Origin of the sequence: Roseobacter sp. HKCCA0882, assembly GCF_037805225.1 — a bacterium.
In the GTDB taxonomy this organism is placed as follows: Bacteria; Pseudomonadota; Alphaproteobacteria; order Rhodobacterales; family Rhodobacteraceae; genus M30B80.
Map to the genome: position 1 here is coordinate 450,490 of NZ_JBBLYI010000001.1, position 113,625 is coordinate 564,114.

110 protein-coding genes, 2 tRNA genes and 1 other RNA gene (2 of these 113 cut by a window edge) are annotated in these 113,625 nt (G+C 56.7%); 73 read left to right on the plus strand and 40 right to left on the minus strand.

Annotation, left to right across the window (positions count from 1 at the left end):
• The 9 genes from AAC622_RS02350 to AAC622_RS02390 form a co-directional block, all read left to right on the plus strand.
• Positions 1–284, plus strand: the 3' end of a protein-coding gene (locus AAC622_RS02350; RefSeq protein ID WP_340260106.1) for an ester cyclase. It extends 760 nt beyond the left edge of the window; 284 of the gene's 1,044 nt are visible here — the last part of the coding sequence; its start codon lies beyond the left edge, outside the window; the stop codon is at positions 282–284.
• Complete coding sequence (locus AAC622_RS02355) at positions 281–1,045, plus strand: SDR family NAD(P)-dependent oxidoreductase (protein WP_340260107.1); 765 nt, start codon at positions 281–283, stop codon at positions 1,043–1,045. The genes AAC622_RS02350 and AAC622_RS02355 overlap by 4 nt, the downstream gene beginning before the upstream one ends.
• On the plus strand, positions 1,045–2,064 hold the full coding sequence (locus tag AAC622_RS02360; RefSeq protein WP_445322590.1) for a LacI family DNA-binding transcriptional regulator: 1,020 nt from the start codon (positions 1,045–1,047) through the stop codon (positions 2,062–2,064). Before AAC622_RS02355 ends, AAC622_RS02360 begins: the two co-directional genes overlap by 1 nt.
• Complete coding sequence (locus AAC622_RS02365; protein ID WP_340260108.1) at positions 2,061–3,038, plus strand: nuclear transport factor 2 family protein; 978 nt, start codon at positions 2,061–2,063, stop codon at positions 3,036–3,038. The genes AAC622_RS02360 and AAC622_RS02365 overlap by 4 nt, the downstream gene beginning before the upstream one ends.
• Before the next feature lie 48 nt (positions 3,039–3,086).
• Entirely contained in the window at positions 3,087–4,052 is a 966-nt protein-coding gene (locus AAC622_RS02370; RefSeq protein ID WP_340260109.1) for a cupin domain-containing protein, read from the plus strand.
• 27 nt (positions 4,053–4,079) lie between these two features.
• On the plus strand, positions 4,080–5,210 hold the full coding sequence (locus AAC622_RS02375) for a cobalamin-independent methionine synthase II family protein (protein WP_340260110.1): 1,131 nt from the start codon (positions 4,080–4,082) through the stop codon (positions 5,208–5,210).
• Positions 5,210–5,902 carry an alpha/beta fold hydrolase gene (locus AAC622_RS02380; RefSeq protein ID WP_340260111.1) on the plus strand — a complete coding sequence of 231 codons (693 nt, stop codon included), beginning with the start codon at positions 5,210–5,212 and terminating at the stop codon, positions 5,900–5,902. The genes AAC622_RS02375 and AAC622_RS02380 overlap by 1 nt, the downstream gene beginning before the upstream one ends.
• Positions 5,902–6,594 (plus strand): RraA family protein, encoded by a 693-nt coding sequence (locus AAC622_RS02385; protein ID WP_340260112.1) that lies wholly within the window; start codon positions 5,902–5,904, stop codon positions 6,592–6,594. Before AAC622_RS02380 ends, AAC622_RS02385 begins: the two co-directional genes overlap by 1 nt.
• 248 nt (positions 6,595–6,842) lie before the next feature.
• Positions 6,843–7,265, plus strand: a complete 423-nt coding sequence (locus tag AAC622_RS02390) for a CBS domain-containing protein (RefSeq protein WP_340255191.1) — start codon at positions 6,843–6,845, stop codon at positions 7,263–7,265.
• A 10-nt stretch (positions 7,266–7,275) separates the two neighbouring features.
• Here the strand turns inward: AAC622_RS02390 and AAC622_RS02395 are convergent, their stop codons facing one another.
• Positions 7,276–7,842: a hypothetical protein gene (locus tag AAC622_RS02395; RefSeq protein ID WP_340260113.1), complete on the minus strand. Its 567-nt coding sequence runs from the start codon at positions 7,840–7,842 to the stop codon at positions 7,276–7,278.
• Between the two features lie 341 nt (positions 7,843–8,183).
• Here AAC622_RS02395 and AAC622_RS02400 point away from each other — a divergent pair, with 341 nt between their 5' ends.
• From AAC622_RS02400 to AAC622_RS02415, 4 genes are all read left to right on the plus strand, one after another.
• Positions 8,184–8,390 (plus strand): hypothetical protein, encoded by a 207-nt coding sequence (locus tag AAC622_RS02400; protein WP_340245311.1) that lies wholly within the window; start codon positions 8,184–8,186, stop codon positions 8,388–8,390.
• 133 nt (positions 8,391–8,523) lie between these two features.
• Complete coding sequence (locus AAC622_RS02405; RefSeq protein WP_340260114.1) at positions 8,524–10,035, plus strand: AMP-binding protein; 1,512 nt, start codon at positions 8,524–8,526, stop codon at positions 10,033–10,035.
• 10 nt (positions 10,036–10,045) lie between these two features.
• Positions 10,046–11,023, plus strand: a complete 978-nt coding sequence (locus AAC622_RS02410; protein WP_340260115.1) for a 2-dehydropantoate 2-reductase — start codon at positions 10,046–10,048, stop codon at positions 11,021–11,023.
• A 124-nt stretch (positions 11,024–11,147) separates the two neighbouring features.
• The gene (locus tag AAC622_RS02415) at positions 11,148–12,311 is read left to right on the plus strand and encodes an NADH:flavin oxidoreductase/NADH oxidase (protein ID WP_340260116.1); all 1,164 of its coding nucleotides are present in this window, start codon (positions 11,148–11,150) and stop codon (positions 12,309–12,311) included.
• Between the two features lie 2 nt (positions 12,312–12,313).
• Here AAC622_RS02415 and AAC622_RS02420 read toward each other — a convergent pair whose 3' ends face one another.
• Positions 12,314–13,198: a DMT family transporter gene (locus tag AAC622_RS02420; protein ID WP_340260117.1), complete on the minus strand. Its 885-nt coding sequence runs from the start codon at positions 13,196–13,198 to the stop codon at positions 12,314–12,316.
• Between the two features lie 370 nt (positions 13,199–13,568).
• Between AAC622_RS02420 and AAC622_RS02425 the strand changes: the two genes are divergently transcribed.
• Together AAC622_RS02425 and AAC622_RS02430 are read left to right on the plus strand one after the other, a co-directional pair.
• Positions 13,569–14,852, plus strand: a complete 1,284-nt coding sequence (locus AAC622_RS02425) for a DEAD/DEAH box helicase (RefSeq protein WP_340260118.1) — start codon at positions 13,569–13,571, stop codon at positions 14,850–14,852.
• A gap of 98 nt (positions 14,853–14,950) precedes the next feature.
• A complete protein-coding gene (locus AAC622_RS02430; protein WP_340260119.1) occupies positions 14,951–15,955 on the plus strand; it encodes a Gfo/Idh/MocA family oxidoreductase in 1,005 nt (334 codons plus the stop codon).
• On the opposite strand, the gene AAC622_RS02435 is transcribed toward AAC622_RS02430, so the two are convergent.
• Complete coding sequence (locus tag AAC622_RS02435; protein ID WP_340260120.1) at positions 15,952–17,328, minus strand: 8-oxoguanine deaminase; 1,377 nt, start codon at positions 17,326–17,328, stop codon at positions 15,952–15,954. The two genes, AAC622_RS02430 and AAC622_RS02435, sit on opposite strands and share 4 nt — an antisense overlap.
• A gap of 218 nt (positions 17,329–17,546) precedes the next feature.
• On the opposite strand from AAC622_RS02435, the gene xdhA reads away from it, so the two are divergent.
• From xdhA to AAC622_RS02470, 7 genes are read left to right on the plus strand one after another with little or no spacing between them, the layout of a single operon-like run.
• The gene (gene xdhA, locus AAC622_RS02440) at positions 17,547–18,905 is read left to right on the plus strand and encodes a xanthine dehydrogenase small subunit (protein WP_340261386.1); all 1,359 of its coding nucleotides are present in this window, start codon (positions 17,547–17,549) and stop codon (positions 18,903–18,905) included.
• Positions 18,902–21,184 (plus strand): xanthine dehydrogenase molybdopterin binding subunit, encoded by a 2,283-nt coding sequence (gene xdhB, locus AAC622_RS02445; RefSeq protein ID WP_340260121.1) that lies wholly within the window; start codon positions 18,902–18,904, stop codon positions 21,182–21,184. Before xdhA ends, xdhB begins: the two co-directional genes overlap by 4 nt.
• Complete coding sequence (gene xdhC, locus AAC622_RS02450; RefSeq protein WP_340260122.1) at positions 21,181–22,104, plus strand: xanthine dehydrogenase accessory protein XdhC; 924 nt, start codon at positions 21,181–21,183, stop codon at positions 22,102–22,104. Before xdhB ends, xdhC begins: the two co-directional genes overlap by 4 nt.
• The gene (locus tag AAC622_RS02455) at positions 22,101–23,612 is read left to right on the plus strand and encodes an ABC transporter ATP-binding protein (RefSeq protein ID WP_340260123.1); all 1,512 of its coding nucleotides are present in this window, start codon (positions 22,101–22,103) and stop codon (positions 23,610–23,612) included. Before xdhC ends, AAC622_RS02455 begins: the two co-directional genes overlap by 4 nt.
• Positions 23,605–24,690, plus strand: coding sequence for an ABC transporter permease (locus AAC622_RS02460; RefSeq protein ID WP_340260125.1), 1,086 nt, complete (start codon positions 23,605–23,607; stop codon positions 24,688–24,690). Before AAC622_RS02455 ends, AAC622_RS02460 begins: the two co-directional genes overlap by 8 nt.
• Positions 24,690–25,595 (plus strand): ABC transporter permease, encoded by a 906-nt coding sequence (locus AAC622_RS02465; RefSeq protein WP_317655310.1) that lies wholly within the window; start codon positions 24,690–24,692, stop codon positions 25,593–25,595. Before AAC622_RS02460 ends, AAC622_RS02465 begins: the two co-directional genes overlap by 1 nt.
• Positions 25,596–25,646: 51 nt before the next feature.
• Entirely contained in the window at positions 25,647–26,729 is a 1,083-nt protein-coding gene (locus AAC622_RS02470) for a BMP family ABC transporter substrate-binding protein (RefSeq protein ID WP_340260126.1), read from the plus strand.
• Between the two features lie 61 nt (positions 26,730–26,790).
• On the opposite strand, the gene AAC622_RS02475 is transcribed toward AAC622_RS02470, so the two are convergent.
• The 3 genes from AAC622_RS02475 to AAC622_RS02485 all read right to left on the minus strand — a co-directional run bounded on the left by AAC622_RS02475 (position 26,791) and on the right by AAC622_RS02485 (position 29,907).
• Entirely contained in the window at positions 26,791–27,714 is a 924-nt protein-coding gene (locus AAC622_RS02475; RefSeq protein WP_340260127.1) for a 3-hydroxyacyl-CoA dehydrogenase NAD-binding domain-containing protein, read from the minus strand.
• Positions 27,715–28,056: 342 nt separating this feature from the next.
• Positions 28,057–29,178 (minus strand): Gfo/Idh/MocA family protein, encoded by a 1,122-nt coding sequence (locus AAC622_RS02480; protein ID WP_340260128.1) that lies wholly within the window; start codon positions 29,176–29,178, stop codon positions 28,057–28,059.
• A 9-nt stretch (positions 29,179–29,187) separates the two neighbouring features.
• A complete protein-coding gene (locus AAC622_RS02485; RefSeq protein ID WP_340260129.1) occupies positions 29,188–29,907 on the minus strand; it encodes a GntR family transcriptional regulator in 720 nt (239 codons plus the stop codon).
• A gap of 125 nt (positions 29,908–30,032) precedes the next feature.
• Here AAC622_RS02485 and AAC622_RS02490 point away from each other — a divergent pair, with 125 nt between their 5' ends.
• From AAC622_RS02490 to AAC622_RS02525, 8 genes are all read left to right on the plus strand, one after another.
• Positions 30,033–31,187, plus strand: coding sequence for an LLM class flavin-dependent oxidoreductase (locus tag AAC622_RS02490; RefSeq protein ID WP_340260130.1), 1,155 nt, complete (start codon positions 30,033–30,035; stop codon positions 31,185–31,187).
• 17 nt (positions 31,188–31,204) lie between these two features.
• Positions 31,205–32,098, plus strand: a complete 894-nt coding sequence (locus tag AAC622_RS02495) for an aldo/keto reductase (RefSeq protein WP_340261388.1) — start codon at positions 31,205–31,207, stop codon at positions 32,096–32,098.
• A gap of 11 nt (positions 32,099–32,109) precedes the next feature.
• Complete coding sequence (locus tag AAC622_RS02500; RefSeq protein WP_340260131.1) at positions 32,110–32,634, plus strand: flavin reductase family protein; 525 nt, start codon at positions 32,110–32,112, stop codon at positions 32,632–32,634.
• A 72-nt stretch (positions 32,635–32,706) separates the two neighbouring features.
• On the plus strand, positions 32,707–33,972 hold the full coding sequence (locus AAC622_RS02505) for an ABC transporter substrate-binding protein (protein WP_340260132.1): 1,266 nt from the start codon (positions 32,707–32,709) through the stop codon (positions 33,970–33,972).
• A 23-nt stretch (positions 33,973–33,995) separates the two neighbouring features.
• Complete coding sequence (locus AAC622_RS02510) at positions 33,996–35,060, plus strand: carbohydrate ABC transporter permease (RefSeq protein WP_340260134.1); 1,065 nt, start codon at positions 33,996–33,998, stop codon at positions 35,058–35,060.
• The gene (locus AAC622_RS02515; RefSeq protein ID WP_340260136.1) at positions 35,057–36,493 is read left to right on the plus strand and encodes a carbohydrate ABC transporter permease; all 1,437 of its coding nucleotides are present in this window, start codon (positions 35,057–35,059) and stop codon (positions 36,491–36,493) included. The genes AAC622_RS02510 and AAC622_RS02515 overlap by 4 nt, the downstream gene beginning before the upstream one ends.
• Positions 36,493–37,554, plus strand: coding sequence for an ABC transporter ATP-binding protein (locus tag AAC622_RS02520; RefSeq protein WP_340260137.1), 1,062 nt, complete (start codon positions 36,493–36,495; stop codon positions 37,552–37,554). Before AAC622_RS02515 ends, AAC622_RS02520 begins: the two co-directional genes overlap by 1 nt.
• Positions 37,551–38,564 carry a YeiH family protein gene (locus tag AAC622_RS02525; protein WP_340260138.1) on the plus strand — a complete coding sequence of 338 codons (1,014 nt, stop codon included), beginning with the start codon at positions 37,551–37,553 and terminating at the stop codon, positions 38,562–38,564. The genes AAC622_RS02520 and AAC622_RS02525 overlap by 4 nt, the downstream gene beginning before the upstream one ends.
• 81 nt (positions 38,565–38,645) lie before the next feature.
• Here AAC622_RS02525 and modC read toward each other — a convergent pair whose 3' ends face one another.
• The 9 genes from modC to AAC622_RS02570 all read right to left on the minus strand — a co-directional run bounded on the left by modC (position 38,646) and on the right by AAC622_RS02570 (position 46,895).
• Positions 38,646–39,719, minus strand: coding sequence for a molybdenum ABC transporter ATP-binding protein (gene modC, locus AAC622_RS02530; protein WP_340260139.1), 1,074 nt, complete (start codon positions 39,717–39,719; stop codon positions 38,646–38,648).
• The gene (gene modB, locus AAC622_RS02535; RefSeq protein ID WP_340260140.1) at positions 39,712–40,413 is read right to left on the minus strand and encodes a molybdate ABC transporter permease subunit; all 702 of its coding nucleotides are present in this window, start codon (positions 40,411–40,413) and stop codon (positions 39,712–39,714) included. The genes modC and modB overlap by 8 nt, the downstream gene beginning before the upstream one ends.
• Positions 40,410–41,192, minus strand: coding sequence for a molybdate ABC transporter substrate-binding protein (gene modA, locus AAC622_RS02540; protein ID WP_340260141.1), 783 nt, complete (start codon positions 41,190–41,192; stop codon positions 40,410–40,412). Before modA ends, modB begins: the two co-directional genes overlap by 4 nt.
• Before the next feature lie 302 nt (positions 41,193–41,494).
• Complete coding sequence (locus AAC622_RS02545; protein WP_340260142.1) at positions 41,495–42,178, minus strand: DUF1045 domain-containing protein; 684 nt, start codon at positions 42,176–42,178, stop codon at positions 41,495–41,497.
• Between the two features lie 76 nt (positions 42,179–42,254).
• Positions 42,255–43,547, minus strand: a complete 1,293-nt coding sequence (locus AAC622_RS02550; RefSeq protein ID WP_340260143.1) for an NAD(P)/FAD-dependent oxidoreductase — start codon at positions 43,545–43,547, stop codon at positions 42,255–42,257.
• A gap of 18 nt (positions 43,548–43,565) precedes the next feature.
• Positions 43,566–44,780, minus strand: coding sequence for an acyl-CoA dehydrogenase (locus AAC622_RS02555; RefSeq protein ID WP_340261390.1), 1,215 nt, complete (start codon positions 44,778–44,780; stop codon positions 43,566–43,568).
• Between the two features lie 59 nt (positions 44,781–44,839).
• Positions 44,840–45,631 (minus strand): metal ABC transporter permease, encoded by a 792-nt coding sequence (locus AAC622_RS02560; RefSeq protein ID WP_340260145.1) that lies wholly within the window; start codon positions 45,629–45,631, stop codon positions 44,840–44,842.
• Positions 45,631–46,416 (minus strand): metal ABC transporter ATP-binding protein, encoded by a 786-nt coding sequence (locus AAC622_RS02565; RefSeq protein ID WP_340260146.1) that lies wholly within the window; start codon positions 46,414–46,416, stop codon positions 45,631–45,633. Before AAC622_RS02565 ends, AAC622_RS02560 begins: the two co-directional genes overlap by 1 nt.
• Positions 46,413–46,895: a Fur family transcriptional regulator gene (locus tag AAC622_RS02570; protein WP_340255312.1), complete on the minus strand. Its 483-nt coding sequence runs from the start codon at positions 46,893–46,895 to the stop codon at positions 46,413–46,415. Before AAC622_RS02570 ends, AAC622_RS02565 begins: the two co-directional genes overlap by 4 nt.
• Positions 46,896–46,991: 96 nt before the next feature.
• Between AAC622_RS02570 and AAC622_RS02575 the strand changes: the two genes are divergently transcribed.
• Positions 46,992–48,014 carry a zinc ABC transporter substrate-binding protein gene (locus tag AAC622_RS02575; RefSeq protein ID WP_340260147.1) on the plus strand — a complete coding sequence of 341 codons (1,023 nt, stop codon included), beginning with the start codon at positions 46,992–46,994 and terminating at the stop codon, positions 48,012–48,014.
• A gap of 4 nt (positions 48,015–48,018) precedes the next feature.
• On the opposite strand, the gene AAC622_RS02580 is transcribed toward AAC622_RS02575, so the two are convergent.
• Complete coding sequence (locus AAC622_RS02580; RefSeq protein ID WP_340260148.1) at positions 48,019–48,675, minus strand: class I SAM-dependent methyltransferase; 657 nt, start codon at positions 48,673–48,675, stop codon at positions 48,019–48,021.
• A gap of 160 nt (positions 48,676–48,835) precedes the next feature.
• Between AAC622_RS02580 and AAC622_RS02585 the strand changes: the two genes are divergently transcribed.
• The 3 genes from AAC622_RS02585 to gph all read left to right on the plus strand — a co-directional run bounded on the left by AAC622_RS02585 (position 48,836) and on the right by gph (position 51,743).
• Entirely contained in the window at positions 48,836–49,468 is a 633-nt protein-coding gene (locus AAC622_RS02585) for an ATP-dependent Clp protease proteolytic subunit (protein ID WP_340260149.1), read from the plus strand.
• Between the two features lie 147 nt (positions 49,469–49,615).
• The gene (gene clpX, locus AAC622_RS02590; RefSeq protein WP_317655252.1) at positions 49,616–50,884 is read left to right on the plus strand and encodes an ATP-dependent Clp protease ATP-binding subunit ClpX; all 1,269 of its coding nucleotides are present in this window, start codon (positions 49,616–49,618) and stop codon (positions 50,882–50,884) included.
• 202 nt (positions 50,885–51,086) lie between these two features.
• The gene (gph, locus tag AAC622_RS02595; protein ID WP_340255324.1) at positions 51,087–51,743 is read left to right on the plus strand and encodes a phosphoglycolate phosphatase; all 657 of its coding nucleotides are present in this window, start codon (positions 51,087–51,089) and stop codon (positions 51,741–51,743) included.
• 30 nt (positions 51,744–51,773) lie between these two features.
• Here the strand turns inward: gph and AAC622_RS02600 are convergent.
• Positions 51,774–51,857: transfer RNA gene (locus AAC622_RS02600), tRNA-Tyr, on the minus strand.
• A gap of 97 nt (positions 51,858–51,954) precedes the next feature.
• Here AAC622_RS02600 and rlmB point away from each other — a divergent pair.
• Together rlmB and AAC622_RS02610 are read left to right on the plus strand one after the other, a co-directional pair.
• The gene (gene rlmB / locus AAC622_RS02605) at positions 51,955–52,740 is read left to right on the plus strand and encodes a 23S rRNA (guanosine(2251)-2'-O)-methyltransferase RlmB (protein WP_340260150.1); all 786 of its coding nucleotides are present in this window, start codon (positions 51,955–51,957) and stop codon (positions 52,738–52,740) included.
• Between the two features lie 127 nt (positions 52,741–52,867).
• Positions 52,868–53,047 carry a hypothetical protein gene (locus AAC622_RS02610; RefSeq protein ID WP_340260151.1) on the plus strand — a complete coding sequence of 60 codons (180 nt, stop codon included), beginning with the start codon at positions 52,868–52,870 and terminating at the stop codon, positions 53,045–53,047.
• 153 nt (positions 53,048–53,200) lie between these two features.
• On the opposite strand, the gene AAC622_RS02615 is transcribed toward AAC622_RS02610, so the two are convergent.
• From AAC622_RS02615 to hisB, 5 genes are read right to left on the minus strand one after another with little or no spacing between them, the layout of a single operon-like run.
• Positions 53,201–53,512 carry a phosphoribosyl-ATP diphosphatase gene (locus AAC622_RS02615; protein WP_340260152.1) on the minus strand — a complete coding sequence of 104 codons (312 nt, stop codon included), beginning with the start codon at positions 53,510–53,512 and terminating at the stop codon, positions 53,201–53,203.
• Positions 53,509–54,270, minus strand: a complete 762-nt coding sequence (gene hisF, locus AAC622_RS02620; protein WP_340255336.1) for an imidazole glycerol phosphate synthase subunit HisF — start codon at positions 54,268–54,270, stop codon at positions 53,509–53,511. The genes AAC622_RS02615 and hisF overlap by 4 nt, the downstream gene beginning before the upstream one ends.
• Positions 54,270–54,995, minus strand: coding sequence for a 1-(5-phosphoribosyl)-5-[(5-phosphoribosylamino)methylideneamino]imidazole-4-carboxamide isomerase (gene hisA / locus AAC622_RS02625; RefSeq protein WP_340260153.1), 726 nt, complete (start codon positions 54,993–54,995; stop codon positions 54,270–54,272). The genes hisF and hisA overlap by 1 nt, the downstream gene beginning before the upstream one ends.
• A gap of 26 nt (positions 54,996–55,021) precedes the next feature.
• Positions 55,022–55,660 (minus strand): imidazole glycerol phosphate synthase subunit HisH, encoded by a 639-nt coding sequence (hisH, locus tag AAC622_RS02630; protein ID WP_340260154.1) that lies wholly within the window; start codon positions 55,658–55,660, stop codon positions 55,022–55,024.
• A 5-nt stretch (positions 55,661–55,665) separates the two neighbouring features.
• On the minus strand, positions 55,666–56,253 hold the full coding sequence (hisB, locus tag AAC622_RS02635) for an imidazoleglycerol-phosphate dehydratase HisB (RefSeq protein WP_317655243.1): 588 nt from the start codon (positions 56,251–56,253) through the stop codon (positions 55,666–55,668).
• A gap of 255 nt (positions 56,254–56,508) precedes the next feature.
• Between hisB and AAC622_RS02640 the strand changes: the two genes are divergently transcribed.
• From AAC622_RS02640 to AAC622_RS02650, 3 genes are read left to right on the plus strand one after another with little or no spacing between them, the layout of a single operon-like run.
• Positions 56,509–57,468, plus strand: a complete 960-nt coding sequence (locus AAC622_RS02640) for a TAXI family TRAP transporter solute-binding subunit (RefSeq protein ID WP_340260155.1) — start codon at positions 56,509–56,511, stop codon at positions 57,466–57,468.
• Complete coding sequence (locus tag AAC622_RS02645) at positions 57,468–57,965, plus strand: DUF1850 domain-containing protein (protein WP_340255348.1); 498 nt, start codon at positions 57,468–57,470, stop codon at positions 57,963–57,965. The genes AAC622_RS02640 and AAC622_RS02645 overlap by 1 nt, the downstream gene beginning before the upstream one ends.
• A gap of 19 nt (positions 57,966–57,984) precedes the next feature.
• On the plus strand, positions 57,985–59,973 hold the full coding sequence (locus AAC622_RS02650) for a TRAP transporter permease (RefSeq protein ID WP_340260156.1): 1,989 nt from the start codon (positions 57,985–57,987) through the stop codon (positions 59,971–59,973).
• An 82-nt stretch (positions 59,974–60,055) separates the two neighbouring features.
• Here the strand turns inward: AAC622_RS02650 and AAC622_RS02655 are convergent.
• The 4 genes from AAC622_RS02655 to AAC622_RS02670 all read right to left on the minus strand — a co-directional run bounded on the left by AAC622_RS02655 (position 60,056) and on the right by AAC622_RS02670 (position 65,547).
• Positions 60,056–60,130 (minus strand) — tRNA-Gly (locus AAC622_RS02655).
• A 192-nt stretch (positions 60,131–60,322) separates the two neighbouring features.
• Positions 60,323–63,766 carry a pyruvate carboxylase gene (locus tag AAC622_RS02660; protein ID WP_340260157.1) on the minus strand — a complete coding sequence of 1,148 codons (3,444 nt, stop codon included), beginning with the start codon at positions 63,764–63,766 and terminating at the stop codon, positions 60,323–60,325.
• Positions 63,767–63,905: 139 nt separating this feature from the next.
• Positions 63,906–64,340 (minus strand): hypothetical protein, encoded by a 435-nt coding sequence (locus AAC622_RS02665; protein WP_340260158.1) that lies wholly within the window; start codon positions 64,338–64,340, stop codon positions 63,906–63,908.
• A 55-nt stretch (positions 64,341–64,395) separates the two neighbouring features.
• Entirely contained in the window at positions 64,396–65,547 is a 1,152-nt protein-coding gene (locus tag AAC622_RS02670) for an alpha-hydroxy acid oxidase (protein ID WP_340260159.1), read from the minus strand.
• Between the two features lie 112 nt (positions 65,548–65,659).
• Between AAC622_RS02670 and AAC622_RS02675 the strand changes: the two genes are divergently transcribed.
• Positions 65,660–68,092 (plus strand): ATP-dependent helicase, encoded by a 2,433-nt coding sequence (locus tag AAC622_RS02675; protein WP_340260161.1) that lies wholly within the window; start codon positions 65,660–65,662, stop codon positions 68,090–68,092.
• A 303-nt stretch (positions 68,093–68,395) separates the two neighbouring features.
• Here the strand turns inward: AAC622_RS02675 and AAC622_RS02680 are convergent, their stop codons facing one another.
• Positions 68,396–68,617: a DUF1127 domain-containing protein gene (locus AAC622_RS02680; protein WP_317655235.1), complete on the minus strand. Its 222-nt coding sequence runs from the start codon at positions 68,615–68,617 to the stop codon at positions 68,396–68,398.
• 294 nt (positions 68,618–68,911) lie between these two features.
• On the opposite strand from AAC622_RS02680, the gene AAC622_RS02685 reads away from it, so the two are divergent.
• The 23 genes from AAC622_RS02685 to recN all read left to right on the plus strand — a co-directional run bounded on the left by AAC622_RS02685 (position 68,912) and on the right by recN (position 95,276).
• Entirely contained in the window at positions 68,912–70,027 is a 1,116-nt protein-coding gene (locus AAC622_RS02685; RefSeq protein WP_340260162.1) for an Mrp/NBP35 family ATP-binding protein, read from the plus strand.
• 123 nt (positions 70,028–70,150) lie between these two features.
• Complete coding sequence (locus AAC622_RS02690) at positions 70,151–70,468, plus strand: hypothetical protein (protein ID WP_340260163.1); 318 nt, start codon at positions 70,151–70,153, stop codon at positions 70,466–70,468.
• A 69-nt stretch (positions 70,469–70,537) separates the two neighbouring features.
• Positions 70,538–71,113 (plus strand): division/cell wall cluster transcriptional repressor MraZ, encoded by a 576-nt coding sequence (locus AAC622_RS02695; protein WP_340260164.1) that lies wholly within the window; start codon positions 70,538–70,540, stop codon positions 71,111–71,113.
• Between the two features lie 2 nt (positions 71,114–71,115).
• Positions 71,116–72,132, plus strand: a complete 1,017-nt coding sequence (gene rsmH / locus AAC622_RS02700) for a 16S rRNA (cytosine(1402)-N(4))-methyltransferase RsmH (protein ID WP_340260166.1) — start codon at positions 71,116–71,118, stop codon at positions 72,130–72,132.
• Between the two features lie 11 nt (positions 72,133–72,143).
• Positions 72,144–72,482, plus strand: a complete 339-nt coding sequence (ftsL, locus tag AAC622_RS02705; RefSeq protein WP_340260168.1) for a cell division protein FtsL — start codon at positions 72,144–72,146, stop codon at positions 72,480–72,482.
• A complete protein-coding gene (locus AAC622_RS02710; RefSeq protein ID WP_340260170.1) occupies positions 72,479–74,284 on the plus strand; it encodes a peptidoglycan D,D-transpeptidase FtsI family protein in 1,806 nt (601 codons plus the stop codon). The genes ftsL and AAC622_RS02710 overlap by 4 nt, the downstream gene beginning before the upstream one ends.
• Positions 74,285–74,313: 29 nt before the next feature.
• Positions 74,314–75,810 carry a UDP-N-acetylmuramoyl-L-alanyl-D-glutamate--2,6-diaminopimelate ligase gene (locus AAC622_RS02715; protein WP_340260172.1) on the plus strand — a complete coding sequence of 499 codons (1,497 nt, stop codon included), beginning with the start codon at positions 74,314–74,316 and terminating at the stop codon, positions 75,808–75,810.
• Entirely contained in the window at positions 75,807–77,219 is a 1,413-nt protein-coding gene (locus AAC622_RS02720; RefSeq protein ID WP_340260174.1) for a UDP-N-acetylmuramoyl-tripeptide--D-alanyl-D-alanine ligase, read from the plus strand. The genes AAC622_RS02715 and AAC622_RS02720 overlap by 4 nt, the downstream gene beginning before the upstream one ends.
• A gap of 15 nt (positions 77,220–77,234) precedes the next feature.
• Positions 77,235–78,320, plus strand: coding sequence for a phospho-N-acetylmuramoyl-pentapeptide-transferase (gene mraY / locus AAC622_RS02725; RefSeq protein ID WP_340260176.1), 1,086 nt, complete (start codon positions 77,235–77,237; stop codon positions 78,318–78,320).
• Between the two features lie 19 nt (positions 78,321–78,339).
• On the plus strand, positions 78,340–79,746 hold the full coding sequence (gene murD / locus AAC622_RS02730) for a UDP-N-acetylmuramoyl-L-alanine--D-glutamate ligase (protein WP_340260178.1): 1,407 nt from the start codon (positions 78,340–78,342) through the stop codon (positions 79,744–79,746).
• Positions 79,747–79,847: 101 nt separating this feature from the next.
• Positions 79,848–81,014 carry a peptidoglycan glycosyltransferase FtsW gene (locus AAC622_RS02735; protein WP_340260179.1) on the plus strand — a complete coding sequence of 389 codons (1,167 nt, stop codon included), beginning with the start codon at positions 79,848–79,850 and terminating at the stop codon, positions 81,012–81,014.
• 4 nt (positions 81,015–81,018) lie between these two features.
• Positions 81,019–82,125, plus strand: a complete 1,107-nt coding sequence (locus tag AAC622_RS02740) for a UDP-N-acetylglucosamine--N-acetylmuramyl-(pentapeptide) pyrophosphoryl-undecaprenol N-acetylglucosamine transferase (RefSeq protein ID WP_340260180.1) — start codon at positions 81,019–81,021, stop codon at positions 82,123–82,125.
• Positions 82,122–83,522 (plus strand): UDP-N-acetylmuramate--L-alanine ligase, encoded by a 1,401-nt coding sequence (gene murC / locus AAC622_RS02745; RefSeq protein WP_340260182.1) that lies wholly within the window; start codon positions 82,122–82,124, stop codon positions 83,520–83,522. Before AAC622_RS02740 ends, murC begins: the two co-directional genes overlap by 4 nt.
• A gap of 65 nt (positions 83,523–83,587) precedes the next feature.
• Positions 83,588–83,749, plus strand: coding sequence for a hypothetical protein (locus AAC622_RS02750; protein ID WP_340260183.1), 162 nt, complete (start codon positions 83,588–83,590; stop codon positions 83,747–83,749).
• A gap of 161 nt (positions 83,750–83,910) precedes the next feature.
• Positions 83,911–85,152: a hypothetical protein gene (locus AAC622_RS02755; RefSeq protein ID WP_340260185.1), complete on the plus strand. Its 1,242-nt coding sequence runs from the start codon at positions 83,911–83,913 to the stop codon at positions 85,150–85,152.
• Positions 85,153–85,397: 245 nt separating this feature from the next.
• A complete protein-coding gene (gene murB, locus AAC622_RS02760; RefSeq protein ID WP_340261392.1) occupies positions 85,398–86,318 on the plus strand; it encodes a UDP-N-acetylmuramate dehydrogenase in 921 nt (306 codons plus the stop codon).
• A gap of 148 nt (positions 86,319–86,466) precedes the next feature.
• The gene (locus AAC622_RS02765) at positions 86,467–87,345 is read left to right on the plus strand and encodes a D-alanine--D-alanine ligase (protein ID WP_445322613.1); all 879 of its coding nucleotides are present in this window, start codon (positions 86,467–86,469) and stop codon (positions 87,343–87,345) included.
• A complete protein-coding gene (locus AAC622_RS02770; protein ID WP_340260189.1) occupies positions 87,333–88,268 on the plus strand; it encodes a cell division protein FtsQ/DivIB in 936 nt (311 codons plus the stop codon). The genes AAC622_RS02765 and AAC622_RS02770 overlap by 13 nt, the downstream gene beginning before the upstream one ends.
• Positions 88,268–89,602, plus strand: coding sequence for a cell division protein FtsA (ftsA, locus tag AAC622_RS02775; RefSeq protein ID WP_340261394.1), 1,335 nt, complete (start codon positions 88,268–88,270; stop codon positions 89,600–89,602). Before AAC622_RS02770 ends, ftsA begins: the two co-directional genes overlap by 1 nt.
• A gap of 250 nt (positions 89,603–89,852) precedes the next feature.
• Positions 89,853–91,433 carry a cell division protein FtsZ gene (gene ftsZ, locus AAC622_RS02780; RefSeq protein WP_340260191.1) on the plus strand — a complete coding sequence of 527 codons (1,581 nt, stop codon included), beginning with the start codon at positions 89,853–89,855 and terminating at the stop codon, positions 91,431–91,433.
• Positions 91,434–91,682: 249 nt separating this feature from the next.
• Positions 91,683–92,603, plus strand: coding sequence for a UDP-3-O-acyl-N-acetylglucosamine deacetylase (gene lpxC, locus AAC622_RS02785; protein WP_340261396.1), 921 nt, complete (start codon positions 91,683–91,685; stop codon positions 92,601–92,603).
• Between the two features lie 97 nt (positions 92,604–92,700).
• Positions 92,701–93,594: an outer membrane protein assembly factor BamD gene (locus tag AAC622_RS02790; protein WP_340260193.1), complete on the plus strand. Its 894-nt coding sequence runs from the start codon at positions 92,701–92,703 to the stop codon at positions 93,592–93,594.
• A 23-nt stretch (positions 93,595–93,617) separates the two neighbouring features.
• Positions 93,618–95,276 carry a DNA repair protein RecN gene (gene recN, locus AAC622_RS02795; RefSeq protein WP_340260194.1) on the plus strand — a complete coding sequence of 553 codons (1,659 nt, stop codon included), beginning with the start codon at positions 93,618–93,620 and terminating at the stop codon, positions 95,274–95,276.
• Here the strand turns inward: recN and AAC622_RS02800 are convergent.
• From AAC622_RS02800 to AAC622_RS02810, 3 genes are read right to left on the minus strand one after another with little or no spacing between them, the layout of a single operon-like run.
• The gene (locus AAC622_RS02800) at positions 95,273–96,484 is read right to left on the minus strand and encodes a UbiH/UbiF family hydroxylase (protein ID WP_445322591.1); all 1,212 of its coding nucleotides are present in this window, start codon (positions 96,482–96,484) and stop codon (positions 95,273–95,275) included. The genes recN and AAC622_RS02800 overlap by 4 nt on opposite strands.
• Positions 96,485–96,524: 40 nt before the next feature.
• Positions 96,525–97,334 carry a fatty acid desaturase gene (locus AAC622_RS02805; protein ID WP_340260196.1) on the minus strand — a complete coding sequence of 270 codons (810 nt, stop codon included), beginning with the start codon at positions 97,332–97,334 and terminating at the stop codon, positions 96,525–96,527.
• A complete protein-coding gene (locus AAC622_RS02810) occupies positions 97,256–97,546 on the minus strand; it encodes a hypothetical protein (RefSeq protein ID WP_340260198.1) in 291 nt (96 codons plus the stop codon). The genes AAC622_RS02805 and AAC622_RS02810 overlap by 79 nt, the downstream gene beginning before the upstream one ends.
• Before the next feature lie 141 nt (positions 97,547–97,687).
• Between AAC622_RS02810 and ftsY the strand changes: the two genes are divergently transcribed.
• The 3 genes from ftsY to AAC622_RS02825 are packed head-to-tail and all read left to right on the plus strand — an operon-like array spanning position 97,688 to position 100,489.
• Complete coding sequence (gene ftsY, locus AAC622_RS02815) at positions 97,688–98,947, plus strand: signal recognition particle-docking protein FtsY (RefSeq protein ID WP_340260199.1); 1,260 nt, start codon at positions 97,688–97,690, stop codon at positions 98,945–98,947.
• Positions 98,948–98,965: 18 nt separating this feature from the next.
• Positions 98,966–99,868, plus strand: a complete 903-nt coding sequence (locus tag AAC622_RS02820) for an EamA family transporter (protein WP_340260201.1) — start codon at positions 98,966–98,968, stop codon at positions 99,866–99,868.
• Between the two features lie 15 nt (positions 99,869–99,883).
• Positions 99,884–100,489 carry an inner membrane-spanning protein YciB gene (locus AAC622_RS02825; RefSeq protein ID WP_340260203.1) on the plus strand — a complete coding sequence of 202 codons (606 nt, stop codon included), beginning with the start codon at positions 99,884–99,886 and terminating at the stop codon, positions 100,487–100,489.
• Here the strand turns inward: AAC622_RS02825 and AAC622_RS02830 are convergent.
• Complete coding sequence (locus tag AAC622_RS02830) at positions 100,464–101,339, minus strand: pseudouridine synthase (RefSeq protein WP_340260205.1); 876 nt, start codon at positions 101,337–101,339, stop codon at positions 100,464–100,466. The genes AAC622_RS02825 and AAC622_RS02830 overlap by 26 nt on opposite strands.
• A 63-nt stretch (positions 101,340–101,402) precedes the next feature.
• Between AAC622_RS02830 and AAC622_RS02835 the strand changes: the two genes are divergently transcribed.
• Entirely contained in the window at positions 101,403–101,858 is a 456-nt protein-coding gene (locus AAC622_RS02835; protein ID WP_340260207.1) for a nucleoside deaminase, read from the plus strand.
• A 13-nt stretch (positions 101,859–101,871) separates the two neighbouring features.
• Here AAC622_RS02835 and rnpB read toward each other — a convergent pair.
• The 5 genes from rnpB to gatC all read right to left on the minus strand — a co-directional run bounded on the left by rnpB (position 101,872) and on the right by gatC (position 105,620).
• Positions 101,872–102,253, minus strand: an RNA gene (gene rnpB / locus AAC622_RS02840) — RNase P RNA component class A.
• A gap of 12 nt (positions 102,254–102,265) precedes the next feature.
• Positions 102,266–102,958 (minus strand): N-acetylmuramoyl-L-alanine amidase, encoded by a 693-nt coding sequence (locus AAC622_RS02845; RefSeq protein ID WP_340260209.1) that lies wholly within the window; start codon positions 102,956–102,958, stop codon positions 102,266–102,268.
• Positions 102,955–103,833 carry a hypothetical protein gene (locus tag AAC622_RS02850; protein WP_340260211.1) on the minus strand — a complete coding sequence of 293 codons (879 nt, stop codon included), beginning with the start codon at positions 103,831–103,833 and terminating at the stop codon, positions 102,955–102,957. The genes AAC622_RS02845 and AAC622_RS02850 overlap by 4 nt, the downstream gene beginning before the upstream one ends.
• 15 nt (positions 103,834–103,848) lie before the next feature.
• Positions 103,849–105,333 carry an Asp-tRNA(Asn)/Glu-tRNA(Gln) amidotransferase subunit GatA gene (gene gatA, locus AAC622_RS02855; protein ID WP_340260213.1) on the minus strand — a complete coding sequence of 495 codons (1,485 nt, stop codon included), beginning with the start codon at positions 105,331–105,333 and terminating at the stop codon, positions 103,849–103,851.
• Positions 105,333–105,620, minus strand: a complete 288-nt coding sequence (gene gatC, locus AAC622_RS02860) for an Asp-tRNA(Asn)/Glu-tRNA(Gln) amidotransferase subunit GatC (protein ID WP_340260215.1) — start codon at positions 105,618–105,620, stop codon at positions 105,333–105,335. The genes gatA and gatC overlap by 1 nt, the downstream gene beginning before the upstream one ends.
• Before the next feature lie 167 nt (positions 105,621–105,787).
• Between gatC and chrA the strand changes: the two genes are divergently transcribed.
• Both chrA and rpmG read left to right on the plus strand, forming a co-directional pair.
• The gene (gene chrA / locus AAC622_RS02865; protein ID WP_340260217.1) at positions 105,788–107,053 is read left to right on the plus strand and encodes a chromate efflux transporter; all 1,266 of its coding nucleotides are present in this window, start codon (positions 105,788–105,790) and stop codon (positions 107,051–107,053) included.
• A gap of 90 nt (positions 107,054–107,143) precedes the next feature.
• Positions 107,144–107,311, plus strand: a complete 168-nt coding sequence (rpmG, locus tag AAC622_RS02870; RefSeq protein WP_111731977.1) for a 50S ribosomal protein L33 — start codon at positions 107,144–107,146, stop codon at positions 107,309–107,311.
• Positions 107,312–107,443: 132 nt separating this feature from the next.
• Here rpmG and AAC622_RS02875 read toward each other — a convergent pair whose 3' ends face one another.
• Positions 107,444–108,184 (minus strand): Bax inhibitor-1/YccA family protein, encoded by a 741-nt coding sequence (locus tag AAC622_RS02875; RefSeq protein WP_340260219.1) that lies wholly within the window; start codon positions 108,182–108,184, stop codon positions 107,444–107,446.
• Between the two features lie 195 nt (positions 108,185–108,379).
• A complete protein-coding gene (locus AAC622_RS02880; RefSeq protein ID WP_340260221.1) occupies positions 108,380–109,351 on the minus strand; it encodes an NADPH:quinone oxidoreductase family protein in 972 nt (323 codons plus the stop codon).
• A gap of 313 nt (positions 109,352–109,664) precedes the next feature.
• Here AAC622_RS02880 and AAC622_RS02885 point away from each other — a divergent pair, with 313 nt between their 5' ends.
• The 3 genes from AAC622_RS02885 to AAC622_RS02895 all read left to right on the plus strand — a co-directional run bounded on the left by AAC622_RS02885 (position 109,665) and on the right by AAC622_RS02895 (position 111,404).
• Complete coding sequence (locus tag AAC622_RS02885; RefSeq protein ID WP_340260222.1) at positions 109,665–110,030, plus strand: helix-turn-helix domain-containing protein; 366 nt, start codon at positions 109,665–109,667, stop codon at positions 110,028–110,030.
• Positions 110,031–110,102: 72 nt separating this feature from the next.
• Complete coding sequence (gene hisN / locus AAC622_RS02890) at positions 110,103–110,927, plus strand: histidinol-phosphatase (RefSeq protein ID WP_340260223.1); 825 nt, start codon at positions 110,103–110,105, stop codon at positions 110,925–110,927.
• Between the two features lie 18 nt (positions 110,928–110,945).
• Positions 110,946–111,404, plus strand: coding sequence for a CAP domain-containing protein (locus tag AAC622_RS02895; RefSeq protein ID WP_340260224.1), 459 nt, complete (start codon positions 110,946–110,948; stop codon positions 111,402–111,404).
• A gap of 5 nt (positions 111,405–111,409) precedes the next feature.
• On the opposite strand, the gene AAC622_RS02900 is transcribed toward AAC622_RS02895, so the two are convergent.
• Complete coding sequence (locus AAC622_RS02900; protein WP_340261400.1) at positions 111,410–112,324, minus strand: DMT family transporter; 915 nt, start codon at positions 112,322–112,324, stop codon at positions 111,410–111,412.
• A gap of 133 nt (positions 112,325–112,457) precedes the next feature.
• Positions 112,458–113,480, minus strand: coding sequence for a ketol-acid reductoisomerase (gene ilvC, locus AAC622_RS02905; protein WP_317655201.1), 1,023 nt, complete (start codon positions 113,478–113,480; stop codon positions 112,458–112,460).
• 138 nt (positions 113,481–113,618) lie between these two features.
• On the opposite strand from ilvC, the gene AAC622_RS02910 reads away from it, so the two are divergent.
• Positions 113,619–113,625: the start of an Lrp/AsnC family transcriptional regulator gene (locus tag AAC622_RS02910; RefSeq protein WP_340242252.1), read on the plus strand. 449 nt of this gene lie beyond the right edge of the window; only the first 7 of its 456 coding nucleotides appear in the window; the start codon lies at positions 113,619–113,621; the stop codon falls past the right edge of the window.

Genomic DNA, 113,625 nt, shown 5'->3' on the forward strand with positions numbered 1-113,625 from the left:
GGATCGGTGAAGGAGAATATGTCTGTGAAACAGGCTGGCCTAATATGCGGTTGAGTGTGAGCGGTGATGGATGGATGGGCATTGCGCCTACAGGTCAAGAAATTCTTCTTCGAAGTCTCGACTTTTGGCGTTTAGAACAGGGATTGATCCGCGAAAACTGGGTGTTGGTTGATTTGTTAGATGCCTATCAACAGCTTGGCGTCGATGTGCTCGCAAGAATGCGCGAATTCAACAAGACAAGAGTTTTGCAGAGGTTACCACACTTAGATTGGAGGAATGCATGATCTTACCTCAGACGCCTTCGTTTCGATTGGATGGTAAGCGTGCACTGGTGACTGGGGCGTCGTCCGGTATTGGCCTGGCGGCCGCGGTTGCTCTGGCCGAGGCAGGAGCAGAGGTGACCGTCGCTGCAAGAAGTGGCGATAAACTGCAAGAAATTGTCGAACAAATGGCTACGAAAGGCTGGGCTGCCAAAGCGATGGTAATGGATGTTGCCGATATCGAACGCAGCGGACGTGATGTTGCATCTTCTGGTCCCTTTGAAATCCTAGTCAACTCTGCAGGCCTCGCGCGACATGGACCTGCCTTGGAAACTACGGCGGCTGATTTCGATGCAGTGAGCGCATTGAATATCAAAGGCGCCTATTTTCTGACCCGCGCTGTGGCGCAAGGCTTGATCGATGCTGGCAAGCCAGGTTCGCTTATGAACATTTCTAGCCAGATGGCGCATGTGGGTGGTGTAGATCGTGCAGCTTATTGTGCGACGAAACACGCAGTCGAAGGCTTTACGAAAGCAATGGCGATCGAATGGGGCCCTAAGCAAATTCGGGTTAATACAATTTGTCCGACATTTATTCTCACCCCACTTACGCAAACCACATTTGACAACCCAGAACGGGCAGCTTGGATCAAAGAGAAGATAAAATTAGGCCGCCCGGGGGAAGTCGAGGATGTGATGGGAGCGGTTGTGTTTCTCGCATCTGAAGCAGCTGCTTTGATTACCGGAAGCTCGTTGATGGTAGATGGAGGTTGGACGGCTGACTGATGGTGGATAAAGTCACATCCCTTCAAGTTGCCGCGCGAGCTGGTGTGTCTCAAAGTGCGGTATCACGGGTGTTCACACCTGGAGCCTCCGTTTCTGAGAAAACGGCAGCTAAAGTCCGCAAGGCAGCGTCTGATTTGGGATATCGCCCAAACATTCTAGCACGTGCGATGATCACGGGGCGCTCGCGGATCATTGGCCTAGTGGTCGCTTATCTCGAAAATCAGTTTTATCCAGAAGCCTTGGAAAAACTCTCGAATGCCCTTCAGGCAAAAGGGTATCACGTTCTTATTTTTATGGCATCCAACAGTGCGGATAATATCAACAGCGTCATGGATGAGCTGCTTGATTACCAAGTTGATGGGATCATTCTGGCCTCAGTTGCAATGTCTTCAGACTTGACGGCGCGTTGCGAGGCCATCGGTGTGCCGGTGGTTTTGTTCAACCGCTTGCAGGACGATGAGATGTTATCGGGGGTCGCCTCTGACAATGCTGCAGGTGGTCGAAAGCTTGCAGAGTTCTTAGTCGCAGGGGGGCACAAGAAGATTGCGCATATCGCTGGATGGGATGGTGCGTCTACGCAGCGAGATCGTGAAGCAGGCTTTATGCAAGGGTTGGCAGAAGCAAATATGACCCTGCATTCACGAGCTGCGGGTAACTTCCATGCCGACCAAGCTCAAGCGGCCGCGCGCTCTTTGTTTGACAAAGAAGACCGCCCGGATGCCGTATTCGTTGCCAATGATCATATGGCCTTCGCTGTGATGGACGTGCTTCGCTATGAATTGGGGCTTCGTATCCCTGATGATGTTTCTGTAGTGGGTTATGACGACGTCACGATTTCCGCTTGGCCCAGCTATAACCTGACGACTGTACGCCAACCTGCCAACCGAATGGTGGAAGAGACAGTCAAGATGATGCTGTCGCGTATAGAGCGTCCAACAACACCCGCGCGTAAAGTGGCCATTGATGGCCCGCTTGTTGTGCGGGGTTCTGCCCGCCTTCCTCCAGGAGATAAAAAATGAAGGGCTTTGATCCAAAGTTTGCAGATTTCCCCGACTATATCTTGGGAATAACCAAAGAAATTTGGGAAGGCCGTGGTATTGCGACCCTTCACGAATACTACGCGGAGGATATCGTTGTGCGTAGTCCCGCCTCTGTCGTGGTGGGCAATGATGGTGTGATTGGGGCCACGATGGCCACTTTGGCAGAATTTCCAGATCGTCAATTGCTTGGCGAAGATGTCATTTGGTCTGGTGCACCAGAAACGGGAATGCTTTCTTCGCATCGCATTCTGTCGACCGCCACGCATCTTGGTAGTGGCATCTACGGCAAGGCATCTGGCACCAAGCTCACCTACCGCATCATTGCAGACTGTCATGCTATCAATAATAAAATTAACGATGAGTGGCTGATCCGCGATCAGGGCGCAATTGTTCGTCAAATGGGATGGGACCCTAGAGACTATGCCCGTGATCAAATTTCTCGCGAAGGCGGTGTGGTAAAGGCTACGTTGCCTTTTGTGCCGAAAATAGATGTCGCGGGCCCGTATCAAGGGCGGGGTAATGACAATGAATGGGGTGAGCGCTATGCAGATGTGCTCAATAAAATTATGTTCGCTGACATGGCGGTCATTCCAAGAGAGTATGACCGGGCTATTCAAACAGAATATCCAGGTGGCGTAACAGGTCATTCCTATCCTGCCGTGGATGAGTTTTGGATGGGTCTACGCGCTGCTTTTCCAAACGCGCAGTTCTCGATTGAACATCAAATCGGCCGCTATGATCCATTGATGCCACCGCGTGCTGCTATTCGTTGGAGCCTACACGGAAAACATGACGGTTGGGGTGCATTCGGCGCACCAACTGGGACTGATGTCTATGTGATGGGGATCAGTCATGCGGAATTTGGGCCGCGCGGCATTCGCCGTGAATTTACTCTGTTCGATGAGACCGCGATTTGGAAACAGATTTTGATTGGAGCAGGTGCGGCTGAATAGCGTTGCAACTGGCATCAATCGTTAACGACCATGTGAAGGATAGTTTCTATGACACCCCAAGAAATGGAAAATCGGATTGTCCGTTACGGCGATCTAAAGCCCTGTAAAACCGCATTTATTGATGCGCATACGCCAGGCAGTGATCAAAAGGAAAACTTCACAATCATTGGGGGGGGTGTCTCTGAAAGCCCTGACCAACATGTCCATATTAGCCTTCCTCACGGATTTAATATTGGGGCGGCGGGGCAACCCCCTAAATGTCGCAATTCTTTACATGACCATCGCACTGCTGAAGCGTTTTTTGTGCTTTCTGGTCGCTGGCGGTTTTTTTGGGGACGTTATGGCACGGCAGGCGAAGTAACTTTGGAAAAGGGGGATATTTTCAACATCCCAACAGGTATTTTTCGTGGATTTGAGAATATTGGTACTGATTATGGCATGATCATGGCTATCCTTGGGGGGGATGACGCTGGGGGCGGTGTCATGTGGGCACCACAGGTCATTGAAGATGCGGCTGCTCATGGGTTGATTTTAGCTGAAACTGGCAAGCTATATGACACCAAAAAAGGTGAGCAACTCCCCGAAGGTGTCAAACCTATGCCGCTCATGAGTGAAGAGGAGCTTGCTAAACGTCTCGAACCCACAACGGCAGAAGTGCTGCCGAACCATGTGGCGCGATACTGGGATATGGTTGCCTACGCTGATCGCAAGCCATGCAAAGTGATTGGCCAGACTGGATTGTTAAAAGACAAACCCGGTTTTGAAGTAGATTTTGTGACACGTGCATCGGCGACCGCCAATAAACATACGCATGATCGTCCATCAGTTTTGATGCCGGTCAAAGGGCATTGGCGGGTGGATTGGGATGGTGGAAGCAGCGTTTTGGCGCCTGGCGATACAATGTCGGTTCCCGAAAACCTTGCCCATAGTGCTGTGCCTTCTATGACGGGTGAAGCAGCCCTGTATCACATTGTGGCAACTGACGATCCCGCAGGGCTTACTTGGAAAGCTTGAAGTCTGACGGATGTGAAAGGATAACAAATGGCATGTATTCTCACCACTCATGTTGGCAGTTTGCCACGCACCCAAGAAGTCGTTGATTTTATTTTCGCACGTGAGCGAGAAGAAGCCTACGATACAGAGGCTTTCGATGCCGCTATGAAAAAAGCGGTGGCCGAGACAGTTGCTAAGCAAAAAGCTGCGGGTGTTGATATCGTATCAGATGGCGAAACCTCAAAGATTTCTTATGCCACCTATGTGAAGGATCGTTACACGGGCTTCTCAGGCGATAGCCCTCGGAACGCGCCGGCTGATCTTAAGATGTTTCCTAGTTTCCTTGAGAGATTGGCCAACGAAGGTGGCACGCCGAAATACGCACGGCCCATGTGTACTGGAGAAGTGCGTTCGAAAGGGCAAGGTGAGCTGGAAAAGGACATTGAAAATTTAAAAGCAGCAATGGCTGAGGCTGGCGTCGAGCGTGGGTTCATGAACGCAGCAAGCCCTGGGGTAATCTCGCTCTTTTTGCAAAATTCGTTTTACAAAACCCGTGAAGCTTATTTGGCTGCTTTGGCAGATGCAATGAAAGCGGAATATGAGACAATTGTGGCTTCGGGTCTTGATCTGCAGCTTGATTGTCCCGATTTGGCCTTAAGCCGTCACATGTTGTTCAACGACCTTTCAGATGACGCGTTCATAAAGATTGCACATATGCACGTTGAAGCATTGAATCATGCGCTTGCAGATATCCCGCAAGAGAAGGTGCGTGTTCATATTTGTTGGGGGAATTATGAAGGCCCGCATTGCTGTGACATACCAATGTCAAAGATGTTCGATACATTAATGAGCACCAAAGCGGGTTACGTTTTGTTTGAAACTTCGAACCCACGTCACGGCCATGAATGGGCTGTGTTCAAAGAGCGCAAAGCAGATATCCCTGATGATAAGATCCTAGTGCCAGGTGTCGTTGATACGACCACGAATTTTGTAGAGCATCCTGAACTTGTCGCGCAACGGATCCAGAGATTTGTCGATATCGTAGGTCACGATCGAGTAATTGCGGGAAGTGATTGTGGTTTCGGCACGTTTGCGGGGTTTGGCGCGGTTGATCCAGCAATTGCCTATGCCAAACTTGCCTCTCTTGCGGAAGGCGCGGCGCGCGTTGGAGGCACTTAGTGACGCCCCTTTTATTTCTGCCAGGCATGATGTGTGATGCGCGGCTGTTTGCACCCCAAATGGCATCTCTTTCCGCGCATCTGCCTGTCATGGTCAGTCCGTTGATTAGGGCGGATACAATAGAAAAGTTAGCCTCAAACGTCTTGCACGCTGCACCAGCACGGTTTGCATTGGCAGGGCTCTCTATGGGTGGCATTGTCGCAATGGAGGTCGTTCGCCAAGCGCCAGAAAGGGTTACGCATTTAGCGCTGCTCGATACAAACCCATTCGCAGAGATCGAGAGCGTCAAATTGCGTCGGGCGCCACAAATGCAAAAGGCGCGTGCTGGTCACCTCGAGGCGGTCATGCGAGACGAGATGAAGCCGAATTATCTATACGATGCGCCAGAAAAATCTGGGTTGATGGATCTTTGCATGGATATGGCATTGGCCTTAGGGCCTGATGTCTTTTGCGATCAATCTATCGCATTGCGTGACCGTATCGATCAGTCGCGGACATTAAGTCATTATAAAGGTCGGTCGCTTGTATTGTGCGGTCGACATGATGTGCTTTGTCCTGTGGAACGCCATCAGGCTATGCATGATATGTTGTCAAACAGTACATTTTCGATAATCGAGCAGGCTGGGCATTTACCAAGTTTAGAAAAACCTGAGGAAACAACAGCCGCTTTGCGACGCTGGTTGGAGGTATAATGGATCAAGATCTTCTTACTCTTTTGCGCTCTGTCGACACCCCAACTGTATGCAACGCGATAGAAGTGGCGCAGGGGAGACGGGGCTTCAACGCATTTACCCGTGGCACAATGAGCGTAAGTGATCCTAAAGGCGTAATTGTTGGTTATGCGGTGACCGCTCAAATTGCGGCATTAGAGCCGCCAAAAGAAAGCCCCGAGATTATTCGTGCTCGGCGCATGGCCTATTACAAAGCGATGTCAGAAGCCCCAAAGCCATCGATCGCGGTTGTGGAAGATTTAGACTATCCTCAATCGATCGGAGCGTACTGGGGAGAAGTTAACACGACTATTCACAAGGGCTTTGGCATGTCGGGTGCCTTGACGAATGGCGTGATGAGAGACTTGGGCGATTTAGCGCCTGATTTCCCCGTGATAGCGGGTAGCATTGGACCCAGCCATGGTTTCGTCCATGTCCGCAGTGTTAATGCGCCTGTATGCGTAATGGGCTTATCAGTGTCCCCTGGTGATCTGGTGCATGCTGATCGCCACGGTGCAGTGGTTATTCCAACAGAAGTGATTAATTTACTCAGCGCTGCCATCAAAAAAATGCAGGAGACGGAACAATTAATATTAGGCCCAGCACGCGGTGAAAATTTTGACTTTGCTGCTTTTGAAGAAGCATGGGCAGCATTTGAAAAATCGCGCGTTTGAATGCGTCAAAGGTCTCGTGGGTGAATTTGAGTTCGACATAGGCTTAATCCTGCCCTCGCAACCACTTTTTCCGAATGTCTCAAATCTAAGCTTAGCTGAGGTTTCTTACTTCATAATTACTGCCCTCATGGTGGGTGAGAGGCAACTATGGAGCTACTGCTGGAATGGTTTAGTCATGACTATTGCGTTCCTACGCGCCCAAGATACAATTTTAAGGCGAGTCGATTGTAGTTCTTGGGAGGGATGACATGACGCCGTTTATGAAAAGCCTTATCGCACGCCCATGCTATACAGTGGGCCCTAAGGCTACACTGTCGGAAATCATCACGTTATTGGCAGAGCATAATATTGGTGCCGTTGTCGTCGAAAATGGCTCTGGTAAAGTGCAGGGCATTATTTCCGAGCGTGACATTGTGAGACACCTTGCAACTGAGCAAGACCTTAGTGGTTGGATTGCGCAGGACATCATGACCAAAAAAGTTGCTACGGTAACCACAAAGGCTCTGTCATCAGAGATGATGCAAGTGATGGCAGATCATAATTGCCGCCACCTGCCAATTTTAGACGACGGGAAGCTGGTGGGTGTAGTCTCAAATAAAGATGTGATGAACCGTACGCTTGAGAAGTATCAGGATGAGGCTGAAGCTATGAGGGCGTTCATCAATTCTTGATCATTGCAGATCAATTTATCATCCGTTCATGCACAGCTTGCATCCCACGATCCACCATGTCGCTTACCTCAGCGGCATGGCGATGTAACGCCGATACCAGCTCTGGATCGTTTGATGTTTGGGTCACCGCAATGCCGTTTTCGATGACTTCGATTTCAGTATCTATATTCTCACCGCGCATAAAGAAAACATCCAGCGTTGGGCTTTGAATAATGACTTGTGGGTCATCCTTCGCTTCAACACGTGCAATCATGCCCGTGACATGGCTTACCAGAGCATTGAATGTATCAGGGTCACTGGTGGTTGTTACCGTATATATGCCGTTTTCTAGATTGCTCACCTCACGCTCAATTAATGTGAAGTTACGAAATAAGGTTTGCATCTCGGCGGTCTCGGTGGCTGTCGTGTTAGCTCCTCGAAGTCCTGGCATAGTATGTTCGTCATGACCCATGCCATGGCCACCGTGCTGCACATGAAGCCGGTCATGCCGGGTCATCATCTGTGCTTCAACGATATACGCACCTGCCGCGAGTGTGCTGAGAACTGCCATGCCTGCGAAAAGGTAACGTTTATTCATGGGATAGGTCTTTCTATAATTCTTAAGCACTAAATCAGCGGGGCTTATTGCGTACAAGCCCACGGATTGCCGCATAAGTATTAGCTATTTCAGTGTTGCGGGGTCAAATTAAGCAATGAGAATTTCATTCAGTATCAGGCAACCCACACGTTGTGCTTGTCGCCTTTAAGGCGATTGCGCTAGCCATGGGTATAGATAATTTTCTGCTTCATCACCGTTCAGATTCGACCCACTTTATGGCGCATTATTTTTAGCCGTACAGTATACAAAAGTATATGAAAGTATTCATTTTGCCAAATTAAAACAATGTAATACATTCTCGGTACGGGGAGGTATTTCGCATGTTTTCTAATGATGAAGCAGCTTTAGTTTTGCAGTTCTGTAGTCAGCTCACATCTGGAAAAGAAATGGATCCAGAGGTCTTTGGTATAAGTAAGCAGTGGCTTGAACGACAGGGTAATCAGATCAGTGTGACCGAAACCGGTCGGGCACTTTATGCGTCTTTGAAAGGCCAATCTTTGACGCGTTCTGCATGGAACGGATTCTAGCTTAGTTGTTAAACTTTATCATCAATGATGGTGCCATATCCCAGACCCATTGGCTCTATCCTAAGGCTTTGTCTTCACAGCTTTCGACAATCGTCGCGGCATGGGCATAAGTATCAAGCAAGGGAAGAGTAATATGAAGACGTTATCGGATCTGATATCGGGTCATTCTGGAACCTCACGCGCAATAGGTGCGCCAGGCCGTGGATGGATTACATATGACGGTCTCAGAAAATTATCACAAGATGTGAATAGTTCGCTGAGAAAAGCGGGCATCGGATCGTCTGATCGTGTGGCTATTGTGCTTCCTAATGGGCCAGAAATGGCAGCGGCGTTTGTGACCATTGCTCAATCCGCTACTACAGCTCCTTTGAACCCTGCGTATCGCGAGGAAGAATTTGAGTTCTATCTCGAAGATTTAAAAGCGCGCGCGCTTGTTGTTGCAGCTGGATATGATGGTCCTGCGCTTGCCGTGGCAGAACGGTTTGACATGATCGTTTTTGAGTTAACATCATTAGAACCTGCGGGTAATTTCACTCTCTCAGCGAATGTGACGGGCGAAGCCAAAGCGGCCGTTCCAGGCGCTGATGACATTGCTCTCATCCTTCACACCTCCGGAACGACATCACGGCCTAAAATTGTGCCGTTACTTCAATCAAATGTTGTCGCATCTGCTCAAAACATCATGAAGTCTTTGGAGCTGACCGAAGATGACTGCTGTCTGAATGTTATGCCGCTATTTCACATTCACGGCCTAGTTGCTGCTGTTAGCGCGTCTCTCGCCGCTGGCTCGTCAATCAGCTGCGCGCCAGGATTTGATGCATTAAAGTTTTATAGTTGGCTCGAAGAGGTCGATCCGTCCTGGTATACGGCGGTGCCGACGATGCACCAAGCAATTCTCGCACGAGCCCCTCGTAACCAGGCCATTATTGAGAAGTCTCGCCTACGTTTCTTGCGTTCTTCGTCGTCATCTCTGCCAGGTCCAGTAATGATACAGCTTGCCGAAACTTTTGGCGCGCCAGTTGTAGAGGCTTACGGTATGACCGAGGCTGCCCACCAAATGTGCTGTAACCCAATTGAACTAGGTCGACAGAAACCAGGCGCTGTAGGGTTGCCAGCAGGGCCGGAGGTCCGCATTGCACACGAAACAGAAAATCGTTTGATTGATGGCCTTGGTGAAGTGACCATTTCAGGGCCAAATGTAACGCCTGGCTACGAAGCAAACCCAGAAGCTAATGAAAAGAACTTTTTTGATGCAGAAGGAAAGCGTTGGTTTCGTACCGGTGATCAGGGCATGTTCGACGAAGACGGTTATCTGAGCCTCACTGGCCGTTTGAAGGAAATCATCAACCGAGGTGGCGAGAAAATCAGTCCATTAGAAGTAGACGGCATATTGTCGGATCATCCCAGCGTAGCCCAATGCGTTACATTTGCTATCCCGCACGAAAAGTTGGGTGAGGAGGTTGGCGCAGCTGTCGTGTTGAAGGAAGGGCAAGTTGCCACCGATGCTGAGATCCGTGAGTTTTTAGCTGCGCGCTTAGCAGCATTTAAGGTCCCGCGCACAGTTCTTATCTTGGATGAAATCCCAAAAGGTGCCACCGGTAAACTTCAACGTATCGGGTTGGCTGAAAAACTGGGTCTTGCATAGAGGTATTTCTTTGAAAATTTGTATTTTTGGTGCAGGCGCAATTGGTGGCTATATGGCGGTAAAGTTAGCTCGAGTTGGAGCTAACGTCAGCCTGGTAGCGCGTGGTCCACATTTGAAAGCCATGCAACAGAACGGGCTAACTCTGATCGAGGAGAGCGGCAAAACAACCCTAGAGGTTAACGCGTCTGAAAACCCCGAGGAGCTAGGGGTCCAAGATTATGTTGTTGTCACGCTTAAAGCACATTCTGTACCTCCAGTCGTATCCAAGATGGCCCCGCTTATTGGGGATGGAACTACGGTTGTATCAGGCGTTAATGGTGTGCCGTGGTGGTACTTTCACAAGATTGGTGGGCCTCTAGAAGGCACGCGTCTTGCGTCCGTGGATCCTGGAGATGCCCAATGGGATGCGTTTGGGCCAGATAGCGTGTTGGGGTGCGTTGTTTACCCTGCCGCTGAAGTTGTTGAGCCAGGTGTGATTAAACACATTGAGGGTAACCGATTTTCCTTAGGAGAACCTGACGGGTCTAAGTCAGAGCGCGCCATGGCATTATCGGCTGCTTTGTCCGAGGCGGGGTTAAAGGCTCCGGTACGCCCAAAGTTGCGAGACGAGATTTGGGTTAAACTTTGGGGTAATCTGTCATTTAACCCCATTTCAGCGCTCACTCATGCTACTTTGGATGTGTTATGCACGGACGCAGGGACTAGAGAGGTTGCCCGAAACATGATGCTCGAGGCGCAACAAATCGCAGAGGCGCTTGGTGTAAAGTTTCCAATTGATGTTGATCGTCGTATCGATGGCGGCGCCGCAGTAGGCGCACACAGGACCTCCATGTTGCAAGACTTAGACCTGGGCCGTCCTATGGAAATCGATGCCTTAGTTTCATCGGTGCAAGAACTGGGAAAGGTTACCGGTATACCCACCCCAACCATCGATACGGTGCTGGCTCTGATCCGACTAAGAGCCCGCAGTGCTGGGCTTTACAACTGACCTTTCAGTCGGGCGCAGATTTTCTTTTAATTTCGATTGTTGGATATCCAACGAGTAGGTAGATACGATAGAAGTTCGTTTTCGTGCTGACAATTTCATTCATTTTTATCATAGGCGGTCTGCTATGCCCTTTGAGAGCAAATTATTTTCACCCGTGACTGTGCGCGGCCTCACCTTTCGCAATCGTATTGTGCTCTCGCCGCTGTGTATGTACTCCGCAAAGAAAGGCTTGGCCTCTGATTTTCACGCGTCCCACCTGTCTGCGTTTGCGCGTGGCGGGGTGGGATTGGTCTTTACTGAGGCGACCGCGGTCGAGCCGCGCGGACGGATCACGGCCAAATGTTTAGGAATTTGGAACGATGCGCAGGTGGAGGCGTTCAAACCTATCACTCGGTTCATCACTGAGATGGGCGCGGTGCCTGCGATCCAGTTGGCCCATGCAGGGCGAAAAGCCAGTAGTACCCCTCCATGGGACGGCGGTAAGCCTGTTGCCCCCGATGACACAACATGGGGCGAGGGGGGGTGGCAAACTGTTGCGCCTTCTGGGCTGCCTTTGGCTGATGGGTGGCCAAGCCCCAAAGCGTTGAGTGTGGATGAGATCGTGGGCCTGATCGCGGCCTTTGCCGATGCCGCAAAACGCGCGCTTGCCGCAGGGTTCAAGGTGATCGAAATTCATGGCGCACATGGGTATTTGATCCATAGCTTTTTGTCGCCCACTACCAATCAGCGCAATGATGCCTATGGTGGGGATCTTGAGGGGCGGATGCGCTTTGCCTTGGAGGTCAGCCGCGCGGTGCGCGCGGTTTGGCCTGAGGATCTTCCCCTGTTTTTCCGTATCTCCGCAGTGGATACAGGGGGGTGGTCGCTTGAGGATTCCGTCACGCTGGCCAAGGCGCTTAAGGCGATTGGGGTTGATGTGATTGATTGCTCATCAGGTGGGATTGCGGGCGCGCCTGCCTTCCGCGCCAGTGATGATGGGCGGCCTTTACCTGCAGGCGGACAGCGACCTTTGGGATTTCAGGTGCCCTATGCCGAGGCGATGGAGCGCGAAGCAGGTATTGCTGCCATGGCGGTTGGACGGATTGTGGATGGGCAGCAGGCCGAGGATATCCTGCAAGAGGGGCGCGCCAGTTTCATCGCCTTGGGGCGGGAATTGATGCATGATCCGTTTTGGCCCCTTCACGCCGCCGAGGCCCTTGGCGAGGCGGATGCGTTTTCGCTCTGGCCTGAGCAATATCGGTGGGCCATTGTGCGCCGTGCCGAGCTTGGACAGTATCAGGCGGGGTGACTTCAAGCCCTGCGGTCAAACAGGCCCGATGCCAACACCACGCCTGCAGCCACCAAGATCACACCGATCAATTTGATCAGGGTAACAGTCTCGCCCAGAAACAGCGCACCTCCGATCAAGGCGAGAACGGGCGTCAATGCGCCAAAGGCAGCGGTTTGCGCAGCCCCCAATTGGCGCACGGCGATAGAGTAGAGAACCAATGCCAAAACAGCGATCAAAACACCCTGAAGTACAGCCATGACGAGAAAGTCCTGCAGACTTACTCCCGCAAAACTGACATTCCCTGAGAGGGCCAGGAATGGCGCCACGGCGAGGGTTCCCCAGAATAGCCCAATCACCAAACCATGCAGAGGCGTGAACCCGCTTTGTTTGAAATAGACTGCATAAATTGCCCACAGGAAAGAGCCAGATAAAAATAGGATATGTCCGCGCCATGCGCCATCTACGCTGCTATGTATGACTTGCCAAAGTCCCACCATTAAAGCGCCGATAAAGATTACAATTAAGCCGATATAACGCGGCCTTGAAGGACGCTCTCCCGTCATAAACACCATGACGATAGCCGTCCAAAATGGTAGCATTCCTGGTGCCAAGACCCCCGCATCCGAGGCTGGCGCAAAGAACAAACCCATTGAGATTATGTAGGGAAAGAGCGCACTAGCCCCAAGTCCCAGCATGATTGCGCCTGTCACGCTTTGGCCGTACGGGACCACACCTAATTTCAGCATAAGTGGGATCGTGATCAAAAATCCTGTGCCAAGGCGTAGAAGCAAGACCTCCTCTACTGTAAAATTCGTGCTGACGGCAAACCGCGTGCCGACCAGAAACAGGGCCCATATCGTGACAGTCGCTAGAGCGGCGAAAAGACCTGTGAGGGGAAGGGTCATTGGCGGGGTCATCCATCATTGCAAAGGGGTTTTGCGCGCGGAAACTGCGCAGCCCGACCATCGCGCGGATTGTGGCCCAAATGCAAGGGGTGGGTTGCATTGCGGCTATGCGCCAATCACCGCTTGACTTCTCATCTCAGATACACGAGGAGCAAGGCCTGTTCCCGCGTGATCGCGTGAGAGAGTTGTGCCCGACAGACGGGCCGAGCGGGGCATCACCACTCAGTATCCCAACACGCAGGGTTCCTGATACGGCGATAGGGTGGCGGGAAGGCCAATGTCGTTGTGAACCCGAAACGGCTGCCTATCATTTGGCGGCCAAACGGCTTTGTGCGCGCTTTGCATAGGGCTTTGTGAAAAGGATATCTCTTTGTTTGATTTTGATATGCTGGGACTTGAGCCCACGTTGAACGCGGCGTTGAAAGCCGCAAACTTGTCCGAACCCACCCCGATCCAGAACCAAGCCATTCCTTTGGCCTTGGAAGGGCACGATATTATGGGTCTGGCGCAAACAGGCACAGGCAAGACGCTGGCCTTCGGTTTGCCGCTGATCAACCATTTGTTGGGCAAGCAGGGCAAGCCTGAACCAAAAACCGTCAAGGCATTGGTGCTTGCGCCAACGCGTGAATTGGTGAACCAAATCGCAGACAGCCTCAAGCCTCTGACGGCAGGGTCCAAGTTGCGGGTTCATTCTGTGGTGGGGGGGCAATCGATCCCCAAGCAGATCAACCTTCTTGCGCGCGGCACTGATATTTTGGTGGCCACACCCGGTCGCTTGATTGACCTGCTCAATCGCCGCGCGGTTGATCTCAGCCAAACGCGCCATCTGGTTTTGGACGAGGCCGATCAAATGCTTGATCTGGGCTTTATCCATGCGCTGCGTCAAATCGCGCCGCATTTGGCAACCCCGCGTCAAACCATGCTGTTCTCGGCCACCATGCCTAAGCAGATGGAAGAATTGTCGAGCGCCTATTTGAACAACCCCCGCCGTGTTCAAGTTTCGCCTCCAGGAAAAGCGGCAGATAAGATCACGCAGTCGGTGCATTTTGTCTCTAAGAGCGATAAACCTGCCAAACTGCGCGAAATCCTGAGCCGCGATTTGGACGCGCTGACGCTTGTTTTTGCGCGCACAAAACATGGTGCGGAAAAGCTGATGAAAGGCTTGGTTGAGGATGGCTATAAGGCCGCATCGATCCACGGCAACAAAAGCCAAGGACAGCGCGATCGTGCCATCAAACAATTCCGCGCAGGTGAGATCACTGTGTTGGTCGCAACCGATGTTGCGGCCCGTGGCATCGATATCCCAGGTGTGGCTTATGTGGTCAATTATGATTTGCCAGATGTGCCTGAGAATTACGTCCATCGTATTGGCCGCACGGCCCGCGCAGGGCGCGAGGGAGAGGCAATTGCCTTTTGCGCCGCTGATGAAATGGATTTGCTGCGCCAAGTGCAAAAGCTGATGAAACTCGAAATCCCCGTGGCCAGCGGCAGCGCGCCCGAGGGGGCCGAGCAAGGTGGCGGTCGCCCACATCGCGACGGCCCTCGCCGTGGCTTTAAGCCAAAGGCCAATGCAGGGCATGGCGCGGCGGATGGCAAACCGCGTCATCGCCGCCGTGGCAAACCCGCCCGCGGGCCACGCCAAAAGGCAGCATAATCTTAAAAAAAAGGGGGCCATGCGCCCCCTTTTTTCTTTGCACCACCGTCCTTCGGGGTTTAGCAAAGGCACCACGGTGTTTCGTGGGAGGGGATAAGATGGTGGTGCGTGTGGCGGTCATTGGCGCAGGCGTGATGGGGGCGGATCATGCAAAGATCATCGCCCAAGATGTGCCGCATGCCTGTTTGCAACTTGTCTGCGACATGGATGGCGCGCGGGCGCGCGCCGTGGCCGATGCGACAAGTGCGGTTGATTGCACAGATGACCCCGAAGCCGCGCTGTTGCGCGAAGATATTGATGCGGTGATTATCGCCTCGCCCGATTTTACTCATGCACCTTACACCAAGACGCTGATTGCACGCGGCAAGCGGGTTTTGTGTGAAAAGCCCCTAAGCCAAAAGATTGACGAATGTTTGGATGTGATGGCCGCCGAACAGGCGACAGGGGCGCACCATATCATGGTTGGCTTCATGCGCCGCTATGATCGTGCCTATTTTGATATGCGCGAAGCCCTTGCCAAAGGTGTGTTGGGGCGGGCTTTGATGATGCATAACTTTCACCGCAACCTCGCCACGCCTTATCCCAGTTTCACGGGGGCCATGGCGATTACCAATTCCGCGCCGCATGAGTTTGACATCGCGCGGTATCTTTTGGGGGTGGAGGTGACCACGATCACCGCCCATCAGCCTAAGCGCAGCGATGATGTTGTGGCGCCCGTGGTGATGGTTCTGGAAACCGATGATGATCAATTGATCACAGTCGAGGTCAACAACAACGCCGCCTACGGATATGATGTGCGCGCAGAATTGGTCGGCGAGCTTGGCAGTATCTCAACCAACAAAGTGGCGCATTCCCGCCTTGATACGCGACTGAGTTCGGCGATCCGCTATGACGAGGATTGGCGCGGACATTACCATGATGCCTATGTCGCCCAAAATCGAGATTTCATGGGATTTGTGCAAACGGGTATTTTGCCAGAAGCGGCTGCCAGCATATGGGATGGCTATGCCGCCGCCCTTGTTGCGGATACAGGTGTGCGTGCCTTGCACTCAGGCGTCAAAGAGCGGGTTGAAATGATCAAAAAACCCGCCTTTTACGCTTAGGTCCGTTCCATCAAATCGCGGGTCATGGCCGCGTGATTTGCCAAGAGTTTGGTCATATCCATGCTGACCAACTGCCCCTCTTCAACAATGACCTTGCCATTGATGATGGTGTAATTGGTCTTGCCCGAGCCGCAGAACAACAGACCTGCAAGGAGATCCCATTGCGCGCCTGCAAAATCGATGCCGCGTGTATCAAAGGCAGCAAGATCGGCGGCATAGCCCTTGGCAAGCACTCCAATATCATCGCGGCCTAGAACAGACGCGCCGCCACGGGTTGCCACCGCCAAAGCCTCGCGCGCGGTCATCGCATCGCCCCCTTTCATAACGCGCTGCAGCAGCATGGCTTGGCGCGCCTCATTGAGCATGTGGCCGCTGTCATTGGAGGCCGAGCCATCAACCCCAAGCCCCACCTTAACCCCTGCATCCAGACAGTGACGGACGGGTGCAATGCCACTGGCCAACCGCATATTCGAGCAGGGGCAATGCGCAATGCCCGTGCCTGTTCGTGCAAAGAGGTTGATCTCGCCCTCATCCAATTGAACGCAATGGGCGTGCCAAACATCGTGGCCTGTCCAACCAACCGCCTCGATATATTCACCGGGGCGCATCCCAAAGGTCGCAAGGCTATAGTCGATATCCTCGACATTCTCGGCCAGATGCGTGTGCATCCCGACCCCGTAGCTGCGCGCCATAGTGGCGGTTTCGCGCATCAAATCCATGCTGACGGAGAAAGGCGAACACGGGGCCAAAGCCACCCGCCGCATCGCATAGCGGCTGGCGTCATGATGGGATTCGATAAGGCGTTGGCAATCGGCCAGAATGGCGGGTTCGGCTTCGGTTAGACGATCTGGGGGAAGCCCCCCTTTGCTTTCGCCAATGCTCATCGAGCCGCGTGTGCCGTGAAAGCGTAAACCAATATCTTCGGCAGCGGCAAAGCTATCTTCAAGCCGCGCGCCATTGGGATAGAGATACAGATGGTCGGAGGAGGTTGTGCAGCCCGTCATCGCCAATTCCGCCATGGCCAAGGCCCCTGACCAATAAATATGATCTGGCCCAATATTGCACCAGATGGGGTAAAGGGTCTGCAACCAACCAAAAAGCGGTGCGTTTTGCGCCGCAGGCACGGCGCGGGTGAGGTTTTGGAACATATGGTGATGGGTGTTCACCATCCCGGGGATCACCACATGACCGCGCATATCAATCACGCGATCTGCGCTTTGCGGTAAATCCGCGGTTTTTCCAACCGTCTCGATCACCCCGCCGCGTGCGAACAGCGCACCATCGGTTATCTCATCGCCATAGGGCGCATCAGGGCGCGCCTCCATCGTGCACAGAAGATCTGCGTGTTTGATCAAAAGCGTCTCTTGCGCCATGGGAGCCGTCCTGTTGGTTATCCTGCAAGTCTGCATCATATACGGGCATTTGCGTGCAAGTTAAGCGTTTTGGCTGCGGGCGGCGTGACAAAATTCTTGCCAAACGCGAAAACCCTCGCTTTCATTGTTGTTAACACAGCCGCTCAGGTCTCTACGCCGCATCGACGCCTGAGGATGTGACGGCACATGACGGGGTAAAGCGGCAGGTTAAATTCTCGATGGAGGTTTCGTTTCTTCTGAATGGAGAGGCCGTTCAGGTCTCGACCCATCCCACTGCGACATTGCTCGATTGGCTGCGCGAAGCGCGGGGTCTGACCGGCACAAAGGAAGGGTGCAACGAGGGCGATTGTGGGGCTTGCAGCGTGGTGGTTCAGGATGTTGACGGGGTTTGCGCCGTTAATGCCTGCATTCTATTTTTGCCCCAGATTGATGGTAAAGCCATTCGCACCGTTGAGGGCATTGGTTCTGACACGCTGCACCCGGTCCAAGAGGCCATGATCACGCAGCACGGGTCGCAATGCGGCTTTTGCACGCCCGGCTTTATTGCTTCGATGGTCGCAGGCCATGCCAATGGGCGCCGTGATCACGACACGGTTTTGGCGGGCAATTTGTGCCGTTGCACAGGCTATGCCCCGATCATCCGCGCGGCACAAGCGGCTGAAGATGGCGCACAACCCGCATGGCTTGCGCGCGATGCAGCATGGGTGGCCACAGCACAAAAAAGCATCCATGCCCCGCAAAACAGCGATGAATTGGCAACGCTTTATGCTGCAAAACCTGACGCGTTATTGATTGCGGGGGCTACCGATATCGGCCTTTGGGTCAACAAACAGTTGCGCGATTTTGACGAGGTGATTTTTCTCAACCAATGCGCTGATCTTGCTGATGTGCAGCTGGACGAAGATGAAATTCGCTTGGGCGCAATGGTTAGCATGGCGCGGGTGCATCAGGTGATGGCGCAGTATCACCCCAGCTATGCCGAGATGATCCGCCGCTATGGGTCAGAGCAGGTCAGAAACGCCGCCACAATCGGCGGGAATATCGCGAACGGCTCGCCCATTGGGGATAACCCGCCCGCATTGATTGCGCTTGGCGCGCGGCTGCATTTGCGCGAGGGCGATGTGCGGCGAGCGATTGCGATTGAAGATTTCTTTATCGACTATGGCCACCAAGACCGCGCAAGCGGGGAATTTGTCGAAGCCGTCACTATGCCGAAATCCGCGCCTGATTTGCGGTGTTATAAACTGTCAAAACGCTTTGATCAGGATATTTCCGCCGTTTGCGGTGCGTTCAATGTCGTCGTCAAAAATGCCATTATTCAAGACGCGCGTCTGGCCTTTGGCGGTATGGCAGGAACGCCCAAACTGGCCCGCGCGGCAATGGCCGCGTTGATCAACCAACCTTGGGGCGAGGCCACAATCGCGGCTGCTGCCGCAGCCTTAGTTGATGATTTCACGCCGCTCTCTGATATGCGGGCATCAGCCGCCTATCGGATGGCAGCGGCGCAAGGCATGATGTGGCGCTATTACGCCGAACGCCAAGGCACACCTGTATCCGTGTTGGAGGTGACCCAATGAGCGTTCACGCCCCCATGGCCCATGACAGCGCGCGCCTGCACGTTACGGGCGCCGCGCGATATGTGGATGATATTCCAACCCCGCAGGGCTGCTTGCATCTGGCCTTTGCCCTGTCGCCCGTGGCGCGTGGGGTGATCCGCGGGCTGGATATTGCCGCTATGAAGGCTGCACCAGGCGTGGTCGCGGTGCTTGTTGCGGCTGATCTGCCCTTTGCCAATGATGTCAGCCCTTCGGTGCATGACGAACCTTTATTGGCGACAGATCGGGTGCATTACATGGGGCAGCCCGTGGCCTTGGTTGTGGCAGATACTCACCTTGCGGCGCGCAAAGCAGCGCGGCTTTTGCAGATTGAGATTGAGGCAGAGCCACCGATCCTCAGCATTGAGGATGCATTGGCCGCGAAGAGTTATTTTGAGGATAGCCCGCGTGTTTGGGCCAAGGGGAACACAACAGCCGCCCTCGATCAGTCAAAGCGCCGACTGCAAGGTGAAATCACCATGGGCGGGCAAGAGCATTTCTATCTCGAAGGTCAAGCCGCCTTGGCCCTGCCACAAGAGGGCGGGGATATGGTGATCCATAGCTCGACCCAACACCCGACTGAGATACAGGACAAAGTGGCCGATGCTTTGGGCCTGCCCATGCATGGGGTGCGGGTGGAGTGTCGGCGTATGGGGGGTGGCTTTGGCGGCAAGGAAAGCCAAGGCAACGCATTGGCCGTGGCCTGTGCCGTGGCCGCGCGTCAGACAGGGCGCGCCTGCAAAATGCGCTATGATCGCGATGATGACATGATCATCACGGGCAAACGGCATGATTTTCGAATTGCCTATGATGTGGGCTTTGATGATCAAGGCCAGATCGAAGCGGTGCGATTCACGCAGATCACGCGGGGCGGTTGGGCGCAGGATTTAACCGCACCCGTGGCAGATCGCGCGATGTTGCACGCGGATAACGCCTATCTTTTGCCCCATGCGGAGATCACTTCGCTGCGGTTAAAGACCAATATGCAATCGGCCACGGCCTTTCGCGGGTTTGGGGGGCCTCAGGGCGTTTTGGGGATTGAACGGGTGATGGATCATATCGCCCATGATTTGGGCCTTGATCCCGCCCTTGTGCGGCGCAGAAATTACTACGCTGCCCCAAAGAGCGCCGCGCGTGCGGGGCTTGCGAACACCACCCCCTATGGGATGGAGGTGCGCGATTTTCTGCTGCATGAGATGACAGATCAATTGCTGTCTGATTGCGATTACGCGGCGCGGCGTGCAGAAATTGCCGCGTGGAATGAAACCTCGCCCATCCTGAAACGCGGCATTGCATTTTCCCCCGTGAAATTCGGAATTTCCTTCACCCTCACCCATCTCAATCAGGCGGGTGCGCTGGTTCATGTGTATCAAGATGGGTCAATTATGATGAACCATGGCGGCACGGAAATGGGGCAGGGCTTATTCCAAAAATTGGCCCAAGTGGCGGCAAGCCGTTTTGGGGTCGGGGTGGATCAGGTAAAGATTACCGCGACCGACACGGCAAAGGTTCCTAATACCTCGGCCACTGCGGCCTCATCGGGCAGTGATCTGAACGGGATGGCAGTTCTGGCCGCTTGTGATGCCATTCGCACCCGCATTGCCGAGTTTCTGGGCCAAGGGGCAGAGGTGCGGTTTGCCGGTGGCCGTGTCATGTGGGGCGACCAAAATATCAGCTTCGCCGAGGCTGTGGCGGCCTGTTATCAGGCGCGTGTTGGGCTTTCGGCCACGGGATTTTACAAAACCCCCGATCTGTCATGGGATCGCGCCGCAGGGCAGGGCAGGCCTTTCTTTTACTTTGCGCATGGTGCCGCCGTGAGTGAGGTGGTCATTGATAGATTGACGGGCGAGAACCGTATTTTGCGCGCCGATATTTTGCATGATGTGGGCGCATCGCTGAACCCCGCTCTTGATCGCGGGCAGGTTGAGGGCGGCTATGTCCAAGGGGCGGGATGGCTTATGACCGAGGAATTGGTCTGGGATGATCGGGGGCATTTGCGCAGCCATGCGCCATCCACCTATAAAATTCCTGCCTGCTCAGATCGGCCCGCCATTTTTAACGTGGCGCTTGTGGATGGTGAAAACCCCGAAGCCACGATTTATCGCTCAAAGGCGGTTGGTGAGCCGCCCTTTATGCTGGGCATATCCGCCTTTCTTGCTGTGTCAGACGCGATTTCGGCCTGTGGTGGGGGCTATCCAAATCTGGATGCACCTGCAACGCCCGAGCGTATTTTGCGCGCCATCCAAGGCTTACAACCATGAGCCTTGATTTGGCATATTTGCGCGCTTGTGCGGCACGGGGGCCGTTTGTGCGGATTTTGATCACGCGCACGGCGGGGTCTGTCCCACGCGAGGCGGGCACATCCATGATCGTTTGGGCCGAAGGTCAAGAGGGCACAATCGGCGGGGGGCGTCTTGAATGGGAGGCTGTGGCAGAGGCCCGCACGATGCTGCCGCAGGGCGGGATCGCGGTGCGGAACTATCCGCTTGGGCCACATTTGGGTCAATGCTGCGGCGGGTTTGTCAGCGTGGTGTTCGAGGTCTTTGCGAAAGATATTCCAGACAGTTTGCCCTATGCGCGGCCGCTTGGGCCAAATGCGCGTTGGGACGCAAAAATCGCGCGCGCGGTCGAGCGTCTGCACCCATCCCATAGCCCCGCCGTTGTTGGGGATTGGCTGATCGAAACGGGGCTTGCCGCCCCGCATCAGATTTGGATCTGGGGGGCGGGTCATGTAGGGCGGGCTTTGGTGAGTGTGCTTGCGCCTTTGCCTGATCTGGCCCTGACTTGGGTGGATATCGCGCAGTCTAGATTTCCCGAGGTCATCCCCCCCAATGTCCCGCCATTGATCGCGCAGACCCCGCAAGGGGTGGTGCGCCATGCGCCAAAGGCGGCTGATCATATCATCGCGACCCATAGCCATTCCCTCGATCTCGAACTGTGCCATGCCCTGCTTGGTCATGAGTTTGGCAGCGCAGGATTAATCGGGTCGGCCACAAAATGGGCGCGGTTTAAGGGCAGATTATCGGCGCTTGGCCATAACAGCGCACAAATTTCGCGCATATCCTGCCCAATAGGGGATATATCCTTGGGCAAACACCCGCAGGCCATTGCCTTGGGGGTTGCCACAGCCTTGCTGTCTCGGGCAGAAGAGGCAGCACATAAAAACACGGGGGCAATGTGAAGCTTCTTGAATTGCAGGGACTGACCAAAGCCTATCCGGGCGTCATCGCGAATAGCGATGTCAGCTTTGATATCGACAAGGGCCAGATCCACGCCGTGCTTGGCGAAAATGGTGCAGGCAAGTCGACTTTGGTCAAGACCATCTATGGTCTTGTGCGCCCCGATGAGGGGCAGATGCTGCTTGAGGGCGCGCCCTTTGCACCCAGTGACCCGCGCGCTGCGCGCGGCGCAGGTGTGGCGATGGTGTTTCAGCATTTCTCGCTGTTTGACGCGATGAGCGTGGCAGAGAATATTGCGCTTGGTATGGAAAACCCACCCAAGACGCAGGACCTTGCCGCGCAAATTCGGGCTGCATCTGAAAATTATGGGCTGCCTTTATCGCCTGATCGGATTGTGGGCGATCTATCTGCGGGCGAGCGGCAGCGGGTCGAGATCATTCGCTGTTTGCTGCAGAATCCCAAGCTTTTGATCATGGATGAGCCAACCAGCGTCCTGACCCCGCAAGAGGTCGATATCCTGTTTGGCACCTTGCGTCTCTTGGCGTCTGAAGGGACATCAATCCTTTATATCTCGCACAAACTTGAAGAAATCCGCGCTTTGTGTGAGCATGCCACTGTTTTGCGCCAAGGTAAGGTTGTGGGCACGTTTGACCCACGCGAAATGAGCAACCGTGACATGGCCGAGATGATGGTGGGCAAGACCCTTACCACGCCAAAGCGGGCGGCTGTCACGACTGGACAGCCCTTGCTGCAAGTATCGGGCCTGAGCGCGCCTGCGCCGCACCAATTCGGAACAAGCCTGAAAGAGATCAGCTTTACCCTACACGCGGGCGAGGTTTTGGGGATCGGCGGTGTCGCGGGCAATGGTCAAGATGAATTGGTCGCGGCCCTGTCAGGCGAGATGCGCACACATGCTGATATGATCCAATTAGAGGGTCAGGGCATTGGCGCCGATGGGCCAAATGCCCGCCGCGCCCTCGGCCTTTGTGCCGCGCCAGAGGAACGCAATGGCCACGCCGCCGCCCCCGATATGAACCTTGTAGAAAACGCATTGATGACCGCGAAAACGCGGCTTTCTTTGTTGAAAAACGGGTTTATTGATTGGCCGCGCAGTCGTGCCTTCGCCCAAGAGGTGATCGCGCGTTTCGATGTGCGCACCCCAAGCCCCGAAACCGCCGCGCGTGCGCTGTCGGGCGGGAATTTGCAGAAATTCGTAATCGGGCGCGAGATCAGCCAAAACCCGCGCGTTTTGGTTATCAACCAACCCACATGGGGCGTTGATGCAGCGGCCGCAGCTGCGATACGTCAGGCCTTGCTGGATTTGGCCAGTGCAGGATCAGCGGTGCTTGTGATCTCGCAAGACCTTGAGGAGGTGTTGGAAATCACTGACCGCTTCGCGGCATTGAACGAAGGCACCTTATCACAAGCAGTGCCAACATCGGGGCTGACCATGGAGAAAATCGGGTTGATGCTCGGTGGTGCGCATGATCTGGAGGTGGCCCATGCTTAGGCTTGAGAAACGGCCACAGCCTTCGCGCGGGTGGACATATGGCGCGCCCGTCTTGGCGGTGATTTTGACCATCATTCTCGGCATGGGTCTGTTTGCGATTTTGGGCAAAGACCCATTGATCGCGATCAGGACGATTTTCTGGGATCCAATCTTTGGCCCCTTTGCGCATTTTTACCGCCCCGAGATTGTCAAGAAAGCTGCCCCTTTGGTGCTGATCGCCGTGGGGCTGTCCTTTGGGTTTCGGGCGGGAATTTGGAATATCGGTGCCGAAGGTCAGTATATCATCGGCGCCATTTGTGGGGCAGGGGTGGCCCTGGCCTTTTACCCGATGGAGGCGCGCTGGTTGATCTTTCCGCTGATGATCGTTGCGGGGCTCTTGGGGGGGCTTCTTTGGGCGATGATCCCTGCGATTTTGCGGGTGGTGTTCAAGACCAACGAAATCCTTGTATCGCTGATGCTGGTCTATGTGGCCGAGGTGTTGATCAAGGCCTTTTCCATTGGCCTTTTGCGCAACCCCGAGGGGTTTGGCATGCCTGGTAGCCGCAATTTGCGGCAATACCCATCGGCCGCCAATTTGGATTTGATCCCCAACACAGGCTTTCATTGGGGGGCTTTAGCGGCGCTGATGGCCGTGGTGGGGGCCTATATCCTATTCACCCGACATCAGTTTGGCTTCAACGTGCGCCTTGCAGGGCAAAGCCCGCGGGCGGCGGGATTTGCAGGGGTCAATGCTAATCACCTTGTGATCTTATGTATGGGTATATCGGGCGCGCTTGCGGGACTTGCAGGATTGTTTGAGGTGGCAGGGCCATCGGGGCAGATCCTTGGTTCTTTCCCCGCCTTTTACGGGTTTACCGCAATTATCGTGGCCTTTTTGGGGCGCTTGCATCCTGTGGGCATTCTTTTTGCGGGGCTGATCATGGCGCTGACCTATATCGGTGGACAGGCGGCCGAGGCACAGTTGAACCTGCCTGCAGCGGCAATTTTGACCTTTCAGGGCATGTTGCTCTTTTGCCTTTTGGCTGTGGATGTGCTGACCAATTATCGTTTCAAATTCGGCCAAGGGGAGGCGCGCTGATGGATATCAATCCAATCCTGCTCTTGGCCGCGCTAATGGTAGCTTCAACGCCGATCTTGCTTGCGGCAATCGGTGAATTGGTGGTCGAGCGCGCGGGCGTCCTGAACCTTGGGGTTGAGGGGATGATGATTGTCGGCGCGGTTTGCGGCTATATTGCGGGCCATTCAAGCGGCAACCCTTATTTCGGCTTTGTGGGGGCGGCCTGTGCGGGAGCAGTCGTTTCCTTAGTCTTTGCCGTCTTGACCCAATTTCTTTTGACCAATCAGGTCGCAACAGGTTTGGGCTTGACGATGTTCGGCTTGGGCCTGTCATCGCTGATCGGGCAAGATGCGGTTGGATCACCTGATTTGACGGTGGCGAAGCTGTCTTTCCCCATTTTGTCCGATATTCCTGTTTTGGGGCCGATCCTGTTTCGCCATGATCTGATGGTCTATCTGAGCATTGCCATCGTGGCGGGGGTTTGGGCGTTTTTGAAATATAGCCGTGCGGGTCTGATCCTGCGCGCTGTTGGTGAGAATCACGAAGCTGCGCATGCGCTAGGGTATAATGTGCGCCGTGTGCGCGTTCTTGCGATTGTATTTGGTGGGGCCTGTGCAGGGCTTGCAGGGGCCTATATCAGCCTTGTCCGGGTGCCCCAATGGATTGACGGGATCACAGCAGGCGCAGGCTGGATTGCTTTGGCCATTGTGGTTTTCGCCTCTTGGAAGCCATGGCGCTTGATCGCAGGTGCCTATCTTTTTGGCGGTGTTACTGTTCTTCAGCTTAATTTGCAGGCAGAAGGCTTGAAAATTCCTGTCGAATATCTGTCAATGGCCCCATACCTTGCGACCATCATCGTCCTTGTGATGATACGCGCAGGACGGGCGCCTGCCTCACTGGGCAAACCCTTTCACCCCTCGTCTTGAGGGTTTCAGCAACGACCAGAGCCTGATCTCTGGTAAACCGGGAGAGTAATTATGAAACGCAGAACACTACTTGCGACTGGTGCAGGTGCCGCCCTCGCCGCAGCAATGGGCATGCCCGCGCGCGCGCAGGACAAGACCAAAGTCGGCTTTATCTATGTTGGCCCGATTAATGATGGCGGCTGGACACAGCACCACCATCATTCCGCAATGGAAATGGTCGAGCATTTTGGCGATGCGGTTGAATTTGTCTATCAAGAGAGCGTCCCAGAAGGCCCCGATGCCGAGCGTGCGATCACCCAAATGGCTTTGGGTGGTGCGGATATTATCTTTACCACATCCTTCGGCTTCATGGATCCAACCGTGAATGTGGCGGCGAATTTCCCTGATGTGAAGTTCGAACACGCAACAGGCTATAAGCAGGCGGATAACGTGTCTGTCTATTCCGCGCGCTTCTATGAAGGTCGTGCGATCCAAGGCACATTGGCGGGTCGTGTCACCACCACCAACAAGATTGGCTATATCGCGTCTGTGCCAATTCCTGAGGTGATCCGTGGCATCAACTCGGCCTATATCCACGCCAAAAAGGTCAACCCTGATGTGGAATTCAAGATCATCTGGATCTTTGAATGGCTGAACCCCGCGAAAGAAGCAGATGCGGCCAAGGCATTGATTGAACAGGGCTGTGACGTTGTTCTGCAGCATACCGACTCGACCGCGCCGCATCAGGCCGCGCGTGAGGCAGGGGGCGTTTATACATTTGGTCAGGCGGCAGATATGGCGGAATATGGCCCGATGCCCCGTATTTCTTCGATCATCGACAACTGGGCGCCCTATTACATCGACCGGGTCCAGGCGGTGATCGATGGCACGTGGTCATCCGTGAACACGTGGGATGGCATCAGCGCAGGAATGGTTGGCATTGGCGAGATTTCCAATGTTGTGCCCGCAGACGTGAAGGCCGAGGCCGAAGCGCTGCGCGATGCAATCGCGGCGGGTGAATATCATCCGTTCACAGGGCCGATCAACAAGCAAGATGGCAGCCCATGGTTGGCTGAGGGTGAAACCGCGTCCGATGGCGACCTTGCGAGTATGTTCTTCTATGTCGAAGGGGTCGAGGGCGATATCCCGTCCTGATCCCAACCCTTATTGGGCGTGAAAGTGGGCGCATCTGCGCCCACTTTTTCTTTGCGGTGGGTTATAGTGCCTGATCTCCCTTTAGGCGTAGAAGCGCCACCAATGCAGCATCGCGGCGCGCGCGCAAATCTGCGCCGCCCATGCTCGCCAATTCCGCTTCGACACCTGCAACCAATTCCGCCTTGAGTGCCTCGGTCAGTTCGGGATGACCAAGGTCTTTCCATCGCGCCTCTTGCGTGGGGCCAAGATGGTCAAGATAAGCGCGATAGCCGCCCGCGCCACCGCCCAAGTGGTAGGTGAGATGTGGCCCCATCAAGGCCCATCTCAGACCTGGCCCATTGGCAATGGCGCGATCAATATCGGCGACATCCGCAATTCCTTCGGCCACAAGATTGACCGCTTCGCGATAGAGTGCTGCGGTCAGTCGGTTGGCGATGTGGCCTTGCACCTCGCGCTTTGCGCGAATGGGCACGCGGTGCAGAGCATGATAATGCGCTTCGGCTTGACCCATTGCCTCTGGTGAGGTGAGGCGGCCTGCAACCAGTTCAACCATCGGGATCAGATGCGGCGGGTTCATTGGATGCGCCACCAAGATGCGCTCAGGGTGTTTGGCGCCCTGCTGTAAATCACTAGCCATGAGTGATGAGGTGCTTGATGCAATCACGACCTCGGGCCCGACCTGCGCCTCGATTTGGCGGATGACCTCGTGCTTGACTTCTATACGCTCTGGCGCATTTTCTTGGACAAAGCTGGCCCCTTTGAGAGCCGCATAATCTGGGCTGACATCAGGCGCAGACGGCTGATGGGCCAACCCCAATTCTGCCAGGTTTGGCCATGCATGGGCCAAAAAGGCTGAAAGATTCTCGCTGCATTCAGGGTCGGGGTCGATAATGACCACTTTATGACCCAATGATGACGCTAAAGCGGCCCAACTCAGACCGATCAAACCACCTCCAACAATCCCAATTTGGTCTAAATTCGACATATATAATACCTTTTAGGTATTTTTATTGTGTGTTAACAATTTCAAATACATGAATTACATCCTCGCAATATGAAATAATGATAACTTAACCCTCCACGACATCTAGTAGTCATTGACTGTTGCGCGTGGATTTGATTCCATACGACTGCCCATAAGGAGTAATTAATCATGAAAAAACTATCTGTTGCAGTTTGTATCACAGCGCTTGTTGCTCTGTCGGCGTGCTCTTCGCAGCCCGTTGCGGCGCCAATCGAAGCGCCTGCGGCAAACAAAGTTCCAGGCTGAGGCTTGCCTCGGATTTCCCCATCACCTTCCACGAGCAGGTGATGGGGCATCTTTCAGTTACCGATTCATCGCGCGGGTAAGTTCTGAAATCTCTACAGCGCGATGTTCCTTCATCGAAATTTGTGCAGCCATTCCCATAATGACGGCCATGTAGCCATCATTCAGGCTGACTTCGGGTGCTTGGCTTTTCCCGCGCACCAAATCTAAGAATTTCTGATGCTGATAAAAGGTTGATCCATTATGGTCTCCTGCGGCCAATAGGGTCGGGTCGACAGGGATGTCGCGGGCGATAGGCCCTTTGGGGTCTCGTGGGCTTTCAATCAATTGCGGGATTGGGGCCTCGCCCAGATGATTGGGCCAGAACCGACCGGGGCCGGGCACATAGGCCTCAATCTTGCCTTTAGGGCCAGTGGCGCAGACCTCTTCTTGATAGCGGCTGCCTTCTGCGAACATGCACAGTTCGAGCAGCGCCCGCGCACCATTGGCGAAATCCACGATGACAAACCCATTATCGAGGATGTCTGGCGTCTCGCCGTCATAGGCCTCGTCTCGGTGGTTCACATCCATCCCACCCGAGGCCAACACCCGCACGGGTTCTGATTTCAGGGCGAGGCGCATCAGGTCAAAGAAATGGCAGCATTTCTCAACAAATGTCCCGCCCGTATAGCGGTTAAAGCGGTTCCAATCGCCCACCTTTTCAAGGAAAGGAAAGCGATGCTCGCGCAAAGACAGCATCTTGATCCCCCCCGTGGCCCCTTTGGCGGCCTCAAGGAAGGCGGTGATTGGCGGCATATAACGATATTCCATCGCGACCCAAATAGGCGCGGGATAGCTGTCACGGATCTCGCGCAGGCTGTCTTGTTGCGCGGGATCCGTAAAGAGCGGCTTTTCCACGAGTACGGGCAGGGGGCGATGTTTGGCGAGATATGTTAACTGCTCGACATGGCGGAAATTCGGGCTGGCGATCAGGTAACAGTCGAGATCGGGATGGGCCACCAGTGCCTCAAGGCTATCGTAAAGCGTGGCCTTTGGTGCAAGGGCCAGTGATTTCGCAGCCATACCTGCATCAGGCTCGAAAATCGCGGCCACCTCCGCCCCGTCTAGCAGAGCGATATTTTGCAGATGTTCTTGGCCCATCATACCGCAACCGATGATGCCGTAGCGTGTAATTTGAGACATTTGTCCTCTCTACTTTAGACGCTGCACATAATGTGCGCGCGTGTGGTCAATCCAATTTCGGGAATATTCAATGATGCCCCGACCGTCTGCATGGCTGTAACGCTCAACAAAGGGGGCGGGGCTTGTGGCTGGGCGCGCGAAATCGGGCGGCACCCAATCGGGGATGGGGGCGATGCTGACATAATCCTCAGCTTGAAGGATCCGCAGGCCCAATTGCACACGATAGGTCAGATACAACGAATCAGACAGCTTTTCGGCCTCCAATCGGCCTGCAGCCGCGTCTAGCCAGATCTCCTCCACCGCCACTGGCAGAGAATTGAGGAACCTCAAACGGCGGATTCGCGTGGCATGCGAGGCCGTGCCAAAACTGGGCAGATCGGCGGGTTTTGCAAGATAGTCCACCGCCAAAACTTGCGCGCTTGGCAGCCCGCCGCCTGTGCGAAGTTCGAGGCGAAACATCGAGTAAATCGAACTGATCTGCGCGCTTGACTGCACATAATTTCCAGACCCCTGCACGCGGCGCAAAAGACCTTTTTCTTCAAGAATATCGAGGGATTTTCGCAATGTGCGCACCGTGGTTTGATACTGCGCAGCCAGCGTGCGTTCGGGCGGCAGGCGGCTGCCATCGGGCAGGCGACCCGCTGCGATTTCACGGATCAAGACCTCGCTTAATTGTATGTAAAGCGGCAGCGCCGATGAGGCGGGTCTGCGGTCGATTTGATCGCGCATCGAAGCGGCCTTTCGAAAAAATTGATACACTATTGATCCAGATCAAGGACACGGCTAATTTCGGAGAAAGTCAAGCGGCAGCGATGACGATGAGATCACCGGGCCGCAGGGAGGGGAGAAGAGATTTGAGCGTGGTTCCAATCACATCTGCCGATCTAGATGCCGCCGAAGTGTCGTGGTTTGCTGCGCTTTGCTCGGACGACTATCAATTCTTGGGCGTGCCAGATGGGGCCTTGCGCTCATCTTTTACGCATTGCTCGGATATTGTGAAAACCGCTGAAAACCACGGCTTTCGCAATGTGCTATGCCCCTCGTCCTATCAGGTGGGACAAGATACCCTCAGCTTTGTGGCGGGCTGTGCGCCGATCACCTCCAAGATTAACCTGCTGGCGGCTGTGCGCTGTGGCGAGATGCAGCCCATCATGTTGGCGCGCACCATCGCGACACTCGATCACATGCTGGAGGGTCGCCTGACTGTTAACATCATCTCTTCGGATTTTCCTGGTGAGGTGGCCGACAGTTCATTTCGCTATCAGCGGTCGCGCGAGGTTGTGGAAATCCTGAAGCAGGCATGGACGCAGGACGAGATCAATTACAAGGGCGAAGTTTATAACTTTGAAGGCCTGACCACTGACCCCGCGCGCCCCTATCAAAAGGGCGGGCCGCTGCTGTATTTTGGAGGCTACTCGCCTGATGCGCTTGAGCTTTGCGGTCAGCATTGTGACGTCTATCTCATGTGGCCTGAGCGCGAGGACGAGTTGCGTGGACGGATGCAGGCCGTGAATGCCGTGGCCGAGCGTTATAACCGCACGCTTGATTACGGTTTGCGCGTCCATGTGATCGTGCGCGACACCGAGGCCGAAGCGCGCGAATATGCCGAATATATCGTTTCGAAACTTGACAAGGATCAGGGGGACGCGATCCGAAATCGCGCGCTTGATGCCAAATCCCTTGGGGTGAGCCATCAGTCGAAAAACCGCGAGATTGCGGATGATGCGGGCTATATCGAACCCCATCTTTGGACGGGTGTTGGCCGCGCGCGGTCTGGCTGTGGGGCGGCGCTTGTTGGCTCTACCGATCAGGTTTTGTCACGGCTTGAGGATTACCAGAAAATGGGCATCCGCGCCTTTATTCTTTCGGGGTATCCGCACAAAGACGAGGCAGAGCATTTTGGCAGCCGCGTGTTGCCGCAGATGAAAACTTGCTCTTTGCCCCATGAATATGGCCGCGTGCCCGCTACATTGCCGAATACACCCCTAGGCGGAGGCGTTCGCAAATGACCAAAACACCCCCCACTATGCCCCGCGTCCAAATCGCCGAGGGCCTAAGTTTTAGCCGTCTTGTCTACGGTATGTGGCGGCTTGGCGATGACACGGATACCTCCACCGATCATGTCATCGCAAAAATCGAAGCCTGCTTTGCCCAAGGAATCACAACCTTTGATCAGGCGGATATTTATGGCGCTTATACCGCTGAGGGCATTTTGGGTGCCGCGTTGCGCGCGCGGCCCGATCTGCGGGCCAAAATGGAAATCGTCACAAAATGCGATATCGTGGCCCCGATTGGCCGCTATTCTGACGCGCCTATAAAATATTACGACACATCCGCAGCTCATATCACGCAATCTGTCGACACCTCTTTGCGCGAGATGGGGATTGATCAGATTGATCTGCTACTCATTCACCGCCCCGATCCGCTGATGGATCACCACGAGACGGGGGCCTGCCTTGATGGATTGATCAAAGCCGGCAAGATCCGCGCAGCGGGCGTGTCGAATTTCCGCTCTTGGGATTGGGAGTTGCTTCAATCCGCGATGAGCGCGAAATTGGTGACCAACCAAATTGAGCTGTCGCTGTCTCATATCGCGCCCTTCACAAATGGGGATTTGAGTTTCCATCAACGCCATGCACAGCCCGTCATGGCGTGGTCACCTTTGGGGGGGGGTGCGCTGATGACGACACGCGAGGGGCTGTTGGCCACGCGTCTTGACGCGATTGCAGCAGAGCAGGGCGTGGATCGTGCGGCTGTTGCTGTGGCCTTTCTCTTGGCCCATCCTTCGACAATCTTGCCTGTGCTTGGCACCAATGCGTTGCCGCGCATTGCCACTATTTCAGACGCGCTGCGCGTGCGTCTTGATCGGCGCGATTGGTTCTCGCTTTACGAGGCCGCGCTTGGCCACGAGGTCGCCTGATGGATCAGAAGATGCGCCGCCACCCCCTCAGCAGCTTTGTGCCGGACCCAGCAAACCCGCGCGCCTTTCGCACGGCGCTTGGGTGTTTTGCAACGGGTGTGACCATTGTTACAGTGGCAAGCGATGAGGGGCCCGTAGCCATCACGGCGAATAGTTTTACATCCGTGTCTCTCGATCCTGCATTGGTCTTGTGGTCGATTGATCGCGCTTCGCGCCGCTACCCCTTTTTCGGTGCGGCCCCTGCCTATGCCATTCATGTTTTGGGGGCGGATCAAGAAGATCTATGCTGGCGCATTGCGCGCGATGCAAAGGGGCTTGGGCCCGATGATTTTGATATGAATGCCGAAGGTGTGCCCGTGCTGCATGACTGTCTTGCGCGGTTTGAATGCACAACTTGGGCCAATTACGCGGGCGGTGACCATGACATCATGGTCGGCCAAGTTCAGCGTGCGGGCTATTGCGACTTGGGTGGGTCGCTGGGATTTTTCCGCGGCAAGCTTGGCCATTTCACCGTGAGGGAGACTGAGCCCGCATAACCAAGTTACCCCGATGAAAAGGGGGAAAGTGAGACGACCAAAACCAACGGGAATGTTTAAGGGAGGAATTACATGACCGCTAAGTTTACCAGCACTGCAATTGCAGCACTTATGGTTGCAAGCGCAGCCCCCGCTTTCGCGGATGAAATTACGTTTTTGTGCTACCAGGACGGCAATGAATGCGATGTGATCGGCGAAATACTGCCCGAATTCACCGCTGCCACAGGCCATACTGTTAACATGGAAACCGTTGCCTATGACGTGATCCGTGATCAGTTGGAAAACCAGTTGCAAACGGATGCGGCCCCTGATGTCGCGCGCGTGACCAATTTGGGCGGCTTGAACCAGTATTACCTTGATCTCGCGCCCTATGTCGATCGTGGCGCATGGGAAGCGGCCTATGGCGCAACCCTGCCGTGGTTCCGCGCACCAGGTGCGGGGGATGATGGCATTTACGGGTGGATGACCCAGCTGACTGTGACAGGCCCCTATGTCAACGTCTCGCTCTTTGAAGATGCGGGCGTAGATATGCCAGGTGATGGTGCAACATGGGACGATTGGGCAACGGCCTTGGCCGAAGTTCAGGCCGCAACAGGCGTGACCGCAGGCTTGGCTATGGATCGTACGGCCCATCGTATGGCGGGCCCTGCGTTTTCCTATGGCGCGAAGTTCTTTGATGATGCAGGCAACCCGATCCTTGTGGATGAAGGGTTCCGTAACTTTGCAGAAACATTTGTGGGTTGGCACGCCTCGGGCTTGATGCCTGCAGAAGGGTGGCCTGCAGGTGAAGGCACGCAATATCGCAACGCTGCACCGCTGTTCCAATCAGGCGAAGCTGTGATGCACATGTCGGGCTCGTGGATGATCAATTCCTACTCGGAAAACATCACCGATTTCGAATGGCGCGCGGTTCCGGCGCCATGTGGCGTAGGTGGCTGTGGCGCAATGCCAGGGGGTGCCGCGATCACGGCGTTCAAATCGACCGATGCACCTGAAGCGGCTGCGGCCTTTATTGATTTCCTCGCCTCTGAGGAAAATGCGGCCCGCTTTGCATCTGCAACACGCAACATCACCGCGCATCAGGGCCTTCAGGCTTCGGGTGTTGATTATGGCGATGCATCCCCTGCGGTTGCGGCGGCGCTGTCGGTCTTTGCGGCAAATGCTGGCAAGGCAGCAGAAACCACACCGCAGGCTTACACCTTCCAAGGTTACGCCAAGAATTTCGTAATCTATGGTGTTGTGCCTGACTACCTGACCAAAGCAATCACTGGCGAAATGAGCCTTGATGATGCTTTGGCCGCGATTGATGCGGATGTTGCCGCACAAATCGCACAGTAAGTGAACCAAAGGACGACCCTGCAATGATTGACGCCTTCATCGCCGCATTTGCAGGGTCACCTTGGCCACTTTATCTGGCCCTCTACTTGGCCGTGGGGTGGGTGTTGATCCGCCCCACTGGCCCAATCACGGGGCAATTGGCCTCGATCATGGGATGGCCGATTGAGATGACACAGCGCCTCGCAGGCGCGACTGGTCTGTCCTATTTGTTCCTTTTGCCCAATATGTTGGTCTTTGGCCTGTTCACCTTTGCCCCGATGTTTATCAATTTGGGGTTCGCGGTGACCGAAGGCCAATCCATTCTCTTTGATGAGCGTGCCTTCGCAGGTCTTGATAACCTGCGCCGTCTTGTGGCCGAAACACAGATTGACACGGGCGCCGCCAATCTTGAGGACGACAAGTTTTTCTCGGCCGTCTACGACACGGCGATCTTCGTGATTTTCCAAGTGCCCGTTATGATCCTCGTGGCGCTTTTATCTGCGCTTGCCCTCAACCGCCAAATCATCGCGCGCGGCTTTTGGCGTGCGGTGTTTTTCTACCCTGTGATGCTGTCGCCCGTGGTGGTCGGCTTTTTGTGGAGTTTGATCCTCAAGCGGCAAGGCGTTTTGAGCCAAAGCCTGATCATGTGGGGCTGGATTGAGGAGCCGATCCAATGGCTCACCGATCCGTCATGGACAATGTTTTGGTCTGTCTTTGTCTACACTTGGGCGCATCTTGGTTTCTATATGCTGATCCTGCTTGCAGGGCTGCAGGCAATCCCGCGCGATGTGTATGAGGCTGCTGAAATGGATGGCACATCCGCCTTTCGGCAATTGACCCGCATCACCATCCCGCTGCTTGCGCCGACCCTGTTGGTGGTCACGGTTCTGTCGCTGATCAAAGCCTTTCAAGCATTTGAGGAACTCTATGCCATGTCGGTGCGGTGGTCTTCGCTTGTGGCATATATTTTTGAAACATCAGGTCTGCGGGGTCAGGCCACAGCCAATGGTCTGGGGGTTGCGGCGATGGCATCGTTGATTGTGGCTGCGGTTTTGATCGTGCTGTCGTTGTTGCAGGTTTGGCTCTCATCGCGGGGGGCACGGCAATGAGCGGGGCATGGGCATTTCTGACCCGCAAGGCAGGCGGGCCACGCGCCAACTGGTTGGATTACCTCACCTATGCCTATCTCTTGCTGGGTGTGGTTGTGATCCTCGTGCCTGTGCTGTGGCTGGGGTTGAATTCGCTGAAATCTTCGGCCCAGTTGGAGCGCCAAGACCTATCGCTTTTGCCTGCCCGCTATGAACAGGTGGCGCGCGCCACAGTCACAGGGCCGGAGGGCAAGCGCATTTTCTACATCAGTGATCTGCCCTATTGGGTTTTGGATTGGTCGGATCTGCCAGATGCGCAAAAGGCACGACACGATTTATCCGCCTTTTTGGCAGGGTATGAGGGGGATGCGCTTTATGCCTTGCGGGCGCATTTGGGCCTTTTGCCTGAGATGACGCGTGACTTGGTTGGACGGGAAAACCTGCCTGATTGGATTTTGCGCTATGTGTCCATGTCGGCGCAGGCCCGCAGTGAATACGATGTTGCGGCCATCATCGCGGGGCTTGGCCCCGAAGATCAGCGACTTTTGTCGGAATTTCTATCGCTTGATCCTTACGAGCCATCGGCCATTTCTGTTCAGATTTTGGCCCGCGCCCCTGATCCAGTTACAGGTATTGAGACACTGTTTGGGGTGTCGCGCATCAACCCCACGCGCGAAACAACGCCCGCGCGCTATGTTGATAACCGCAGCGCGGAGGTGGTGCAGCTTGCCACGGCCACCATTCGTACAGAGCGCAGCTTTGCCCCCAGTTGGGAAAACTACACCGATCCCCTTTTGGGGCGTGCCTTTGGCGTAAACGTGAATTTTGCGACCTGCTTTACCAATTCGGTTTTGGTCACGGCCATTGCCACGGCCCTGACCTTGCTCATCAATTCGATGGCGGCCTTTGCGCTGGCGAAATATAAATTCCGCGGCCAAGTTTTGTTCTTTGTGATCATCTTGGCCACGCTGATGGTGCCCCCCACCATCACGCTTGTGGGCTTGTTCAAGGCAATCAATGCCACGGGCCTGTCAGGGTCGATCTGGGGCGTTATCATTCCAGGGGCGGCCACCCCAACGGGGGTGTTTTTGCTCCGCCAATATATGCTGTCGATCCCCGATGAATTGATCGAGGCAGCGCGCATGGATGCGGCGAGCGAATGGAAGGTCTATTGGCGCATCATTTTGCCTTTGGCCTTGCCCGCGATTGCAGCCTTGGCGATCCTATCGGTGATCTGGCGCTGGAATGATCTGATCTTGCCGATGGTGGCCATCGCGACCACCAAAGAGGCCTATACAATTCAACTTTGTCTGCTTGAATTTCGTGGCGAGCATCTCAGCCAAGAGCATTTCCGCCTCGCTATGACCATGGTCAGCCTCGTGCCTGCGACCTTGGTCTTTGTGTTCTTGCAGAAATACATCACCACGGGCATTGCCAATACGGGATTGAAATAGTGAGTGACCTACAGCTGAAATCAGTGATCAAGCGCTACGGCTCGGTCGAAGTGATTCATGGCATTGATCTTGAGATCAAGTCAGGCGAGTTTTGCGTCTTTGTTGGCCCATCTGGCTGCGGAAAATCCACGCTTCTGCGGATGATTTCGGGGCTTGAGGGGATCACGGGCGGCGATGTCGTGATCGATGGGGTTGTGGTCAACCACGTGCCCGCGGCACAGCGTGAATTGGCGATGGTGTTTCAATCCTATGCGCTTTACCCGCATATGTCGGTGCGCGGAAACTTGTCTTTCGGGCTTGAGAACCTCAAAATGCCGAAAGCCGAAATTTCCCGCCGCGTGGAGGAGGCCGCGCGTATGCTCCGTATTGAGGCGTATCTGAACCGCCGTCCTGGTCAATTGTCGGGCGGGCAGCGTCAGCGGGTTGCCATTGGTCGCGCGGTTGTGCGCGAGCCAAAGATTTTCCTTTTTGACGAGCCGCTGTCCAATCTTGACGCTGAGCTGCGCGTGACGATGCGCCGCGAGATTGGCAACCTCCATCGCCGCCTTGGGAACACGATGATCTATGTGACCCATGATCAGGTCGAGGCGATGACAATGGCCGATAAAATCGCGGTTTTGCGCGATGGCAGGCTGGAACAATTTGGAACCCCGTTAGAGCTGTTCAATAATCCAGATAACCGCTTTGTTGCGGGCTTTATCGGGTCGCCTGCGATGAATTTCCTGAAGGGCGAAATCGCCGAAGGTGGGGTGGCTTTGGCCGCTGGGGGTCACATTCCCCTTGGGCCGCGCAGCGGTGTTGGTCAAGGCGATGTAATCGAATTGGGCATCCGCCCACGCGACATTAGCATTGCCAAAACAGGCGGCGTGAAGGGCGAAGTGACCGAAGTCGAACAATTGGGCAGCGAAAGCTATATCTTTGTCACCCTGCCGTCAGGGGAGCCGCTGGTGATCCACCAAGCGGGCCAGACTGATATCGCCATTGGCCAAACAGTTGCTGTCAAGCTTGCCCCTGAGGCCGTTCACATCTTCCGTGCCGATACAGGGCGTGTGTGTCGGTGACCCTGCGCAACGCTGACATCCTCTCTGGCCTTCAGCGCATTGGGCCAGGGTTGCTGATGGCGCTTTTGGTGGCGATGGCTGCGCAATTCCTGTCGGATCATTACGGCGCGCCTGTGATGCTGATGGCGATTTTGCTCGGCATCCCATTTCATTTCCTCTCGCAAGAGCCGCGTATGGCCGCAGGCATCCAATTTGCGGGCCGCACCGTTCTGCGCATTGGGGTGGCGCTGCTTGGCCTTCGCATTAGCGCGCAATTGTTAGAAGGCATTGGCGTGGCCGAAGCGGTCATGCTGGCGATGGCGGTCGTCACCACGATTGGCGCGGGAATTTGGCTGGCCCCGCGTTTTGGCAGATCGGGCTATTTTGGGTTTCTTGCGGGTGGCTCTGTTGCCATTTGTGGTGCCTCTGCGGCGCTTGCCATTTCAGCGTTGCTGCCAAAACGGCATGTGGCCGAAGATGATGTCACCTTCACTGTGGTGGGGGTGACGGTGCTCTCGAGTGTCGCGATGATCATCTATCCGATGATCGCCACCTCGCTTGGTCTGTCGACCCATATGGCAGGGATATTCTTAGGCGGCACCATTCACGATGTGGCCCAAGTTGTGGGGGCGGGCTATTCCATCTCGGATGAGACGGGGGATCTTTCCACCTTGGTCAAATTGTTTCGCGTGATGATGTTGGCCCCCGTGATTTTGGTGGCGTCTTTGATCCTGCGCAAAGCCCATCTTGAGGCGGGCGAGGGCGGGAAAGCCCCGCCGCTCATCCCTGCTTTCGTGGCGGGGTTCATTGCATTGGCCATTCTGGGCACGATGCAGCTTGTGCCGCCGTTGATCACAGAGAGCGTGAACATTGTCTCGCGAAGCTGCCTTGTGGTAGCCGTTGCCGCCGTTGGGATGAAAACCTCGTTGCAGGCATTTGCATCAGTTGGGCGCAGCGCCTTGGCGTTGTTGATCACCCTGACGCTGCTGATTGCGGCTTTGGTGGCCATTGGCCTCGCGGTCTTAGTCTAGGCCTACTTGTTTTGCGGGGCTGATTTGCAGACCCGTATTTTGGCGCGCACCTTGTTCATGCCGATCTCAAAGGCGGCATGATCAGCCAATATCTTCGCGCGCGACCGATAGGGTTTTAAGGATGGCATAGACCGCCCGCCCTTCGTTCAGGCCCAATAGATGGGCCGAGCGGCGGGTCACACGGGCCAAGATCCGCCCCAATTTCGTGTCGACTGCGACCAAAACGGCGGGGCCATCGCCGCTGCGCATACTGTGAATTGTGCCTTCGATGACATTGAGCGCCGATAGGTCTTGTGGTTTTTGGGTGGCCAAAATCACCTCATGCGCGGCGATACGCAGTTGTAATTTTTGCCCCAAATCGCCGCTCAGACGCGGCACAAAAAGGGCCACATCGGCGTTGCGTAATTCGCTGACCCCATCCGCGTGATGCGCCGTCAGCGTGGCCTCAATAACGGCCCCCGCTTCGCGTGATCCTGCAGGCAGGCTATGTGGGTCAGAAAAGACCTCGCTTGGGCGCCCTTGCGCCTGTATCCGCCCCGCCTCAATCGTGATCACTTCTGTCGCTAAGCGCGCAACCTCGGTGGGGGCGTGACTTACATAAAGAATGGGAATGTCCATTTCATCGCGCAGACGTTCAAAATAGGGCAGGATTTCTTGCTTACGCGCCTCATCAAGGGCTGCCAGTGGCTCATCTGCCAGAAGGATACGGGGGGCCGCTAACAACGCGCGCCCGATTGCCACGCGTTGCTTCTCGCCGCCTGATAGCATTGCGGGTCGCCGCTGCAAGAGGTGCCCGATCCCCAACATCTCGACAATATCTGCGAAATTCGGGGCAGGGCGCGCGCCGCGATAGCGCATCCCATAACGAAGATTTTTTGCAACGCTCAGATGCGGAAAGAGGCGCGCCTCTTGAAAAATATAACCGGCTTGGCGCTCATGCGCGGCAAGGTTTATCCCGCGCGCAGGGTCAAACAGATCCATGTCCCCCACGCGGATATAGCCTTCATCAGGCGTGATAAGACCCGCGACTGCATTGATCACGGTTGTTTTGCCCGCGCCCGAGCGGCCAAAAAGGGCAGTGATCCCGCGGCCGGCTTGGAAGTTAAGATCAAGTGAAAACCCACCGATCTGGTAACGAAGCCTCAGATCAAGCATCACGTCCCCCGATACGTTTTGACAAAGCCCGAGCCAGAATTTCTGACAAAACGAGGGCAAGAATAGCGATAAAGATCGATACGGCGACTAAGATCAGTGCGCCCTGTTCCCCGTCTGGTTGCTGTAAAAATGTGTAAATTGCCGAAGGGATTGTGCGGGTTTGATTTGGAATATTCGAAACGAAGGTGATGGTGGCGCCAAATTCCCCCATGGCCTTTGCAAACCCCAAAATCGTGCCAGTCAGAACCCCTGGCAGGCTCAGAGGCAAGGTGAGGGTGGCGAAGACCGCCCAAGGCGGCGCGCCTAGACTGCGGGCTGCATCCTCAAGTTTGGGGTCAACCGCCTCAAGCGATAGGCGCATCGCGCGCACCATCAGCGGAAAGGCCATGACCGCCGCGGCAAGGGCTGCCCCCGTCCAATGAAAGGCAAAGCCCAGACCGAGTGCAGCCAAGGCTTGCCCCACGGGGGTTTGCGCGCCAAAGGCCAAAAGAAGCACATATCCCGTCACCACAGGCGGCAAGATCAGGGGCAGATGAACCGCTGCATTCAAGATTTGCTTTCCAAAAAAGTTACAGCGCGCCAAAAGATAGGCAACCCAAAGTGCGACAGGCAGGCTGGCCAAGGTGGCCCAAAAACTGACCTTGAGGGATAGCGCGATTGCGGCCCATTCTGCGGGGCCGAAAAGATCACTCATTTCTCAGCCTCCGCCAGTGTCTCAAATCCATTCGCCGTGAAAATCATCGCCGCGTCATCCCCGCGCAGATAGGCGAGAAAAGCCGCGGCCGCAGGTTTCATCTCCGCACCAAGCGCGGCGGCAGGGTAGCGGATTGGGTCGTGACTGTCTGCCGGGAAGGTGCCAATGATATGCACCTGCGTGCTGATCATAGCATCGCTGCGATAGACCACTCCAAGGGGGGTTGCCCCCGCTGCAACTTGGGCAAGGGCGCTGCGCACATTGTCGAATTGCGCGACCCGATCCGCGACCGTGTCCCAAAGGTCGAGATGGCTGAGCGCGGCGCGACCATAAATCCCTGCAGGCACGGCATCAACAAGGGCCATGGCCAGATAACCGCCGTCCAGAAAATCGGCCAAATTGATCTCGGGCGTGATATTCTGATCCGATTGATCTAGACCTTCCCCATGCGCCACAAGAACCAATTGATTGCCCAAGAGATCAAACCGAGCATCGGGTGCAATCAATCCCGCTTGGGCGATGCGATCCATCCAGTCGGTATTGGCTGAGATAAAAATATCGGCAGGCGCGCCCTGTTCAATCTGACGGGCCAGCGTAGAGGACCCTGCATAAACCATGCTGACCTCGAAATCGCTTGCTGCCTCAAATTTCTGTTCGATTTCATCTAGGGCTGTCGCAATGCTAGAGGCCGCGAACACCAATATCTCTTCAGCCCGTGTCAAAGTCGGGCTAAGGCACAGCATCAGGGTCAAAAACATAGGACGGATCGGGGCGTTCATAGGTGCAGAGTTTCCGCGACCAATGCCGCTTGTGCAAGGGCCTTATGCGCTCTTGATGACCTCGGCCACATAGTCGCGCCACCTTGGGCGGGCGATGCCAAAGGTGATTTGGGTTCTGTGACACTCAAGGCGACTTTTGAGGGGGCATGTCGAATGCGTGAGATGATCCCGCGTGGGGATGGGGGTGATGGTCACCTGATCACCGCTTTGTGCGAGAATTTCAGCGGTGAAATCGGCCTAATAACCATCGATGGATTGAATTTACGAAAAACGCCCCTCGCAAAGCAATTTGCGGGAGGTTCTTACGCCAAATTTTGGCTTTCGATACAATGAAACCGCCCCATATCATCCTCACCCACAAGCGCCAATGAGGCGACCTCAAAAGGCTGTGGTATCACAGGCGCGAAATGCGCATGCAGGCGGGACACCAGATCATCGGCCTCGGCTTGTGGCAGGCGTCCTGACAAGGTCAAATGAAAGCGGAATTCTTCAAGCACATGGGGATAGCCCCATTTGATCAACATCTCCTCCTGACGGCGAGTGAGGTTGGCAGATCTACGCTTGGCCAATTCAGACTCGGATGCAGGCGCACGAAACGGATCCAACTCTTTGACCATCGTTGCGGCCAGCTCTTGGAGCACGGGATCATGACTTGCAGGGACAGCGGCGACAAAGCTCCCTAAACGACGGATTTCCAAAACGGGGATTTCAACCCGCGACGTTGCTTTGCACAATTCACGGAACCTTGCCGCAAGGTCATTGGCGCTTTGACCCTTGGCCAGTTTAAAAGGTGGCTTGATCGTTGCGTGAAACCCGTATTTGCGGGGGCTGTCGGTGATCTGTGCGATGGGCCTCGATAGGCCCGCAAGCTCAGGATGCGAGCGCTCAGTGCCTTGGCGGTTGCACCAGCCCAACCAATCTGCGCCAACACGATAAAATCCGCCATCCGGCAGAAAATATACCGCATATCGGCTATATTCGGACATTCCGCGCTCCCCTTTCGGCTTGGGGTCGGCCTAAGATCTGCGTCCTGATTTGGCAATGATTACTTTGATCGCAGGATTAATTCCGCTGCAATGCATGCGCCATGGTCGCCCCTAATTCGTAATAGGCCGCGCGCAATTTGCCAAATCCCGTTACCGATTTTTGTTTTGGAGGCATCGGCCAGAGGTTATGGTCTTGTTGCAAAAGGGCCTGCGCAGCGGCTGTGCCAAATACTGTTCCGGGGCCTATCCCGCGCCCTGAATATCCAAACACCGCCGCACCATTTGGCCCGATCTCCAAGACTTTGGGAATATGGTCGCCCGTCATGGCGATACGCCCTTGCCAGATATGGCTAAAGCCTTGACCTGCCAATTGCGGGAAGGTTTGCGCCAATTTGCGCGCTGCCCATGCGTGATGCATGCCGCCCCCAAGCCGCCCTTCAACATTGCCAATCGCGCCCAAAATCAGGCGCCCTGCCGCATCCATGCGGAAGGAACTCATGACCATTGCTGTGTCCCACGCCCCTTCACCGCCCGCTAGAATTTTGCTGCGCAAGCTCTGCGGCAGGGGTGTTGTGGCAAATTGGCTATAATAAACGGGGATGAAGCTGGGCCTGTAACTGGAAAATCCGGCCATGTGATAGGCATTGGTGGCAATCAATGCGGATTGCGCGGTGATCTCGCGCCCTGCCGCGCGCGCCATCCAAGCACGGCCCTGATGGGTTAAATCTTCAACTGTGAGGGGGGCAAAGATCTGTGCCCCTGCCGCTTGGGCCGCGCGGGCAAGCCCGCGTGCGTAAGCCAGAGGTTGAATCGTGCCAGCACGCGGATCAAACAGCGCTCCTGCAAAGTTAGGGCTGCCCGTGCGCGCGGCGGTTTCCTCGACATCAAGCAGCTGCAAGGGCGCGCCATATTGGTTGCCTTGGCGATGGCGGGTTGTCAGATCATTCAACCCCGCCGCGTTATGGGCAAGGTGCAAGGTGCCGTTACGCGTGGCTTGGCAGGCGATATTCTCGCGCGCAATCAGATCAAAGACACGGGCAGGGGCCGCGCCAAGCGTATCAATCAGCGCTTCACCCGTTTTGACGCCGAGGGTTTTAATTATCTCCTGCGGCGGCAACCACAGGCCTGCGTTCACAAGGCCCACATTGCGCCCCGATCCGCCATGGCCGATCTCTTGCGCCTCTAGAAGCGCGACCTTGGCGCCCATGCGTGCGGCCTCTAATGCCGCAGAAAGGCCAGTGAAGCCGCCCCCGATGATCAAGAGATCAACCGCGCTTGGTAAAGCGTCTGCGCTGTCGGCTGTCACCTGCTCGCACGCGGTGCTATGCCACAGATTGCCCTTTGATCCAAAAGCCCCAGACGCCTGCATCGGCGCGCCCCTTTGTGATTAGAAAAACGCCTGAAGCCCTGTTTGCGCGCGCCCCAAAATCAGGGCATGCACGTCATGTGTGCCTTCGTAGGTGTTGACCGTCTCAAGGTTTTGCGCGTGCCGCATCACATGATACTCAGCCATGATCCCATTGCCGCCATGCATATCCCGTGCATCGCGCGCAACGGCCAAGGCTTTGCCGCAATTGTTGCGTTTGATCAGGCTGATCAATTCGGGCGCACAGCTACCCTCATCCATCATGCGGCCTGCACGCAAAGCCCCTTGCAGGCCAAGCGCGATTTCCGTCTGCATATCGGCCAGCTTTTTCTGAAACAGCTGTGTTTGCGCAAGAGAGCGGTCGAATTGGCGGCGGTCGAGCCCATATTGGCGGGCGCGATGCCAGCAATCTTCGGCGGCACCCATCACCCCCCACGCAATGCCATAGCGCGCGCGGTTGAGGCAGCCAAACGGCCCCTTCAGTCCCTCGACATTTGGCAAAAGCGCATCTTCTGGCACGGCAACCTGATCCATCACGATCTCTCCCGTGACCGAAGCCCGCAAGGAAAGTTTGCCCTCAATCTTGGGCGCAGACAGGCCCTTCATTCCTTTCTCAAGGATGAAGCCGCGAATCTTGCCGCCATGGGCCTCCGATTTTGCCCAAACGATAAAGACATCCGCGATAGGTGCGTTGGAAATCCACATCTTTGCGCCGTTCAACACATAGCCATCTGCGGTTTTCGTGGCCGTGGTTTTCATCCCTGCGGGGTCAGAGCCCGCTTCGGGTTCGGTCAAACCAAAGCAGCCAATAAGCGCGCCGCTGATCAGTTTGGGCAAATATTTTTGTTTTTGTGCCTCTGACCCGTAAGCATGGATCGGGTAGATCACGAGGCTTGATTGCACGGACATCATCGAACGATATCCAGAATCGACCCGCTCGACAGCGCGGGCGATTAAGCCATAGCTGACATAGCTTGCGCCAATGCCGCCATAGGTTTCGGGCACAGTTACGCCCAAAAGGCCCATTTCTCCCATCATGGGAAATAGTTCAGGCGCAGTGGTTTCGTTCAAATAAGCTTCGGTGACGCGGGGGGCGAGGTGGTCTTGGGCAAAGGCCTCGGCGCTTTCGGAAATCATCACTTCCTCAGGCGCAAGCTGCGCTGCCAGATGAAAGGGATCTGCCCACTCAAAAGCCGCGAGAGCAGGGCCTGATTTTGCGCTGTGACCATCTGGCATCGTTACGTCCTCCAAAGCAAAAAACATATGGCCGACATTGCCGCGAAGCGCGGCAAGGTTCAACCCATGCGCACCCGCCCAATAAGGGCAGAAAGCGCAAAGAACAGGGCGGCTGCACAGACAATGCTTGGCCCTGTGGGGGTGTCATAGGCGAATGATCCCCAAAGTCCAAGCGCCACCGATACCACCCCAATCAGCGAGGCCAAAATGGCCATCCCTTCTGGGTTGCGGGCCAAGGGCCGTGCCGCTGAAGCGGGGATGAGCATCAATGCAATGATCAACAGCGCCCCCACTACCTTGATGGCCACAGCCACGCTGATGGCAAGTGCAAGGGTCAGCAGCATATTCTCACGCCGTGGCGCAATGCCACTGGCATGGGCCAATTCAGGCGACAGCGTCACAGTCAACAGCGCCTGCCAACGGCTGAGGATCAGCACCAAAACCACCGCCGCACCAAGCCAGATCACCGCCAAATCAGCACGACTAACTGCCAGAATGTCACCAAAAAGATAGGCCGATAAATCAGCACGCACCCCTTTGGTCAGGCTTACGGCTACAAGGCCAATGGCAAGCGCCGCATGGGCGAAGGTGCCAAGCAAGCTGTCAAGACCGAGTGAGCGTTCCGATAGGCTTGTCACCATCAAGGCCACGATCAGGCAGATCAACAGAACCCCTGTGAAAATCGACAGGTTCAACGCAAGCGAGATGGCAACCCCCAACAGCGCGGCATGGGCCGTGGCATCGCCAAAATAGGCCATGCGCCGCCAAACCAGAAAACAGCCCAAAACACCCGCAACCACAGCGACCCCGACTCCCGCAAGGGCGGCGCGGATCATGAAATCATCCAGCATCATTGCACCTTTTCGGGGCTATGGTCGCGGCTGTGAGCATGGCCGTGATCGTGATCGTAATCATGGCTGTGGCTATGTTCATGCCGATACAGGGCCAATGCCCCATGCGTGCCCGTTCCAAAAAGCGCGCGATATTCAGGCGCGCTTGCAACTGTTTCGGGGCGGCCTTCGCAGCAGATATGCCCGTTGAGGCAAATCACCCGATCCGAGGCACTCATCACAACGTGCAATTCATGGCTGACCATCAAAACCGCACAGCCCACCTCGCGCCGCAGATCTTCGATTTGGGTGTAGAAGGCGGCAGAACCCGGTTGATCCAGCCCTTGTGTGGCTTCGTCCAAAATCAACAATGTTGGGCGGTCAAGAATGGCGCGGGCCAACAGGACACGCTGAAATTGCCCCCCTGACAATTCGGTCATCTGCCGCGCGCCCAAATCGGGCAAACCCGCTTGATGCAAGGCGGTTGCAATTTCTGCAGGGCTGTGACGGCGCGGCATCGACAAAAACCGCGCCACAGTCACAGGCAGGCTGCGGTCAATATGCAGCTTTTGCGGCACATAGCCTATGCGCAAATTTTCGGCCCGTGTGATTATGCCCCGCTCAGGCTGCAACGCCCCAATCAAGGCGCGCAAAAGCGAGGTTTTCCCCGATCCGTTCGGCCCCACGATTGTAACGATTTCACCAAGAGCAATCTCAAAATTCACATGATCCAACACCACGCGCCCCGCTTGGCTCAGGCGCAGATTTTGGGTTTTGATCAGGGGCCGTTTTATAGGTGCGTTCATGGCCGTGCCTCGCGGCAGGCGGGGCAGAGCCCTTCCAATTCGACCGAACTGCGTTCAACCGCGAAGCCCAAATTTTTTGCCTCGCTCACCAGCCCCAATTCTGCCTCAGGCCCGCCCGTTTCTGCAACCATATCGCAGTTGCGACAAATCATGAAGGCAGGCATATGCGCCCCCTCATCGGGCAGGGTGCAGGCGATATAGGCGTTTAGGCGCTCAATGCGATGCGCAAAGCCATGGCTGACCAGGAAATCAAGCGCGCGATAGGCCACAGGGGGTTGGGCATTCTGCCCCTCGGCCGAAAGTCGCGCCAGAATATCATAGGCCCCAAGGGCGCGATGCTCCTCAAGCAGGATTTCCAAGACACGTTTACGCTGCGCTGTCAGGCGCAGGCCTTCTGTGGCGCATCGTGCTTCGGCGGCGGCAAGCGCCGAGGCGATGCAGCCTTGATGGTCGTGGTCGTGGAATTGGTTTTGCGACATTGGCGCGCATAACCTTTCATGTTGCCGATTTTCAGTATTGATATGTTATAACATATCTACTAACTCTCACCCCGTTCTAATCATGAGGGTGCGCTGATGTCTATGAGATTCTTACTTGGCACAGGTGTGATTTGCGCCTTTTCAGCGGCAACGCCGTCTGCGGCGGTCGCAGAGGTGCCGAGGGTTGTAACAGATATCGCCCCCGTGCATTCGCTTGTGGCACAGGTCATGGCGGGGGTTGGTGTGCCTGATTTGTTGATTGACCAAGCCACCAGTCCGCATCACTTTGCCTTGCGCCCTTCGCAGGCGCGCGCGCTGCAAGAGGCTGATTTGGTGGTCTGGATTGGGGCTGGCCTTTCACCCGCCTTGTCGGGGGTGATTGCTGATCTTGCGGGGGCGGGGAAAGAGATGGCGCTTTTGTCGGTGCCGCAGACGGATCTCTTGCCCATTCGCGAAGGTGCGCGTTTTGAGGCGCATCGCCACAATGATCATGATGATCACGGCCATGATGACCAAGGTCACGATGATCATGAAGACCACGGGCATGACGACCACGGGCATGATGATCACCAAGATGGGGGTCACGAAGACCATGCGCATGATGGCGCGATTGATCCTCATGCGTGGCTTGATCCTGACAATGCCGTTCTGTGGCTGACCGCGATTGCCGAGGAATTGGCGGCGGCAGACCCCGACCATGCACAGACCTATCGCAGAAATGCGACAAATGCCGCGCGGCAGGTCGAACAGCTCGCGGATCAAATCGAGGCGGATTTTGCGGCAACGCCGCCGCCCGCTTTCATCGTGTTCCACGACGCTTATCAATATTTTGAGGATGCGTTTGATATTTCCGCGCAAGGGGCCATTAGCCTGTCAGATGCAAGCGCCCCTTCGGCGGCGCGCCTGTCTGAAATTCGCACGATTGTGGCCGAGCAGGGGGTTGAATGCCTGTTTGCAGAGCCACAATTCGACCCAGATATCCTGAGCGCCGTGGCCGATGCGGCCCCTGTCTCAATCGCGGTGATTGACCCATATGGCGGGCATATCCCCGCGGGTGTCGATTTCTACCCCGCGCTTTTGCAGGATTTGGCGACAGGTATTTCGGGCTGCAAGGGCTAATGGCCTAGCGTAGGCCAAGCCGCTTTTTGAGGCTGCGCTTCCAGCGGAACATCAGATGGACGCGCCGCGCATGGCGCAAATCCGCTGCGGTGACGGCGGGGCGCTTGGTGACCGCAATGCGGCGCAAGATCGTCAGGCTGCCTGCGCGTGCCTCAATTTTGAAATCGGAATTATGGGCGAGGAATGTGTCAATCGCCCATCCTACGCCGGGGAATGCCGCGCCGTGATCATGCAGGGCAATAACGCCACCTTTGGTGACGCAATCGGCCCATTGCAAATCAACAGTGACGTAATAGTGACGATGGTCGCCATCAATGAAAACGAAATCAAACATCTGCCCTGACGCGCGGGCAGGATCGATGAAATCTTGGGTCACACCTTTCCAAAAGGTGACCAGATTGGGGTCAATCCCCGCCGATATCAGGTTGCGGGTGATGATATTTTCTTGATCGGGGTAATAGGTCAGCGGATCAATCACAAAAAAATCTGGGCGCGCATCGGGCGCGTATTGCCCCATCATCTCTTTCAAAGTGCCGCCCGCCGCGGTGCCAATTTCCAAATGCGCCCCTGAAAATGCAGAATTTTTCAAGGTTTCCATCAAAAGTGCGCGCTCTTCTGCGGTGCATTCGGATTCGAGCGTGGTCGCGCTAGGTCTGGCCATTGTGATATTTCCCCGTAAATCTTGTCTGCGGCATTGCGCGAATATGGCAACAAGTCAAGCGTGCCACCCTTGCAGCCCCTGTCCTGCAAGACTAAGACTCTTGGTAACACTTCGATGATACAGCGCCAAAACAGCAATTAACCCCAGTTGAGGATGCACCATGAAAGATCCGATTGATACCTACATGAACACGCTTGTGCCTATGGTGGTCGAGCAAACCTCGCGCGGGGAGCGGGCCTATGACATTTTCTCGCGCCTGCTGAAAGAACGGATCATTTTCATCTCTGGCCCCATCCATGACGGAATGTCGAGCCTGATCGTGGCGCAGCTTTTGCACCTTGAGGCCGAAAACCCCTCAAAAGAGATTTCGATGTATATCAACAGCCCCGGCGGCGTGGTGACATCTGGCCTGTCGATCTATGACACCATGCAATATATCAAACCGAAGGTCTCGACTTTGGTGGTGGGGCAGGCTGCCTCGATGGGGTCGCTTTTGCTAACCGCAGGCGAGGCGGGCATGCGCTTTTCCCTGCCCAATAGCCGCATCATGGTGCACCAGCCCTCAGGCGGGTATCAGGGTCAGGCGACCGATATCATGATCCATGCTCAAGAGACGCAAAAGCTGAAAGATCGCTTGAACCAGATCTATGTGAAACATACGGGCCAGAAATTCGAAAAAGTGGTCGAGGCGCTTGAGCGCGACAATTTCATGGATGCCGAACAAGCCAAGGCTTGGGGCCTGATTGACCAGATCGTGGAAAGCCGCGCAGCCTTGGAAGAGAAATCAGAATAGTACGGGCGGGGCAGATATGACCTCGCCTGATGCAATTTGGCGTTGTGGTGGCGGTTTTGCTGTTCTACGCTAAGAGCCAAAGATGAAACAGGCGCAGATAGTTTGCGGCAGGGGCCGTTCCTGCCGAACCGTTCGAAGGTGATTGAGATGGCAGATTCCGCCAGTGGCGACTCGAAAAATACGCTTTACTGCTCGTTTTGCGGCAAAAGCCAACACGAGGTTCGCAAGCTTATTGCAGGCCCGACAGTGTTCATTTGCGATGAATGCGTTGAGCTTTGTATGGATATCATTCGTGAGGAGACGAAATCCTCAAGCTTGAAATCCACTGACGGCGTGCCGAGCCCGCGCGACATTTGCGCGGTTCTCGATGACTATGTGATCGGCCAAGAGCATGCAAAGCGCGTGCTGTCTGTTGCGGTTCACAATCACTACAAACGCCTCAATCATTCGGATAAATCCGAGATTGAATTGGCGAAGTCCAATATCTTGCTGATCGGCCCGACTGGCTGCGGCAAGACCCTCCTTGCGCAAACCTTGGCGCGGATCTTGGACGTGCCGTTCACGATGGCTGATGCGACCACCCTGACCGAAGCGGGTTATGTGGGTGAGGATGTCGAAAACATCATTCTCAAGCTATTGCAGGCCTCTGAATATAACGTGGATCGTGCGCAGCGCGGCATCGTCTATATTGACGAGGTCGATAAGATCACGCGTAAATCTGACAATCCCTCCATCACCCGTGATGTGTCGGGCGAGGGGGTGCAGCAAGCCCTTCTGAAAATCATGGAAGGCACGGTTGCAAGCGTTCCGCCCCAAGGGGGCCGCAAACACCCGCAGCAGGAATTTTTGCAGGTCGACACGACCAATATCTTGTTCATCTGCGGCGGCGCTTTTGCGGGTCTTGAAAAAATCATCGCGCAGCGTGGCAAAGGGTCGGCCATCGGTTTTGGCGCCGATGTCAAAGACAATGACAGCCGCGGTGTCGGAGAAATGTTCAAGGAACTTGAGCCAGAAGATCTGTTGAAATTCGGCCTGATCCCCGAATTTGTGGGCCGCTTGCCCGTGATCGCAACGCTGACAGATCTTGATGAGGCGGCTTTGGTCACGATTTTGACCGAACCGAAAAACGCGCTTGTGAAACAGTATCAGCGGCTTTTTGAATTGGAAGATGTGAAGCTGAAATTCACCGATGACGCCCTGAGTGCGATTGCCAAGCGTGCGATTGAGCGTAAGACGGGTGCACGCGGCCTGCGGTCAATTATGGAAGATATCCTGCTTGATACCATGTTTGAATTGCCAGGCGCGGAAGGCGTGTTGGAGGTTGTGGTCAATGATGAGGCCGTGACGTCAGACGTTCAGCCCCTGATGATCTACGCGGATCGCAAAAAGGATGAGGCTGCCTCCTCGGCAGGTTAAGGTTCAGCGCATCCAATAGCCTGCATTGCGCAGTCTGTTTCGAATAACCTGCTCCTTTCGGGGCAGGTTTTTTTCGAACAAGGCCCGCGCCTCACGCCCCTTTCTCTGCGCTGTCACGGGGCAAATCACCACGCTGCCCTTGGCAAGGCCCTTTCGCGCTGCGATAGAGGGGGCAGATAGCAAGGGAATAGGGCAGGGGCAAATGGCGGCGATCATTTTCGACCTAGACGGCACGCTGATTGATGCGGCGCCTGATATTTGCGCCACCGCCAATACCGTCTTGGCCGAGGAGGGGGCCGCCCCCATCAGCCTTGATGAGACAAAGTCATTTATTGGCAATGGCGCGCGCGTCTTTGTCGAGCGGATGTCAAAGCTGCGCAACCTGCCTGAGGCGGGGTTTGAGGCGCGCCACCGCCGATTTCAACAGGTCTATGTCGAGGCGCATGATCACACCGTAATTTACGAGGGCGCAGTGGCCGCGCTTGATGATTTGCGCGCGGCAGGGCATCGTTTGGGCCTGTGCACCAATAAACCGCTGCTGCCCACGCAATCGGTTTTGGCGCATTTCGATCTGGACGGCTATTTCGATCATGTCATCGCAGGCGATAGCCTGCCGCAGCGCAAACCAGATCCCGCCCCTTTGCAGGCCGTGATTGCGGCGCTTGGGGTTTCGCCTATGATCTATGTGGGCGATAGCATGACCGATGCCCTGACCGCCAAATCGGCAGGCGTGCCGTTTTTGCTCTACACGGAGGGCTATAATCATGGCCGCTTGGCCGAGATGGAGCGCGCTGCAACCTTCAGCCATCACCGCGATATGGCCGCGCAAATTCAGGCAATTTTGGCCTGTGAGGCCTAAGCCAAACCACCAATTCCATGAGGGGGAAAATGGTGGGCGACCCTGGAATCGAACCAGGCATGGGTCTCCCCGGCGGAGTTACAGTCCGCTGCCGCACCTTGCAGCACGTCGCCCGACGCGAGAGGCGGGATAGCCGCCACAGGCCTCAGGGTCAAGGGCAAATGCGCGCTTTTGGCTTGCAGTTTTTCGCGCAGAGTGATCAAGGTCAGCCATGGCAAAAAAACCAATATGGGTGGTGGAAAAGGAACGCGGCGCAAAGGCGGCTGCGGCCGCTACGATTTGGCTGTTTGGACTGCACGCGGTGCGAGATGCGCTGATGAATCCTGCGCGGCAGAAATTGCGCCTGATTGTTACCAAAAATGCACATGACAAACTGGCCGATGCGATTGCAATGGCCGCGATTGAGCCAGAATTAGTGGATCCGCGCAAATTCAACGCGCCGCTTGATCCGCAATCTGTCCATCAAGGGGCAGCCCTCGAGGTTAAGGCGCTCGATTGGGGCAGTCTGGCTGATCTGGCGTTGTCGGATGGTCACGGGCCCGCGCGGCTGTTGCTGCTGGATCGGGTCACAGACCCGCATAATGTCGGTGCAATCCTACGCTCGGCCGAAGTTTTCGGCGCGCGTGCGGTGATCGCCCCCGCCCGCCATGCCGCGCCCGAAACAGGCGCGCTTGCCAAAACGGCCTCGGGCGCGTTGGAGCGGCAACCCTATCTGCGGGTCAAAAACCTTGGCGATGCGATAGAAGAACTTAAGGAGATGGGGTATATCTGCCTCGGCCTTGCAGGCGAGGCTGAGGATGAGATTGACAGCATCGCAGATCAATATCAGGATCGCCCCCTTGCCTTGGTTCTCGGGGCCGAGGGGCCAGGATTACGGGAACGCACCCGCGAGTTGTGCGACCATTTGGTCAAAATCCCCTTTTTGGGCGAGTTTGGATCGCTCAATGTATCAAATGCGGCGGCAGTCTCCCTATATGCGGTAAGAGCAAAACCGTAATGAGGAGGGGGTGCCAATGCCCCATGATCGCAAAATTGCCACCTGCTGCTATTGCGGGCGGCGCACGGTTCTGGAACTAACAGCCCGAGGTGGGCATTAACTGGCCTGTGGATCATGTGGCGCGCCTTTGCATGAAATGAAGGCGCTGAAACCCCCAAGCGGGTCAGCGAAATATGCGCTGCCAAAACCGCGCCCCGTTACAGAATTTGGCCAAGGACGCAAGAAATCCGCTCAGAAGAAAAAGAAGAAGCTTTGGAAAAAGGCCTTTGGCGAGATTTTTGATCTGGTCGAAGACATCCTCGACTGATCTCACAAATTCGTGGGCGGGTCTTTTTCGCGCGCTGTGCATTCATATCTTTAACACATGCCAACGTGGCTTCGGAACGCCATGTTGGGCAATGTTACTGTCCCTCGTTCCGTACCTTATCGCCTGCGCGCCTTTGGCCCGCAGGCGTTTTATTCAGCGGTTGGCTTTCTCGGAAATCCCGCTTTGGCTTGTTCGGCGCTCAAGCTCTGTAAGGACGTCTGAGAGCGCAACATCGCGCGCGGCAAGCATGACCATCAAGTGATAAATCACATCGGCGGCCTCCCGCGTCAGCGCCGCCTTGTCGCCCTTTACGGCCTCGATAATGGCTTCAACCGCCTCTTCGCCGAATTTCTCGGCGGCTTTTTCGGGGCCTTTAGACAGGAGTTTTGCTGTCCAACTGCTTTGGGGATCGGCGCCTTTGCGGGCTTCAATCGTTTTCGCCAATTGGATCAGAATATCACTCATGTCAGCCTCATTGGAATGCCTGCCTTGGCCATATGCGCCTTGGCTTCGGCAATCGTATAGGTTCCGAAATGAAAAATCGAGGCGGCTAAAACCGCACTTGCCTTGCCGATGGTCACCCCTTCGACCAAGTGATCCAAATTCCCCACCCCGCCTGAGGCGATCACGGGCACATTCACCGCGTCAGAAACCGCGCGGGTGAGGGGCAGGTTAAAGCCCGATTTAGTGCCGTCCCGATCCATCGAGGTCAGCAAAATCTCGCCTGCGCCTTTTTGGGTGACCAGTTTTGCGAATTCCACCGCATCAATCCCCGTGGGTTTGCGCCCACCATGGGTAAAAATCTCCCATTTGCCTGGGCTGACGGTTTTGGCGTCAATGGCCACGACAATACATTGGCTGCCGAATTTATCTGCCGCGCGGGCCACCACATCGGGGTCTGCTACAGCCGCGGAATTAAAGCTGACCTTATCGGCGCCTGCCAGAAGCAGATTGCGGACATCTTCCACTGTGCGCACCCCACCACCTATGGTCAGTGGCATGAAACATTGCTCCGCGGTGCGGGTGGCCAGATCATACATGGTGCCGCGGTTTTCATGCGTGGCATGGATGTCTAGGAAACACAGCTCATCCGCGCCTGCCTCATCATAGGCGCGGGCTTGTTCGACAGGGTCGCCTGCATCAATCAAATCCACGAAATTCACACCTTTCACCACGCGGCCATCGGCCACGTCCAAGCAGGGGATGATCCGTGTCTTGAGCATTACGCGCCCTCACGCAACGCGGCCAAGGCCGCCGCTAGATCAATCGCGCCATCATAGAGCGCGCGGCCCGAAATCGAGCCTGCAATTACGCCTGTGTCGCGCAATGCGATGAGATCAGCCAATGATGACACACCGCCCGAGGCAATCACAGGCAGTGTGGTTGCGCGCGCCAAGGCCTCGGTCGCCTCGATATTTGGGCCAGCCATTGCGCCATCGCGATTAATGTCGGTGTAGATAATCGCGGCCACGCCTGCATCCTCAAAGGATTTGGCCAAATCGGTCACCATGATATCGGTTTCTTCGGCCCAACCACGGGTGGCCACACGGCCCTCGCGTGCGTCCAAACCCACAGCGATTTGATTGGGGAAGTGGCGCGCGGCTTCGCGCACCAAATCGGGGTTTTCCACGGCCACGGTGCCAAGAATGACCCGCGATATGCCGCGCGTAAGCCACATCTCTATCGTGGCCATGTCGCGGATACCCCCGCCAAGCTGCGTTGGCACATCGACATCCGCCAAAATTGCCTCAACCGCAGCGCCATTAATGGGCGTGCCTGCAAAAGCCCCATTAAGATCAACCAAATGCAGATATTGGCACCCCGCGTCCACAAAGGCGCGCGCTTGCGCGGCAGGGTTGTCGTTGAACACGGTCGCTTGTTCCATTTCGCCTTTGTAAAGGCGCACGGCCTGTCCATCTTTAAGGTCAATCGCGGGATAAAGGATCATCTTATCTATGGTCTTTCTAACCGAGGTTACGGCGCCCAATTGAGGAAATTTGCAATCAGGCGCAACCCCGCCTCTTGGCTTTTTTCCGGGTGAAACTGCGTGCCGATCACATTGGCATGGCCCACAATTGCGGTGACATCGCCGCCATAGTCACAATGGGCCAAACGATGGGCGGGGTCGCGCATCTCCATGTGATAGGAATGCACGAAATAGGCATGCGCGCCTGTGGCGATACCCTCTAAAACGGGGTGATGTTGGTCGATGACCAGATCATTCCACCCCATATGTGGCACTTTGAGGGCGAGATCATTAGGTGCGATCTTGCGCACATTGCCCGCGACCCAGCCAAAGCCTGTGACGGTTTCATATTCATGGCCCTCATTGGCCAACATTTGCATCCCCACGCAAATGCCCAAAAAGGGAATAGCGCGTTTGGTCACCGCTTCGACGATCGCCTCCTCCAGCCCGTCAATCGCGGCGAGGCCGCGGCGGCAGGCGGGAAACGCCCCATCGCCTGGCAAGACGATACGGCTGGCTGTTGCCACATCCTCGGGGCGGTTGCTGACCCGCACCACGCCTTGGCCCGTTTCGCGCGCCATGCGTTGAAAGGCTTTTTCCGCCGAATGCAGATTGCCGCTGTCGTAATCAATCAGAATGGTGGTCACGGAGATTACAGCTTGCCCTTGGTGGAGGGGATTGCGCCCGCACGGCGGGGGTCTTCTTCCACCGCTTCGCGCAGCGCACGGGCAACGGCCTTAAAGGCCGCCTCTGCAATGTGGTGGCTATTGACCCCGTCAAGCTGTGCAATATTCAGGGTGATCCCCCCATGGGTGGATAGCGCCTGAAAGAATTCGCGCAGAAGTTCGGTGTCGAATGTGCCGATTTTGGGGGCTGTCATGGCCACATTCCATACCAGATAGGGTCGCCCCGACAGATCAAGGGCCGCCCGCACCAAGGCATCATCCATCGGCAAAAGGCAGGCACCGTAGCGGCGAATCCCAGCCTTGTCGCCAACAGCCTCGGCAATTGCCTGACCAAGCGCGATCCCGCTATCCTCGACTGTGTGGTGGTCATCAATGTGCAAATCGCCCTGCGCGCGCAATGTGATATCGATCATCGAATGGCGAGCCAGTTGTTCGACCATGTGATCAAAAAAGCCGACCCCTGTTTTCACATCATAGGCACCAGTGCCATCGAGATTGATCTCAACCTCAATGGATGTCTCGGTCGTGCTGCGGCTGATCTTTGCGCGGCGCATGGGGCATATCCTTATCGTGTGCTGTGTCACAGGGGGCTTATAGGCGGATGTGGCTTTCGTGCCAAGCCCGCCAATGCGCGGGACAAATTTACGCGATGTGTCGGTTCTGACACGCAAATCTCGGGCAGATGCGTCCTTTTCCGCCCATTGGTTCGGGGCTCTCGGAAAACCAGAGCGAAATTAATATTTGATCACTTGCCCCATCACCTTAAATTACCCGCCATCACACCGTTAATTGTCTAGGGAGGACATCGAATGAAACACACGCACAAACTGGCCTTTGCCTTGGCCCTGCTCGCAAGCCCCGTTGCGGCGCAAGAGCAGCTTTCCATCGCCACAGGCGGCACGGGCGGCGTTTACTATCCCATGGGGGGTGGTTTGGCTGAGGTGATCAACAATTACGTTGATGGGTATTCTGCAACAGCCGAAGTGACCGGCGCATCAGTCGAAAATATGGGCCTTGTGGCCACAGGGGACGCGGATCTGGCGATTGGCTTGGCCGATACTGTGTTTCAGGCGCAATCAGGCACAGGTCGCTTTGAAGGTCAGCAGCTTGAGATGATCCGCGGCGTTGCGGTTCTTTACGCAAACCTCGTTCAGATCGTGACCTTGGCCGATAGCGGCATCACCACGCTTGATGATCTGGTGGGCAAGCGCGTGTCAGTCGGCGCGCCCGGTTCGGGCACCGAAGTTAACGCAGAGGCTATTTTGACCGCCAATGGCATTTCCTATGATGACATTGACGAGCAGCGCCTGAACTTTAACGAAACCGCAGATGCATTGGCTAATGGCGATATTGATGCAGGTTTCTTCTCGGTCGGTGCACCAACATCGTCAATTCTGAACCTTTCCACTACCAATTCGATCCGCATGATTGCCCTCAGCGAAGAAGAGATTGCTGCGGCACAAGCGGCTAATCCGATTTTCGCCAGCGCCGCACTGGCGAGCGGCATTTATGAGGGTGTTGATGAACCGGTACCCGGTCTGGGTATTCCCAACGTCTTGGTTGCTTCCTCTGAGATGAGTGATGACACTGTTTATGAGATCACCAAGGCGATGTTTGAAAACGTCGCAGATCTACGCGCCGTGCATCCTGCTGCAAATCAGACTGAGATCAGCTTCACATTGTCGGCCTCTCCGATCCCGCTGCATCCTGGTGCAATTCGGTATTACGAAGAAACAGGCGCAACAATTCCTGACCGTATGCGCCCCTAATGTTAGGGCGTAATGCAAAGGGGTGGCGCATCTGCGCTGCCCCTTTTTTCTCTTTGATCGCAGGGGTGGCGCTGTTCCTATTGCCGCAGACCAGTCGCGCTACATCGCTTGAGGTGAGTTTGGCCGAGACTGGCACTTTATTGGTCGAAATTGTCCTGCCTGACCCCGCAGAATGGTGCGTGTTGTGGCGGCATTCCGTCAAAGGGTTTGAAGTGCAAGATTGCTACGCGATGCAGAACGGGCAAATGGTGCTTGTTTGGTCGCATCTGCCAGATTTTGCCGCGGGTCTTGACCATATCATTGGCCGGGGTCGACAAATCTCTGACGGGCAGGGCGGTTATATCATTGAAGACATTAACGAGCCTGTAGCAGGCAATGCCTATATCTTGAGGCCGGGTTCGATGACGGTGGATCACCGTATCCACGCGGGCGCGACTGAAATCTCGCTCTCGCGCATGGCAGAACATCAGCGGGTGCGCATTGCGCTGATCCCGTAACGAAAAAAGGATTTGGGGTATGGCAGATCAAATCGACATCACGGATATTGGCCCAAAAGACGCGGCTGAACCAAAATTGATCCTGCGCTTAATCGCAGTGGTGGGCATCGCGTTGTCGCTGTTTCAGCTTTACGCCGCGGGTGTTCAGCCTTTGGGGCTGTTCTATCAAAGGCCCATCCATTTGGGTTTTATCCTTGTTCTGTGTTTCTTGATCTATCCGCCCCGTGGCCGCGCCAAAGGGCGCAGTCCCTCAGAATATGCGATAGACGGCCTTCTCATTCTCGCCTCCATAGCGGTTGGGGCTTGGGTGCCTGTGAACATTGACACAATCGCAAATCAAATCTTTCCCCGCGACATCGATGTTGCAATGGGGGTTTTGACCGTTCTTTTGGTGCTTGAGGCTGCGCGCCGCGCGGTGGGTTGGGTGATGATGGTGATCGCGGGCGTGTTCTTGCTCTATGCCTTTGCGGGATCGCGCGGAGAATTGCCGTTTTTGGCAGATTTCATGCCCGGTATCCTTAACCATCGTGGCTATTCCTTGGATCGCTTGGCCAGCCAGATGACTTTGGGGGCTGAAGGAATTTATGGCATCCCCTTAGGTGTGGCCGCGACATTTATTTTCGTATTCGTTCTCTTTGGCGCTTTCCTTGAGGTGACGGGCGCAGGCAAATTTTTTATTGATCTGGCCTATGCGACAACAGGCCGTCAGCGCGGCGGGCCTGCCAAGGCGGCGGTTGTCGCCTCTGCGGGTATGGGGTCTATCTCGGGATCGGCCATCGCCAATGTGGTCACAACTGGGGCCTTCACAATCCCCCTCATGAAAAAACTGGGCTATCGCCCTGCCCAAGCAGGCGGGGTAGAGGCCGCTGCCTCAACGGGCGGGCAGATCATGCCGCCATTGATGGGGGCAGGCGCCTTTTTGATGAGCGAATTTACCCAATTGCCCTATGTTCACATCGTGTTGGTGTCGATTTTCCCGGCCTTTCTCTATTTTGGGGCCGTCTACCTGCTTGTGCATATCGCGGCTGTCAAACAGGGGATGCGAGGCTTGACTGCGGCAGAACTCCCCAGCGTGCGCCAAGTGATGCGCGAAGGGTGGCATTTCATCTTCCCGCTTGTGGCGCTCATCTTTTTATTGGTGGCAGGATATTCACCGATGCGGGTGGGGTTCTACGCGATTGTGGCGGTAATGGCGGCGGCAGCGGCACGCGCGCTTTGGACATTTTCAAGGGACGCGCCCAGTGTCGAAGGCTTTTTCGCCCTGTGCAAACGTGGCGGGGCCTTGACCCTTGAGGCGCTTGAACTTGGGGCGCGCAACGCGGTTGCCGTTTCAGTCGCCTGCGCCGTGGCGGGGGTGATTGTGGGGGTTGTCGGGCTCACAGGGTTGGGTCTGAAATTCTCGGCCATGATGTTGGCCTTCTCAGGCGGTAATCTGTTCTTGGCGTTGATCCTCGTGATCTTGGCCTCCTTGATCCTTGGCATGGGCCTGCCTGTCACCGCGGCCTATATCGTTTTGATTATCTTGGTCGGCCCTGCCTTGACCACGGAATTTGGCGTTCCACTGTTGATCGCGCATTTGGTTGTGTTTTGGTATAGCCAAGACAGCAACGTCACCCCACCTGTCGCATTGGCAGGGTTTGCAGGCGCGGCCATTGCAGGATCAAAACCGATGGAGACCAGTTTTCAGGCGTGGAAATACGCCAAGGGCCTCTATCTGATCCCGCTCTTCATGGTCTATAATGATGAGATCATCCTTGGTGGCCCGCTGCATATGGTCATTTTTGCAGGCATCTTGGCGCTTGCGGGAATTGTGGCCTTTGCCGCCGTTCTCGAAGGGTTCCTTTTTACCTCAATGGCGCTTTGGCACCGTGCGGCGCTGATCCCTGCGATTGTTGCGGTCTTTTGGTCATCGGCCATGGTTGAGGCGCTCGGTCTTGTCGCGATCCTTGTCCTTTTGGGGCTTAACTGGTGGCAGGCCAAACAGCACCCCTATCAGGCAAAAACCTAAGCGGTTGGGTCTAATCATGACACAAGAAAAAATCCTCTCGAAATCGAGAGAAATTTTTTCTGAAATCTTCGATTTTGAAGATTGGAGCGGGCGATGAGATTCGAACTCACGACCCTTACCTTGGCAAGGTAATGCTCTACCCCTGAGCTACGCCCGCTCTTTGAAGAGGGGTTCTATGACCATGGATCGGGGTTTGCAAGGGGGAAAGTCCACAATGCGCGCGTTTTTTTTTACGCCATTTGACATGCGCATTTTTGATCTGATTTTAGGCTAGGAAAATCCCCGCCACAAGGCCGTGGCCACAGGGCGGGGGATGTTGCGGCACTATCCACAGCGCCGCAACAATCTCTTAGGCCTCGAACTCGATCAGCAGGTCTTTTGCGTCAATTTGTGCGCCGGGGGTGACATGCACAGATTTGATTCGACCATTGCGTTCCGCGTGCAGGCCTGTCTCCATTTTCATCGCCTCGATGGTCAGCAAAAGATCGCCTGCCTTGACCTCGGCCCCGTTTGACACGGCAATTGAGGCCACAACCCCCGGCATGGGCGCACCGATATGGGCAGGGTTGCCGCCTTCGGCCTTGGCGCGTTTGGTGCTGCTTGCGGCGGCTTTGCGGTTTGGCACGCGGATGGTGCGGGGTTGGCCGTTCAATTCAAAGAAGACTTTGGCCTCGCCTTCTTCGTTGGTGTCCCCGACCGCTTGCAACTGCACAACCAGCGTCACACCTGGGTCAATTTCGACTTCGATTTGCTCGCCAACATCCATCCCATAGAAAAAGGTTTTTGTAGGCAAGGTGCGCACAGGGCCGTAATCGGCGTGACGCATGGCGTAATCGGTAAAGACCTTGGGATACATCAAATAGCCGTTAAGGTCTTCATCATCGACCGCCTCATCAAGTGTAGCTTCCAATTCCTTGCGCGTGGCCTCTAGATCAACGGGGGGCAGATGCTTGCCGGGCCGTTCGAAATTTGGTGCCTCGCCTTTGAGAACCTTCGCCACAATTGCAGGGGGGAAGCCACCATGCGGTTGGCCCAAATTGCCGCGCATCATGTCGATCACACTATCGGGGAAGGAGACGTCTTTCTGCGGGTCTTCAACATCGGCGCGGCTCAGACCTTGGGACACCATCATAAGGGCCATATCCCCGACCACTTTGGAGGATGGCGTCACTTTGACAATGTCGCCGAACATTTGGTTCACATCCGCATACATCTGTGCCACTTCGTGCCAGCGTTCTTCAAGGCCCATGGAGCGCGCCTGTGCCTTGAGATTGGTGAATTGGCCACCTGGCATTTCGTGCAAATAGACCTCGGATGCAGGGGCCTGTAGCCCTGATTCAAAGGCCAAGTAATGGGCGCGCACCGCCTCCCAGTAATCCGAAATCTCGCGGATTGCCGCGATGTCCAGACCTGTGTCGCGTTCGGTATAGCGCAAGGATTCCACAATCGTGCCAAGGGTCGCTTGGCTGGTATTGCCCGATAGGGCATCCATGGCACAATCGACCGCATCAACACCTGCCGCACTGGCCGCCAGAATGGTGCCAGAGGCAACACCTGCCGTGTCATGGGTGTGGAAGTGGATGGGCAGATCAACCGCATCCTTCAAGGCGGGGATCAGCACCGATGCCGCGGCTGGCGTCAACAATCCCGCCATATCCTTAAGGCCCAAAACATGCGCCCCTGCGGCCTCAAGCGCGCGGGCCATATCGACATAATATGTGACGTCATATTTCGCGCGATTGGGGTCAAGGATGTTGCCCGTGTAGCAAATCGTGCCTTCACAGATTTTGCCCGTTTCACCGACCGCATCCATGGCCACGCGCATATTCTCAACCCAGTTGAGGCTGTCAAAGACGCGAAAGACATCGACACCCGACTGCGCCGCCTGTTTGACGAAACTTTGCACCACATTGTCAGGGTAATTCGTATAGCCCACACCATTCGAGGCGCGCAAAAGCATCTGCGTCATGATGTTGGGCATTTTCGCACGAATATCGCGCAGGCGCTGCCATGGGCATTCCTGCAAGAAACGATAGGCCACATCGAATGTCGCCCCGCCCCAACATTCTACGCTGAACAGCTGCGGCAGTTTCTCGGCATAGGCAGGGGCCACTTGAATCATATCATGCGAGCGCATCCGTGTCGCAAGCAGCGATTGGTGGCCATCGCGCATGGTTGTGTCGGTGATCAAAAGCCGTGTTTGATCTTTCATCCATTTGACAACCGCAAGCGGGCCTTCACGCTCAAGCAGCTGCCTTGTGCCATCGGTGACAGGGTCGGTTCCCACACGCGGCGCGCGCGGTGGTTTAAGATCAGCCGCAGGGCGGGGGCGGCCAACCGTTTCAGGATGCCCGTTCACCGTAATATCCGCGATATAGCGCAAGATTTTGGTTGCGCGGTCGCGGCGCGGCGCAAAGTCAAACAGTTCCGGCGTGGTGTCGATGAATTTCGTTGTATATTCGTAATTCAAAAATGTTGGGTGCTTGAGCAGGTTTTCGACAAAGGCGATATTGGTCGAAACCCCGCGAATACGAAATTCGCGCAAGGCCCGATCCATGCGCGCAATTGCGGCCTCGGGCGTGGGCGCCCATGCCGTCACCTTTTCCAAGAGGCTGTCATAATAGCGCGTAATGACCGCGCCCGAATAGGCCGTTCCGCCGTCAAGGCGGATGCCCATCCCTGTTGCCCCGCGATAAGCGGTGATGCGGCCATAATCGGGAATGAAATTGTTGGTTGGGTCTTCGGTTGTCACGCGGCACTGAATGGCATTGCCCGAAAGCGTGACCTCATCCTGCGCTGCCACGCCTGTGGCCTCAAGCAGGGTTTTGCCTTCGGCAATCAAAATCTGGGCGCGCACGATATCAATGCCCGTGACCTCCTCGGTCACAGTATGCTCCACTTGCACGCGCGGGTTTACTTCGATGAAGTAGAAATTCCCGCTGTCCATATCCATTAGGAATTCAACAGTGCCCGCGCATTCATAGCCCACATGGGCCGCAATCTTGCGACCAAGCTCGCAAATCTCGCTGCGCTGCGCCTCGCTCAGATAGGGGGCAGGGGCGCGTTCAACCACCTTTTGGTTGCGCCGCTGCACCGAACAATCGCGTTCATAGAGGTGATAGATATTGCCATGGCTGTCGCCCAAGATCTGCACCTCAACATGGCGCGCGCGGGTGATCATCTTTTCAAGATAGCCCTCGCCATTGCCAAAGGCGGCTTCTGCCTCGCGGCGGCCTTCGCGGATTTTTGTTTCAAGTTCGTCTTCGCCAAGGATGGGGCGCATTCCGCGCCCGCCGCCCCCCCATGAGGCCTTCAGCATCAATGGATATCCAATTTCGCGCGCGGCCTCGCGGGCGCGATCCATGTCATCGCTCAAAACTTCGGAGGCGGGGATCACGGGCACCCCTGCCGCAATCGCCACCTGCCGTGCGCTGGCCTTGTCACCCAAGGCGCGCATCGTGTCGGCTTTGGGGCCGATAAAGGTGATACCTGCCGCGGCGCAAGCCTCGACAAAATCGGGGTTCTCGGACAAAAGCCCGTAGCCTGGATGAATGGCATCAGCCCCTGCCATCTTGGCCACGCGAATAATTTCAGGGATCGACAGATAAGCCGCAACAGGCCCCAAACCTTCGCCCACCTTATAAGCCTCGTCTGCCTTAAAGCGGTGCAGCGACAGCTTATCTTCCTCGGCATAGATCGCCACGGTGCGTTTTCCCAATTCATTGGCCGCGCGCATGATGCGGATGGCAATCTCACCGCGGTTGGCGATCAGGATTTTCTTGAATTCGGGCATATCATGTCCTTGGGCTGTCAAAACGAAGGGAGGGGCAAGGAAACTTAGGTCGCGCGGTTCGGCCACCTGTCACAAAACTTTTTATAATCGGTTCTATCGTCATCGCTGCAAAGCAGCATTAACCGCAGTGTGGCAAGAGTCAATCAGCCGTGGAAATGGGGTTTTGTCTTTTTGATGTATAATTACTGAGCAGATCGTTTTCGATGTGGCTGCTGCGAAATGGCGCGGTGATTTGCAGACGGATCAGGAAATCCAAATCAATCACGCGGTAAGCCACGCCCGTGGCACGCGCTGCGGTTTCAACCTGAAATTCGGTTGGGTCTTCGCGCCCGTCCGTGTCGATCAAGATCACCATAGGCGCGCGATCCAAGAGCGCGCCGTAAAACAAGGCCTGTTGCAAACTGTCGAGGGACGAGCGGCGATCATCCAGCCCGATTTCGATGGCATGGGTGTCTGTGACGCAATCCACCCGCACATAATGGGCGCTGTCGTTCAAGCTATAGGGCAGGCGCAATTCGGCCTCGCCGCCAAGCAGCATCGCGCAAATAATCGGGATCAGGTCAGCCTCGGTCATGGAGGACATGTTAACATTTGTTAACAAACACGGCGAGGGCAATTGCGAGGGTTGGTTAAAGGGTTAACAGCCGCGCGGGCAAGTCGGCAAAGCGGCGCGCGCCAATTTGCGCCATGTTTGAAATCATATCTTTGCGCAAAAGGTCAACCAAATGGTCAGGGCCATCCGCGCCAAGCGCACCGAGCGCATAATGCCACGCACGGCCCATCATGACGAAATCTGCGCCAAGGGCCAAGGCGCGCAAAATATCCAATCCACCCTCAATTCCACTGTCAAAAATGAGGGGCAGGGTGGTGGCGGGGCGAATGGCGCGCAGGGCGTCAAGCGCCGCAGGCGCACCATCAAACTGACGCCCCGTATGGTTCGATACCCAAATCGCATCAGCCAGATCATCGGTTTGGGCTTGGGCCGCGACCTCAGCCTCCATCACGCCTTTCAGGATCAACGCGCCCTGCCATTCCTCGCGCAAAAAGCGCAGATAGTCCCAATCTGGGGCGGCGCGTAGAAGGTAACCAATATGCGCGGTTGAGGGCAGGGTGCCGCCCGTCATTTCTTTGGGCGCATAACCATCCATCAGCCGCATCCGTGGCATCCCGTGTTTTAGGGTGCCAAATGCCCAAGACGGGCAGCGCGCCACCTGTAGCGCAAGGCGTGGGGTGAGGCGCGGGGGCTGTGTCAGCCCGCCCCGCGTCTGCCTTTCTCGGCGGCTTGCGGCAGGCACATCCACAGTCAACACCAGCGTGTGAAACCCTGCTCCTTTTGCGCGCGCAAGCATATCGCGCCGAATGCCCGCATCGCGCGGCGGATACATCTGAAACCACCCTTGATCGCCAATGTGATCTGCCACTTCTTCGGGGGTGCGGGTGGCCACAGTCGAGAGGCAGTAGGGCATCTGCGCCCGCGCAGCGGATGCTGCCAAAATCTGCTCAGCATCGGGCCAGACAAGGCCTGACATTCCAACGGGCGAGATGCCAAAGGGCTGGGGATAGTCCCGCCCCAAGAGGCGGCAGGACAGGTCAGGTGTAATTTCCCCGCGCAAGGCTGCGGGCTGCATCAACACGGCATCAAGCGCGGCACGATTGCGCCGCAGCACGGACTCGCTGCCTGTGGCGCTGTCGAGATATTCCCACACGAAATGCGGAATGCGCGCACGGGCGCGCGATTTGAGATCCCTCAGGGCGGGATAGCGGCTGTGAAACTGTGTCATGGCGGCGATCCTGTGCGCAAAATTTAACCCTTGTAAACCCTGACATAAGGTTTTGCGAACAATTACAGAACATATCTTTTCGAGCCGCGCGAATATCGCTATGGTTCCGCTCATGAGCAGTTCTGAAAATAACACCCTTGCCGCCACCGTTCCCCTGTCGCAGAGGGCCGCGGCCCTGCGGCCCATGCCCTATTTGGAGGGGTTGAACCCAGAGCAGCGCAAGGCCGTAGAAACCTTGGACGGCCCCGTGTTGATGTTGGCGGGCGCAGGCACGGGTAAAACCCGCGCCTTGACCGCGCGGATTGCACATTTGATTTCCACAGGCCGCGCCACGCCGCGCAGTATTCTGGCCGTGACCTTCACCAATAAAGCCGCGCGCGAGATGCGCGAACGCGTCAGCGCGGCCCTTGGTCATCCAACCGAAGGCATGGCGTGGCTTGGAACGTTCCATTCGATCTGCGTTAAACTGTTGCGCCGCCATGCCGAATTGGTTGGGCTGAAATCCAATTTCACGATTTTGGACACGGATGATCAAATCCGCCTGCTGAAACAATTGATCGAGGCCGAGGGCATTGACGCGAAGCGCTGGCCGCCACGGATGTTGGCGGGGATCATCGATCATTGGAAAAACCGCGCATGGCGTCCCGATACGCTGCCCGCCGCCGAAAGTGGGGCCTTCAACGGCAAGGGGCCAAAGCTATATGCGCTTTATCAACAGCGGCTTGCGGCACTGAATGCCTGCGATTTTGGCGATTTGCTTTTGCATATGGTAACCATCTTTCAGGCGCATGACGATGTGTTGCAGCAATATCAGCGCCAATTCGCCTTTATTTTGGTTGATGAATATCAAGACACCAATGTGGCACAGTATTTATGGCTGCGTCTTTTGGCACAAGGGCATTCCAATCTTTGCGTGGTGGGGGATGATGACCAATCCATCTACGGATGGCGTGGGGCCGAGGTGGGTAATATTCTGCGCTTTGAGGCAGATTTCAAAGGGGCCGCCGTGATCCGCCTAGAGCAGAATTACCGCTCGACTGGCCATATCCTAAAAGCCGCCTCTGCGGTGATTGCGGGCAATTCGCAGCGCCTTGGCAAGGAGTTGTGGACAGAAGGCCAGGATGGCGCGCCTGTGCGTCTGATCGGCCACTGGGATGGCGAGGAGGAGGCGCGCTGGATCGGCGAGGAAATTGAGGCGCTTGGCATTGGCACGCGCGGATTGCGTGCAATTGGCCCCGAGGAAATCGCCATTCTCGTGCGCGCTTCGCATCAGATGCGCGCCTTTGAGGATCGTTTCCTCACCATTGGCCTGCCCTATCGCGTCATCGGTGGCCCGCGCTTTTACGAGCGGTTGGAAATTCGTGATGCCATGGCTTATTTCCGCCTCGTGATCAGCCCTGAGGATGATCTGGCCTTTGAGCGGATCGTGAACACCCCCAAACGCGGGCTTGGCGACAAAGCACAGGCCACCATCCATGAAATCGCCCGCCAAAAGGGTGTCAGCCTTTTGCAAGGGGCGGCGATGGCGGTGGAAAGTGGCGCGATTGGCGGCAAGGGGGGCAAGGAATTGGCCCGTTTCGTGCTGCAGATCGCCCATTGGCGCAATCTATTGCGCGAGGGTGTGGTTGCAGGCCCCGCCCCCGATGATCTGATCGAGCGCGAAAACCCCGAAGGGCTGAGCCATATCGAATTGGCCGAAACGATTTTGGAGGAGTCGGGCTACACCGCCATGTGGCAAAACGACAAAACCCCCGAGGCCCCGGGGCGGCTTGAGAACCTCAAGGAATTGGTCAAGGCGCTTGAGCAATTCGAAAACCTGCAAGGCTTTCTCGAACATGTCAGCCTGATCATGGATAATGAGCAAGATGATGGTCAGGCCAAGGTCACTTTGATGACTTTGCACGCGGCCAAAGGTCTGGAATATCCCGCAGTCTTTTTGCCAGGTTGGGAAGACGGCCTGTTCCCAAGCCAGCGTGCGATGGATGAAGAAGGGATCAAAGGATTAGAGGAGGAGCGCCGCTTGGCCTATGTGGGTATCACACGGGCCGAGGAGCTTTGCACAATTTCCTTTGCGGGCAATCGCCGTGTTTATGGCCAATGGCAAAGCCAGATGCCCTCGCGCTTTATCGATGAATTGCCCGAAGCCCATGTCGAGATTTTAACCCCGCCAGGCCTTTATGGTCATCAAAGCCACGGAATGGGGCAGTCTGCGTCACCTGTTTCTCAAATGCAGGTTGCCTCGAACCTGCTAGACCGCGCAGCGCAGGCCGATGCCTATAATTCACCTGGGTGGCGGCGCTTGCAGGCGCGGCAGGGGGAATATGGCCTTAGCCAACCCCGCGAAAGCAAGCGCGCGGGTTTTGACGAGGCGGCAACGGTTCCATTTGATCTAGGCGAGCGCGTCTTTCACCAAAAATTTGGCTATGGGGCAATTACCGCGATTGAGGGTGACAAGCTTGATGTGGCTTTTGACAAGGCAGGCGTGAAAAAAGTGGTGGCGCGCTTTGTTGTTGCGGCGGACAGCGCGGGCGATCAGCCCTTTTAAACGCAGCTGATCTTAGCATTTCGAAAATAAAAAAGCGGTGATGCCAAGGGAGGAGGAGGCATCACCGCTTCTTTTTTTTAACCACACCCCCAAGGGAGGAGGAAGAGGGCGCAGTTGTGGCGGCGCGGATCCTAAGGGAGGAGCGGATCCTTGCCGTGATACGGCCCCAAGGGAGGAGGAGGGGCGCGTCCTTGCGGGTCTTTTGACCCTTGTTCTTGCGAGAACCACTAAGGGAGGAGGAAGTGGTTCCCGCTAAATCCCGCGCTTCAAGGGAGGAGGAGAAGCGAGAGATGTTCCCGTGTTTCAGGCGTAACGCCCGTAAGCAGCCTCAAGGGCGATGTTGCGCAGGTTGCTGCGCGCGATGCCCAAATCGGCCAGCTCGCGGTCGCTCAGGCTATTCAGCTCATCAAATGTGCGCTGATAGACGCGGCGGGCTTTGATCGCTGCTGTCAGGTGGGATTTCATTTCCCCCAGACGTTCGGCGAAGCTCAAGCTCGGTGCGTGGCGTGTGGCAAGATAGGCCATTTCAGTTTTCCTTAGTTCATATTCATAACCGCTCGCGCTTTTGGGTTATCCGAAGCGCTTTGGTTCCAAGCCATGTTGGCCTGACACGGATGAATGTAGGTAATTGCTGCGATTGCACAATAGGCCTTCTTATCAATTCTGCTATGCAGCAAATGCATAGCAAATGCTGACCTATTTCATAATTTTGTCACTTTCGTGATTTTTGTTTATTTTATGAGCAAAAGAGGGGGTTGCAGCTGCGCATGCGCCGCGCGACATAAGGACGAGTGAGCCAAAACGTGGAGTTGCCACCCAATGTCGGACGGAAAGTCGCAGATCACCCGCGCAGAAGTTGATGCATTTTTGGCACAGTTTGCCCTTCCAGACGGCGGAAATCTGATTTCCCGCGATATGGTTCGGGCGTTGCGAGTCGAAGATGGCCGCATCACATTCATTATCGAAGCAGAAACGCCGCAGGCGGCGCGCGCTCTCGAGGGGTTTCGGGCCGCGTTGCAACAGGCCCTTGAAGCGCAGGCGGGGGTGACCGCCGTTTCAATAGCCCTGACCGCACCGACCCAAGCCCCTCAGCAAGCGCCGCACTCTGCGAAACCTGCGCCCGATGGCCCCCCAAGTCTGAAAATCGGGGGCCATGCCAAGCCGCAATCGGAGCCGATGAACCCCAAGGGCGTTGCGCGGATCATCGCGATTGGATCGGGAAAAGGGGGTGTTGGGAAATCGACATTATCTTCTAACCTCGCCGTGGCCCTTTCGCGGCAGGGGCGCAAAGTGGGCCTGTTGGATGCAGATATCTATGGGCCCTCACAGCCGCGGATGATGGGTTTGACCAAGCGCCCCGCTTCGCCTGATGGCAAAACCATCCTGCCTTTGCACAATCATGGCGTCACATTCATGTCGATTGGTCTGATGCTGCCCGAAGAAAAGGCGGTTGTTTGGCGCGGGCCGATGTTGATGGGAGCGTTGCAGCAAATGATGACCCAAGTTGATTGGGGCGAATTGGATGTTCTTTTGGTCGACCTGCCGCCTGGAACGGGGGATGTGGCGATGACGCTGTGCCAGCGATCAAAGCTGACAGGTGCGATTGTTGTCTCCACCCCGCAGGATGTGGCCCTTCTGGATGCGCGCAAGGCGCTTGATATGTTTGCCACTCTCAAGACCCCCGTTTTGGGTCTGGTCGAGAATATGTCGGGCTTTGTTTGCCCCGAATGTGGGCATGAGGCGCATATCTTCGGGCAGGGCGGCGTGGCGGCTGAGGCCGAAAAAATGGGGGTGCCGTTCTTGGGTGCTTTGCCGATCTCCCTTGAAACACGCTTGGCGGGGGATGCAGGCACGCCGATTGCCGCCAGCGAGGGCGCGGCCGCCGAGGCCTATGCACAATTGGCCGCCCGTCTTGTGGCGGGTGGTATGGCATAATCACCTAAAAACCAAAGGTGATTCGTGTAATTAGGTGCGAAAATGCGCTGATTTTGCGAGATCTGGCGCGGTTGGATGAAAATTTCCCCCCAAATCGAAGGCCACCCCGAAAATCAAGATATTGTGGTTGAGATTTTCCAAACCACCCCATGCAGGGGTGGTTTTTCCATTTTGGCACAAGATGCTGCAATTTTCAGACCTTTAGAGGCACATCTTGGGGAAAATTCCCAAAAAAAGGGATTGATTGGGAAATATTTCCATGAGACAAAGATGACACAGCAAAAGAGACGCGCTCAGAACCTGAAACAGGCGGGCGCATATAATAAAAAGAACTCTAGGCAGGTGTTCATACAGGCATCTCAATTGCTGAAGCGCCGTTGCGTAAGCGAGCAGACCATCCCCCCAGATGTGCTGCGCAATTGGCCCCCGATGATGGGATGAGGGCGGCGGATCGGGCATAAAACTGTCTCGGTCCGCCGTTGTCGTTTCACGGGTCGGGAAAGTTTGAAGATGTTACGGGGAAACGGCCATTGGGGCCATAACGAGGGCAGGGCAGTGGAGCGCAGGTTTCAGGGCGAGAGCCTGAACAAGGTGGACGGAAAGGGCCGAATTTCGATTCCGGTCAAGTTTCGCCGTGTGCTTGCCAATTCTGATGCCAAGGCTACGGCGGGCGCCTCTCCGCGCCTTTACATTGCCTATGGCGACAAATCGAAGAATTACCTTGAATGTCTGTCTGGTGACGCCTTCGACCAAATTGACGCGATGATCCGCCGCGCGCCCTTGGGCACGCCTGTGCGCCGCGCTTTGGAATTTCTCTATTATCAGAAATGTGATGAAACCACCGTGGATGACACGGGCCGTTTGGTTCTGCCTCAGGCCGCGCGCGACAAGATCGCGCTTGCCGATGAGGCGCTGTTCCAAGGCATGGGCGACAAGTTTCACATCCTCAACCCAAGCGATGCAAAAGACGCTGAGGCGCAAATTGATGCGTTGATTGATAGCCTTGCCCAAGGTGACGAGTTCTTTGATCCGCTGTCCCTCGTGGCTAGTGGTGTTGGAGCGATGGATCATGACGGGGGCGTATGATCATGGCGGCGGCCAAGCTCAACGAACCCGCGAGGGCAGAGGGGCCGCATATCCCTGTTCTATTGGATCGGATCTTGGCCGAGATAGCACCCGTGTCTGGGGACTGGCTCGATGGAACTTTCGGCGCTGGTGGCTACGCCCGTGGCTTGCTTGATCGGGGGGCGGCATCGGTGATTGGTGTCGACCGCGATCCTCTGGCGCTTGAGATGGCCGAAGCGTGGCGCGCTCAATATGGTGACCGTTTGAAATTGGTTGCAGGCGAGTTTGGCGCTCTTGATGATCATGCCCGTTCTGTGGGCTATGATGCGCTTGACGGCGTCGTGCTGGATCTGGGCGTTTCGTCTATGCAGCTTGATTTGGCCGAACGTGGCTTTTCATTCATGCGTGACGGCCCGCTTGATATGCGCATGAGCCAAGCAGGGATGTCCGCCGAAGATCTGGTGAACGAGGCGCCCGAGGCGCATTTGGCCGATATTTTGTATCATTACGGCGAAGAACGCGCCGCACGGCGCATTGCCCGCGCGATTGTCGCCGCCCGCAAAGGCGCGCGCATCACCACCACTGCCGCCCTTGCCAAAATCGTTGAGGGCTGCCTGCCGCGCCCCAAACCCAATCAAAGCCACCCCGCAACGCGCAGCTTTCAGGCCTTGCGCATCGCGGTGAATGATGAATTGGGCCAATTGGTTAAGGGCCTTTTGGCCGCAGAGCGTATCTTGCGCGAAGGCGGCATTTTGGCGGTGGTCACCTTTCATTCATTGGAGGATCGGGTGGTCAAACGCTTTATGCAATTGCGCAGTGATACGGGCGGCGGCGGGTCGCGCCACGCCCCAGAGCGCGCGCGCCAAACCCCCAGTTTCCTGCAAAATACCCGCAAAGCCATCGCACCAAGCCCCGAGGAAGCCGCGCAGAACCCCCGCGCGCGCTCTGCGAAATTGCGGTTGGCTGTGCGCGGTGGGGAAGCCGCTCCCGCCCCCCTTGATTTTAGTGCTTTGGGCCTGCCCCCGTTAGAGGTGACATAATGCGCGCTTTGATGTCCTTATTCACAGCAATTGCCGTTATTGGCCTTGGATTTTGGGCCTATCAGCAAAATATCCTAACCCAGCAAGCCGAACGCGAAGTGGCGCGCCTAGAGGCCGAGATTGCCGCCCATCATGAACGGCTTGCCATTTTGCGGTCGGAATGGGCCTTTCTCAATCGTCCTGATCGCTTGCGCGCATTGGTCGATATGAATTTTGATCGCTTGGGGCTGTTGCCGATGCAGCAAGATCAGTTTGCCACCATTCATGAAGTGTCTTTCCCTGATCCTCTGGCCGCGCTGACGGAGGCAAGCCTTGTGTCGGATGAGGCCGTGCTGGAGGATCAACCATGAGCGGTCAACGCATCCCCTTGCGCCCGTTGTCACGGGTGATTGAAGCGCGCCAAAAGGGTGAAAACCCCGATTACATCGAGCGCGAAAACCTGCGCCAACGCCACGAAGCCGAGCGGGACAAATTGCGCCTGCGGGCCGAGGGGCGGATTTTGGTCGTGGCTTTGTGCTTTTTGCTTGGCTTTGGCGCGGTTGGCGTGCGCATGGGCGCCTTGGCCGCCTCCGAACCGCAAGAGCCTGGTGTGACCTCTGTTGCAAGCGCAATTCAGACCGCCCGCGCGGATATTGTCGATCGGCAGGGGCGCATTTTGGCCACCAATCTTTTGACCAATGCGCTTTACGCCCACCCCCACGAGATGGTCGACCCGCTTGCTGCGGCTGAAGGTTTGGTCGAAATCTTCCCTGAGATGGATTATGACCGCTTGGTCGCGCAACTGACCTCTGAGCGCCGCTTCCTTTGGTTGCGCCGCTCCATCAGCCCCGAGCAGGAACAAGCTGTGCATGATCTGGGCGAGCCTGGCTTGCTCTTTGGCCCGCGCGAAATTCGGCTTTACCCTAATGGCGCGATTGCGGCGCATGTTTTGGGTGGCGCAGGGTTCGGGCAAGAGGCCGTGAATGCCGCAGAAATCGTAGGTGTTGCGGGGCTTGAGGCGCAGTTTGACGTCGAATTGCGCGATCCTGCCCGCGCACATACGCCGCTGCGCCTGTCGATGGATTTGGCCATCCAGTCCGCCACCGAGGAAGTTCTCGCGTCTGGCATGGGATTGATGAATGCGCGCGGCGCTTCGGCGGTGTTGATGGATGCCCATACGGGCGAGGTGATCTCCCTTGCAAACCTGCCTGATTTTGACCCCAATGCGCGGCCCCGTCCGCTGACATCGGGCAATGATCCGAGCCAAAGCCCGCTCTTTAACCGCGCGGTGCAGGGCGTGTATGAGCTTGGGTCTGTGTTCAAAATCTTCACCATGGCGCAGGCCTTGGAATTGGACATGGTGACGCCTGAGACATCAATCGACACAACAAGCCCGTTGCGGATTGCAGGGTTTAACATCCGCGACTTCCACAATTACGGGCCACGCCAAACCGCGACCGAAGTGATTGTGCATTCGTCAAATATCGGCACGGCGCGTATTGCTGATGAGATCGGGCCAGATCGCCAACGCCTGTTCCTCGAAGATTTGGGTTTGCTTGAACCAACCCCCCTTGAGATTGTCGAGGCCCCAACGGGCCGCCCGATGATCCCCGCGAGATGGGAACGCCTTTCAACTATGACTGTGTCCTACGGCCATGGTCTGTCGATATCGCCTTTGCATTTGGCGGCGGGATTTGCCGCGATGGTCAATGGTGGCACGCGGGTTGCGCCGACTTTGATCGCACAGCGGGGCGCGCCGCAGACGGGGGCGCGCATCATTTCCGAAGATACCTCTGCACAAATCCGTGCCATGATGCGTGCCGTGGTCGATGGTGGCACAGCCAGCCTTGCCGAGGTCGAAGGCTATGAAATGGGCGGGAAAACGGGCACGGCCGATAAGCCCAACCCATCGGGCGGCTATTATGAGGATCGCGTGATTGCGACCTTCGCAGGGGCCTTTCCAATGAGTGACCCGCAATATGTGATTATCGTAACTTTGGACGAACCTGAAATTGTCGCCCTCGGCGAGACGCGCCGCACTGCGGGATGGACGGCTGCGCCAGTGGCCGCAGAAATCCTACGCCGCGTAGGCCCTTTGCTGAATCTGCAGCCGCGTGGTGCAGCAGAGATTGCGCAAAGTGGGGTTTCTCAGCTATCGAGCCATATCGAGTGATTTTGCCAAACCGACCAAAGGATTAACCCATGCCTGCGTCCCATCGCGATGAGACAATCCGCCTTTCATCGCTTGGGTTGACCCCAACGCGGGGTGGGGATGTGGCGGTGACGGGTTTGTGTCTTGATAGCCGCAAGATCAAACAGGGCGAGGTCTTCGCGGCCCTTGCAGGCAGCCATGCCCATGGGGCCAGTTTTGCGCAAGCGGTGCTTGCCGCGGGGGCGGCGGCGATTTTAACCGACCCTGAGGGCGCAAAGATCATTGGTGATTTCGCCGCTGATCACAATGCCAGCCTGATTGTCGTGGCTGAGCCGCGCGCAGCATTGGCGCAGGCCGCTGCCCTGTGGTTTGGCGCGCAGCCCGATACCATGGTCGCAGTGACAGGCACCAATGGCAAAACTAGTGTCGCAAGCTTTACCCGTCAGATTTGGAACGCCTTGGGTTTTGATGCGGTGAATATCGGCACCACGGGCGTGGAGGGCAGTTTTGCCGCCGCAGGCACCCACACAACGCCCGATCCTTTGAGCTTACACGCCTTGTTGCGCGATATGGCCGAGGCGGGCGTCACCCATGCCGCGATGGAGGCCTCGTCACACGGGCTTGATCAATATCGCCTTGACGGTGTGCGCTTGGCTGCGGCGGGTTTTACCAATTTCACCCAAGATCACCTCGACTATCACTGCACGATGGAGGCCTATTTCGAGGCCAAAGCCCGCCTCTTTCGCCAAGTTTTGGATGAAAATGGCACTGTCGTGGTCAATCTCGATGATCCCAAAGGGGCGGCCATTGCCGCCATCGCCGAGGCGCGAGAGATTGAAGTGATCACCGTGGGTGAGAATGAGCCAAATGCACGCCTGCGTATTACGGCGCGGCGCTTGGATGAACGGGGTCAGGATTTACTCTTTACATGGCAAGATGACCCCTATCGCGCGCGGCTGTCCCTCATTGGTGGGTTTCAGGCCATGAATGTCTTGGTCGCGGCGGGTTTGGTGATTGCGGCAGGGGCCGCCCCTGACGCGGTTTTTGCTACGCTGCCGCGCCTACAAGGCGTGCGCGGGCGAATGCAGCTTGCAGCAACCCGTGCCAATGGCGCGCCTGTTTTTGTCGATTATGCGCATACGCCCGATGCGTTGCGCACGGCGCTTTTGGCGCTCAGGCCGCATGTTATGGGGCGGCTTCATCTCGTCTTTGGTGCAGGCGGGGATCGCGACCGCGCCAAGCGCCCTTTGATGGGGGGCGAGGCCGCCGCCAATGCAGATTGCATCACTGTCACCGATGATAACCCCCGCAGCGAAGACCCCGCCGCCATTCGGGCCGCCATTCTTGAGGCCTGCCCGCAAGCCCGCGAGGTCGGCGATCGCGCCGAAGCGATTTTGCGCGCCGTGGCCGATTTGGCGCCAGGCGATGCGCTTTTGATTGCGGGCAAAGGGCATGAAACAGGGCAGATTGTCGGTGACGTTACCTATCCGTTCGATGATCTCGAACAGGCAAGCCTTGCCGTGAGCGCATTGGAGGGTCAGCAATGAGCGCGCTTTGGACATCAGCCGAGATTGCCGCGGCCACCCTTGGCCGCACGCATGGGCCAGATTTTGAGGTCACAGGCATCTCGATTGACACCCGCAGCCTTATGGCAGGGGATTTCTTTGTGGCCTTGTCTGCCGCGCGCGATGGCCATGATTTTGTGGCGGATGCCTTGGCCAAAGGTGCCGCAGGCGCGTTGGTCAGCCGCATTCCTGACGGCGTTGCACAAGATGCGCCCATGATCCTTGTGGAGGATGTGCAAACCGCGCTTGAAGATTTGGGGCGCGCAGGGCGCGCACGTATGACGGGGCAGGTGGTCGCCATTACGGGGTCGGTTGGCAAAACCACCAGTAAAGAAATGATGCGCGCAGCCCTCGCACCCTTGGGGCGGGTGCATGCTTCGGTTGCCTCCTATAACAATCACTGGGGCGTGCCTTTGACCTTGGCGCGGATGCCGCGCGAGACAGATTTCGCGGTGATTGAAATCGGCATGAATGCGCCTGGCGAAATCGCTCCCTTGGCGCGCATGGTGCGGCCCCATTTGGCCATTGTGACCACCGTGGCCGCCGCCCATCTAGAGGCATTTGGCAGTCTTGAGGGGATCGCCCATGAAAAGGCGAGCATCTATGAGGGGCTTGAGACAGGTGGGATCGCCCTTGTTAATGCCGATGTTGAGACGAGCGCCATTTTGCAAGACAAAGCAACTGCCTGTGCCGCCCGCGTCCTTCGTTTTGGCGAGGCTGAAACCGCCGCGGCGTGCTTGGCTTCGGTTGAGATTATCGAGGATCGCACCATTGTCTCGATGGTCTTTGACGGTGACACGCATCTGTTCAAGCTGAACACCGCAGGGCGGCATTTGGCGCTGAATGCGGTGGCCGTTATGGCCAGTGTTGCTGCTTTGGGCGGGGATGTGGCGCTGGCGGCCCTTGGTCTGTCGGATTGGCAAGCCGTAACAGGGCGCGGCACCCGCGAGCGTTTGACCCTGTCAAATCGTCATGCCCATGCAGGCGAGATTGAAATGATAGATGATGCCTATAACGCCAATCCTGCCTCTATCGCAGCCGCGCTTGATGTTCTGGCTTCTGCAGAGGCACGCCGCCGTGTGGCGGTTTTGGGCGATATGTTGGAATTGGGCGCACAAGGCCCCTCGATGCACGCAGAATTGGCTGATCTTGCAAGCATCGCCAAGATCGAGCGCATTCATACAGTGGGCGGCTTGATGGAACATTTGCACGAAGCCCTGCCAAGCGATAAGCGCGGGCTGCATTGCGAAACCGCCGATGAGATGGCGCGCGCCCTGCCCAAAACCCTAGAGGAGGGCGATATAGTCCTTCTGAAAGGTTCAAACAGCGTAAAACTTGCGCGCGTGGTTGACGCATTGCGTAATCTCGGGCAATCCGTTCAGGAACGCTAAGGGGAGAACCGCCATATGTTGTATTGGCTCAGCGAATTGTCAGATGGCGGCGACCTCTTTAACCTGTTCCGCTATATCACCTTCCGTGCGGGTGCCGCGTTTTTTACGGCGCTGATCTTTGGTTTTATCTTTGGCCGCCCTCTGATCAACGCGCTGCGCCGCCGCTATGCCAAGGGACAACCCATTCGTGAAGATGGGCCTGCGCATCACATTGCAACCAAGGCAGGCACGCCCACAATGGGGGGCTTGCTGATCCTTGCGGCGCTGACGCTGTCCACGTTGCTTTGGGCGCGGCTTGATAATGGCTTTGTCTGGATTGTCTTGGGGGTGACTGTGGCCTTTGGCCTGATCGGTCTGGCGGATGATTGGGCCAAGGTCAGCCGCCAAACCACGGCGGGGCTTTCGGGCAAATTGCGCTTGGCGCTTGGCTTTGTGATCGCGGCTGTGGCCAGCATTTCAGCCTCAGCTTTGCACCCTGATGATCTGACGCTGCAACTGGCCGTGCCTGTGTTCAAAGATGTGCTGATCAATCTGGGCTATGTCTTTATCCCCTTTGCCATGATTGTGATTGTGGGCAGCGCCAATGCCGTCAACCTGACCGATGGTTTGGATGGCTTGGCCATCATGCCCGTGATGATCGCCGCAGCCGCGCTTGGCGTGATTGCCTATGCGGTGGGGCGGGTCGATTTCACGGAATATCTTGATGTGCATTACGTGCCGGGAACGGGCGAATTGCTGGTGTTTTGCGCGGGTCTGATCGGCGGCGGTCTTGGGTTCCTATGGTATAATGCCCCGCCCGCAGCCGTGTTTATGGGGGATACAGGCTCGCTCGCCTTGGGCGGGGCTTTGGGCGCCATCGCCGTTGCCACAAAGCACGAAATTGTTTTGGCCATCGTGGGCGGCTTGTTCGTGGCCGAAGCGATGAGCGTTATTATCCAAGTTCTCTATTTCAAACGCACAGGCAAACGCGTGTTCTTGATGGCCCCCATCCATCACCATTTTGAGAAAAAAGGCTGGGCTGAGCCGCAAGTGGTGATCCGCTTCTGGATCATTTCTCTTATCCTTGCGCTGATTGGCCTTGCGACATTGAAACTGCGCTAACAAAGCAAGGAGCGGTCAAATGATCCCCGTCACTGGGTTTTCAGGTCAAAAAATCGCTGTTTTGGGCTTGGGCCGTTCGGGTCTTGCCACAGCGCGGGCGCTGCAAGCAGGTGGGGCCATTGCGCTTGTTTGGGATGATGGGCAAGAGGCGCGCACGCGCGCCGAGGCGGATGGGTTTGTGGTCACTGATCTAACAAAGGCAGGCGCTTTTGAGGGCGTGTCGCGCCTGATCACCTCGCCCGGTATCCCCAATCTCTACCCCGCGCCGCATCCCGCAATTTTGGCCGCCTATCGCGCCAATGTGCCCGTTGATAATGATGTGGGCCTGTTTTTCGCGGCGCTTGGTCAGGCGGATTGGGCGCAATTTGACCGCCCCCCACGCGTGGTTGCGGTGACAGGGTCAAACGGAAAATCGACCACCTCGGCGCTAATCGCCCATATTTTGAATGTTGCGGGCGTATCTGTGCAGCTTGCGGGCAATATTGGGCGCGGTGTTTTGGATATTGATCCGCCCGAAGATGGAGGGGTGGTCGTGTTGGAATTATCCTCCTACCAAACCGAGCTTGCCCGCGCCCTGACGCCCGATATTGCGGTCTTTACCAACCTGTCAGCGGATCATTTGGATCGTCATGGTGGGATGGGGGGCTATTATGCGGCCAAGCGCAAGCTCTTTGCCGAAGGTGGCCCAGATCGCGCCGTGATCGGGATTGATGAGGTTGAAGGACTGTCCTTGTCCAATCAACTGACCCAAGGGGCAGGGGATGATCGGGTGATCCGCATCTCCTCTGCGCAGAAATTAGACGGCACGAATTGGGATGTCTTTGCACGTAAAGGCTGGCTGTCGGAATGGCGCAAGGGGCGGCAGGTGGCCTCTATTGATTTGCGCGATATCGCGGGGCTTGCAGGCGCGCATAACCATCAAAACGCCTGTGCGGCCTATGCGGTGGCGCGCGCGCTTGGCCTTGCGCCGCGCGTGATCGAGGACGCGTTGCATTCCTTCAAGGGCCTGCCGCATCGCAGTCAGGTTTTGGGCGAACTGGGCGGTGTGCGTTTCGTCAATGACAGCAAGGCCACCAATGCTGATGCCGCTGCCAAGGCGCTTGCCGCTTATCCTGCCATCCGTTGGATTTGTGGCGGGCTTGAGAAAGAGGGCGGGCTTGATGTGGCACGGCCACATTTCGGCTCGGTCAAAAAGGCCTATATCATCGGGCGCGAAGCTGCAAAATTTGCCTTGAATTTGGGGGATCTTCCCAAAGAGATTTGCACCGATATGGCCACCGCAGTGGCCCGCGCTGTCGCCGAGGCCGAGCCGGGCGATGTAGTTCTATTGGCCCCTGCCGCCGCTAGTTTTGATCAATACGACAATTTTGAGAAGCGGGGCGATGATTTTGCCGCCCAAGTTGCGCAAGTTCTTGCGCAATCGTAGGGCTGATGCGGCTTTCTCTGGCTTTCGGGAATAAATTTCGCTAATTTGCCAATGAGACCCGAAAAATCGGGCGGTTGAGGCAGTATCGGGCGGTATATCCCATGACAGAAATGGCGCATGGCACAGTTCTTGTGCAATCAGGCGAAGCGGTTTTGCCCCGTTGGTGGCGCACCGTTGATCGCGGCACAATAGGCTGCATTTTGGCACTTTTTGCGATTGGCCTGTTATTGGGCTTTGCCGCATCGCCACCTTTGGCCGAACGCAATGGTCACCCGCCCTTTCACTATGTAACACGCCAAGCCATCTTTGGCGGTGCGGCGATGATCGGGATGCTGTTAGTGTCGATGCTGCCGCCGCTCATGCTACGCCGCTTTGCGGTGGTGGGGTTTGGTGGCGCGTTTCTATCCCTTGCGGCGCTGCCGATTTTTGGCACTGATTTTGGGCAAGGCGCTGTGCGGTGGTATTCGCTTGGGTTTGCTTCGGTGCAGCCATCTGAATTTCTAAAACCCCTCTACATTGTCACAGTCGCTTGGATGGTCGCCGCAAGCCAAGAATTGGCAGGCCCGCCAGGCAAGCGCCTGTCCTTTGGATTGACCATTCTCATTGTTGGCATTTTGGTGATGCAGCCTGATTTCGGTCAGGCGGCCCTGATCTTGATGGGGTGGTGCGTGATCTATTTCGTTGCAGGCGCGCCCATTATTCTCATGGTCAGCGTTGTGGCGCTTGCAGGGGTCGGGGGCATCTTTGCCTATCATGCCTCCGAGCATTTTGCGCGCCGTATTGATGGGTTCCTCAGCGCCGAAGTAGCGCCAAACACCCAGCTTGCTTATGCGGCCAATGCAATCCGTGAAGGTGGGTTTTTTGGCGCAGGCTTGGGCGAGGGTGCCGTGAAATGGACATTGCCTGACGCGCATACCGATTTCATTATTGCGGTCGCTGCCGAAGAATATGGTGTGATCCTTGTGTTGATCATCATCGCCCTCTTCGCGGCAATCGCCTTTCGCAGTTTCCTGCGTTTGCTCAAAGAACGCGACCCGTTCATCCGCCTTGCAGGCACGGGTCTTGTGACCATGTTTGCGCTACAGGCCTTTATCAATATGGGCGTTGCGGTGCGGCTTTTGCCTGCAAAGGGCATGACCTTGCCCTTTGTGTCCTATGGCGGCTCTTCTATCCTTGCAACAGGTCTTGCGATGGGGATGATTTTGGCCTTTACCCGCGCGCGGCCACAGGGTGATTTGGCCGATATCTTTAGCAAGAGGGGGCGTTGATCCGATGGGGACTGGAGGCGCGCGTCACGCTATCATCGCGGCAGGGGGAACGGGGGGGCATATGTTCCCCGCCCAAGCTTTGGCCGAGGCCTTGGTGCGGCAGGGGTGGCAGGTGACGCTTTCGACAGATGCGCGCGGCGCGCGCTATGCGGGGGGATTTCCCCATGTGGTGTCTATGCAAACAGTGGCGGCGGCCACATTCGCCCAAGGGGGGCTGGCCGATAAACTTAAGGCGCCCTTTAAAATCTTGGGGGGTATTCTATCGGCCTTGCTGCTGCAGCGCCGCCTTCAGCCCGATATTGTCATAGGCTTTGGCGGGTATCCGACCATTCCCGCATTGGCCGCGGCGTGGATTGCGCGGCGTCCGCGGGCCTTGCATGAGCAAAATGGCGTCCTTGGTCGCGTCAATCATCTGTTTGCGCGGCGCGTGGATCGGGTGGCCTGTGGCACATGGCCCACGCGCCTGCCTGAGGGCGCACAGGCGGATCATATCGGCAACCCTGTGCGGGCTGCGGTGATGGCGCGCGCAGGCGCCGTTTATACACCGCCCGGCGATTGGCCCCTGTCACTTGTGATCATCGGTGGCAGCCAAGGCGCGCGTATCCTGTCTGAAATTGTGCCAAATGCGGTGGCGAAACTGCCCAAAGGAATTTTGGCGCGCTTGCGCGTGGCCCAACAGGCCCGCCCCGAGGATATTGATCGCGTCATCCGTGCCTATGATTATTTGGGTGTCACCGCCGAGGTGCAGCCGTTTTTCGATGATATCCCTCGCCGGATCGCTGAGGCGCAATTGGTAATCAGCCGCGCAGGCGCGTCCTCGGTTGCGGATATTTCGGTCATTGGGCGGCCTGCGATTTTCATCCCCTTTGCCGCCGCCACCGCAGATCATCAAACCGCCAATGCCGGCCCTATGGTCGCCGCAGGGGCAAGCCTTGCGATTGCGGAACATGAGCTGAACGCCGACAGCCTATCAGGAGCCATGCTTGAGGTTTTGGCCGACCCCGCACAGGCCCAAGCCATGGCAAATGCCGCGCTTGCGCAATCCGTGCCAGATGCCACCGATCGTCTTGTTTCGATGGTCGAGGAAATTGCAGCGAAAGGAAGATCATGAACGCCGCCGCCACAAAACTGCCCACACAGCTTGGGCCGATCCATTTCACAGGCATTGGCGGCATTGGCATGTCGGGTATTGCTGAGGTGCTGTTGAACCACGGCTATGCGGTGCAAGGATCTGACCTGAAGGAAAGCAAGATCACCGAACGTCTTGCGGCATTGGGCGCGCGGATCTTTATCGGGCAGGCGGCAGAAAATTTGGACGGGGCCGAGGTGGTTGTGATCTCCTCCGCCATCAAACCGGGCAATCCTGAATTTGACGCAGCGCGCGCGCGGGGCTTGCCGATGGTGCGCCGTGCCGAGATGTTGGCCGAATTGATGCGCCTGCGCTCGAATGTGGCGATTGCAGGCACGCATGGCAAAACCACCACCACCACCCTTGTGGCGACCCTGCTCGATGCGGGCGGCATTGACCCCACTGTGATCAATGGCGGCATCATCCACGCTTATGGCTCAAACGCCCGCGTGGGCCAAGGCGAATGGATGGTGGTCGAGGCCGATGAATCGGATGGCACCTTCAACCGCCTGCCCGCCACCATCGCTATCGTCACCAATATCGACCCCGAACATATGGAACATTGGGGCACGATCGAAAATCTCCGCAAAGGCTTTTACGATTTCGTCTCGAATATCCCCTTTTACGGGCTCGCGGTCTGCTGCACCGACCATGCCGAGGTGCAGGCACTGGTTGGGCGCGTCACGGATCGCCGCGTGGTGACATATGGGTTCAACGCGCAGGCCGATGTGCGCGCGGTGGGCTTGCATTACGTCAAGGGTGTCGCGCATTTCGACATCGCACTGCGCGGCGAGGATCGGGTGATTGCAGGCTGCACCCTGCCTATGCCCGGCGATCACAATGTCTCAAACGCGCTGGCCGCCGTTGCCGTGGCGCGCCATTTGGGCATGAAATCGGATGAAATCCGCGCGGCCCTTGCGGGCTTCAAGGGGGTCAACCGCCGCTTCACCAAATTGGGCGAGGTGGATGGCATCGCTATCATTGATGATTACGGCCACCACCCCGTGGAAATCGCGGCCGTTTTGCGCGCCGCAAGGCAGGCCAGCGAGGGGCGCGTGATCGCGGTGCATCAACCCCATCGCTATACGCGCCTCTCCTCCCTGTTCGAGGATTTTTGCAGCTGCTTTAACGATGCTGATGTGGTTGGCATTGCCGAGGTTTACGCCGCAGGCGAGGCGCCCATTGCGGGCGCATCCCGCGATGATCTGGTCGCGGGCCTCACCCGCCACGGCCACCGCAACGCGCATGTAGTCGACAGCGAAGACGCGCTCGAGGCGCTTGTGCGCGCCCAGGCCAAATCAGGCGATATCGTGGTCTGCCTCGGCGCAGGCACGATCAGCGCATGGGCGCATGGCCTTGTGGGGCGGTTGCAGAAATAGGTTTGCTATTTAGGTCTGAATTGGGCCACTCTTGACTCGGGTAACGGTGTCAGGGGTTTGGCTGCATGAAAGCGAAAGATATTCAATCGGCAGATGATCTGAGGGCTTGGTTGAAGGGCCTGCCTGAGGAGCAGGCATTGCGGGTAGCGCAGCTGATTGCTTGCCGCGCGGCCATGCGAGTTTTGCCTTTTTGGGCGCGGTCAAAACAAGATGATCTGGCTACTTAACTGTTTTTTGGTGCAGTCTATCAAACGTTGCTTCACATGAGAATCGCGCCACGATTAGAAAGTTTGGGCGTAGAGCCTCCAAACCCACCGCCGCCGACTCCTCCTCCGTTGCCTTGGTCGCCTGCGCCGCTGCCTCCAACGCCTACGCCTCCTCCGTCGCCTTGGCCGCCTACGCCGCTGCCTCCGCCGCCGACGCGGCTGTCGCCTTGGCCGCCAACGCGGCCGCCGCTTCCGTCGGCGCCACTTTCGTCACCGCCTCATCCTCATCCTCATCCTCGGCCTCCGCTTCCGCGTCCCTCGCCGCCATCGCCGCCGCCACCGCTGTCGAGCAGGGAGAGGACCTAACGAAGTTACCTCTCTTGCCTGATGGCGCAGACCCGCATTCCGAAGTTTGGGAAAACGCCACACCGCTTTTCCAACGTCACCCCGCATGGTCCGTGTTCAAAGACCTCTACGAAAACGCCCTTCACGCCCGCCCGCAGAACTGGCCGCTTCTGAACGAATTGGCGCAGAAGGACGAGGCGTTTTGGACGGGGACGGATACGGAGGTTCTGGATCGCATCGCGGGGGTGATGGAGGGGTTTGCTATCTCGCGTGCTATTCCATTTGATTATACCTTCGATCAGATAGCACGAATGATGCGCATCGTCGGCATTGACGATGACACCGCACACCTCCGCGACCCCCAAGCCAACAGGCGTTTTCTTGATGATGCAAGGGAAGCGCGGGATCTGCTTCAAGATTTTGTTGATTATACCGAGAGCATGGGTGGCGGCAGAAATACCGCAGGCGCAACCCGCGTTGCCGCCGAAAAATTGCTGAATGAGCTAAATCGCGTTGAGAACATAGATCACTTGCGGGTGCGGATACTGATGAACCGAGCCAAGTATCTTGAAATGTTCATGGGGGACCCGCAACACGCGGATGATCTGACTGAGTCATTAATTAAAATCTTGGCGGACGCTGTCACGAATTTGCGCGCCGTGTTTCGAACCCACTTCGGACCCGCCTTTGCTGCGCTTGCGCCGCTCTCACAGTTGTCATGGGACCAGTTAGACCGAGACGCCGTCTTAAGCTTATTCGACCAAAAGATCGATGAAATAAGGGGAATTTCTTCTGAGAAGGTTCCACTTGATCCAGAGGGGCAGGCGATCTTGGCTGATATGTTGCGCGAGTTATTCGAATGGCGCGCGCGCGTCTCTCAGGCGTCAGACGATCAAATGCGTGAAATTTTCGATCAGCGATTCGCAGAAGCAACGGGTGCCACGGGTTTGGCATTGTTGAGGTTTTGGCAGAAGCGGGCGCCTCAAATTGGGAAACTTGCTGATGGGACGGTGAAGATTGGAAACGCGGCTAATGCCCTTAGCGATATCGTTGAAAGTGTGACGAACTTGTCCAACTAAATGATCGTGGCAGCCTAACCACAAAACCCGCTCAAAGCGGGTTTTGTCGCGCACGACCCGCCCCCACGGGGCGGGCGCGGCAGTGCCGCTCCCACCCCTCGGGCCGTGCGCCACAAAACCCTTGACGGGGAAACGAGATGGCCCACCCCTCGGGCTGTGCGCGACAAAACCCTAAAGGGGGCGCAAACTCCTACCTCTCTGCCAAAACCCTTGCGCGGGGGAATCGCAACCGCTACTTCCCCTATATGACCCAAAGCCTTCCAATCCCGCGCGGCACTTTGACCCCAGATCGCCCTTTGGCAGATCTGACTTGGCTGCGTGTGGGTGGGCCTGCGGAGTATCTGTTTCAGCCTGCGGATCTTGACGATCTGCAATGCTTCCTTGCCGCGCTTGATCCCGCCATTCCTGTTTTTCCCATCGGTGTCGGCTCCAACCTCATCATCCGCGATGGCGGGATGCGCGGTGTGGTGATCCGTTTGGGGCGCGGGTTTAACGATATTCGCATCGAAGGGGATCAGGTCATTGCAGGGGCGGCGGCGCTTGATGCCCATGTCGCGCGGCGCGCGGGCGAGGCGGGGTTAGACCTGACCTTTCTGCGCACCATTCCTGGCACCATCGGCGGGGCCTGCCGCATGAATGCGGGCTGCTATGGGGCCTATGTGGCGGATCATTTGACCACGGCCCGCGCGGTGACGCGGGCGGGCAGGGTGGTCACGCTTGCCCCTGATGATTTCCAATTTGCCTATCGCCAGACGGGGCTTGACCCCGATCTGATCTTGATCGAGGCGCGGTTCACCGCTCCGCGCGCCAGACCCGATGAACTGGCCGCCAAGATGGACGACCAACTGGCGCGCCGCGATGCCAGCCAACCGACCAAAGACCGCACGGCAGGCTCGACCTTTCGCAACCCTGCGGGGTTTTCCTCGACTGGGCGCGCCGATGACAGCCACGAGATGAAAGCGTGGAAGCTGATCGAGGATGCAGGTCTGCGCGGGCATCGTCTGGGCGGCGCGGTGATGAATGAGAAACATCCTAACTTCCTGACCAATGCAGGCGGGGCCACCGCCAAGGACTTGGAAGATTTGGGCGAATATGTGCGAAAAAAGGTTTTCCAAAACAGCGGATTGCAGCTAGAATGGGAAATTATGCGCGTGGGTGGTCCGTAACGGATTGTAAGCGCGCCAATAACAGCCCGCCGCATAGATGCGGGCAACGCGGTGGCCAAGGGGCGCAAAGACCCTGAAGGCCGATTGAGGCAAGAGGCAAGATTTGGGCGGTTCTGCTGCAAAAGCATCCCCCCGTATTGTGTTATTGATGGGTGGCCCCTCGGCAGAGCGCGAGGTGTCTCTTTCATCGGGGCGCGAATGTGCCAAGGCACTGGCGGGCGAAGGCTATGAGGTGATCGAGGTCGATGCAGGCCCCGATTTGGCTATGCGTCTGTCTGAAATTTCCCCTGATGTTGTGTTCAACGCGCTTCATGGCCGCTTTGGCGAAGATGGCGTGGTGCAAGGCATGTTGGAGTGGATGCGTCTGCCCTACACCCATTCGGGCGTTTTGGCCTCTGCGCTTGCCATGGATAAACAGCGCACCAAAGATGTGTTGCGCGCCGCAAACCTGCCCGTCATGGACAGCCAGATCGTGGCGCGGGACGATGTCGCGCGCGCCCATGTGATGCCGCCGCCCTATGTGGTAAAGCCCAATAACGAGGGCAGTTCGGTCGGGGTGTATCTGGTGATGGACGGGGCCAATAGCCCCCCCGTGCTTGGCCCTGAGATGCCAGATCAGGTGATGGTGGAAACCTATGCGCCCGGTCGTGAATTGACCACCACAGTGATGGGGGATCGCGCCCTTGGCGTGACCGAGATTATCACGACAGGGTGGTATGATTACGATGCGAAATACAAGCCCGGCGGGTCGCGCCATGTGATCCCTGCCGATATTCCCGCTGAGATTACGCAAGCCTGCCTTGATATGGCGATTGCCGCGCATCGCGCGCTGGGTCTGCGGGGGGTCTCGCGCAGCGATTTCCGTTGGGACGATACGCGCGGCTTGGCTGGTTTGGTGATGCTTGAGGTCAATACGCAACCCGGCATGACCCCAACCTCACTGGCACCCGAACAGGCGCAGGCCGCAGGGATCAGTTTCGGCGCTCTGTGTCGTTGGATGGTGGAGGATGCCTCATGCGACCGCTAGGCCCTGCGCAGCGCCCAAGCGCGCCGCAACATGGCGCAAGCGCCTCAAGCCCGCGCCAAAAGCGCGACCCCGCCCCATCGGTGATGGCCTATCGTTTTCAGCGCCTTTGGCTGACGCCCGTCTTTCGCGTTTTTATGCGCTATGGTCTGCCTTTGATCATCATCGTTGGGGGCAGCGCCGCCTACCTGTCGAACCCGCGCAATATGGATCAGCTGACCGCGCAGGTGGAAGATCTGCGCCGCACCATTGAGGCGCGCCCAGAATTTCGAGTGACGCTGTTGTCAGTGAATGGTGCAAGTCCCGCTTTGGCGGATGAAATCCGCGGGCGTTTGTCGCTTGATTTCCCGCTCTCCTCCTTCGATCTCGATTTGCCCCAGATAAAGGCACAGATCGAAGAAATGCCCGCAGTGCGCAACGCCCAACTGCGCATCGCGGCAGATGGGGTCCTGCAATTGGATATTGAGGAGCGGCTGCCTGAATTGATCTGGCAAACGCGCGAGGCGTTCTTGTTGATTGATGGAGATGGCGTTGTCATTGATGATTTGATCAGCCGACCCATTTCGCAGGCCTTACCGTTGATCGGCGGGGAAGGGGCGGATCTTGCCGCGCGCGAGGCCTTGAACCTTGTGCGTATCGCGGCCCCTTTGGCCGATCAGTTGCGCGGTTTCGTGCGTGTGGGCGAGCGGCGCTGGGATGTCATCCTTTCTGATGGGCGCAAGATTATGCTGCCCGAGGAAAATGCCAGTTTTGTCTTAGATCGGGTGATCGCCTTGGATCAGGCGCAGGATATTCTGAGCCGCGATATCCTCAGTATAGATATGCGCAGGCCAGACCGGCCCACATTACGCCTCAGCGCAGGGGCCAAAGATAATTTCGACATGTTGCGTAGTCAGTTGGTGGTGAGTGGAGAACGGCAAGGATGATGAACAATCTGTATCATATGCAGCGCGCAATGCGCGCCAAACGCCAAGAGGCTCTCAAGCGCGGTGTCATGGCGGTTTTGGATGTGGGCAGTTATAAAATCTCCTGCCTCGTGCTGCGGTTTGATGAGACGGGCATGGCCTATTCCACAGATCGCCAAGCGGCCCTTGCGGGGCAGTCTGCCTTTCGGGTGATTGGCATGGGCACAACGCGCTCGCGCGGTGTGCGTTTTGGCGAGATCGACACGGTTCAAGAAACCGAACGCGCCATTCGCACCGCTGTCCAGACCGCGCAAAAAATGGCCCATACCCGCGTGGATCACGTCATGGTGGCTTTTGCAGGGGCGCGTCCGCGCTCCTATGGCATGGCGGGCGAGACGATTGTTCAAGACAAGACTGTGCAAGATGATGATGTGGCCCGCGCCTTGGCCAGTTGTGATTTGCCTGATTTGGGCGAAGGACGCGAGGTTTTGCACGCGCAGCCTGTCAATTTCTCATTGGATCATCGCACAGGCCTATCCGACCCCCGTGGTCAGGTTGGCGAACGTCTGGCGGTGGATATGCATTTTCTGTCGGTCGAGGCCAATGCCATTGAGGCGCTGCTCTACTGCGTGAAACGCTGTGATTTGGAGCTCGCAGGTCTGGCCTCTTCGCCCTATGTGGCGGGGGTGTCGAGCCTTGTCGAGGATGAACAGGAATTGGGCGCGGCTTGTGTGGATATGGGCGGCGGTGCCACGGGCCTGTCTATTTTCATGAAAAAGCATATGATCTATGCCGATACCGTGCGCATGGGCGGGGATCATGTCACCTCGGATATTTCGCAGGCGTTGCAAATTCCCATGACCCATGCCGAGCGGATCAAGACCCGCTTTGGGGGGCTTGTTGCCACGGGCATGGATGATCGCGAAATGATCGAATTGCAGGGCAATACAGGCGATTGGAATTACGACCGCCGTCATGTCAGCCGTGCGGAATTGATCGGTGTGATGCGCCCGCGCGTTGAGGAAATCCTTGAAGAGGTGCGCGCCCGCCTTGATGCCGCAGGGTTTGATCATCTGCCCAGTCAGCGCATTGTTTTGACAGGTGGGGGCAGTCAGGTGCCGGGTCTTGATGGTTTGGCTTCACGCATTTTGGGCAATCAGGTGCGGCTTGGCCGCCCGATGCGGGTGCAAGGTTTGCCGCAATCGGCCTGTGGCCCCGCGTTTTCAACATCGGTTGGTCTGTCGCTGTTTGCGGCCTATCCACAAGATGAATGGTGGGATTTCGACATTCCCGCCGAAAGCTATCCTGCCCGCTCGCTGAAGCGCGCGGTGCGTTGGTTCCGCGACAATTGGTGAGAAACCGCCCCGATTGACGCGTCAAACCCTAGCGAAATTGCCCCCTCGCACCACAGAATGCGGGGGGTGTCGGCAAGATCACGCCGAAGGTCACAGATAAGCCACTCTATTTTGTGGTAAATTCGCAATTTTCTGATGACGCGGCGCAGATTTATCGTTACCGTGATCCAAAAGAAACACGAGGCAGTCAAATCCCAAGATATCTGGCGCAAGATCAGGTCAGGGACGACAAAACAGGTGGACCGAGCAGATGACCTTGAACCTTTCCATGCCCGACACAGGGACAGAGCTAAAACCACGGATCACCGTTTTCGGTGTGGGTGGCGCAGGCGGCAATGCCGTGAACAACATGATTGAGCAGGCCCTTGATGGCTGCGAATTCGTTGTCGCGAATACCGATGCCCAAGCCTTGCAGCAATCCAAAGCACCGCAGCGCATCCAGATCGGTGCGCGCGTGACCGAGGGTCTTGGGGCAGGGGCGCGCCCTTCTGTTGGGGCAAGTGCGGCAGAAGAATCCATCGAAGAGATCGTGGATCAATTGGCAGGCTCACATATGTGCTTCATCACCGCGGGCATGGGCGGTGGCACAGGCACGGGTGCGGCGCCAATCATCGCGCAAGCGGCGCGTGAACTGGGCGTTTTGACAGTGGGTGTGGTGACAAAGCCCTTCCAATTCGAAGGCGCTAAGCGGATGCGCCAAGCCGAAGAGGGCATTGAGCAGCTGCAAAAGGTTGTTGATACGCTGATCATCATTCCGAACCAAAACCTGTTCCGTTTGGCCAATGAGAAAACCACCTTCACCGAGGCCTTCGCGATGGCGGATGATGTTCTCTATCAGGGCGTCAAAGGTGTGACGGATCTGATGGTGCGTCCGGGCCTGATCAACCTTGACTTCGCGGATGTGCGCGCCGTCATGAACGAGATGGGCAAGGCCATGATGGGCACGGGCGAAGCCGAAGGCGAAACACGCGCCATTCAGGCCGCTGAAAAGGCCATCGCCAACCCGCTCTTAGATGAAATCAGCCTCAAAGGTGCAAAAGGCGTCTTGATCAATATCACAGGCGGCTATGATCTGACCCTGTTTGAATTGGACGAGGCCGCAAACCGCATTCGTGAAGAGGTTGACCCTGACGCGAATATCATCGTCGGCTCGACCCTTGATACCTCGATGGAAGGTCGGATGCGTGTGTCTGTTGTGGCAACAGGTATCGATGTTTCTGAAATGCAGATGTACCAGCCAGAGCGCAGCTACACAGCCGCGCCTCAGCCTGTTGCAGAAGTTGTTGAAGAACAGCCTGCACCTGCCGAAGAATTCGCAGCAGATCAATCGCCTGAGCCGTTCTTGTTCGATGATCTTGAGCTTGAAGTTAACTCTGAGCCCGCCTCGATGATGGAGGTGGATCACAACGAGGTTCCCGCGCCTGTGTATGACAGCGCGATGAGCAGCCCCGCCCCTGTCGCGGCTGACCCTGAGCCTGTTTATGAACAAGAAGCGGCCAGCTTTACCGCCCCGATGCGTCCTGCAGCAGGCACGCCAAGCCCGCAGGCCTTGGATCGTCTGAAAAATGCAATCGCAATGCATAATGCAACGACAGCACGCCCAACTTCGCCGCGCCCCGCATTGACGGAGAAACCCGCCGCGCCCCGCCGTGCCTTTGGGATTAATTCGCTGCTTGAGCGGATGACGGGTCAAAGCAACACAGACGCCCCCGTGAATCGCAGTCGCCCTGACCTCAGCGCGCAGCATCAGCCGATGATGGAGGATGACGCAGTCGACCCAGAGCAGGAGCGCATCGAAGTTCCTGCATTCCTGCGCCGCCAAGCGAATTAAATTTTCGAAAATATGACAGCGAAAAGGCCGATCTTGTGTCGGCCTTTTTCGTTTTTAATCAAATGATTAGATGAGTATCCTGTGGTCTTTGGCAAGATTCTGCCGATGCGTTTTTGCATTGTTGCAGAGAGTCACAAAGCTTGAATTGTCTCGCCCCCGCTCAGTTTGTATCACAGACTTGCAGTCAGATGGGGTAGCTGTATTGGGGGCGCCCACGATTGTGGGCACATGACGACAGAAAGGTTTGCTGTGCAAGCAACGCTGAAAAAATCTGCAAGTTTCAAAGGTGTAGGCCTTCATGGGGGAAAGCCTGTTACCCTGACCATCCATCCAAGCGTGGCCGATAGTGGCATTTGGTTCAATCGGGTGGATGTGCGCGATGCTGATCCGCTGATCCCCGCGCGCTATGATGCGGTTCCAGAAAGCCGCCTTTGCACAAAGATTTGCAACGCTGATGGGGTTTCCGTTTCGACCATTGAACATTTGATGGCGGCACTGGCGGGCTGTGGTATCCACAATGCGCGTGTCGATATTGATGCCGAGGAAGTGCCCATTTTGGATGGCTCGGCGGTTGAATTTGTGCGCGGCCTTGTTGCTGCGGGTATCGCGCCGCAAGATCGCCCCATCTATGCGATTGAAATCCTGAAGAAAGTGACTGTGCGTGATGGCGATAGCGAAGCATCGCTTTCGCCTGCCTCGCATCTGACAATGGCGTTTTCGATTGATTTCCCTGACCCCGCGATTGGGGTGCAGCATCGCCACGCGGATTTGGCCAATGGGCGTTTCGTGCGCGAACTCTGTGACAGCCGCACATTCTGTCGCCAATCCGATGTTGAGGCGATGTGGAATGCGGGTCTGGCCCTTGGTGGATCCTATGACAACGCTGTGGTTGTGGATGGTGATGATGTGCTGTCCCCCGGTGGTTTCCGTCATGCGGATGAGGCTGTGCGCCACAAAATGCTTGATGCTCTTGGTGACTTGGCCTTGGCAGGCAATCCGATCCTTGGCCATTACGAAGGCGTGCGTGCAGGCCATATGTTGACCAATCGCCTGCTGCGCGCGCTATTTGCGATGCCTGATGCGATGCGTTTGGTGCAATGTGACGACAAGACGGCCGCCCATTTGCCCGGCATGGGGGTTGGCCAACATGATTTGGCGCATGTTGCCTGAGGCAATCTGACGTTTTGCCCTTCCGATTAATGTGCTAACACCCTAGGAATAAGATACCCAAGATTTGGGGTTGGGCGGATTTCTACAGGGTATATAGATGAACGACACGTCACGCGCGCATGGATTTTCACGAAAGCTTGGGCTTGGTCTGCTGATCCTTTCGCTTGGGGTGACGGCCTGTGGCCCGCGCGCCGATGGTGAGCCGCGCCGTGGTCTCTTTGGGCCGCGTGTGGTGGAACAGCCCCTTGAGGCCCTGACCGCTGAAGAAATTTACAACCGGGCCGAGTTTGAGCTTGAAAATAACGATGATCCAGAGGCAGCCGCGCCTTTGTTCCTAGAGGTTGAGCGCCTGCATCCCTATTCGGAATGGGCCAAGCGCGGGTTGATCATGGCCGCCTTCAGCCATCACGAGGCGCGCCAATACGAAGAGGCGCGGGTTGCCGCACAGCGCTTTATCGAATTTTACCCTGCCGATGATGATGCCGCCTATGCGCAATATCTTTTGGCGTTGAGCTATTATGATCAGATTGAACAGGTAGGCCGTGACCAAGGTGTGACCTTTCAAACCCTGCAAGCCTTGCGCGCGGTGATCGAACTTTACCCTGATAGCGAATTCGCCAATTCCGCCGCTTTGAAATTCGATTTGGCTTTTGATCATTTGGCAGCAAAAGAAATGGAAATTGGCCGCTACTATCTTGAGCGCCAACATTACATGGCGGCAATCAACCGCTTTCGTGTCGTTGTCGAAGAGTTCCAAACAACATCGCACACGCCTGAGGCGCTGATGCGCTTGGTTGAGGCCTATCTTTCTTCGGGTCTGACGGATGAGGCGCAAACCGCGGGCGCGATATTGGGCTATAACTTCCAATCTTCGCCCTTCTACGAAGATGCTTATCGTCAATTGCAGGGGCAGGGCCTCGAGCCTGAACCGCAAGGCGAGGGTTGGTTGCGCGGCATTTGGAACAACACGATCCGTGGGGCGTGGCTCTAGGTTACTGAACGGGGGCATGGCCGATGCTGCGGCATCTCGAAATTCGCGATCTTCTGTTGATTGATCATCTCAGCCTTGAGTTTCAGGCGGGGTTGAATGTTTTGACGGGGGAAACAGGCGCGGGGAAATCCATTCTTCTTGACGCGCTTGGCTTTGTCTTGGGCTGGCGCGGCCGTGCCGATTTGGTGCGCCAAGGTGCAGAACAGGGCGAGGTATCCGCCGTATTTGATCTGCCCATGGATCACCCTGTTCAGGCGATTTTGGTGGAGGCGGGTCTGCCCTCTGGCCCTGAATTGATCCTGCGCCGTATCAACACCCAAGACGGGCGCAAGACCGCATGGGTGAATGATCGCCGCGCAAGCGGTGATGTTCTGCGCGCCCTGTCGGATGTTTTGGTCGAATTGCACGGCCAGCATGATGATCGCGGTCTGCTTGACCCGCGCGGACATCGTGCGCTGCTCGATGAGTTCGGCGGCCATGGCGATGATTTGGCAGCGTTGAGCGCGCTGTGGCGGGCGCGTAGCAAGGCCGCATCTGCCCATAAAGCGGCGCTAGACGATCTCGAAAAAATTTGCGCTGAGGAAGATTTCCTGCGCCACGCTGTGGCCGAGTTCGAATCCCTTGCCCCCGTACCGGGTGAGGAAGATGCGCTTGATGCCAAGCGCCGCCTTATGCAAGGGGCCGAGCGGTTGCGTGAAGATGTGGCGCGGCTTGTCGCCACTTTGTCGGATCAGGGGGCAGAGGGGCAGATCGGCGATGCGCTGCGCCTTGTGGCTGGGTTGTCGGATCGTAGCGATGGCGCCTTGGACGAGGCACTGGCCGCCCTAGAGCGCGCCAATCTCGAATTGGGCGAAGCGCAACGCGTTGTGGGCGATTTTGCAGATCGTTTGATTTTCAATCCGCAGGATTTGGAAGAAACAGAAGATCGCCTTTTTGCCATGCGGGCTTTGGCCCGCAAATACGGCGTTCTATGTGATGCCTTGCCAGAGATGTGGCAGGATTTGCAAACCCGCCTGAGCGCGATTGAAGGGGGGGATGCGCATTTGGCAGCCCTTGCCGCCGCCGAGGCTGCCGCAGATCAGGCCTATCAAACGGCAGCCGCCGCCTTGCGCAGCAAGCGTGAGGCAGCGGCGCGCGCCCTTGATGCGGCGATTGCGGGGGAACTGGCCCCGTTGAAAATGGAACGCGCGGTCTTCACCACCGCGCTTACTGATGCCCCAGCAGGGCCAGAGGGGATTGATGCCGTGACCTTCACTGTGGCCACCAATCCTGGCGCGCCTGCAGGGCCCTTGAACAAGATCGCCTCGGGCGGGGAATTGTCACGGTTCCTCTTAGCGTTAAAGGTGTGCCTCACGCGTCAAGCATCTGATATAACGATGATTTTTGATGAAATAGACCGCGGTGTTGGAGGGGCGACCGCCGATGCCGTAGGGCGCCGTTTGGCCGCGTTGGCGCAAGGGGGGCAGGTCTTGGTTGTGACCCACAGCCCGCAGGTTGCGGCCCTTGGCGCGCATCATTGGCGCGTCTCAAAGGTGGTTGAAAATGAGACCACACTCAGCGCCGTGACGCCGCTTGATGCCGATGCCCGTGTCGATGAGATTGCGCGCATGATTTCTGGGGATGTCATTACAGACGCCGCGCGCGAGGCGGCGCGTGCCTTGGTGTTCCAGGCTCAGCGTTAGCGCGCTGCCCGCGCGCCAAGCCCCGCGCGCATCAAGATTTGGCGCACAGGTTTCACCGAGTAGAAACTGTTCAGCGCCTTCATCCGCAAATCGCGCAAGCCTTGATCATCGGCCATCGAGGCGCGATTGAGCGCATCCACCCCTGCCACGCGGGCGGCAATCTCGGCATGGCGTGCGCGTTCATATTTTTGCAACATGGCAGCCTCACCCACTCGGTCAGGCGCGGCCTTGGCCAGATCAAGCAGGGTCGCCATATCGGCAAGGCTCATATTGAGGCCCTGCGCGCCAATCGGGGGAACCACATGCGCGGCCTCGGCCACCAAGGCCAGACGCTCGCCTGTCAGGCGATGCGCCACTTGTGTAATGATCGGCCAGATCGTGCGCTGTGAAATCAGACGCAACGGCCCATAAAGCTCGGCAGAGCGCGTGCGCATTTCATCCTCAAACGCGGGTTGGGGGAGGGCATAGAGGCGTTCTGCCTCTGGCCCGCGCTCCATCCAAACCACGGCGGAGGAGGGTTTGCCTTCGTAATCTGGCAACGGCACAAGGGTAAATGGCCCGCCCGAGCGATGCACCTCGGTCGAGATATTATCATGCGGGTGGTCATGGCTGACAGCAAAGGCTAAGGCCTTTTGACCATAGCGCCAGGTCGTCACAGGAATGCCCGCCGCCTTACGCACGGGGGAATTGCGCCCGTCTGCCGCAATCACCAAACGGGCCCGCACACGGGTACCATCGGTGAGGGTGACGCGCGCCTCTGCGCTGCGGGTGAGTAAGGATTTTGTGCCAACGCCCGCCCGAAAGGTGACATGATCCAATTCAGAGATCCGTGCCAAACCTTCACGGCGCAACAGCCAATTGGGCAGGTTCCACCCAAATGGCAAATCCGAGATATCGCTTGCGTTGAAATCATGCGCGCTGCGCGCCACGGCCTCGACCCCGCCCGCGTCCACGATGCGCATGATCTGCAAGGGCATTGCATGCGGTGCAAAATGCCGCCACATTCCCGCCTGATCGAGAAAGTCGCGCGAGGGCTGTAAAAACGCGGTGCTGCGCAGATCGGAACCTTCTGCATCGCGGGTGGTAATCGGCGCGCTTGGGTCTACGCAAAGAACGGAAAAACCTGCCGCACCAAAGGCAGAGGCGGCAATCAGCCCTGCAATGCCGCCACCCGAAATCAGAATATCTGTGTCGATCATATCGCTCATGATCTCTTAAATAGGCCGCACCCTGCCGCGCGTCCAAGCGTCATTTTCGCGCGGCCCATCGTGCTGCCCGCGGATCCATCACCCGCCGCCAAAGCGGCGGCACCGTTGCCAAGGCGGCCATGACAGGAAGGCTGTAGGGCAAGCGCGGGTGATCTGGAGCATAGCTCAGTTCCACATAGCTGCGGGTGGGATTGAGGTGGTGGTATGAATGCAGCGGCGCGGCCAAGAGCATTTTGGTGCTAAAGGGGCGCGGTGCGTTCCAGTTGTCTTGCGCAGATTGCGGCGCGGTGCGGCCATCTGCGCCAATGGCGCGGCGCAGCCCGTAATGTTGGATGTAATCGGATAACATCACTTGGATATGGAAGAGGGCAGCCACCAACAGATATGCGGTCAAAGCCAAACCACCCCCTGCGGCGAAGGCATAGATCAGGAACAGCGCCGCAAGCGCGATATGCCACGGATAGGGATGCGCCCATGTGACACCGCCACGGCGCACAGTCTCGCGGGCAAGTGCACCGTGAAAGCAGCTCCACCATGCCCGCGGAAGATAAGCCCAAAACCCAAGCCCAAGCACGGGGCTATTTGGATCGTGCGCGGTTGCGACATGGGGGTGATGGATCAACAAATGGGCCGAGGCGTGATGCCCCATCCCAAGGCTTGCATAAAGACCATGCCCCAAGCGCCGCGCGGCACGGCTGGGGTGGTGGATCAATTCATGCGCATTGGGGTGTGTGATCTGTCCTACAAATGATGAAAGTGCAAGGGTGAAGATCAGGGACGCAAGCCCCCTCCTTGCACCACAAAAGGCAGGGCAAGGATAAGACCAATATGACCGATCCCCAAAATCCATTGCAGGGCCAGTGCCCCATGTCGGTTGGGGCGCGCAGATACGCCGCTTGGGCGAGAGAGCTGCGGACTGAGATGGTCAACCAGGCCCGCCACCACAGTCAGCACAATCAGTGCAAACAGCCCAAATGGGCCTCGTGCGAAAACCTTAAGCCACAATAGCCCAAAAGGCAGCAGCGTTGCGCCTGCGAATAGAACAATGGGCGGAAGTTTCATTCCCGCAAAACCCCGTCTGTGATCTGGCCAAATCAAGTGCTGAAAACTTACCCGCACGGGCCAATCAGTGCAAAGCCTTTGCAATGCCCCGCGCGGCGTATTAGGGGAAGAGCAGGAAGGTAAAAGGCGGTTTTTGAGCGAATGTCATTTTTCAAGAAAATGAAAGAGCGGCTCTTTAAGTCTTCGTCCAAGATTGACGAAGGGTTAGAGGCTTTGGTGGCCGAAGGCGCCACTGATGATACGGCCCCTGAGATAGTCGAAGAAACTGCCGAAGCAGCCGAGCGCGTAAGTGAGGGGCAGAAGGCACCAGAGCCAGAACCTGCGCTAGAACCTGAACCACAAGCCGAGCCAGAGCCAGAGCAAAGCCAAGACCCTGAGGGTGCCCCTGAGGATGCTGCAGAACCTGCCGCGGTGGAAGAACCGCACCCTCAACCAGTCGCCCGCCCCGCCATTGAGGGCGCGAAGGCCGAGGCGGCGAAAGCACCTAAGTCTGCTCCCGAACCTGTAGCGAAGCCAAGCCTGTTGCGCCGCTTGGTGGGGGGGGGCGCTGCGCCCGTTGCTAAGCGCGTGATTGATGATGAGATGATCGAGGAATTGGAAGAAATCCTCATCAGCGCAGATTTGGGGGTGGAAACCGCCCTTGCGCTTTCGTCAAATCTGGCCTCCGAACATTTTGGCCGCCGCATGAGCGCGGCCGAGATCAAAGCGGCGCTTGCCCGCGATGTGGCCCGCGTTATGGAAGCTGTGGCCAAGCCGATGCCGATTTACCCCAAGCGGCCGCAGGTGGTGTTGGTGGTTGGTGTGAACGGGTCTGGCAAGACCACAACCATCGGTAAATTGGCCAGTCAATTCAAAGCTGCGGGGAAATCCGTTGTCATTGCTGCCTGCGATACATTTCGTGCGGCAGCGGTAGAGCAGTTGGAGATTTGGGGCAATCGCGCGGGCGTGCCTGTGCTGCGTGCCGAAACGGGGGGCGATCCCGCGGCCTTGGCCTTTGATGCAATGGCACGGGCCGAAGCCGATGGGGCCGATTTGCTGCTTATTGATACGGCGGGGCGGTTACAGAACCGCGCGGATTTGATGGAAGAATTGGCCAAAATCGTGCGGGTGATCCGCAAAAAAGAGCCGGATGCGCCGCATAACACGCTGTTGGTTCTTGATGCGACCACGGGCCAAAACGCGCTCAGACAGGTCGAAGAATTCCGTAAGATATCGGATGTCAGCGGGCTTATCATGACCAAGCTTGACGGCACGGCCAAGGGCGGTATCCTTGTGGCATTGGCCGATAAATTTGGCCTGCCCATTCACGCCATTGGTTTGGGCGAGCAGATTGACGACCTCGCCCCTTTTGATCCCGAAGAATTTGCAAACGCGCTTATGGGGTTGGAGAGAAATGCGTAACAGGGTGGAGGGTCGCCCTTGGGGGATCTGATCATCGCCCTTGAGGGCACGGCGGCGGGCGAACAATTGGCCCTGATCTTGGCCTTATGCGCGGCGCTGCTGCATGCGATTTTTGGCTCGTTGCAAAAGGGGCGGCATGACCCCCTGTTGTCACGCGGTGCGATTGATGCGGCGATGGTGGTTTTGGCAGGGCCTGTTGCCCTGTTCATCGTGCCATGGCCCGAGCCGCATATGTGGCCGATTTTTGCGGGCATGTTCATCATCCATGCAGGCTATAAATGGGCGGTGCTGTCGGCCTATCGGCGTGGCGCCTATACGGTGGTTTATCCCGTGATGCGGGGCACAGGCCCACTCTTTACTGTGATCGGGGCGGGCATCTTGTTTGGCGAGGTCTTTACCCTTGGCCAATGGATCGGGGTGGGCGTTTTGATCTCGGGGCTTTATGGGCTTGCTGCCTATAATATCGCCACGGTGACGATTGACCGCGAAACGCTGATCCCCGCCTTGGGATTTGCAGTGCTGACAGGGTTATTTGTGGCGCTTTACACCAATTATGATGCCTATGGCATTCGCGCCACCGCCGACCCTTTTACCTTTCTGGCATGGTTTTTCTTTATTGATGGCTTTGCCATGCCCGGTTTTGCTTATGTCGCGTGGCGGCGTATGGCAAACCCGCCTGCGCCCTCAGGGCTGGCTTTGCGCGGGGTCATCGGGGCCTTGGTGGCATTCGGGTCTTTCGGGTCGGTCATGTTGGCCACGCGCCTTGATCATGTGGGCGAGGCGGCCGTGCTGCGCGAGACATCCACCGTGTTTGCCGCGCTGATTGGTTGGATTTTCCTCAAGGAAACCGTTGGCCCGCGGCGTTTGGCCCTTATGGGGTTGATTGCAGCGGGCGCCGTGATAGTTGAGGCAGCAGGCTAGAAAAGGAACAGACCCATGCAAAACGGAAAACCCATCGCGCCATGGTTGAAAACCACGCTAGAGCTTGGGCCTGTTCTGGGGTTTTTCGTTCTGTATCTGTGGATCAAAGACCAGACCTTCACCATTGCGGGGGTGGAGTATTCGGGCTTCATCATGGCGACCGCGCTGTTCATCCCTGTGATTGGGGCGGCAATCGCGGCCCTTTGGTATCTGACAGGGCATATCTCACGCATGCAGATGTTCACCTTGGTGATGGTAGTGTTCTTTGGGGGGCTGACCATCTGGTTCAATGACGAGCGGTTTTTCAAGATGAAAACCACGCTTGTTTACGCAGTGTTTGCGGCCTTGTTGGGGATTGGCCTTCTGCGCGGGCAAAGCTGGCTGAAGGTGTTGATGGGTGAATTTCTTAAGATGCGGGATGAAGGTTGGATGATCATCACCCGCCGTCTGACAGCCGTTTTCGCCGCAATGGCGGTTGCCAATGAGATCGTCTGGCGCAATTTTTCGGAACAGTTTTGGGTAACCTTTGAAACCTTCGCGCTGCCCGCCTTTTTGTTCGTGGCCTTTATGGCACAAGCCAAGGTGATTGAGCGCTTCAGCGAGCCTTCGGACGAGGCTTAAACCCGCCCCGTTTGGCCTTCCCACCATCGCGCGTGGGGCGCGCAGATTTTTTGGGCGGCGCTTTGCGCAGCTTTCCCGTTTTGGGGCCAGTTTTGGCCTTCGCGTGCCCCTCAACCCGCACTTCTAGGCCCAGTTGATCCGCCAAGACGCGCGGTTTGATCTCTTCAACCTCGCCCGCTTTGAGTTCGCCCAAGCGAAACGGGCCGTAAGAGATGCGGATCAGCCGGTTTACCTCAAAACCAATCGCCTCCATCGCACGGCGAATTTCGCGGTTCTTTCCCTCGCGCAGGCCAATGGTGAGCCATGCATTGGCCCCTTGTTGGCGATCCAGTGAGACGCTCATGGGTTGAAATGTCTCGCCCTCGATGCTCAGGCCCTTGCGCAGAGGGGCAAAGGCCTCGTCATTGGGTTTTCCCTTAATGCGCACGCGATATTTGCGAAGCCATCCCGTAGAAGGCAATTCAAGTTTGCGCTTTAGGCCGCCATCATTCGTCAATAAAAGCAGACCTTCGGAATTCAGGTCGAGCCGCCCCACGGACATCACCCGTGGTAGTGTATCTGGCAAAGCGTCAAAGACGGTCTTGCGCCCCTTTTCATCCGCGGCGCTTGTGATCAGCCCCGCAGGTTTGTGATAGAGCCACAGGCGCGGGGCGGAGATCTCGGGCAGGGGGGTGTTGTCCACCTCAATGCGATCTTGCGCGGTCACATTTAGGGCAGGGCTATCGATGAATTTGCCATTCACGCTGACGCGACCCTCGGCAATCATCCGCTCTGCCTCGCGGCGCGAGGCAATCCCTGCGCGGGACAGGCGTTTGGCGATCCGCTCGCCCTGTGGTGTGCTTGTGTTCATGTGCCCTCCCTAAGGGTTTGGCTTCTGCTTGGAAAGAGGCAGAAACTGAGGCATGAAGGGAATATGAACGAATTTCACAGCCATATGCCCCGCGCGCTTGATCTGGCGCGACAGGCCGCCTTGCAGGGTGAGGTGCCTGTTGGTGCCGTGATCATCAAGGATGGCGCGGTAATCGCCGAAGCCCGCAACGAGATGCGCGCGCGTCATGACCCGACCGCCCATGCCGAGATGCTCGCCATTCGTGCCGCTTGTGCCGCATTGGGGCAGGAACGCCTTACAGGATGCGATATTTGGGTCAGTCTTGAGCCTTGCCCTGCCTGCGCAGGGGCCATTGCCGCAGCGCGCCTGTCTCGCCTTTATTATGCGGCTTCTGATCCGAAATCGGGCGGCGTGGCGCAGGGGCCATGTGTCTTTGATCACCCCCAATCGCATTGGAAGCCTGAGATATATTCCGGCATTATGGAGAATGAGGCAGCCGCACTCTTGCGCGCGTTCTTCGCAGCCAAGCGAGACGGGTGATGGCCGACAGAATATGCGCGGAGGGCCTATAAGCCGGATTCTGTCTTGCCCCTTGCGGGGCATGGATGACCATTCCTCTGGGCGATCTGTTGCCAGATCACTCTAGCTGCCAACCCGGATCGCACAGGGCAGAAGCGGCCCTGAAAGGTTGCCCTTTCCAACGATCCCTATTTGGCATTGCTCCCGGTGGGGCTTGCCGTGCCGCCCGTGTCACCACGCGCGCGGTGGGCTCTTACCCCACCGTTTCACCTTTTCCCAAGGCCGAAGTCTTGGGTAGTTTCATTTCTGTGGCGCTTTCCGTCAGATTGCTCTGCCTAGGCGTTACCTAGCACCGTTGCCTCTTGGAGTCCGGACTTTCCTCGAACATTGCTGCCCGCAGTCATCCAGCCCTCCGCGCAAGAGGCGCTTTAGGTGACGCGGCCCGCGCGGTCAATGCCAAAGCGCGCCGCCAAATCAGCCGCAACCGCGCAATCCCATCCGTCAAGCGGCGCGGCTTTTGCCAAAGCATGGGGGCGATATCTACGCCGCAGCGTGTCGCGCATGAGGTCGAGATCATCCACATGATACCCAATTTGCGCGCAATCCCTCATAAAGCGCTGCGGGTCTATCGCCAAAGCCCCGCGCGCTTTTGGCATAATGGCGAGGCCATCATGCGCAAGCCGTGCCCAATCAAATCGTGGGCCTGGGTCAATCTTTCGCCCTGCAGCCAGATCAGAATGGCCGATAACGCCTTCGGGCGGAATATCCCAACGGGCCATGATCCCGCGCAGCAGATCACCGAGGCAGGCCATTTGTGGTTCGGAAAACGGGCTAAATCCGCAATTGTCCAATTCAATTCCGATGGAGTGGGAATTTACGTCCACGATCCCGCGCCAAGCCCCCGCGCCCGCATGCCATGCCCGCATCGCCTCATCCACCAAAGCGTGGCATCCGCCGTCACGCCCAATAAGATAATGCGCCGAAACCTCGCGGGATGGGTCGCAGAGAGCGCGCGCTGCCCCCTCGCAATCCTCCATCGCGGTATAATGGATCACGATCAAAGAGGGGGTTGCCCCCTCGCGCCTTGGCCCGAAATTAGGGCTTTGGCGGGGCAGGCTCATTGGGTCGCACGCGCGGCTTGGGCCGCCGCGCGATAGGGTGCAGGGTCCCATCCGCAGGCATAGCGGTCCCCATCAGGGTCAAGCACCATTGGGTCGCGATTGGGCCCGCCGCGCGCTAAGAAATCTTCTTGCGCGAGATCATCCCCGCGATAGGCCGCACAGTTTTCCGCATGTCGCCCCCGACCCAAGGGGGAACGGGCATAAACCCGTTGCCCCATCAGATGGCTCGTTGCCAAGGCGTAATTCAACACCGATGGCCCAACCGTTTGGGGGCGCTCAGGCACAGGTTCAGGTGCCACCACTACCAATTGTTGCTGCATCCGTGCGCGCCGTTCGGCGTCTGATTCAATCGTCTCACGTGCGGACACCGCGTTGAAATCCTGTTCGTCAGAAATCCCACGGGGTGTTGCAGATGTCGGGGGTGCAGATATGGGTGCCGCAGAGGCAATGGGTGTCACAGCGACAGGTGACGTAGATGCCGCAGGCGCGGGGGCGGCGATAGCGCGCGCGCCCTGTTGTGAGACCGCCTGTCGCGCGGCGGCCTCAATGGCCGCGCGGGCGCGGGCCGTTAAAATTTGATCTTGCGTCAAAACGGGTGCTGCGGGTGCGGCAGCATTGGCCACGATCGGCGCCGTTTGCGGCGCAGTGATTGCCTGTGGCGGTGTTCGCAAGGTCTCGCGCCGTGAAGCCTCGGCGGCGAGATAGCTTTGATAATCGTTGAACCCAACCCCTTGGGCGACATCATTGGGGGCAGAGACGCATCCACTCCCCCCAATTCCTACGGCCACAAGCAATGCCCCCACGCGCAACTTGTCCCGCAAATTTGCGGAATGCCCGACCTTAAACCCCATCACTGCCTCATAAGCTTTTTGCATATTTATGCAGAAAGCTTACCACCATTTATTGGGTTTGGCTACAAATCCCGCCGCAGTTTCCAGCGCGTAGGCGGTGTTGAGCAAATCACCCTCTTCAAAGGGGCGGCCGATCAATTGCAGACCCAAGGGCAGGCCCGCACTGCTCAACCCTGTGGGCAGGGCCACACCTGGCAGGCCCGCAAGGTTCACGGTGACTGTGAACACATCGTTGAGATACATCTCAACAGGGTCAGCCACCTCTTTCCCCAACTCAAACGCCGCGGATGGTGTGGCGGGTGTGAGGATTGCATCAACGCCTGCGGCAAATACCTCGTCAAAATCGCGTTTGATCAGGCTGCGCACACGGCGCGCGCGGTTGTAATAGGCATCGTAAAACCCTGCTGATAGCACATAGGTGCCGATCATGATCCGCCGCTTCACCTCGGCACCAAAGCCTTCGGCGCGGGTTTTCTCGTAGAGTTCTGTAATGCCGTCCCCTTGGGACAGTTCCGCGCGATAGCCAAAGCGCACCCCATCATAGCGCGCAAGGTTTGATGAGGCCTCGGCTGGTGCGATCACGTAATAGGCGGGCAGGGCGTATTTTGTATGCGGCAGCGAGATGTCGCGCAGTTCCGCACCTGCATCTTTCAGCATCGCAGCGCCATCGGCCCAAAGTTTCTCAATCTCTTCAGGCATCCCATCGACCCGATATTCGCGCGGGATGCCGATGGTTTTGCCCCGAATGTCGCCCGTCAGAAGTGCCTCGAAATCGGGAACGGGCAGATCGGCGGATGTGCTGTCTTTGGGGTCATGCCCCATCATCGCGGCCCCCATGATTGCGGCGTCCCGCACCGTTTTGGTCATTGGCCCTGCTTGATCAAGGCTCGAGGCAAAGGCGACAATCCCCCAGCGCGAGCAGCGCCCATAGGTGGGTTTCAGACCTACTGTGCCCGTGAAGGCGGCAGGTTGGCGGATTGACCCGCCTGTATCCGTGCCAGTGGCCCCAAGACAGAGGTCAGCCGCAACCGCGGCGGCCGATCCCCCAGAAGACCCACCGGGTGTCAGGTTTTGATCGCTGCCGTTCGCGCGCCACGGGTTGACCGCTGGCCCGTAAACAGAGGTTTCGTTGGACGACCCCATGGCAAACTCATCCATATTGAGTTTGCCCAACATGACCGCGCCTGCATCGCGCAATTGCGCTGAGACAGTCGATTCATATTCAGGCCGAAAGCCTGACAGAATTTTTGACGCGGCTTGGCTCTCGACCCCTTCGGTGCAGAACAGGTCTTTGATCCCAATAGGAATACCGCAAAGGGCGGGCGCATCGCCCGATTTGATCCGCTGATCCGCGGCCTCGGCGCGGGCAAGCGCAAGATCGGGGGTGTTGTGGACGACGGCGCCAAGCGCGCTGCTGACCTCAATCGCGCTGAGGCAGGCATTGGTCAGTTCAACTGCTGTGGTCTCGCCACGGCGCAGGGCATCGCGCGCCTCGGCAATGGTCAATTTGTTCAGATCAGACATCACTCAACCACCTTTGGCACGGCAAAAAATCCTTCGCGCGCATCAGGCGCGTTCGACAAAACCTTGGATTGTTGATTGCCATCCGTCACCTCATCTACACGCGCCTGAAGGCGTTGTGGCGTGACCGATGTCATCGGCTCAACATCGCTGACATCCAGTTCTGAGAGTTGCTCAATAAATCCCAAGATCGCGTTGAATTCGGACGCTAGGCTTGGCAATTCGGCAGGGTCAACCTTGATGCGGGCAAGTTTCGCCACGCGGGCTGCGGTGTCGGTGTCAATTGACATCGTAATATCCCTTCTGTTCTGTCAGGCGCGGGTTTAGCGGGGCAGGGGCAGCACTGCAAGCGGCCACGCACAGAAAACCCGTTAGGTAAACCGGACACTTGGCGGGTCGTCATCAGCCTGTCACAGTGTCACGCCATAGCCATGATCCGTAGTATAGGTGCGCCAGCATGAGCGAAAATCAACACCTCCCCAGTCTGAGCGCGCTTTTCGCGGTTTTTGCGCGCATTGGGGTTTTGTCCTTTGGCGGGCCTGCTGGGCAAATCGCCTTGATGCATCGTGAGTTGGTCGAGCAGCGCAATTGGTTGAGCGAACGACAATTTCTTGCGGCACTGTCCTTCACCATGCTTTTGCCCGGGCCAGAGGCTATGCAACTGGCCACTTATGCAGGGTGGCGCTTGCGCGGCACTTTGGGTGGCTTGATCGGTGGGGGGCTTTTCGTCTTACCGGGTGCTGCGGTGATCATGGCCTTAAACGCGCTTTATGTGGGCTTTGGTCAGCTGCCGCTTATGGCGGCGCTGTTCTTGGGCATCAAGGCAGCGGTGATTGTGATTGTCATCCAAGCCTTTTTGAACCTGTCAAAGCGCGCCTTAAAGGGGGCCGTTGCCGTGTGGATTGCGGGACTGGCATTTACGGCACTGTTCGTATTTGATCTGCCCTTTCCTTCGGTGATCGCAGGGGCGGCGCTGATTGGCTATTTGGGTTGGATCACGCCAATTGCGGCGGCGGCAGACCTGCCGCAAGGGCGCCCGTCCAACAGCCTTGCTCATCTGGCGATCTGGGGCGGGTTGTGGGCCGCGCCCTTGGGGCTTTTATACCTGATAGCGCCTGAGGGGCTATTGTTGGAGGTTGCGCTTTTCTTCTCGAAACTGGCGCTTGTGACCTTTGGCGGGGCTTACGCGGTCTTGGCCTACATGGTGCAGCAAGTTGTCGGGGATTTTGGATGGCTCACCACAGGGCAGATGATGGATGCTTTGGGCTTGGCTGAAACCACGCCTGGGCCGCTGATATTGGTGACGCAATTTGTTGGCTTCCTTACGGGGTTTGGTGCCTATGGGTGGGCAGGTGCGGTCACTGCCGCGGTTTTGACCCTTTGGGTGACGTTCATACCCTGCTTCTTGTGGATATTCCTATTCGCGCCACAAGTGGATCGCTTAGTTGCATGGCCCAAGCTAAAGGCCGCGCTTGACGGGGTTATGGCGGCGGTTGTTGGGGTTATTGCCAATTTGTCTGTGTGGTTCGCGCTGCATGTCTGGTTTGAAACGGTCACGCGCGACAACGGGCTGTGGCTGCCTGATTGGGCGAGCCTTGATTTGGCTGCCGTGATCTTGACCCTTCTCGCTGCAATCTTACTGCTGTGGCAGAAGATGGGCTTGATCCGCGTTCTTGTGATTATGGCAGGGGCGGGCGGGCTTATTTCCCCGTTTTTCGGTTGACACCTGCCGCTCCGTCAGTAAAAGCGCCCAAACAGGATTATCTCGCGCGCGGATTCTCGCGCCGATCAACGCCGTTCAAGGAGCAACGCCATGGCGAAGCCGACCACGATTAAAATCCGCCTGAACTCCACGGCGGGCACGGGCCACTTCTATGTGACCAAGAAAAACGCACGCACAATGACCGAGAAAATGACAGCGCGCAAATACGACCCAGTCGTGCGCAAGCATGTCGAATATAAAGAAGGCAAGATCAAATAAGATCTGCCTCTCTTGGGTATATATCAAAAAGCCGCGCCTGATTGCGCGGCTTTTTTATTGGCGTGATACAGCAATGAAAAAGGGCCGCACTGTTCATGCGGCCCTTCATTTTTGGATATGTGCCCTTCAGGCTTATTCGCGGTTGCCCAAGAATTGCAGCAGGAACATGAACATATTGATAAAGTCGAGATAGAGGCGCAACGCCCCCATAATTGCGGATTTGTTCAGCCATTCCTGATCGCCATCCACGGCATGGACGATATATTCTTGTTTGATGGACTGGGTGTCATAGGCAGTCAGACCTGCGAAGATCAACACGCCCAAGATGGTGATCGCGAAATGGATCGCGGGTGAGCCCAAGAAAATATTGATGATCGAGGCTACAATCAGGCCAATCACACCCATCATCAAGAATGTGCCCCAGCCGCTGAGATCCTTTTTGGTGGTATAGCCGTAAAGGCTAAGCCCCGCAAAGGCGATGGCGGTGATCAGGAAGGTCTGTGTAATGGACACGCCTGTGAACACAGCAAAGATCCACGAGATGGAGATACCCATCACGGCTGCGAAGGCATAGAAGAACAACTGTGCTGCTGCGGCAGACAAGCGGTTCACCGCCGCGCCAAAGGCAAAGACCATGATCAGCGGCGCGAACATGGCAATCCAGCCAAGGATATTGGGCTGCATCGTGATAGGGTCACGAAACAGGGCGTTCAGCGCAGGGTTGCTGCCGATTGCCCAAGCAGCGCCTGCGGTCATGACCATGCCTACGGACATGGTGCCGTAGACCTTGTTCATATGGGCGCGCAAGCCCTGATCAATCTGCGCTGCATTGGCCGAGGCCGCCGCCGAGCGCATCGTTTGATATGGTGCCATTGATCCCTCCTATAGAGATGGCTGTGACGATCAAAAAAGGGTGGCAAAGCCGACCCTTGGGGTCACAGGCGGCACTCTGCCGCCCGTCCTTGGCCTCAATATTGGCAAGAAGGGCTATTTTTTCAAGTGAAAGCTATGCAAAACACACTCAAAGGTTTGATAGTTTTTTCCTATCACGTAAGCCTGTGATAGGTATCAAAGCGTCTTTGCAATTTCGATCACCACTTTGCCCGTGGATTTGCGCGATCTAAGCGCGTCAAGTGCTGCAGGCAGGGCGTCAAACGGGTAAAGTGCACCAATATGAGGCTTGAGGCCGCCTTGTGTGTAAAGGCCAAAAACCTGCTCAAGGGAGTGTTGCAAGGCCTCTGGATTAAAGCGCAGATATCCGCCCCAATACAGGCCCATCACATCAAGATTTTTGACAAGCAGATGATTGGCGGGGATTTGCGGAATGGTACCGCTGGCAAAGCCGATGCTTAAAATCCGCCCTTCGGGCCGCATAGCGCGAAATCCGGCCTCAAATCCCGCGCCGCCAACCGCATCATAAAGCACATCAACACCGCCGAGGGCGCGCAATTGGTCGCGCAGATCGGGGGTGTCTGCGTCAATCACATGATCCGCGCCAGCGCGTTTGGCAATTTCAAGCTTGGCTTGCCCGCGCGCCACCGCGATGACCTTGGTCCCAAGGCTTGCGCCGATTTCCACCGCGGTCAGGCCGACCCCACCTGCCGCACCTAACACGGCAAGGGTTTCCCCCGCAGCCAAACGCGCACGCCGCGTCAATGCCAGATGCGAGGTGCCATAGGCGATCAAAAATCCTGCGGCCTCGGTCAAGGGCATGTGATCTGGCAGGCGCACGGCGCGCTGTGCGGGAAAGCATCCATATTCTGCCAAACCGCCTTGGCCCGCATAAACGGCCACAGGATCCCCCATCGCGTGGGTTGTCACCCCATCCCCAAGCGCATCCACCACGCCTGCCAATTCCAACCCCATTACGAAGGGCGGGGTTGGGGTATCTTGGTATTTTCCCTTAATCATAAGCAGATCGGCAAAGTTCAGACCACAGGCGCCAATGCGCACCCTGATCTCGCCTTTGTTTGGGCGTGGCATCGGAAGATCACGGATTTCTGGCGCGGTGTTAAAGGCGCTCAACTCCCATGCTTGCATGGCAAAATCCTTTCCCAATCATCCAAGCTCCTGATCTTGCACAGTTAAGACATCTCGCCAAGCCGTCAAAGCGCCGCGCGCTTTTTCGTTAGGAAAAATTCGCCTTGTGCGGTATCATGGGGCTCCGAACGCAGGTTGTGTGACCGGCTTTGGCGCGTGAATTATCGGGTCTGCCTCTCCCCTTTCTTGACCGATATTCGTTGCGCCCTATCTTGCAATCGGTGCCGCATGGGTTGAGTGATGTCTTGCGAACTCGCTTGGCTTTTGTGGTCGTTTGTTGCCAAACACCAATCGCAGTCGCAGGAGTAACCAAGTGACACATCCCGTAGACATTCATGTCGGCAAGCGCGTTCGTCATCGCCGTTGGATGGTGGGTATGACCCAGCAACAGCTCGCGGCCCATGTTGGGATTAAATTCCAACAGATCCAAAAATACGAAACTGGCATGAACCGCATCAGTGCCTCGCGCCTTTGGGATATTGCGGCAACGCTTGGCGTGCCTGTGCAGTATTTCTTTGACGGATTGGATGAAGCCAACACCACCGCCGCAAATCAGCCCGATGATCTTTTGGCGGATAAGGAAGCGTTGGATTTGATCCGCTCTTATTACGCGATCCCAGAAAATCAGCGCCGCCGTTTGTTTGATTTGGCGCGGGTTCTGTCGGACGCGGCCGCTTGACCTAGGGCGGTTTTGCGTGGCACTGCGCGGGGGCGGGGCAGAAGGCCCTGCTGCCACCAGTGAGATGCCATCATGACCGCGACCCGCAATTTGCCCAATGTGACCGATGTCGAAGCGGCCGAGCTGATTGCCTTGGCCCATGATCTGGCGGATGCTGCGCGCAAAGCGACCTTGGCCCGATTTCGTCAAGCGGGGCTTTCAACCGAAAACAAGGCCAGCGCGGGATTTGATCCCGTAACCGAAGCCGACCGCGAGGCCGAGGCAGCGATGCGCGCCTTAATCGAGGCACGCCGCCCACAAGATGCGATTTTGGGCGAGGAATTTGGCGCAAAATCGGGGCAATCGGGCCTGACATGGGTGCTAGACCCAATTGACGGGACGCGTGGATTTATGACGGGCACACCCAGTTGGGGGGTGTTGATTGCCCTGTTGAATGAGACGGGCCCAATTTTCGGCGTCATTGACCAACCCTATATCGGCGAGCGTTTTATCGGCGGTTTGGGGCAAAATTCCCTGACTGGCCCGCAAGGCGAAATGATCTTGCGGACAAGCGCGCGCAAAACTTTGGCTGAGGCGCGGCTGTTTTCGACTTTTCCAGAAATCGGCACGATCTCCGAGCGTCTCGCCTTTGAAGCGGTGCGCGATCAGGTACTTTTGACCCGTTATGGGATGGATTGCTACGCATATGGTTTGGTCGCCTTGGGCCAGGCAGATTTGGTGATTGAGGCGGGTCTGCAATCCTATGACATCGCCGCCCCGATTGCCGTGATTGAGGCGGCGGGGGGCATTGTCACCAATTGGCAAGGCGGCCCTGCCCATCAGGGGGGGCAGGTCTTGGCTGCTGCCAATCGCGATTTACATCAGGCGGCATTGGTGCTTTTGTATGAGCAATCTTGATCCTTTGTGGGGTGCGTCATGCATAAATTTCTTTCGCTTGGTCTTGTGGTTGCGGCCCTTACGGCCTGCGCGCCGAACGCGCCGCAAAACGGGCCTGATCAAGATGGCCGTCTCTCCCTGCGCCAATCCTCGGAAATCGGGCGTGTGGGCACCTATTTGGCCATCGCGCGCGCAGATGCAGGGCTGACCATTCCGCTGCGCCATTCACCGAAATTGCAAGGTGTCGCCGCCGCGCGTGCGGTTGATCTCGCCTCGGGTGGGCTTGCCCCCTTGTTGGATCGCATTGCGCAAGCGGGCTATTCTGCCTGTTTCAGTGCCGAGGCGGTGGCACGCGATGCAGCCGATTTGCGCACGGGCGTAGATCAAATGTTGGCAGATCCCGCCGCCCGCGCTGCGATCCTATCCGCAAGCCCAAGCGAGTTTGGGTTCCTGCGCAATGGGGCAGAGCAAATCTTGATCCTTGCGCGCCCCTGCTAAAAGGGTCAGGCGCGTGGGCCTAGGATACGGATCACGGTTTTCCACTGGCTGATTGCGACCCCGCACAAGATTAATCCAAGCGCCACAAAAAAGCGCAACGGCAGATCTTCTGACAGGATTAGCCAGCCAAAGAACACGGACCAGAGCGGCACTTGATAATTGACCAAGGTCATAAACACTGCGCCCGCGCTGCGGATCACCGATACCCGCAAAAGCGCGGCAAGCGCGGTGGGAAAGAGGCCAAGCACGATAATGGCCCCCCCTGAGCGAAGGCCTTGCCATTGGGGCAAACCTTCAACGATCAGCATCGCGGGCAGGATCAAAACCGCCCCAACAGCAAGGGTCGTTCCCGCAAGGCTGATGGGGTCAACCGCAGGGCAGGTGCGGGTCATCACCGAGGACACGGCGTAGGAAATGGTTGCCGCCAAACAGGCGAGGGGGGCCAATACCTCCCATCCTTGTGAGGTGCCCATCTGAAACGCCGCACCAATGTTTGGGCCCACCAAAGTCAGCGCGCCAAGAAAGCCCACTGTCACGCCAATCACGCGGCGGCGATCCATTTTTTCATCGCTAAAGACATGTGCCAAAGGCAGCACGAACAGGGGCAGCGCGGCCATGGAAATACCAGCAAAGGCCGAAGGCACATATTGCTGGCCCCACGACAGGAGTGAGAAGGGCAGCGCGGAATTGAGCGCACCAATGATCAGAATATAGGGCCATGCGGCGCGGGTGGGCAGGGGGCGGCCAAGGGCCACCATCAATCCAAGCAAGGCCAACGCCCCCAATGTGGTGCGCGCAGCCGCAACAGTGAGCGGGCCATAGCCGTCAAGCGCGATGGAGACGACCATAAATGTGCCGCCCCAGATCACGCCAAGCGCTGCGATTGAGGCCCAATTAGAGGCACTGGGACTGTCGGATATACGGATTTCGGTCATGATATTCTGTTCCTGCCAAGGCAGGTTCTGCCGCCTTCAGGGGGCATGTGCAATGGGGCGAAAGAAAAAAGGCCCGTCTTTGCGGACGGGCCTTTGATCGGTTGAGCTGCAAAGCGACTTAGTTCTTCGCTTTGTCCACCATCTTGCCTGCGGAAATCCAAGGCATCATGCCGCGCAGTTTTTCGCCCACTTCTTCGATCTGGTGTGCGTCATTGATGCGGCGTGTCCCTTTGAAGAAGGGCTGGCCCACGGTGTTTTCAGTCATGAAGTCACGAACGAATTTACCTGTCTGAATATCGGTCAGAACCTCTTTCATCCGTGCCTTGGTTTCATCGTAAGGCAGGATGCGGGGGCCCGAGACATATTCGCCATATTCGGCTGTGTTCGAGATCGAATAGTTCATGTTTGCGATGCCGCCTTCGTAGATCAGGTCAACGATCAGCTTTACCTCGTGCAAGCACTCGAAATAGGCCATCTCAGGGGCGTAGCCTGCTTCAACCAAAGTCTCAAAGCCCATGCGGATCAACTCAACCAAGCCACCGCACAACACGGCCTGTTCACCGAAGAGGTCGGTTTCGCACTCTTCCTTGAAATTGGTTTCGATGATGCCCGAACGGCCACCGCCAATGGCGGAGCAATAGGACAAGCCGATTTCCAAGGCTTTGCCGCTTGCATCATTGTGAACGGCCACAAGGCAAGGCACGCCGCCGCCTTTGGTGTATTCGCCGCGCACTGTATGGCCTGGGCCTTTGGGGGCCATCATGATCACATCAACGCCGGGCTTAGGCTCGATCAGGCCGAAATGCACGTTCAGGCCATGGGCAAAGGCAATCGCCGCGCCTTCGCGCAGATTGTCATGGACGTATTTCTTGTAGGTTTCAGCCTGCAATTCATCGGGCATGGTGAACATGATCAGGTCGCACCAAGCGGCGGCTTCTGCGATCCCCATAACCTTGAGGCCTTCGCCCTCGGCCTTCTTCGCAGAAGGGGAGCCCTCGCGCAGGGCCACAACAACATTCTTCGCCCCGCTGTCGCGGAGGTTCAGCGCATGTGCATGGCCTTGGCTTCCATAGCCCAAGATGGCAACTTTTTTGTCTTTGATTAGGTTCACATCACAATCGCGATCGTAATAGACGCGCATCGGCTTTCTCCTTGTTGGCTGCAAATTACATCTGCCGTTGGTATAAGCGCGGTTTGCTTCGAAGTGTGGATGAATATTTGATTATTTTGATCATTATATGATAAGATCATTCGCGAATATTAATTTTTGGATTATTTCATGCTCG

Coding starts and splice junctions, on each gene's coding strand:
- recN (WP_340260194.1), top strand. CDS start 93,618: ATGCTGCGGCATCTCGAAATTCGCGATCTTCTGTTGATTGATCATCTC.
- AAC622_RS02375 (WP_340260110.1), top strand. CDS start 4,080: ATGGCATGTATTCTCACCACTCATGTTGGCAGTTTGCCACGCACCCAA.
- AAC622_RS02385 (WP_340260112.1), top strand. CDS start 5,902: ATGGATCAAGATCTTCTTACTCTTTTGCGCTCTGTCGACACCCCAACT.
- AAC622_RS02740 (WP_340260180.1), top strand. CDS start 81,019: ATGGGGACTGGAGGCGCGCGTCACGCTATCATCGCGGCAGGGGGAACG.
- AAC622_RS02640 (WP_340260155.1), top strand. CDS start 56,509: ATGAAACACACGCACAAACTGGCCTTTGCCTTGGCCCTGCTCGCAAGC.
- AAC622_RS02660 (WP_340260157.1), bottom strand. CDS start 63,766: ATGCCCGAATTCAAGAAAATCCTGATCGCCAACCGCGGTGAGATTGCC.
- AAC622_RS02570 (WP_340255312.1), bottom strand. CDS start 46,895: ATGTCGCAAAACCAATTCCACGACCACGACCATCAAGGCTGCATCGCC.
- AAC622_RS02680 (WP_317655235.1), bottom strand. CDS start 68,617: ATGGCCTATCTTGCCACACGCCACGCACCGAGCTTGAGCTTCGCCGAA.
- AAC622_RS02585 (WP_340260149.1), top strand. CDS start 48,836: ATGAAAGATCCGATTGATACCTACATGAACACGCTTGTGCCTATGGTG.
- AAC622_RS02400 (WP_340245311.1), top strand. CDS start 8,184: ATGTTTTCTAATGATGAAGCAGCTTTAGTTTTGCAGTTCTGTAGTCAG.
- AAC622_RS02695 (WP_340260164.1), top strand. CDS start 70,538: ATGTTACGGGGAAACGGCCATTGGGGCCATAACGAGGGCAGGGCAGTG.
- AAC622_RS02735 (WP_340260179.1), top strand. CDS start 79,848: ATGACAGAAATGGCGCATGGCACAGTTCTTGTGCAATCAGGCGAAGCG.
- ftsY (WP_340260199.1), top strand. CDS start 97,688: ATGTCATTTTTCAAGAAAATGAAAGAGCGGCTCTTTAAGTCTTCGTCC.
- AAC622_RS02480 (WP_340260128.1), bottom strand. CDS start 29,178: ATGTCTCAAATTACACGCTACGGCATCATCGGTTGCGGTATGATGGGC.
- AAC622_RS02800 (WP_445322591.1), bottom strand. CDS start 96,484: ATGAGCGATATGATCGACACAGATATTCTGATTTCGGGTGGCGGCATT.
- AAC622_RS02875 (WP_340260219.1), bottom strand. CDS start 108,184: ATGGCACCATATCAAACGATGCGCTCGGCGGCGGCCTCGGCCAATGCA.
- hisN (WP_340260223.1), top strand. CDS start 110,103: ATGACCGCGACCCGCAATTTGCCCAATGTGACCGATGTCGAAGCGGCC.
- AAC622_RS02460 (WP_340260125.1), top strand. CDS start 23,605: ATGCTTAGGCTTGAGAAACGGCCACAGCCTTCGCGCGGGTGGACATAT.
- rlmB (WP_340260150.1), top strand. CDS start 51,955: ATGGCAAAAAAACCAATATGGGTGGTGGAAAAGGAACGCGGCGCAAAG.
- ftsL (WP_340260168.1), top strand. CDS start 72,144: ATGTCCTTATTCACAGCAATTGCCGTTATTGGCCTTGGATTTTGGGCC.
- AAC622_RS02370 (WP_340260109.1), top strand. CDS start 3,087: ATGACACCCCAAGAAATGGAAAATCGGATTGTCCGTTACGGCGATCTA.
- AAC622_RS02415 (WP_340260116.1), top strand. CDS start 11,148: ATGCCCTTTGAGAGCAAATTATTTTCACCCGTGACTGTGCGCGGCCTC.
- AAC622_RS02475 (WP_340260127.1), bottom strand. CDS start 27,714: ATGTCGAATTTAGACCAAATTGGGATTGTTGGAGGTGGTTTGATCGGT.
- AAC622_RS02765 (WP_445322613.1), top strand. CDS start 86,467: ATGGGTGGCCCCTCGGCAGAGCGCGAGGTGTCTCTTTCATCGGGGCGC.
- modB (WP_340260140.1), bottom strand. CDS start 40,413: ATGAGTGATCTTTTCGGCCCCGCAGAATGGGCCGCAATCGCGCTATCC.
- AAC622_RS02675 (WP_340260161.1), top strand. CDS start 65,660: ATGAGCAGTTCTGAAAATAACACCCTTGCCGCCACCGTTCCCCTGTCG.
- AAC622_RS02685 (WP_340260162.1), top strand. CDS start 68,912: ATGTCGGACGGAAAGTCGCAGATCACCCGCGCAGAAGTTGATGCATTT.
- xdhA (WP_340261386.1), top strand. CDS start 17,547: ATGGAGGTTTCGTTTCTTCTGAATGGAGAGGCCGTTCAGGTCTCGACC.
- AAC622_RS02515 (WP_340260136.1), top strand. CDS start 35,057: ATGAGCGGGGCATGGGCATTTCTGACCCGCAAGGCAGGCGGGCCACGC.
- murD (WP_340260178.1), top strand. CDS start 78,340: ATGATCCCCGTCACTGGGTTTTCAGGTCAAAAAATCGCTGTTTTGGGC.
- AAC622_RS02645 (WP_340255348.1), top strand. CDS start 57,468: ATGTTAGGGCGTAATGCAAAGGGGTGGCGCATCTGCGCTGCCCCTTTT.
- modA (WP_340260141.1), bottom strand. CDS start 41,192: ATGAACGCCCCGATCCGTCCTATGTTTTTGACCCTGATGCTGTGCCTT.
- ilvC (WP_317655201.1), bottom strand. CDS start 113,480: ATGCGCGTCTATTACGATCGCGATTGTGATGTGAACCTAATCAAAGAC.
- AAC622_RS02550 (WP_340260143.1), bottom strand. CDS start 43,547: ATGCAGGCGTCTGGGGCTTTTGGATCAAAGGGCAATCTGTGGCATAGC.
- AAC622_RS02500 (WP_340260131.1), top strand. CDS start 32,110: ATGCGCCGCCACCCCCTCAGCAGCTTTGTGCCGGACCCAGCAAACCCG.
- hisB (WP_317655243.1), bottom strand. CDS start 56,253: ATGCGCCGCGCAAAGATCAGCCGCAGCACGACCGAGACATCCATTGAG.
- AAC622_RS02670 (WP_340260159.1), bottom strand. CDS start 65,547: ATGACACAGTTTCACAGCCGCTATCCCGCCCTGAGGGATCTCAAATCG.
- AAC622_RS02615 (WP_340260152.1), bottom strand. CDS start 53,512: ATGAGTGATATTCTGATCCAATTGGCGAAAACGATTGAAGCCCGCAAA.
- AAC622_RS02495 (WP_340261388.1), top strand. CDS start 31,205: ATGCCCCGCGTCCAAATCGCCGAGGGCCTAAGTTTTAGCCGTCTTGTC.
- AAC622_RS02650 (WP_340260156.1), top strand. CDS start 57,985: ATGGCAGATCAAATCGACATCACGGATATTGGCCCAAAAGACGCGGCT.
- AAC622_RS02565 (WP_340260146.1), bottom strand. CDS start 46,416: ATGAACGCACCTATAAAACGGCCCCTGATCAAAACCCAAAATCTGCGC.
- gph (WP_340255324.1), top strand. CDS start 51,087: ATGGCGGCGATCATTTTCGACCTAGACGGCACGCTGATTGATGCGGCG.
- chrA (WP_340260217.1), top strand. CDS start 105,788: ATGAGCGAAAATCAACACCTCCCCAGTCTGAGCGCGCTTTTCGCGGTT.
- hisA (WP_340260153.1), bottom strand. CDS start 54,995: ATGATCCTTTATCCCGCGATTGACCTTAAAGATGGACAGGCCGTGCGC.
- AAC622_RS02390 (WP_340255191.1), top strand. CDS start 6,843: ATGACGCCGTTTATGAAAAGCCTTATCGCACGCCCATGCTATACAGTG.
- AAC622_RS02365 (WP_340260108.1), top strand. CDS start 2,061: ATGAAGGGCTTTGATCCAAAGTTTGCAGATTTCCCCGACTATATCTTG.
- AAC622_RS02470 (WP_340260126.1), top strand. CDS start 25,647: ATGAAACGCAGAACACTACTTGCGACTGGTGCAGGTGCCGCCCTCGCC.
- AAC622_RS02430 (WP_340260119.1), top strand. CDS start 14,951: ATGGTGGTGCGTGTGGCGGTCATTGGCGCAGGCGTGATGGGGGCGGAT.
- gatA (WP_340260213.1), bottom strand. CDS start 105,333: ATGTCTGATCTGAACAAATTGACCATTGCCGAGGCGCGCGATGCCCTG.
- rsmH (WP_340260166.1), top strand. CDS start 71,116: ATGGCGGCGGCCAAGCTCAACGAACCCGCGAGGGCAGAGGGGCCGCAT.
- AAC622_RS02895 (WP_340260224.1), top strand. CDS start 110,946: ATGCATAAATTTCTTTCGCTTGGTCTTGTGGTTGCGGCCCTTACGGCC.
- AAC622_RS02790 (WP_340260193.1), top strand. CDS start 92,701: ATGAACGACACGTCACGCGCGCATGGATTTTCACGAAAGCTTGGGCTT.
- AAC622_RS02575 (WP_340260147.1), top strand. CDS start 46,992: ATGTCTATGAGATTCTTACTTGGCACAGGTGTGATTTGCGCCTTTTCA.
- AAC622_RS02510 (WP_340260134.1), top strand. CDS start 33,996: ATGATTGACGCCTTCATCGCCGCATTTGCAGGGTCACCTTGGCCACTT.
- AAC622_RS02465 (WP_317655310.1), top strand. CDS start 24,690: ATGGATATCAATCCAATCCTGCTCTTGGCCGCGCTAATGGTAGCTTCA.
- AAC622_RS02805 (WP_340260196.1), bottom strand. CDS start 97,334: ATGGATTTTGGGGATCGGTCATATTGGTCTTATCCTTGCCCTGCCTTT.
- AAC622_RS02720 (WP_340260174.1), top strand. CDS start 75,807: ATGAGCGCGCTTTGGACATCAGCCGAGATTGCCGCGGCCACCCTTGGC.
- ftsA (WP_340261394.1), top strand. CDS start 88,268: ATGAACAATCTGTATCATATGCAGCGCGCAATGCGCGCCAAACGCCAA.
- AAC622_RS02435 (WP_340260120.1), bottom strand. CDS start 17,328: ATGGCGCAAGAGACGCTTTTGATCAAACACGCAGATCTTCTGTGCACG.
- ftsZ (WP_340260191.1), top strand. CDS start 89,853: ATGACCTTGAACCTTTCCATGCCCGACACAGGGACAGAGCTAAAACCA.
- mraY (WP_340260176.1), top strand. CDS start 77,235: ATGTTGTATTGGCTCAGCGAATTGTCAGATGGCGGCGACCTCTTTAAC.
- modC (WP_340260139.1), bottom strand. CDS start 39,719: ATGCTTGATCTGAGGCTTCGTTACCAGATCGGTGGGTTTTCACTTGAT.
- xdhB (WP_340260121.1), top strand. CDS start 18,902: ATGAGCGTTCACGCCCCCATGGCCCATGACAGCGCGCGCCTGCACGTT.
- AAC622_RS02560 (WP_340260145.1), bottom strand. CDS start 45,631: ATGCTGGATGATTTCATGATCCGCGCCGCCCTTGCGGGAGTCGGGGTC.
- AAC622_RS02405 (WP_340260114.1), top strand. CDS start 8,524: ATGAAGACGTTATCGGATCTGATATCGGGTCATTCTGGAACCTCACGC.
- AAC622_RS02555 (WP_340261390.1), bottom strand. CDS start 44,780: ATGCCAGATGGTCACAGCGCAAAATCAGGCCCTGCTCTCGCGGCTTTT.
- AAC622_RS02845 (WP_340260209.1), bottom strand. CDS start 102,958: ATGAGCCTGCCCCGCCAAAGCCCTAATTTCGGGCCAAGGCGCGAGGGG.
- AAC622_RS02505 (WP_340260132.1), top strand. CDS start 32,707: ATGACCGCTAAGTTTACCAGCACTGCAATTGCAGCACTTATGGTTGCA.
- AAC622_RS02825 (WP_340260203.1), top strand. CDS start 99,884: ATGCAAAACGGAAAACCCATCGCGCCATGGTTGAAAACCACGCTAGAG.
- AAC622_RS02835 (WP_340260207.1), top strand. CDS start 101,403: ATGAACGAATTTCACAGCCATATGCCCCGCGCGCTTGATCTGGCGCGA.
- AAC622_RS02545 (WP_340260142.1), bottom strand. CDS start 42,178: ATGTCCGAATATAGCCGATATGCGGTATATTTTCTGCCGGATGGCGGA.
- AAC622_RS02750 (WP_340260183.1), top strand. CDS start 83,588: ATGAAAGCGAAAGATATTCAATCGGCAGATGATCTGAGGGCTTGGTTG.
- AAC622_RS02485 (WP_340260129.1), bottom strand. CDS start 29,907: ATGCGCGATCAAATCGACCGCAGACCCGCCTCATCGGCGCTGCCGCTT.
- AAC622_RS02830 (WP_340260205.1), bottom strand. CDS start 101,339: ATGAACACAAGCACACCACAGGGCGAGCGGATCGCCAAACGCCTGTCC.
- AAC622_RS02665 (WP_340260158.1), bottom strand. CDS start 64,340: ATGACCGAGGCTGACCTGATCCCGATTATTTGCGCGATGCTGCTTGGC.
- murC (WP_340260182.1), top strand. CDS start 82,122: ATGAACGCCGCCGCCACAAAACTGCCCACACAGCTTGGGCCGATCCAT.
- AAC622_RS02850 (WP_340260211.1), bottom strand. CDS start 103,833: ATGCAAAAAGCTTATGAGGCAGTGATGGGGTTTAAGGTCGGGCATTCC.
- AAC622_RS02880 (WP_340260221.1), bottom strand. CDS start 109,351: ATGCAAGCATGGGAGTTGAGCGCCTTTAACACCGCGCCAGAAATCCGT.
- AAC622_RS02770 (WP_340260189.1), top strand. CDS start 87,333: ATGCGACCGCTAGGCCCTGCGCAGCGCCCAAGCGCGCCGCAACATGGC.
- AAC622_RS02810 (WP_340260198.1), bottom strand. CDS start 97,546: ATGAAACTTCCGCCCATTGTTCTATTCGCAGGCGCAACGCTGCTGCCT.
- AAC622_RS02360 (WP_445322590.1), top strand. CDS start 1,045: ATGGTGGATAAAGTCACATCCCTTCAAGTTGCCGCGCGAGCTGGTGTG.
- AAC622_RS02355 (WP_340260107.1), top strand. CDS start 281: ATGATCTTACCTCAGACGCCTTCGTTTCGATTGGATGGTAAGCGTGCA.
- AAC622_RS02420 (WP_340260117.1), bottom strand. CDS start 13,198: ATGACCCTTCCCCTCACAGGTCTTTTCGCCGCTCTAGCGACTGTCACG.
- AAC622_RS02395 (WP_340260113.1), bottom strand. CDS start 7,842: ATGAATAAACGTTACCTTTTCGCAGGCATGGCAGTTCTCAGCACACTC.
- rpmG (WP_111731977.1), top strand. CDS start 107,144: ATGGCGAAGCCGACCACGATTAAAATCCGCCTGAACTCCACGGCGGGC.
- AAC622_RS02710 (WP_340260170.1), top strand. CDS start 72,479: ATGAGCGGTCAACGCATCCCCTTGCGCCCGTTGTCACGGGTGATTGAA.
- AAC622_RS02580 (WP_340260148.1), bottom strand. CDS start 48,675: ATGGCCAGACCTAGCGCGACCACGCTCGAATCCGAATGCACCGCAGAA.
- murB (WP_340261392.1), top strand. CDS start 85,398: ATGACCCAAAGCCTTCCAATCCCGCGCGGCACTTTGACCCCAGATCGC.
- clpX (WP_317655252.1), top strand. CDS start 49,616: ATGGCAGATTCCGCCAGTGGCGACTCGAAAAATACGCTTTACTGCTCG.
- xdhC (WP_340260122.1), top strand. CDS start 21,181: ATGAGCCTTGATTTGGCATATTTGCGCGCTTGTGCGGCACGGGGGCCG.
- gatC (WP_340260215.1), bottom strand. CDS start 105,620: ATGTCAATTGACACCGACACCGCAGCCCGCGTGGCGAAACTTGCCCGC.
- hisF (WP_340255336.1), bottom strand. CDS start 54,270: ATGCTCAAGACACGGATCATCCCCTGCTTGGACGTGGCCGATGGCCGC.
- AAC622_RS02715 (WP_340260172.1), top strand. CDS start 74,314: ATGCCTGCGTCCCATCGCGATGAGACAATCCGCCTTTCATCGCTTGGG.